The organism is Pseudomonas sp. NFACC25, assembly GCF_900100935.1.
GTDB lineage: Bacteria > Pseudomonadota > Gammaproteobacteria > Pseudomonadales > Pseudomonadaceae > Aquipseudomonas > Aquipseudomonas marginalis.
In genome coordinates this window covers 1-115343 of sequence record NZ_FMUC01000011.1, presented here as the reverse complement: position 1 = coordinate 115343, position 115343 = coordinate 1, and the positions used below count along the sequence as shown (strand labels likewise).

General features: G+C 61.5%; 96 protein-coding genes, 1 tRNA gene, 1 rRNA gene and 1 pseudogene (1 of these 99 running past the window's edge). 27 read left to right on the top strand and 72 right to left on the bottom strand.

What is annotated here, in order from left to right:
• From BLQ09_RS22895 to BLQ09_RS22850, 10 genes and pseudogenes are all read right to left on the bottom strand, one after another.
• Nucleotides 1-152 carry the beginning of an efflux RND transporter periplasmic adaptor subunit gene (locus BLQ09_RS22895; protein WP_027607845.1) on the bottom strand. 919 nt of this gene lie to the left of the window's left edge, so only the first 152 of its 1071 coding nucleotides appear in the window; it begins with the start codon at nt 150-152; its stop codon lies off the left edge, out of view.
• Nucleotides 149-1231 (bottom strand): efflux RND transporter periplasmic adaptor subunit, encoded by a 1083-nt coding sequence (locus BLQ09_RS22890; RefSeq protein WP_027607846.1) that lies wholly within the window; start codon nt 1229-1231, stop codon nt 149-151. The genes BLQ09_RS22895 and BLQ09_RS22890 overlap by 4 nt, the downstream gene beginning before the upstream one ends.
• A 205-nt stretch (nt 1232-1436) precedes the next feature.
• Complete coding sequence (locus tag BLQ09_RS22885) at nt 1437-2288, bottom strand: transporter substrate-binding domain-containing protein (protein ID WP_027607847.1); 852 nt, start codon at nt 2286-2288, stop codon at nt 1437-1439.
• A complete protein-coding gene (locus BLQ09_RS22880; RefSeq protein ID WP_027607848.1) occupies nt 2285-3061 on the bottom strand; it encodes an amino acid ABC transporter ATP-binding protein in 777 nt (258 codons plus the stop codon). The genes BLQ09_RS22885 and BLQ09_RS22880 overlap by 4 nt, the downstream gene beginning before the upstream one ends.
• On the bottom strand, nt 3058-3717 hold the full coding sequence (locus tag BLQ09_RS22875) for an amino acid ABC transporter permease (RefSeq protein ID WP_027607849.1): 660 nt from the start codon (nt 3715-3717) through the stop codon (nt 3058-3060). Before BLQ09_RS22875 ends, BLQ09_RS22880 begins: the two co-directional genes overlap by 4 nt.
• The gene (locus BLQ09_RS22870) at nt 3698-4363 is read right to left on the bottom strand and encodes an amino acid ABC transporter permease (protein WP_027607850.1); all 666 of its coding nucleotides are present in this window, start codon (nt 4361-4363) and stop codon (nt 3698-3700) included. The genes BLQ09_RS22875 and BLQ09_RS22870 overlap by 20 nt, the downstream gene beginning before the upstream one ends.
• Nucleotides 4364-4812: 449 nt before the next feature.
• On the bottom strand, nt 4813-5595 hold the full coding sequence (locus BLQ09_RS22865; protein WP_027607851.1) for a MetQ/NlpA family ABC transporter substrate-binding protein: 783 nt from the start codon (nt 5593-5595) through the stop codon (nt 4813-4815).
• A 149-nt stretch (nt 5596-5744) separates the two neighbouring features.
• On the bottom strand, nt 5745-6665 hold the full coding sequence (locus BLQ09_RS22860; RefSeq protein ID WP_027607852.1) for a sigma 54-interacting transcriptional regulator: 921 nt from the start codon (nt 6663-6665) through the stop codon (nt 5745-5747).
• A 49-nt stretch (nt 6666-6714) separates the two neighbouring features.
• Nucleotides 6715-7296, bottom strand: coding sequence for an alpha/beta hydrolase (locus BLQ09_RS22855; RefSeq protein WP_016975008.1), 582 nt, complete (start codon nt 7294-7296; stop codon nt 6715-6717).
• 240 nt (nt 7297-7536) lie between these two features.
• A pseudogene (locus tag BLQ09_RS22850) lies at nt 7537-7783 on the bottom strand (hypothetical protein).
• Between the two features lie 427 nt (nt 7784-8210).
• On the opposite strand from BLQ09_RS22850, the gene BLQ09_RS22845 reads away from it, so the two are divergent.
• The 3 genes from BLQ09_RS22845 (at nt 8211) to BLQ09_RS22835 (ending at nt 11038) form a co-directional block, all read left to right on the top strand.
• Entirely contained in the window at nt 8211-9062 is an 852-nt protein-coding gene (locus BLQ09_RS22845; RefSeq protein WP_256568997.1) for a TauD/TfdA family dioxygenase, read from the top strand.
• A 180-nt stretch (nt 9063-9242) separates the two neighbouring features.
• Nucleotides 9243-10091 carry an EamA family transporter gene (locus tag BLQ09_RS22840; RefSeq protein ID WP_027607853.1) on the top strand — a complete coding sequence of 283 codons (849 nt, stop codon included), beginning with the start codon at nt 9243-9245 and terminating at the stop codon, nt 10089-10091.
• On the top strand, nt 10091-11038 hold the full coding sequence (locus tag BLQ09_RS22835; protein WP_092358652.1) for a LysR substrate-binding domain-containing protein: 948 nt from the start codon (nt 10091-10093) through the stop codon (nt 11036-11038). The genes BLQ09_RS22840 and BLQ09_RS22835 overlap by 1 nt, the downstream gene beginning before the upstream one ends.
• A gap of 84 nt (nt 11039-11122) precedes the next feature.
• Here the strand turns inward: BLQ09_RS22835 and BLQ09_RS22830 are convergent, their stop codons facing one another.
• The 4 genes from BLQ09_RS22830 to BLQ09_RS22815 all read right to left on the bottom strand — a co-directional run bounded on the left by BLQ09_RS22830 (nt 11123) and on the right by BLQ09_RS22815 (nt 14206).
• Nucleotides 11123-11524, bottom strand: a complete 402-nt coding sequence (locus BLQ09_RS22830) for an ExbD/TolR family protein (RefSeq protein WP_010565408.1) — start codon at nt 11522-11524, stop codon at nt 11123-11125.
• Between the two features lies 1 nt (nt 11525).
• A complete protein-coding gene (locus tag BLQ09_RS22825; RefSeq protein ID WP_027607855.1) occupies nt 11526-12245 on the bottom strand; it encodes a MotA/TolQ/ExbB proton channel family protein in 720 nt (239 codons plus the stop codon).
• Between the two features lie 54 nt (nt 12246-12299).
• A complete protein-coding gene (locus BLQ09_RS22820) occupies nt 12300-13115 on the bottom strand; it encodes an energy transducer TonB (protein WP_012721645.1) in 816 nt (271 codons plus the stop codon).
• 224 nt (nt 13116-13339) lie between these two features.
• Entirely contained in the window at nt 13340-14206 is an 867-nt protein-coding gene (locus tag BLQ09_RS22815) for a LysR family transcriptional regulator (RefSeq protein WP_027607856.1), read from the bottom strand.
• Nucleotides 14207-14314: 108 nt separating this feature from the next.
• Between BLQ09_RS22815 and BLQ09_RS22810 the strand changes: the two genes are divergently transcribed.
• Nucleotides 14315-15502: a CynX/NimT family MFS transporter gene (locus BLQ09_RS22810; RefSeq protein ID WP_027607857.1), complete on the top strand. Its 1188-nt coding sequence runs from the start codon at nt 14315-14317 to the stop codon at nt 15500-15502.
• Here BLQ09_RS22810 and BLQ09_RS22805 read toward each other — a convergent pair.
• Nucleotides 15473-17788 carry a TonB-dependent receptor gene (locus BLQ09_RS22805; protein ID WP_092358650.1) on the bottom strand — a complete coding sequence of 772 codons (2316 nt, stop codon included), beginning with the start codon at nt 17786-17788 and terminating at the stop codon, nt 15473-15475. The two genes, BLQ09_RS22810 and BLQ09_RS22805, sit on opposite strands and share 30 nt — an antisense overlap.
• A gap of 155 nt (nt 17789-17943) precedes the next feature.
• Between BLQ09_RS22805 and BLQ09_RS22800 the strand changes: the two genes are divergently transcribed.
• On the top strand, nt 17944-18888 hold the full coding sequence (locus BLQ09_RS22800; protein ID WP_092358648.1) for a LysR family transcriptional regulator: 945 nt from the start codon (nt 17944-17946) through the stop codon (nt 18886-18888).
• Between the two features lie 100 nt (nt 18889-18988).
• Complete coding sequence (locus BLQ09_RS22795) at nt 18989-20596, top strand: alkaline phosphatase family protein (protein WP_092358646.1); 1608 nt, start codon at nt 18989-18991, stop codon at nt 20594-20596.
• Nucleotides 20597-20854: 258 nt separating this feature from the next.
• Here BLQ09_RS22795 and BLQ09_RS22790 read toward each other — a convergent pair whose 3' ends face one another.
• The gene (locus BLQ09_RS22790) at nt 20855-21760 is read right to left on the bottom strand and encodes a TauD/TfdA dioxygenase family protein (protein ID WP_012721639.1); all 906 of its coding nucleotides are present in this window, start codon (nt 21758-21760) and stop codon (nt 20855-20857) included.
• A gap of 179 nt (nt 21761-21939) precedes the next feature.
• Here BLQ09_RS22790 and BLQ09_RS22785 point away from each other — a divergent pair, with 179 nt between their 5' ends.
• Complete coding sequence (locus BLQ09_RS22785; protein WP_012721638.1) at nt 21940-22860, top strand: LysR family transcriptional regulator; 921 nt, start codon at nt 21940-21942, stop codon at nt 22858-22860.
• 53 nt (nt 22861-22913) lie between these two features.
• On the opposite strand, the gene BLQ09_RS22780 is transcribed toward BLQ09_RS22785, so the two are convergent.
• Nucleotides 22914-23915 (bottom strand): ABC transporter substrate-binding protein, encoded by a 1002-nt coding sequence (locus tag BLQ09_RS22780; protein ID WP_092358644.1) that lies wholly within the window; start codon nt 23913-23915, stop codon nt 22914-22916.
• Nucleotides 23916-24203: 288 nt separating this feature from the next.
• Here BLQ09_RS22780 and BLQ09_RS22775 point away from each other — a divergent pair, with 288 nt between their 5' ends.
• Genes BLQ09_RS22775 through BLQ09_RS22765 form a run of 3 tightly spaced genes read left to right on the top strand, consistent with a single transcriptional unit; the run spans nt 24204 to nt 28235 of the window.
• Nucleotides 24204-25796 carry an ABC transporter permease gene (locus tag BLQ09_RS22775; protein ID WP_027607858.1) on the top strand — a complete coding sequence of 531 codons (1593 nt, stop codon included), beginning with the start codon at nt 24204-24206 and terminating at the stop codon, nt 25794-25796.
• Nucleotides 25793-26608, top strand: a complete 816-nt coding sequence (locus BLQ09_RS22770; protein WP_092358642.1) for an ABC transporter ATP-binding protein — start codon at nt 25793-25795, stop codon at nt 26606-26608. The genes BLQ09_RS22775 and BLQ09_RS22770 overlap by 4 nt, the downstream gene beginning before the upstream one ends.
• Before the next feature lie 16 nt (nt 26609-26624).
• Nucleotides 26625-28235, top strand: coding sequence for an arylsulfatase (locus tag BLQ09_RS22765; RefSeq protein WP_027607860.1), 1611 nt, complete (start codon nt 26625-26627; stop codon nt 28233-28235).
• Here BLQ09_RS22765 and BLQ09_RS22760 read toward each other — a convergent pair.
• Entirely contained in the window at nt 28207-29286 is a 1080-nt protein-coding gene (locus tag BLQ09_RS22760; protein ID WP_092358640.1) for a fatty acid desaturase, read from the bottom strand. The two genes, BLQ09_RS22765 and BLQ09_RS22760, sit on opposite strands and share 29 nt — an antisense overlap.
• Nucleotides 29287-29387: 101 nt before the next feature.
• Between BLQ09_RS22760 and BLQ09_RS22755 the strand changes: the two genes are divergently transcribed.
• Entirely contained in the window at nt 29388-30392 is a 1005-nt protein-coding gene (locus BLQ09_RS22755; RefSeq protein WP_065926327.1) for an AraC family transcriptional regulator, read from the top strand.
• A gap of 102 nt (nt 30393-30494) precedes the next feature.
• Here BLQ09_RS22755 and BLQ09_RS22750 read toward each other — a convergent pair whose 3' ends face one another.
• Together BLQ09_RS22750 and BLQ09_RS22745 are read right to left on the bottom strand one after the other, a co-directional pair.
• Nucleotides 30495-30860 (bottom strand): response regulator, encoded by a 366-nt coding sequence (locus BLQ09_RS22750; protein WP_027607863.1) that lies wholly within the window; start codon nt 30858-30860, stop codon nt 30495-30497.
• 38 nt (nt 30861-30898) lie between these two features.
• Nucleotides 30899-31585: a Crp/Fnr family transcriptional regulator gene (locus BLQ09_RS22745; protein ID WP_027607864.1), complete on the bottom strand. Its 687-nt coding sequence runs from the start codon at nt 31583-31585 to the stop codon at nt 30899-30901.
• An 83-nt stretch (nt 31586-31668) separates the two neighbouring features.
• Here BLQ09_RS22745 and BLQ09_RS22740 point away from each other — a divergent pair, with 83 nt between their 5' ends.
• Nucleotides 31669-32196 carry an Mpo1 family 2-hydroxy fatty acid dioxygenase gene (locus BLQ09_RS22740; RefSeq protein ID WP_092358638.1) on the top strand — a complete coding sequence of 176 codons (528 nt, stop codon included), beginning with the start codon at nt 31669-31671 and terminating at the stop codon, nt 32194-32196.
• 126 nt (nt 32197-32322) lie between these two features.
• Here BLQ09_RS22740 and BLQ09_RS22735 read toward each other — a convergent pair whose 3' ends face one another.
• From BLQ09_RS22735 to dibA, 6 genes are all read right to left on the bottom strand, one after another.
• Nucleotides 32323-33303 (bottom strand): sulfate/molybdate ABC transporter ATP-binding protein, encoded by a 981-nt coding sequence (locus BLQ09_RS22735; RefSeq protein WP_027607866.1) that lies wholly within the window; start codon nt 33301-33303, stop codon nt 32323-32325.
• A 3-nt stretch (nt 33304-33306) separates the two neighbouring features.
• Nucleotides 33307-34179 (bottom strand): sulfate ABC transporter permease subunit CysW, encoded by an 873-nt coding sequence (gene cysW, locus BLQ09_RS22730; protein WP_027607867.1) that lies wholly within the window; start codon nt 34177-34179, stop codon nt 33307-33309.
• A gap of 13 nt (nt 34180-34192) precedes the next feature.
• Nucleotides 34193-35011 carry a sulfate ABC transporter permease subunit CysT gene (cysT, locus tag BLQ09_RS22725; RefSeq protein WP_027607868.1) on the bottom strand — a complete coding sequence of 273 codons (819 nt, stop codon included), beginning with the start codon at nt 35009-35011 and terminating at the stop codon, nt 34193-34195.
• A gap of 77 nt (nt 35012-35088) precedes the next feature.
• Complete coding sequence (locus BLQ09_RS22720) at nt 35089-36099, bottom strand: sulfate ABC transporter substrate-binding protein (protein ID WP_027607869.1); 1011 nt, start codon at nt 36097-36099, stop codon at nt 35089-35091.
• 66 nt (nt 36100-36165) lie between these two features.
• Entirely contained in the window at nt 36166-36348 is a 183-nt protein-coding gene (oscA, locus tag BLQ09_RS22715; RefSeq protein ID WP_003170956.1) for a sulfur starvation response protein OscA, read from the bottom strand.
• 238 nt (nt 36349-36586) lie between these two features.
• Nucleotides 36587-38497, bottom strand: a complete 1911-nt coding sequence (gene dibA, locus BLQ09_RS22710; protein ID WP_027607870.1) for a phosphodiesterase DibA — start codon at nt 38495-38497, stop codon at nt 36587-36589.
• A 166-nt stretch (nt 38498-38663) separates the two neighbouring features.
• On the opposite strand from dibA, the gene desA reads away from it, so the two are divergent.
• Nucleotides 38664-39848 carry a delta-9 fatty acid desaturase DesA gene (gene desA / locus BLQ09_RS22705; RefSeq protein WP_027607871.1) on the top strand — a complete coding sequence of 395 codons (1185 nt, stop codon included), beginning with the start codon at nt 38664-38666 and terminating at the stop codon, nt 39846-39848.
• Between the two features lie 188 nt (nt 39849-40036).
• A complete protein-coding gene (locus tag BLQ09_RS22700) occupies nt 40037-41038 on the top strand; it encodes a sensor domain-containing diguanylate cyclase (RefSeq protein ID WP_027607872.1) in 1002 nt (333 codons plus the stop codon).
• A 388-nt stretch (nt 41039-41426) separates the two neighbouring features.
• On the opposite strand, the gene gabT is transcribed toward BLQ09_RS22700, so the two are convergent.
• Together gabT and gabD are read right to left on the bottom strand one after the other, a co-directional pair.
• Complete coding sequence (gabT, locus tag BLQ09_RS22695; RefSeq protein ID WP_027607873.1) at nt 41427-42704, bottom strand: 4-aminobutyrate--2-oxoglutarate transaminase; 1278 nt, start codon at nt 42702-42704, stop codon at nt 41427-41429.
• Between the two features lie 181 nt (nt 42705-42885).
• Complete coding sequence (gene gabD, locus BLQ09_RS22690; RefSeq protein WP_027607874.1) at nt 42886-44328, bottom strand: NADP-dependent succinate-semialdehyde dehydrogenase; 1443 nt, start codon at nt 44326-44328, stop codon at nt 42886-42888.
• A 370-nt stretch (nt 44329-44698) separates the two neighbouring features.
• On the opposite strand from gabD, the gene BLQ09_RS22685 reads away from it, so the two are divergent.
• The 3 genes from BLQ09_RS22685 (at nt 44699) to BLQ09_RS22675 (ending at nt 46919) form a co-directional block, all read left to right on the top strand.
• Nucleotides 44699-44775, top strand: a tRNA-Arg gene (locus BLQ09_RS22685).
• An 80-nt stretch (nt 44776-44855) separates the two neighbouring features.
• A complete protein-coding gene (locus BLQ09_RS22680) occupies nt 44856-45896 on the top strand; it encodes a virulence RhuM family protein (protein WP_027607875.1) in 1041 nt (346 codons plus the stop codon).
• A 117-nt stretch (nt 45897-46013) separates the two neighbouring features.
• On the top strand, nt 46014-46919 hold the full coding sequence (locus BLQ09_RS22675; RefSeq protein WP_092358636.1) for an aromatic amino acid exporter YddG: 906 nt from the start codon (nt 46014-46016) through the stop codon (nt 46917-46919).
• 109 nt (nt 46920-47028) lie between these two features.
• Here BLQ09_RS22675 and BLQ09_RS22670 read toward each other — a convergent pair whose 3' ends face one another.
• On the bottom strand, nt 47029-48093 hold the full coding sequence (locus BLQ09_RS22670) for a 2,3-butanediol dehydrogenase (protein ID WP_256569002.1): 1065 nt from the start codon (nt 48091-48093) through the stop codon (nt 47029-47031).
• A gap of 765 nt (nt 48094-48858) precedes the next feature.
• Here BLQ09_RS22670 and BLQ09_RS22665 point away from each other — a divergent pair.
• Nucleotides 48859-49494: a LysE family translocator gene (locus tag BLQ09_RS22665; protein ID WP_027607878.1), complete on the top strand. Its 636-nt coding sequence runs from the start codon at nt 48859-48861 to the stop codon at nt 49492-49494.
• Between the two features lie 181 nt (nt 49495-49675).
• On the opposite strand, the gene BLQ09_RS22660 is transcribed toward BLQ09_RS22665, so the two are convergent.
• From BLQ09_RS22660 to BLQ09_RS22630, 7 genes are all read right to left on the bottom strand, one after another.
• Nucleotides 49676-50281, bottom strand: a complete 606-nt coding sequence (locus tag BLQ09_RS22660) for a hypothetical protein (RefSeq protein ID WP_092358632.1) — start codon at nt 50279-50281, stop codon at nt 49676-49678.
• Nucleotides 50278-50850, bottom strand: a complete 573-nt coding sequence (locus BLQ09_RS22655; protein ID WP_027607880.1) for an RNA polymerase sigma factor — start codon at nt 50848-50850, stop codon at nt 50278-50280. The genes BLQ09_RS22660 and BLQ09_RS22655 overlap by 4 nt, the downstream gene beginning before the upstream one ends.
• Before the next feature lie 92 nt (nt 50851-50942).
• The gene (locus tag BLQ09_RS22650; protein ID WP_092358630.1) at nt 50943-52565 is read right to left on the bottom strand and encodes a vWA domain-containing protein; all 1623 of its coding nucleotides are present in this window, start codon (nt 52563-52565) and stop codon (nt 50943-50945) included.
• Between the two features lie 206 nt (nt 52566-52771).
• Nucleotides 52772-53422: a DUF799 domain-containing protein gene (locus tag BLQ09_RS22645; RefSeq protein ID WP_027608085.1), complete on the bottom strand. Its 651-nt coding sequence runs from the start codon at nt 53420-53422 to the stop codon at nt 52772-52774.
• Nucleotides 53419-53781 (bottom strand): DUF4810 domain-containing protein, encoded by a 363-nt coding sequence (locus tag BLQ09_RS22640; RefSeq protein ID WP_027608086.1) that lies wholly within the window; start codon nt 53779-53781, stop codon nt 53419-53421. Before BLQ09_RS22640 ends, BLQ09_RS22645 begins: the two co-directional genes overlap by 4 nt.
• Before the next feature lie 29 nt (nt 53782-53810).
• A complete protein-coding gene (locus BLQ09_RS22635; RefSeq protein ID WP_027608087.1) occupies nt 53811-54491 on the bottom strand; it encodes a CsgG/HfaB family protein in 681 nt (226 codons plus the stop codon).
• A 42-nt stretch (nt 54492-54533) separates the two neighbouring features.
• The gene (locus BLQ09_RS22630; protein ID WP_092358628.1) at nt 54534-55115 is read right to left on the bottom strand and encodes a hypothetical protein; all 582 of its coding nucleotides are present in this window, start codon (nt 55113-55115) and stop codon (nt 54534-54536) included.
• A 173-nt stretch (nt 55116-55288) separates the two neighbouring features.
• Between BLQ09_RS22630 and BLQ09_RS22625 the strand changes: the two genes are divergently transcribed.
• Together BLQ09_RS22625 and BLQ09_RS22620 are read left to right on the top strand one after the other, a co-directional pair.
• Nucleotides 55289-55900, top strand: a complete 612-nt coding sequence (locus BLQ09_RS22625) for a hypothetical protein (RefSeq protein ID WP_027608089.1) — start codon at nt 55289-55291, stop codon at nt 55898-55900.
• Nucleotides 55901-55916: 16 nt separating this feature from the next.
• Nucleotides 55917-56504: a hypothetical protein gene (locus BLQ09_RS22620; protein WP_027608090.1), complete on the top strand. Its 588-nt coding sequence runs from the start codon at nt 55917-55919 to the stop codon at nt 56502-56504.
• A gap of 90 nt (nt 56505-56594) precedes the next feature.
• Here the strand turns inward: BLQ09_RS22620 and BLQ09_RS22615 are convergent, their stop codons facing one another.
• The 23 genes from BLQ09_RS22615 to BLQ09_RS22505 form a co-directional block, all read right to left on the bottom strand.
• On the bottom strand, nt 56595-57215 hold the full coding sequence (locus tag BLQ09_RS22615; protein ID WP_027608091.1) for a hypothetical protein: 621 nt from the start codon (nt 57213-57215) through the stop codon (nt 56595-56597).
• Between the two features lie 205 nt (nt 57216-57420).
• Nucleotides 57421-57855 (bottom strand): RDD family protein, encoded by a 435-nt coding sequence (locus tag BLQ09_RS22610; protein WP_027608092.1) that lies wholly within the window; start codon nt 57853-57855, stop codon nt 57421-57423.
• Between the two features lie 7 nt (nt 57856-57862).
• Complete coding sequence (locus tag BLQ09_RS22605) at nt 57863-58336, bottom strand: RDD family protein (protein ID WP_092358626.1); 474 nt, start codon at nt 58334-58336, stop codon at nt 57863-57865.
• Nucleotides 58337-58463: 127 nt separating this feature from the next.
• Nucleotides 58464-59252: a signal peptidase I gene (lepB, locus tag BLQ09_RS22600; protein WP_027608093.1), complete on the bottom strand. Its 789-nt coding sequence runs from the start codon at nt 59250-59252 to the stop codon at nt 58464-58466.
• Between the two features lie 219 nt (nt 59253-59471).
• Nucleotides 59472-60035 (bottom strand): hypothetical protein, encoded by a 564-nt coding sequence (locus BLQ09_RS22595; RefSeq protein ID WP_139202131.1) that lies wholly within the window; start codon nt 60033-60035, stop codon nt 59472-59474.
• Between the two features lie 54 nt (nt 60036-60089).
• Entirely contained in the window at nt 60090-60539 is a 450-nt protein-coding gene (locus BLQ09_RS22590) for an SMI1/KNR4 family protein (protein WP_027608095.1), read from the bottom strand.
• Between the two features lie 2 nt (nt 60540-60541).
• Nucleotides 60542-68806: a two-partner secretion domain-containing protein gene (locus BLQ09_RS22585; protein ID WP_256568996.1), complete on the bottom strand. Its 8265-nt coding sequence runs from the start codon at nt 68804-68806 to the stop codon at nt 60542-60544.
• 29 nt (nt 68807-68835) lie between these two features.
• Nucleotides 68836-70557 carry a ShlB/FhaC/HecB family hemolysin secretion/activation protein gene (locus BLQ09_RS22580; RefSeq protein WP_074848304.1) on the bottom strand — a complete coding sequence of 574 codons (1722 nt, stop codon included), beginning with the start codon at nt 70555-70557 and terminating at the stop codon, nt 68836-68838.
• Nucleotides 70558-70979: 422 nt separating this feature from the next.
• Complete coding sequence (gene pgaD, locus BLQ09_RS22575) at nt 70980-71462, bottom strand: poly-beta-1,6-N-acetyl-D-glucosamine biosynthesis protein PgaD (RefSeq protein WP_092358623.1); 483 nt, start codon at nt 71460-71462, stop codon at nt 70980-70982.
• Between the two features lie 2 nt (nt 71463-71464).
• Nucleotides 71465-72805, bottom strand: a complete 1341-nt coding sequence (gene pgaC, locus BLQ09_RS22570) for a poly-beta-1,6-N-acetyl-D-glucosamine synthase (protein WP_027608081.1) — start codon at nt 72803-72805, stop codon at nt 71465-71467.
• A gap of 2 nt (nt 72806-72807) precedes the next feature.
• Nucleotides 72808-74805: a poly-beta-1,6-N-acetyl-D-glucosamine N-deacetylase PgaB gene (pgaB, locus tag BLQ09_RS22565; protein WP_092358621.1), complete on the bottom strand. Its 1998-nt coding sequence runs from the start codon at nt 74803-74805 to the stop codon at nt 72808-72810.
• Between the two features lie 12 nt (nt 74806-74817).
• Complete coding sequence (gene pgaA / locus BLQ09_RS22560) at nt 74818-77298, bottom strand: poly-beta-1,6 N-acetyl-D-glucosamine export porin PgaA (protein WP_065941020.1); 2481 nt, start codon at nt 77296-77298, stop codon at nt 74818-74820.
• Nucleotides 77299-77598: 300 nt separating this feature from the next.
• Nucleotides 77599-79095, bottom strand: coding sequence for a YdgA family protein (locus tag BLQ09_RS22555; RefSeq protein WP_092358619.1), 1497 nt, complete (start codon nt 79093-79095; stop codon nt 77599-77601).
• A gap of 148 nt (nt 79096-79243) precedes the next feature.
• On the bottom strand, nt 79244-79876 hold the full coding sequence (locus BLQ09_RS22550) for an NADH:ubiquinone oxidoreductase subunit N (protein ID WP_092358617.1): 633 nt from the start codon (nt 79874-79876) through the stop codon (nt 79244-79246).
• A gap of 81 nt (nt 79877-79957) precedes the next feature.
• On the bottom strand, nt 79958-81400 hold the full coding sequence (locus BLQ09_RS22545) for an efflux transporter outer membrane subunit (protein ID WP_092358615.1): 1443 nt from the start codon (nt 81398-81400) through the stop codon (nt 79958-79960).
• Entirely contained in the window at nt 81397-82287 is an 891-nt protein-coding gene (locus BLQ09_RS22540; RefSeq protein ID WP_027608075.1) for an efflux RND transporter periplasmic adaptor subunit, read from the bottom strand. Before BLQ09_RS22540 ends, BLQ09_RS22545 begins: the two co-directional genes overlap by 4 nt.
• Nucleotides 82284-82493: a DUF1656 domain-containing protein gene (locus BLQ09_RS22535; protein ID WP_012721577.1), complete on the bottom strand. Its 210-nt coding sequence runs from the start codon at nt 82491-82493 to the stop codon at nt 82284-82286. The genes BLQ09_RS22540 and BLQ09_RS22535 overlap by 4 nt, the downstream gene beginning before the upstream one ends.
• Entirely contained in the window at nt 82490-84568 is a 2079-nt protein-coding gene (locus BLQ09_RS22530) for an FUSC family protein (RefSeq protein ID WP_092358613.1), read from the bottom strand. The genes BLQ09_RS22535 and BLQ09_RS22530 overlap by 4 nt, the downstream gene beginning before the upstream one ends.
• A complete protein-coding gene (locus tag BLQ09_RS22525) occupies nt 84565-84975 on the bottom strand; it encodes a MarR family winged helix-turn-helix transcriptional regulator (RefSeq protein WP_027608073.1) in 411 nt (136 codons plus the stop codon). Before BLQ09_RS22525 ends, BLQ09_RS22530 begins: the two co-directional genes overlap by 4 nt.
• A gap of 413 nt (nt 84976-85388) precedes the next feature.
• Nucleotides 85389-85805 carry a hypothetical protein gene (locus BLQ09_RS22520; protein ID WP_027608072.1) on the bottom strand — a complete coding sequence of 139 codons (417 nt, stop codon included), beginning with the start codon at nt 85803-85805 and terminating at the stop codon, nt 85389-85391.
• 644 nt (nt 85806-86449) lie between these two features.
• A complete protein-coding gene (locus tag BLQ09_RS22515) occupies nt 86450-87943 on the bottom strand; it encodes a Fic family protein (RefSeq protein WP_092358611.1) in 1494 nt (497 codons plus the stop codon).
• Between the two features lie 100 nt (nt 87944-88043).
• Nucleotides 88044-88289, bottom strand: coding sequence for a DUF2789 domain-containing protein (locus BLQ09_RS22510; RefSeq protein WP_027608071.1), 246 nt, complete (start codon nt 88287-88289; stop codon nt 88044-88046).
• 33 nt (nt 88290-88322) lie between these two features.
• Complete coding sequence (locus tag BLQ09_RS22505) at nt 88323-89927, bottom strand: glycosyltransferase family 39 protein (RefSeq protein ID WP_027608070.1); 1605 nt, start codon at nt 89925-89927, stop codon at nt 88323-88325.
• A gap of 179 nt (nt 89928-90106) precedes the next feature.
• Here BLQ09_RS22505 and BLQ09_RS22500 point away from each other — a divergent pair, with 179 nt between their 5' ends.
• Together BLQ09_RS22500 and BLQ09_RS22495 are read left to right on the top strand one after the other, a co-directional pair.
• Entirely contained in the window at nt 90107-92269 is a 2163-nt protein-coding gene (locus tag BLQ09_RS22500) for a PA5441 family protein (RefSeq protein ID WP_092358609.1), read from the top strand.
• Nucleotides 92266-92970: a DUF3142 domain-containing protein gene (locus tag BLQ09_RS22495; RefSeq protein WP_092358608.1), complete on the top strand. Its 705-nt coding sequence runs from the start codon at nt 92266-92268 to the stop codon at nt 92968-92970. The genes BLQ09_RS22500 and BLQ09_RS22495 overlap by 4 nt, the downstream gene beginning before the upstream one ends.
• A gap of 105 nt (nt 92971-93075) precedes the next feature.
• On the opposite strand, the gene BLQ09_RS22490 is transcribed toward BLQ09_RS22495, so the two are convergent.
• The 11 genes from BLQ09_RS22490 to BLQ09_RS22440 form a co-directional block, all read right to left on the bottom strand.
• Nucleotides 93076-95526: a TonB-dependent siderophore receptor gene (locus BLQ09_RS22490; protein ID WP_092358606.1), complete on the bottom strand. Its 2451-nt coding sequence runs from the start codon at nt 95524-95526 to the stop codon at nt 93076-93078.
• Nucleotides 95527-95618: 92 nt separating this feature from the next.
• Nucleotides 95619-96569 carry a FecR domain-containing protein gene (locus tag BLQ09_RS22485; RefSeq protein WP_092358604.1) on the bottom strand — a complete coding sequence of 317 codons (951 nt, stop codon included), beginning with the start codon at nt 96567-96569 and terminating at the stop codon, nt 95619-95621.
• Nucleotides 96566-97075, bottom strand: a complete 510-nt coding sequence (locus tag BLQ09_RS22480; protein ID WP_092358602.1) for a sigma-70 family RNA polymerase sigma factor — start codon at nt 97073-97075, stop codon at nt 96566-96568. The genes BLQ09_RS22485 and BLQ09_RS22480 overlap by 4 nt, the downstream gene beginning before the upstream one ends.
• A 73-nt stretch (nt 97076-97148) precedes the next feature.
• The gene (locus tag BLQ09_RS22475) at nt 97149-98594 is read right to left on the bottom strand and encodes an efflux transporter outer membrane subunit (protein WP_065940999.1); all 1446 of its coding nucleotides are present in this window, start codon (nt 98592-98594) and stop codon (nt 97149-97151) included.
• The gene (locus BLQ09_RS22470; RefSeq protein ID WP_092358600.1) at nt 98591-99649 is read right to left on the bottom strand and encodes an HlyD family secretion protein; all 1059 of its coding nucleotides are present in this window, start codon (nt 99647-99649) and stop codon (nt 98591-98593) included. The genes BLQ09_RS22475 and BLQ09_RS22470 overlap by 4 nt, the downstream gene beginning before the upstream one ends.
• A gap of 15 nt (nt 99650-99664) precedes the next feature.
• Nucleotides 99665-101200 (bottom strand): MFS transporter, encoded by a 1536-nt coding sequence (locus BLQ09_RS22465; RefSeq protein WP_092358598.1) that lies wholly within the window; start codon nt 101198-101200, stop codon nt 99665-99667.
• Between the two features lie 235 nt (nt 101201-101435).
• A complete protein-coding gene (locus BLQ09_RS22460) occupies nt 101436-102356 on the bottom strand; it encodes a LysR family transcriptional regulator (RefSeq protein ID WP_027608061.1) in 921 nt (306 codons plus the stop codon).
• Between the two features lie 59 nt (nt 102357-102415).
• Nucleotides 102416-103264 (bottom strand): ABC transporter permease, encoded by an 849-nt coding sequence (locus tag BLQ09_RS22455; protein ID WP_065940996.1) that lies wholly within the window; start codon nt 103262-103264, stop codon nt 102416-102418.
• 12 nt (nt 103265-103276) lie between these two features.
• A complete protein-coding gene (locus tag BLQ09_RS22450) occupies nt 103277-104128 on the bottom strand; it encodes an ABC transporter ATP-binding protein (protein ID WP_027608059.1) in 852 nt (283 codons plus the stop codon).
• Nucleotide 104129: 1 nt separating this feature from the next.
• Nucleotides 104130-105155: an ABC transporter substrate-binding protein gene (locus BLQ09_RS22445; RefSeq protein ID WP_092358596.1), complete on the bottom strand. Its 1026-nt coding sequence runs from the start codon at nt 105153-105155 to the stop codon at nt 104130-104132.
• A gap of 14 nt (nt 105156-105169) precedes the next feature.
• A complete protein-coding gene (locus tag BLQ09_RS22440) occupies nt 105170-106063 on the bottom strand; it encodes a TauD/TfdA dioxygenase family protein (RefSeq protein WP_027608057.1) in 894 nt (297 codons plus the stop codon).
• A gap of 265 nt (nt 106064-106328) precedes the next feature.
• Here BLQ09_RS22440 and BLQ09_RS22435 point away from each other — a divergent pair, with 265 nt between their 5' ends.
• The 5 genes from BLQ09_RS22435 (at nt 106329) to BLQ09_RS22415 (ending at nt 112927) form a co-directional block, all read left to right on the top strand.
• Complete coding sequence (locus BLQ09_RS22435) at nt 106329-107036, top strand: GntR family transcriptional regulator (protein ID WP_092358594.1); 708 nt, start codon at nt 106329-106331, stop codon at nt 107034-107036.
• A 339-nt stretch (nt 107037-107375) separates the two neighbouring features.
• A complete protein-coding gene (locus tag BLQ09_RS22430; protein WP_092358592.1) occupies nt 107376-108134 on the top strand; it encodes a DUF3050 domain-containing protein in 759 nt (252 codons plus the stop codon).
• Nucleotides 108131-109069 carry a diiron oxygenase gene (locus BLQ09_RS22425; RefSeq protein ID WP_027608054.1) on the top strand — a complete coding sequence of 313 codons (939 nt, stop codon included), beginning with the start codon at nt 108131-108133 and terminating at the stop codon, nt 109067-109069. Before BLQ09_RS22430 ends, BLQ09_RS22425 begins: the two co-directional genes overlap by 4 nt.
• Entirely contained in the window at nt 109066-112443 is a 3378-nt protein-coding gene (locus tag BLQ09_RS22420; RefSeq protein WP_092358590.1) for an amino acid adenylation domain-containing protein, read from the top strand. Before BLQ09_RS22425 ends, BLQ09_RS22420 begins: the two co-directional genes overlap by 4 nt.
• A 19-nt stretch (nt 112444-112462) precedes the next feature.
• Nucleotides 112463-112927 carry an SRPBCC family protein gene (locus BLQ09_RS22415; protein ID WP_027608052.1) on the top strand — a complete coding sequence of 155 codons (465 nt, stop codon included), beginning with the start codon at nt 112463-112465 and terminating at the stop codon, nt 112925-112927.
• 38 nt (nt 112928-112965) lie between these two features.
• Here the strand turns inward: BLQ09_RS22415 and BLQ09_RS22410 are convergent, their stop codons facing one another.
• Entirely contained in the window at nt 112966-114846 is a 1881-nt protein-coding gene (locus BLQ09_RS22410) for a methyl-accepting chemotaxis protein (protein WP_027608051.1), read from the bottom strand.
• Nucleotides 114847-115221: 375 nt separating this feature from the next.
• A 5S ribosomal RNA gene (rrf, locus tag BLQ09_RS22405) occupies nt 115222-115337 on the bottom strand.
• Nucleotides 115338-115343: the final 6 nt, after the last annotated feature.

Here is a 115343-nt window from a genome sequence, read left to right as displayed (position 1 = left end):
TGGATGGTGCCGGCGAAACGGCCGAGGGTTTCCTGGTCCTCGGACTTCACCTCCATGGACAGCACCGGGCGCACGGGCTCGGGCGCCGGTTCTTCCTTGGAGCAGGCCATCAGCAACAGGCTGGCGGCGAGTACAACCGTCAGGCGCTTCATGGCTGGGCTCCTGGCTGGGCAATCTCGACCAGCATGCCGGGGTGCAGCAATTGCCCACCGGCCACCACGACTTTTTCGCCGCCCTTGAGGCCGTCGCCAATAATCACTTTGCCGGTGAGGTAACGCGCCACCGTGACCTTGTGCAGTTGCGCCTTGCCCTCGCCGTCCACCAGCCATACGGCGGGCTCGCTGAGGTCTTTGGTCAACGCCGACCAGGGCAGCTCGATACTCGCCTTGGCCGGGCCATTGGCGGTGGCACTGACCACCGAACCAAGCCGCATGCCTTCGGGTAACGATTGCAGGGCGATCTTCACTTGCACCGTGCCGGTATTGGCGGCCACAGCAGGTGTGACTTCACGCACTTTACCCACGGCCTTGATGCTCGGGTTATCCAGCAGGCTGACGGTGATCGGCGCATCCGGTGGCGGCTCAACCAGCAGTGACTCATAGACGTTGAACACCGCATCGCGCTCGCCATCGCTGGCCAGGCTGAAAATCGGCACGGTGGCCTGCACCACCTGACCGACTTCGGCCTGGCGCGCGGTGATCACCCCCGGCGCATCCGCGATCAGCGCGGTATAGCCGAGTTGTTCACGGGCGTTGGCCAACTGTGCCTGCGCGGCGGCCAGGGCACTTTGGCTGCTGCGCAGCGCGGCCTGGGCGGAATCGTATTCGCTGCGGCTGGTGTAGCCCTTGGGCAGGAGCTTTTCCTGGCGCACAAACGCGGCGGCGGTTTGCTTGACCCGCGCCTGCTCGGCCACGACCTGGGCCTGGGCGGAGTCGACGTTGGTCTGTAGATCCTTGGGGTCGAGCCTGGCCAGCACCTGCCTGGCTTTAACGCGATCGCCCACATCCACCATGCGCTGGATGATCTTGCCGCCGACCCGGAAGGACAAATCGGTTTGCACGCGGGCCTGGATATCTCCGGTCAGCGTGACGGCCGCGGCGAAATCGGCGGGTTGTACGGTTTGAACAAAAACCCGCGAATGGGCCTTGGGCTCAGCTTTTTCCTGGCCACACGCGCTCAGCAACACCACTAAACCCAGACCGACGATACAGATGGAAATACGACCGCCCATGCAGACTCCTTGTGCGCGATGCGATGTGCCAGTGTGTATGCGACTGTGAGCTTAGTTCAGGGTTCCTTATCTGCATGGGGAAGGCGTATTGAGGTGAGTTCATCGGCCTCATCGGGGGCAAGTCCTCTCGCACATGTGACGTGTGAATACATTCAAATGTGGGAGGGAGCTTGCTCCCGATAGCGGCATAACAGTCAGCGCAGAACTAGCCCTGCCACTTCCCGCCTTCAACGATCACACTCTCAGGCTTGGTGTCATCGCTCAGCTCCTTGCGCACATATTGGTCGTAGAGCTTGAGCAGGAATTTCTCCTCACCCAGCTTCGCCAACTCGGCATTCACCCAGTCGCGCAGTTCGATATTGCCCTTCTTCACCGCCGGGGCGATGGGCGCTTCGTCACCGAGCTTCTGTTCCAGCACGCGGTAGCCCGGGTTCTGCTTGGCCCAGCTGAACAGCACCAGGTTGTCTTGCGCATAAGCATCGCCACGCCCGGCCGACAGCGCTTGCAGCGACTCGGAGTTTTTCTCGAACTTCAGCAGTTTCCAGTCCGGGTGGTTCTTGGTCAGCCAGATATCGGCAGTGGTGCCGGTGGTGACGATGGTGGTGCGGGTGGCCAGGTCATCCAGGCTTTTGACCGCGCTGTCCTGGGGCACCAACGCCTGCACCGCGACTTTCAGGTTGGGGTTGGTGAAGTCCACTGCTTCCTTGCGCTCGGGCGTCACGGTCATGTTGGCGAGGATCAGGTCGACCTTGTCGCTTTGCAGGAACGGAATACGGCTGGCCGGCTCGACGGCGACGAATTCGACTTTGTTCTCATCGCCCAACAGGTCCTTGGCGAATTGGCGGCCGATGTCGGTATCGAAACCGACATAGCGGCCCGCTTCGTTGACGAAGCCAAACGGTGGCTTGTCGGTGAATACGCCGACGATCAGCTTGTCCCGCGCCTTGATCTTGTCGAGGTAGCTGACGGCGGCAGCAGGTTTAGCAGGCTCTTCGGCCTTTTTATCGCAGCCGGCCAGTAAGGCGACGGCCAACAGTGGCAGCAGTAACTTTTTCATAGCAGCTCCAGTTCCTTGGTTTTCTTGGGCAGTGTTGAGACAAAGGAGAACTTCTCCAGGAACTGCTGCGCGCGTGCGGTTTGCGGGTTCGTAAAGAATTCTTCGGGGGTGTTGTGTTCGAGGATGCGACCGGCCTCCATAAACACCACGCGGTCGGCGACGGCGCGGGCGAAGGCCATTTCGTGGGTGACGATCAGCAGGGTCATGCCATCGCGGGCCAGGCCCTGGATCACCTCCAGCACTTCCTTGACCATCTCCGGGTCGAGGGCGGCAGTGACTTCGTCAAACAGCATGACCTGAGGGTTCATGCACAGCGAGCGGACGATGGCGATGCGTTGCTGCTGGCCGCCGGAGAGCTGGCGCGGGAAGGCGTCGCGCTTTTCCGCCAGGCCTACGCGGGCCAGCAGCTTCTCGGCCTGCGCGCGGGCTTCGCGCGGCTCGCGCTTTTGCACTTTCAGCGGGCCGAGCAGGATGTTGTCGAGCACGCTCATATGCGGGAACAGGTGGTAACTCTGGAACACCATGCCCACGTCCTGGCGCACCTGGCGCCAGTCGGTGGTTTTATCCAACAACTCCTTGCCGGCAAACCGCAGGCTGCCGCTATGGGCCACTTCCAGGCCGTTGAGGCAGCGCAGCAAGGTGCTTTTGCCGCAGCCGCTGGGGCCGAGGATCACCACCACTTCGCCGCTTTGCACACTCAGGTCGATGCCCTTGAGCACCTGCTGGTCGCCGAAGAATTTGTTGAAACCCTGGAACTCGATCAATGCGCTCATGCTTGGGCCCAGCGCCGTTCCAGCACCTTGGAGGCGGCCGACAACGGGTAGCAGATAAAGAAGAAAAACAGGAACAGCGCGCCGTAGATCAACACCGACTCATAGGTGCGCTCGATGATTTGCTGGCCGACCTTGATCACGTCCACCACGCCGATCAGCACCGCCAGGGAACTGGTCTTGATGATGCGCGTGTAGACGTTGATGGTCGGCGGCGTCATGCGCTTGAGGGCCTGGGGCAGCAACACGTAGCCGTACAACTGCGGGTCGGACAAGCCAATCGACAGGCCGGCTTCGCGCTGGCCGCGGGGCAGCGAATGCAACGCGCCGCGTACCACTTCGCCCACTTCGCTGGCGCCCCACAGCGACAACACCAGCACCGCGCACCAGAAGCTGGGGATGCTCAGGCCAAAGAAGATCGGCAGGCCAAAGAACAGCAGATACAACCACACCAGCACCGGAATCGCCCGGAACAGCTCCAGGTAAACCCGCAGCACCGCGTTGACCAGCCTGTTGTTCAAGGTGCGCAGCACGCCATACAACACGCCGCCGACCGTACTGAAGGCGATGCTCAACAACGAAATCGACAGGGTCTGCGCAGCGCCCTTGCCCAATTGCGGCAACGACACCCACAACAACTCAAGACCCGAACTGGCCATTCTGGAGCCTCCTTTCCAGTCGGCTGAGCAGCAGCGACAGCGGCAAGAACAGCAGCACGCAAATCAGCGTCAGCACGGCGAGCATTTCGTAGGTCTTGTAGTAGAGGGCGATGTAGCTCTTGGTGGTGTAGAGAATCTCCGGCACCGCCACGGCAGAGACCACGGTGGTCTCCTTGAGCAGGAAAATGAAATTGGCGAACAACGCCGGCAGGCTGAGGATGCCGGCCTGGGGCAGGATCACATGGCGCAGCAGTTGCCAGTCCGACAGGCCGATGGACTTGCCCGACTCGATCTGCGCCAGCGGCACCGCTTCCACACCGGCGCGCAGCACTTCGGTGAGGTAGGCACCGCCGAGGAACGTCATGGTGATGATCGCCGCCCAGAACCCGGAGATATTCAAACCCAGGGCCGGCAAGGCGAAGTACACGAAGAACAGCTGGATCAGCAGCGGTGTATTGCGCGCCAGTTCCACATAGAGCGCCACCAGGCGCGACAGGTACGGCGTGCGAAACACCAGCAGTGCAGCGTTGATCAGCGCCACCAGCAACGAGGTGGCAATGGCGATCAGGCCCACTTGCAGCGTGACGCCCACGGCGTTCAAAAACGCCGGCAGGGTGCTGAGGATAAAAGCGAAATCGAAGGTCATTGTGAGTCCATGACGCCGCAGGGGTAATGCGGCGAGCGCCGTCCGATCCGGCGTGGGTAACGCCGGGTAGCGCGAACTTTAAAGGTATAAAAAGTAAAATTTAAATACCGAAATAGCATATTGATATCACCCAAAAAGATAACCGACGGATTCGCAGGTTTTCCAGGTGACGACTATGGTTGGGGGGTCTGTGTTTCGAGGGAATGAACAATGAACAAAGCGAAACCGATTGATCCGCAGGAGCTGGTGAAATGGTTGGTGGCGTTGCGCAGGGCGATCAATAGCCGCGCGCTCTGACACGCTGAAAATCCACTGTGAGATGAAGATCAAATGTGGGAGGGGGCAAGCCCCCTCCCACATTTTTATTGCATTCCAAATTCCAGGCATAAAAAACGCCGACGCTGTAGTAGCCGTCGGCGTTGAAACCTTGAAGGGGGTTTTGGCTTACATCAGAACGCGGGCACGACTGCGCCGTTGTACTTCTTCTCGATGAAGGCTTTGACTTCCGGGCTGGTCAGGGCCTTGGACAGCTTCTGGATAGCGTCGCTGTCCTTGTTGTCCGGGCGCGCCACCAGGAAGTTCACGTACGGCGACTTGGCATCTTCGATGATCAGCGCGTCCTTGGCTGGGTTCAAGCCAGCTTCCAGGGCGTAGTTGGTGTTGATCAAGTCCAGGTCAACCTGGTCCAGCACCCGTGGCAGCAGGGCCGATTCCAGCTCTTTGAACTTCAGGTTCTTCGGGTTGCTGGCGATGTCTTTCGGCGTGGCCAGGGCGTTGGTCGGGTCTTTCAGGGTGATCACACCGGCTTTCTGCAGCAGCAACAGGGCGCGGCCGCTGTTGGAGCCTTCGTTCGGGATAGCCACGGTGGCGCCATCCTTGAGCTCGGAAATATTCTTGATCTTTTTCGAGTAACCGCCGAAGGGTTCAACGTGCACGCCAACCACGGTGACCAGGTTGGTGCCCTTGCCCTTGTTGAAGTTTTCCAGGTACGGCAGGGTCTGGAAGTAGTTGGCGTCCAGGCGCTTCTCGGCAACCTGTACGTTTGGCTGTACGTAGTCGGTGAAGACTTTGATTTCCAGGTCCACGCCTTCTTTGGCGAGGGTCGGCTTGACCAGCTCAAGGATCTCGGCGTGCGGGATCGGGGTGGCGGCCACCACCAGTTTCTCGTTGGCCTGGGCGAAGCTTGCAGTCAGGGCAGCCGCCAATGCGGTAAACAACAGAACCTTTTTCATGCAGTGTCCTTATCGGAAATCCGGGGCGTCTCTGACGACCGTTTTTTAGGTGGTGTGCCAGCGAAGTGCTATCGCGGCGTGGAATGGACAATACCTAGATTTTTTATTCCCGAACAATATCTTTTATTCACGTTGATATTCCATTTTGCTCATGTAGCGGCTTGTTCGCTTAGAAAGCTGCGCAAGGTTTCCCGCTCAGCCGGGCTGGCATTGGCGAAGATGCGCTGCACTTGCTCCAAGGGCGACCCCGCCACCGGCAGGTTCAGGTGTTCGGGCAGAATTTCGTCGCCGCTGCTCACCAGCAAGGCGAAGTGGATGACGTTCTCCAGCTCGCGGGTATTACCCGGCCAGCTGTGGTGTTCGAGGACGCGCTGGGCCGCATCGCTGATCAGCGGCACCGGCAGGTCCAGGCGCTGGCTGTAGATGCCGAGGAAGTACTCGGCCAACGACAGGATATCGCCCACCCGCTCACGCAATGCCGGCAAGTCCAGCTGGCCTTCGCTCAGGTAATGGAACAGCCTCTCATGAAACTTGCCGGCGGCCACGGCCTGGGCCAGGTCGATGCTGGTGGCGGCCACCAGGCGCACGTCCACCGGACTCGGCTGGTGGGCGCCCACGCGGGTGACTTCATGGTTTTCCAGGGCCGCCAGCAGTTTCACCTGGATCGGCAGCGGCAAGTCGCCGATCTCATCCAGATACAACGTGCCGCCATTGGCCGAGCCAAACCACCCGGCCCGGCTGCTGGCCGCGCCGCTGTGGGCGCCGGCGGCATAGCCAAACAACTCGGCGTCGGCGTAGGTTGGGCTGATGGCGCCGCAATTGACCGAGACAAACAAACCGGAGCGGTCGCTGCCCCGGTGAATATGCCGCGCCAGCAATTCTTTACCACTGCCGGTCTCGCCTCGAATCAATACGGGCAAGGCGCGCGGGGCCAGGTTTTCCAGGTCTTCGCGCAGCTTGCGCGAGCGCGGGTCGACAAACACCAGCGCCTTGGCGCGGATGCTCAGCGGGCTTTTTTCGGCGTCGGGGAAGGTCAGCAGCGGCTGACCGAAGGTTTCATGCAGACTCATGGCAGGCTCCCGCCCCAAATCCACTCAGGGACGGGGCGTTGAAAAAATATCAGGCGGTGCGCCGGGCGTGATGCTCGAGGCGGCTTTGCAGGCGATACAGGTAGGCGAACCCCTGCTCCCAGCGCTGGTGACCGGACTTCACATTGATATGCCCGGCCCCCGACAGGATGCCGGCTTCGGCGCCCCAATTACGCGCCAGCTCCAGGGCCCGGGGGGCGCTGACGGCGCTGTCGTTATCGGAACTGACCACCTGGCTGGGAAACGGCAGCAGGTCGGTCGGGATCGGCGCAAAGTTGCGCAGGGCCGGCGAGCAGGCTGGCCGTTCAACGTCCGCCGGAGCCACCAGCAAGGCACCGCGCACCTGCCGCAGGAACTGCACCGGGGCAGTGGCCGCCCAATGGGCCACGGTGATGCAGCCCAGGCTATGGGCGATCAGGATCACCGGCGTGCTGTCGGCGGCGATCGCCTCGGCCAGCGCGGCGACCCAATCTTCACGGCGCGGTGTGAGCCAATCGGCCTGCTCCACGCGTGCGCTGTTGGGCAGGCTGTTCTGCCAGTGACTTTGCCAATGATCTTCTGGCGATCCTTGCCAGCCCGGCACGATCAGATAACGAATCGACTCGCTGTGCATGGGTGTGCCCTCCTGCAGCGTTTAACGTTGTAGGACAGTATAGGGACGAGGGTTATATTCGTTAAGGAATAAGAAGCTATTTATTAATAACCAAAAACTCAAACCCGCATGAGATCAAAATGTGGGAGGGGCTTGCCCCCGATGGCGATGGGTCAGCCACCTATTTTTAGCTGACGGACCGCTATCGGGGGCAAGCCCCCTCCCACATTGACTCGATTTCACATTCAATTTGCAGTGGTTTTAGATGACGTGATTGGTACGAGGCATGCAGTCGATGGTGCGATCCACCACGGTCTTGGCCGTTTCCAGCAAATGCCACACCGCATGGACTTTCGCGCGGTCGTGCGGCTGCAGGTGCTCACAACAGTCCCACGGTGGCCGATGCGCTGTGGATCAGGTGAGCGATATAAAGTTGGGCGTCTTCGAAACTGAGGTTTTCGTTGGCGACAAGGCAGTCAACGGGTGGGTCGGGAAGTGCTTTGGTCATGGTGTAACTCCTATTGAACACGGGAGCGACCACTAACGCGGCTAAACGATAGGTGGCAGCTGTACGCGGGTTAGCAGACTGGCCAATAGGAACACCAGCGCACCCGAGGGTGCCCCACGCACAGCCACCATAAACGCGGATGTGAACCGTGTGCCTATTGAACTCAGGCTGCTAAACCCGATCGCTGAAAACCAGCGACGGGCCGAAGACTAGCCATCCATTCAACAGTCACAAGGCGGCGGGGATTGTCTCGGAAACGTCCTGCAATTTAAAGGGACACGGCTTGCCGGCCCTTTACAAATCATGACGAAATGCCAGCATCGATCACCTGATGAACTTTCTTGTAGGACATATCTTCCATGACGGTTTTTTATGGCTCCGCTGACGACTTTTCGCTTTTCCGGAGAGTGGTGAGGTTAGTTAAATATTGACTCCAACCAACCCCGTAAAGCTCGCAATGAATATAAATATAAGTACTTTCCACCACGAAATTTCTAAAGTCAGGCTTTCTAAAACCGCATTCAACGAACTACTGAGCGCAAAAGCCAGCTCCGAACCGGATGATCAAACTAATCGATTCGATGCAAAGCCTGCTTACATCGCCCCCCATCACTCGCAGACCCTCAGCGCAGAACTGCGCAATATACGAAAAATCGTTGATCACGAAAAACACGTCCTTATCCTAGATGGATTTAAAGTCGATGATCTTGCAGGCTTCAAATCTTTGATATGGACGTTGGGCTCTTTGCTGGGAGCACCAATGGTGCAGAACCATCTTGGCCATAGGGTTATTGAGGTGTATGACCGGGGAGGTAAAAGCATTGAAGAAGGTGCGAGATATCATCAGACCCGTCAGGGCGCATATGTCCATAACGATGGCGTAAGCGATCCGCTCCCTATCGATTATTTGATTCTGGCTTGTGGCCAGAAAGCCTTACTCGGCGGCGAAAGTATTCTGATAGACGCAAGTGCGGTATACGCTGAATTAATGGCATTCCCTGAGGTACTGGAAGAACTTAAGTGCGATTTCTATTTTGAAAATCGAGGTATGGCGGAGGAAGAACAATTATTCAAAGCGCCAATCTTGAGCTTTTCAAATGAGGGCATCCCTTTAATTAGGTACTTCCGCGTCTATATCGAATCGGCCCACATCAAAGCGGGAGCGCCATTAACCCTGGCGCAAATACATGCATTGGATTTTCTAGATACAGTCCTTGATCAATCTTCAGTTCAACATCGAGTGCTGCTTGAACCCAGGGCAGGTTCTTATTTCAGCTGACAACAAGTTTCTCCATACCCGAACGCATTTCATCGATAAGAGCGCTCCGCGCTTAGAGATTGATGACGCAGTCTCTTTGAAAGATCTCAATCGATACATGTTACGAATGTGGTTGCGCAAACGATGATCCCTCGCTGGCCATAAGGCACAACTTCATATTCCCATCACAAGCCGAGCCCCATGGACAACTCCAACATCGCGATCACCCTTGTTTTGATCTCCGCCTTCATGCACGCCACCTGGAACGCGGTCGTCCGGGCGGGGAGCAGTCGCTTCATGACCTTGGCCATGGTCGATGGTACGGCGTTGCTGATCTGCCTGGCGGCGCTGCCGCAGGTGAATACGCCAAGCCTGCAGGTGTGGGGCTACGTGCTGGTTTCCGTGGTGCTCAACACGGCCTATCGATTGTTTCTGATCAAAGCGTATGAAACCGGCGACTTTGGGCAGGTCTACCCGGTCATGCGCGGGGTGCCACCGGTTTTAGTCGCGCTGTTTTCCTATTTCCTGCTGCACGAGCAGCTATCGTTTCATGCCATGGCGGGGGTGTTGCTGATTTGCGTAGGCATTATCAGCCTGACATTCGTGCGCAGGATGTCCGCGCGTATGTTCAAACCAATTCTGATGGCGGTGTGCGCAGGTGCTTTCATCGCGTCCTACACAGTGGTGGATGCCAAAGGTGTCAGAGCCAGTGAGACGGTGCTGCAATACATCATCTATCTGACGGTATTCCAGAGCATTCCGATTCCGGCGCTGGCGTTTTTCAAGAAACGTCTGGAATTCGCAGAGGCCATTCGCAACCATTGGAAAGTCGGCGTAATGGGCGGCGTTTTTTACCTCACTTCCTACGGCCTGGTGCTGTTCGCGCTGTCGCTGGATGCGGTGGCCAAGGTCTCAGCGTTGCGGGAAACCAGTGTTATTATCGGCGCCATTATTGCCGCGCTGTTTTTTCACGAGCGGTTCGGCTGGCGGCGGATGCTTTCGGCGTTCGTCATTGTTTGCGGGATCATCCTGATCAAAGTGAGCACCTGATGGGCCAACGTACGCCACCTACACCCATGCTGCAAGCCTTTGTCAGTGCTGCACGAACAGGCAGTTTCGCCCGCGCAGCATCAGAGTTGAGCCTCACCGCCAGTGCCATCAGTCATCAGATCGCAGGTCTGGAAGAGTGGTGGGGCGTTCAGTTGTTCGAGCGCCATTCGCGGGGCGTCAACCTCACAACCGCCGGGCAGGCTTTGTTGCCGGTGACCGATGATTTTTTCAAAACCCTTGAGACGGTGTTGCACTCGCTGAATCCGCGCAAATCTCAGCCCCTTTATCTTTCGTGCACTTCGTCCCTGTGTTCGACCTGGCTAATCCCCAGAATGCATGGTTCCCACACCGACGCTTCATTCAATCTCGACCTGGTATTGACCAGTGCGGATATGAATAGCGCCAATCTCGGTGCCCATCAATTCGATGTTGCGATTGTGATGGGGTACGGCGACTACCCGGATCATCATGCCGAGCTTCTGATGCGCGATGCCGTGTTCCCGGTTTGCTCACCGGAGTTTCAACGCATGAATGGCGATATTTCGCTGACGGATATCGCGCGGTATCCACTCATTCACCGTGTGGACGATCAAGTGTGTCCAGGGTGGGAAAGCTGGTTTGCGTTCCAGGGCCTGGCAGCTGCGCCTTATCACCATGGGCCGCGCTTTCCGGACTCAAGCCTGGCAATCAGTCTGGCAGTGAAGGGTGGCGGGATTGCGCTGGCCAGGACAGCGTTGGTGTATGACCAGTTGGAAGAAGGTGCATTAGTCACACTAGGCGGCCCGCTGATGATGTCGCCGGCGGCGTACTACGTTATTTGTAGGAATGGGCGGCAGTCGGAACCTGATATCGCTCGGTTGATTGACTGGCTCAAAGAGAGCGCTAGAAAGTTTCAGCAAGAAGTTGAAATCCGGTATCCGCAAATCGCTGGGGTTGGCGCACTTTGATCGTGTGATGTTACTGAAACGGAGGCAAAAAAAAGGCCGCACCCTGCCAAGGAAACGGCCAAAAAATTGTCGAGGCTTTTGAAACTAACGTGCGGTAATCACCGACAGTTTGGTAATCCCCGCGCGCTCGATAGACGCCATGGCTCGCGCCACTTCGCCGTAGTTCACACCATCGTCAGCCTGCAGTTGCACCCGCACATCGGGGTCCTTGGCCTTGGCCGCCTGCAGGTTGAATTCCAGCAGGTCCGGCTGGATTTCGTCCTTGTTGATAAACAGTTTGCCGGCGCCGTCGATGCTCACCACCAGCGGGTCCTTCTGCTCCACCGGGGCTACGGCCTCGGTCTTGGGCAGGTTGATCGGGATCGCATTGGTCAACAGCGGCGCGGTGACGATAAACACCACCAGCAGCACCAGCATCACGTCTACCAGCGGCGTGACGTTGATCTCGCTCAGTACCTCATCACTGTCTTGCGTGGAGAAGGCCATTTCAGGACGCCTCCTTCACTTTTTGCGGGTTGCCCGGCGCATGTTTAGTCAGGGCCGGGTGCAGCAGCACACGGAAGGAGTTTTTCTGCGCCAGGCTGTAGAAGTCGTGGGCAAAGTCATCCAGGTCCGCCGCCGTGAGCTTCAGGCGGCGCAGGAAGTAGTTGTAGACCAGCACCGCCGGCACCGCGACGGCGATCCCCACGCCCGTGGCAACCAGGGCGGCACCGATGGGGCCGGCCACGGTTTCAAGGCTGGCGGAGCCGGCGGCACTGATGCCCTTGAGCGCTTCCATGATCCCCCACACGGTGCCGAACAGGCCGATAAACGGCGAGGTGCTGCCGATACTGGCGACCACGGCCAGGCCGGTTTCCAGGGAGCGGCGCTCACGTACGATCTGCTGGCGCAGGGCACGCTCGAGGCGGTCCTGGTGGTTGATCGCCTGGCTCAGGTCGGCCGCATGCGGCGCTTCCCCGACCTGGATCGCGGCGTAACCGGCCTGGGCCACACGGGCAGCGGCGCCGGGCTGGGTTTCGGCCAACTCGGCGGCCGAGTCGAGGCTCGACGCCGCCCAGAACTGTTTGTGGAACTTGCGATCCTGCGCTTTAAGGCGACCGAACTGCACGCCCTTGAGCAGGGCCAGGCCCCAGGTGGCGACCGAAAAGACCACCAGCAGCCAGATCACCGCGCTTTCGATGGATTCAAGTGGAGATGCTAATGCCATGATGTTTTCCCTCTGTACTAGTCGCGGCGTGTGCTGCACACCGCAGCGCAATAGTTAGTGAATCTTGAAGTCGATCGGTACGCTGACCCAGCCGTCCTGGGCCACATCGCCCTGCTTGGCCGGCACGAAGCTCCACCGCTTCACGGCGGTCAGTGCGGCGTCGTCGAGTTGCTGGCGACCGCTGCTTTTCTGGACCTGGATCTCCCCCGGCTTGCCACTGGCCAATACATGCACCCGCAACAACACCGTGCCTTCCCAACCGCGACGCTGCGCCAGTGACGGGTACTCCGGCGCCGGGTTCTTGAGGTACGCGGCGTTGGCCGAAGCCGGTGTCACCGGGGCTGGCGCGGGCGGAGCGGGCGCGGGTGCCGGTGGCGCCGGTTGCGGTGGCGTGGGCGCCTGCTCGACCGGTTTCGGTGCGGGCTTGGGCTCAGGCTTTGGCACCGGCTTGGGCTTGGGTTTTGGAATCGGCTTGGGCGGCGCCGGCTTGGCGGCCAACTCATCCACCACCGGCGGCGGTGGCTCGACAACAGGCGGTGGCGGTGGTGGCGGCACAGGCGGTGGCGGTTCCACCACGGGCGGTGCCGGCTGGGAAAATTCGATGGTCATCGGCGGAATCTCCGGCGGCACAATCGGCAGCACCGGGGTGGGTTTCTGGCTGACCCAATAAATCACTGCACCGTGCAGGGCCAGTACCAACAAACCGAGCAGGATCCCCTCGCGGCGGCTGGAGAATCGCTTCGGGGTTTGCTGCGTTCGCAATTGCCCCAACGGCGCGCGGTGCGGCCGGCCAAGGTCGACCAACTCACCACTCGGTGCCTGGCGCCATTGCGCCTCGGGTGCACTGGCGGCGGTCTGGACATTGCCCATTGATTCACTCCCTACGGTTTCGAAACCAAAAAACCGACGGGCCTGCGTGGAAGGCCGTCGAGGGCTGAATCATCGGGGCCAGACGCTTATCTCTTAAAGTAATCTTTGAAGTTATAGATAGATCAAATTTGAATAAACGAATGCTCTGCAAACACCAAAGCCCCGGCCCACGTGGCCTGGCGTCGAGGTGGTTTTTTTTGATGCTTTTCAGGCATACAAAATATTCACTTAAGGCATGGCTCAACGGGGCTGTTTGCACACAAATCGAACAGCTCAGCCTGCAAGCACTGCCCCGCGGCACTCAGGCCATGACGGGCATACAACGCCAGGCGCACGCCTTGCACCACGGGCAAACCGCTGTCCGGCCCCAGTTCCACATGCCCTGGCTGCACGACCCGTCGCGGCAACAGACTCACACCCAAACCCGCCGCCACCGCCGAACACACGCTGGCCAGGCTGGCGCTGGAATAACCGATGCGCCAGCGCCAGCCGCCCACTTCCAGGTGGTGCAACATTTCATTGCGGTACAGGCCGCCCACCGGGAATGCCACCAACGGCAGAGGGTCGCGCCCCAGGCACGGCGTGCTGCGGCTGTCGACCCAACACAGCGGCTCGGGCCACGAGGCCAGGCAGTCATCGCTGCTACCCATCTGCTTGACCAGCAACACGTCGAATTCACCACTGCGGTATTGGCGCTGCAACTCGGGGCCCAGGCCGCTGGTGACCTCCAGGCGCACCCGTGGATAGGCCAGCACAAATGCCGACAGCAACGGCATCAGGCGCTCGGCGGCAAAGTCTTCCGGCACCCCCAGGCGCAATACGCCGTCGCTCTGTTGGTTGATCAACACATCGGTGGCTTCTTCATGCAACGCGAGGATGCGCCGCGCATAGGCCAGCAAGCGCTCGCCCTCGGCGGTGGCGACCACGCGGCGCTGGTCGCGGTCCAGCAACTGGCACGCCACCGCGTCTTCCAGGCGGCGGATCTGCTGGCTCACGGTGGATTGGGTCAAGTGCAGGCGCTCGGCGGCACGGGTGAAGTTGCCGCAGTCCACCACGGCGACAAAGCTGCGCAACAACACGGGATCGAACATCAGCGTCACCATTCTCTTTGCCACTGGTTGGCATGGTTATATTTAACTTCAGAATACCTTGGGTGCTGGCCATACTCACGCCTCATTTGCCGACTGCAAGAGCGTTGCATGACCCTGAACAAATCCCTCGCCGGCTGGGGCCTGCTGGTGGTGCTCGGCCTGAACCTGCGGCCGATCCTCAGTTCCATCAGCCCGTTGCTCGGCGAGATCCGCCAGGCCACCGGCCTGAGTTTCCAGAGCAGCGCCCTGCTGACCAGCCTGCCGGTGGTGTGCATGGGGCTGGTGGCGCTGGTGGGCGTGCGCGTGGAAGCCCGCCTTGGCGAACGGCGCGGCATCGCCCTGGGCCTGATGATGATCCTGCTGGCGTGCCTGGCACGCTGGCTGATGGGCCAGGCGTCGGCGCTGCTGGTCACGGCGTTGCTCGGCGGTGCGGGGGTGGCGCTGATCCAGGCCTTGGTGCCGGCGATGATCAAGCGCGAATTCCGTCATCGCGTGCCGGTGGCGATGGGCGTGTATTCGGCCTCGCTGATGGCCGGCGGCGGGCTGGCAGCGCTGCTCAGCCCGCTGGTGGCCACGCATTTCCAGGAATGGCAGGCGGGGTTGGGGGTGTGGCTGCTGCCGGCGTTGGGCGCCTTGCTGCTATGGGCCTGGCTGCCCCTGGGCGCGGCCCGAAATCCACAGGTGGTGCCGGCCTTCAAGGACCTGCGCAATCGCCGCGCCTGGTTGCTGGCGCTGTATTTCGGCCTGGTCAATTGCGGCTACATGAGCCTGGTGGCGTGGCTGCCGGCCTACTATCAGCAACTTGGCTGGGGCGTGTTGCCCAGCGGTTCGCTGCTGGCGTTCATGACCATCTTCCAGGTGCTCGCCGCGCTGTTGATGCCGGTGCTGGCGCAGCGCGGTATCGACCGTCGGCCGCTGCTGGGCATCGCCCTGCTGGCCCAGACCGTGGGTTACCTCGGCCTGATCGTCGCGCCGCAGGAATATCCGCACCTCTGGGTGGCGCTGTGCGGCTTCGGCCTGGGCGCGTGTTTCGCCTTGAGCCTGCTGCTGACCCTCGACCACCATCGCGACCCACGCCAGGCCGGGCAACTGGCGGCCTTTGTGCAAGGCGTGGGCTTCTTGATCAATGCGGTGTCGCCGTGGCTGACCGGCTGGTTGCGCGGGCTGACCGGCAACTTTGTCAGCGCCTGGGTGGTGCTGACGGTCACGGCGGTGGCGATGCTGGTGGTGACGCGCGTGTTCAGCCCGGCCACCTATCGCACGGGGCTAGAAGTCATAGCGCCCGGTCACTCCTAGCGTGCGCGGCGTACCAAGCAGGCCTTCGTAGCCGCCGTTCCCCCCCGTCCACAGCGTGGTGTAGTAGGTCTTGTCGAAGGCGTTTTTCAGCCATAACGACACGTCCCACTGCCCTTGCTCATAGTTGCCACGCAGGCCGGTGGACAGGTTGACCACGGCGTAGGCAGGAATCTGTCCATAGTCGGAGTCCTCCACGGTGCCCACAGCCTTGGAGCGGAAGGCATAGCTGGCGGTGACGTAGGGTTCGAAGCCGTTATCCAGGTTCCACTTGTATTCGCCGTTGGCGTTGGCGATCCATTTCGAGGCCCCCACCACTTGGTGCCCACTCAGGTCACAGGAGGCCGGCGCACCGGGGCGCAGACTGACTTCCGGCGGGCACGGCGCATCTTTGTAAGACAGGTAGCTCACATCGTTGAACGAGCCGTTGAGGTTCAGCGTCAGGCCCTTGATCGGCACCAGGGTGCTTTCCACCTCGACACCCCGCGAGCGCACCGAACCGGCGTTGGTCAGGTACTGCACACGGTTGTCCTGGTCATAGGCATTGGTCTGGTAGCCGTTGACCTGAGTCCAGAACAGGTTGGCATTGAGCTGCAGCCGCCGGTCCCACAGGGTGCTTTTGAAACCCAGTTCGACGTTATTGGCGCGCTCGGTGCCGATCAGCAGTGAGTCGGCCCCGGCCGTCGGTGCCGAGCCTACCGCCAGGTTGACCCCGCCGGACTTCTCGCCATGGGACAAGGTCGCGTAGCCCAGCAGGTTTTCGTTAAAGCGGTAGCTCAGGTTGAGCAAACCCGAGGGGCTGGTGCTGTATTGCGTGAGGTCGCCGGAATCGTACGCCCCCGCGCGCCCGCGTCGAGCCGTCGCGGCAGCACCGGTGACCGCCGCACCGCCAAGAGGAGCGTTACGCGTGACCCAGGCACTTTTTTCTTCATAGGTGCCACGCAGGCCGGCTGTGAAATCCAGGCGCTCGGTGAGGTGCCAGGTGCCCTGGGCAAACAGTGCAAAACTGTCGGTGCGAATGTGCCCGTTGCCGACGCTGCTGACGTTGGCCAGTGCGCCGGCTGGCGTGCCGTTCCAGATGTCGGCCTGCGGCCCGTAATAGCTGAAGGATTTGTTATCCAGCGAATTACCGAAGTAGTAGGCACCGAGCACGTAATCGAAGAACCCGCCGGTGGGTGAAGCCAGCCGGAATTCCTGGGACCACTGCTTATCTTCCACCGACACCCCGGCGTTATACGACGCCGGCACGTTAAGGCCGTCGTCGTTACGCGGGGTGAAATTCCAGAAGCGATAGGAACTGACCGAGGTCAGGGTGAAATCACTCGGCAACGTCCAGTTGGCCTCCAGCGACGTACCGCCCTGGAACACGGTGACGTGCTGGTCGCTGTCCAGGTTGACCTTGCGGTGGGTGCCATCGACCAGGGTCGCGCCTGCCGCGTTGGCCCGCGACTGGTAGAGGTTGGTGCCGTTGATGGTCGGCCCGGTGCTGTACAGCACCCGGGTGCCGGCGCTGGAATCCTCTTCGTTGTAATCGCCGATCCAGCGCAGGTTGAAGGTCTCGCTGGGCTTGTACAGCAGTTGCCCGCGAAAGCCCTGGCGCGAGCCGCCGTTGAGGTCATGGCCGTTGTATTCGTTCTTGATGTCGCCGTCGCTACGGGTGCGATACGCCGAGAAACGCCCCGCCAGGTCATCGGTGAGCGAGCCGGAAATCGTGCCCTTGGTCTGGAAGTAGCCGTCCTCGCCCAGCGAGGTTTCAATGCTGCGCTCCGGGGTAAAACTCGGCGCGCGCGTGCTGATGTTGATCACCCCGGCGGTGGTGTTTTTGCCGAACAAGGTGCCTTGCGGGCCGCGCAAGACTTCAAGCTGCTCGATGTCCATCAGGTCGAACACCGCCATGCCCGGCCGCCCGAGATACACGTTGTCGATATACAGCCCTACGCTGCCTTCCAGGCCATCGCTGGCCGGGTTGTTGCCAAGCCCGCGGATCGACACGCTGGACTGGCGCGCATGCATGTAGGCGACGTTGACGCTGGGCACCAGTTGCTGCAGATCCTGAATCCGATACACCCGCTGGCTCTCCAGGGCCTGGCCGCCGATCACGCTCATGGGCGTCGGCACTGCCTGGGCGCTTTCGGTGCGGCGCCGGGCGGTGACGGTGACCGTCTCCAACTCGCCGCCGGCGCTCTCGCCCTTGCTTACCGGCGCGGGTGTTTCGGCGGCCTGGGTCGGCGACCAACTGGAACTGCCGGCCACCAGAATGGCCAGGGGCAAGGACTTCAACAGACTCATAAGCGGCTCCGGAACCCGGGAATATCCATCGAGAGATATTCCTTTAGGTTATTTATTTATGTTTTTACGAACATTTACTGCATAAGAGATAGCCTTTATAAGGAGTCGACCTAATGCATAGCCAATGCATTTCCCGGATATTTTTGATGTGAAAAATGCATATCGATTTGCGCCAGCTTCGTCACTTCATCGCCCTTGCCGAACAACGCAGTTTTGTCGCCGCCGCGTTGACGGTGAACCTGTCGCAATCGGCGTTCAGTCGCAGTATCCAGGCCCTGGAACACAGCGCCGGTTGCCAGCTGATTGACCGTGGCCGCAAAGACCTGGCGCCGACCAAACAAGGCCAGGTATTGCTGGAGCACGCCCGGCGCCTGGTCAGCGGTGCACAGCAACTGGCCAACGAGATCAGCCAGTTCAATGGCCTGGAGGCGGGGGAATTGCGCTTCGGCTGCGGCCCGGCACCGGCCGGCGGCCTGATCCCCCGCGCCATCGGCAGTTTTATCGGGCGCTACCCCAAGGCACGGGTGCAGTACCAGGTGGACGACTGGCAAAGCCTGAGCAAACGCCTGCTCAGTGAAGAGTTCGAGTTTTTCGTCGCCGACACCCGCCACTTCGAAGCCAACCCGGACTATCACACCCACCGCCTGCGCCCGCGCCGCTGGTATTTCTGCTGCCGCGCCGGCCACCCTCTGGCCGGGCGTGGCAGCGTAAGCGCCCCCGAGCTGATGAGTTACCCACTGGCCGTGACCATCCGCCCGCCCAACCTGCGCAAGGTCATCGTCGACCTCAGCGGCCGGCCCGATTTCCTGCCCAATGTCGAATGCGAGAACGGCTATAGCCTGATGGGCGTGGTGCTGCGCTCCGACGCCATCGGCATCGTCAGCGCCAACAGCGATGTGCTGCACATGGCCCGGGGCGAACTGGTGTGCTTGACGATCGAGGGCCTGGCGGAGGATCTGGAGGAGCGTTACACCCGCTACGGCATCGTCAGCCGTGCGGGGTATCGCTTGTCGCCACTGGCGGAAGCGATGATCGAGCAGATCAAGCAGGTCGATGAGTTGGATGAAGAGGTGTGCGCGCTGGAGAACGTCGCGGTCTAGGCCATGCATTCACTGCATCAAAGCCAGTCCCCAAATGCACTTGCCAGCCCCCCACTCGAACGGCGAAAAACCTCACCTGTCCTCCGTCTGGTGAAGCCCCATGTCCCACCCCCAACCCGTGCGCAACGTGCTGTACATCATGTGCGACCAACTGCGCCGCGATTACCTGTCGTGCTACGGCCACGCCCACTTGCACACGCCGAACATCGATCGCCTGGCCGCCGCCGGTGTGCGCTTCAGCCGCGCCTATACCCAAGGCACCATCTGCGGGCCCTCGCGCATGTCGGCCTATACCGGGCGCTACGTCAGCAGCCACCAAGTGGCGTGGAACGCGGTGCCGTTGCCCCTGGAAGAACTGACCCTCGGCGACTACCTGCGCCCCCACGGCATCCGCACGGCGCTGGTCGGCAAGACCCACGCCACACCCAATGTGGACGCCTTGCAACGCCTGAATATCGACCCTGACAGCAAGCAGGCCGAGCCGTTGAACGAGGTCGGCTTCGAGGCGTACCTGCGTCACGACGGCATCTACCCCGACAGCCCGCTGTTCGAGGATAAACGCGAGTCCGCGCCCTACACCCATTACCTGCGCGAGCAGGGCTACAGCGGCGCCAACCCGTGGCACGAATGGGCCAATGCAGCTGCCGGTGAAAACGGCGAAGTGCTCAGCGGTTGGCACATGCGCAATGCAGGCCGCCCCGCGCGCGTGGCCGAGGAACATTCGGAAACCGTCTACACCACCGACCGCGCCATCGACTTTATCCGTGAGCAGGCCGAACAACCGTGGTGCCTGCACCTGTCCTATATCAAGCCACACTGGCCCTACATCGCACCGGCGCCCTATCACGCGCTGTATGGCGCCGAGCATATCCAGGCACCGATCCAGCCAGGGGAGACCAGCGATCACCCGGTGTACCAGGCGTTCCGCCAGCACCAGGAGAGCCTGAACTTTTCCCGTGACGAGGTGCGGCTCACGGTGATTCCCACCTACATGGGCTTGATCAAACAGGTCGACGACCAACTCGGGCGCCTGTTCGATTTCCTGCAAGGCAATGGCCGTTGGGACGACACCCTGATCGTGTTCACCAGCGACCACGGCGATTTCCTCGGCGATCACTTCCTCGGCGAAAAAGAATTTCTGCTGGAACCTGCGGTGGGCATTCCGCTGATCGTGCGCGACCCACGCGCCGCCGCCGATACCCGCCGTGGCACGGTGGACGCGCGTCTGGTGGAAACCATCGATGCGCTGCCGACCTTCCTCGACGCCCTGGGTTTGCCAGCGGCCGAGCATCGCCTGGAAGGCCGCTCGCTGATCCCGCTGTTGCACGGCCAGGAAACCCGCTGGCGCCGCTACGCCATCGCCGAGTACGACTACGCCTTCCAGGCCCCGGCCCGCGAACGCCTGGCGCAACCCATCGACCGTTGCCGGATGACCATGGTGCGCAGCGAACGCTGGAAATACCTGGCGTACGACGGCTTCCGCCCACAGCTGTTCGACCTGGAAAACGACCCGCAGGAACTGCACGACCTGGGCAACGACCCGGCCTATGCCGAAGTGCGCGAAACCCACGTGGGGTATCTGTTCGAATGGCTGCGCGGGTTGAAGCGACGCACCACCATCAGCCACGCAGAGATCGATCTGCGTGGCCAACGGTTTCGTTACGGTGAGCCGGAAGCGGAGAAGGTGGTGCAGATCGGCGTGTGGTAAACCACACATCGAACGTGGGGGCCCCCACTACCTCTTCGAAGTAGCGCTGTCGCACAGCAAACGGGTACCTCTGTGGTGAGCGGGCTTGCCCCGCGTTGGGCTGCGCAGCAGCCCCAGAACCAGGCGCAGAGGAGTGCCTGATACACCGCATTCGTCTTCATCAGGGGCGCTTCGCACCCCAACGCGGGGCAAGCCCGCTCACCACAGGTACGGTGTTCGCCGTTGACTGACTGGCATCAGGACTTGCCCCCTCCCACATCAGAGACCTTTGGTGGTCTGGCTGCGCTGCCCGTGCACGCCCACCGGCACATCGCCCTTGAGCGTCACCCGGCGCACGATGCGTTCCTGGGTGCCGTAGTCGTCGACGGCGTAATGCTGGGTGGCGCGGTTGTCCCAGATCGCCACGTCGCCGGTGTTCCAGCGCCAGCGCACGGTGTTTTCCAGGCGGGTGACGTGGCTTTGCAGCAGGTTGAACAGCTGGGTCGAGTCCGCCTGGGAATAACCTTTCAGGCGCTTGACGAAGTGCCCCAGCAACAGGGTTTTCTCGCCACTGACAGGATGCACGCGCACCACCGGGTGCTCGGTTTCGTACACCGTCGAGGTGAACACCTTGCGGTATGCCTCAAGCCGCTCGGCCGACACATCCGGCTTGAGCGCGGCGTAGTCGTATTCGTTGCTGTGCACTGCCCACAAGTTATCCGCCAGGGCGCGCAGTTCGACGCTGAGGTCGTTGTAGGCGCTTGAGGTGTTGGCCCAGACCGTGTCGCCACCGGACTTGGGCGCCAGTACCGAACGCAGCACCGAGGCTTTCGGGTAGGCATCGACGAAGGTCACATCGGTGTGCCAGGAATTGGCGCGCTGGCCACGGGTGCCGTCCAGTTCCATGAGGAAGCGCGTGCCGTCGCGCACCGGCACCGTCGGGTGGGCAATCGGCTCGCCGAGCAGATGGGCAAAGGCTTCCTGGCTCTGGTCATCGAGGTGAGTCTGCTCACGGAAGAAGACCACCTTGTACTGCACCAGCGCCTGCTGGATGGCTTCGACCGTGGCGGCATCCAGATCGCCGGACAGTCTGATACCGCGGATCTCGGCGCCGATGCGGCCGGCGACCGGGTGAATATCCAGCGCCTGGGCGACGGGTTGAACAGCTAATGCGGCGTTGCTCATGGTGATGACCCTCTTGTGCCTGCTGATGGGGACGCTTTCCGACAACGCTCTATCCATATGCAATTTAGGTCTAGCAAATGAACGAATGCTTCATTGACGGAATAAGAGCTTGCATTTAAAACCTCTGCTCCCGTGGTCGCAAATGCCTTCGACCTATTTTTAAGATGCAGGGAAAGCATATGGATCTTCGCCAACTGCGCTACTTCATCGCCCTCAACGAACACCGCAGTTTCGTGCGTGCGGCAGACGCCATGGGCATCACCCAACCGGCGTTCAGCCGCAGCATCCAGGGGCTGGAACAGGAGTTCGGCTGCGTGCTGGTCGACCGTGGCCACAAGGACCTGCGCCCCACACCGGAGGGCCAAGTGGTGCTGCAACATGCCCTGTCCCTGGTGCACGGCGCCGCCTTGCTGAGCAGTGAAGTGACGCGCATGACCAAGCTCGACGCCGGCGACCTGCGCTTCGGCTGCGGCCCGGCACCGGCGGTGAAACTGGTGCCGGATGCGGTGGCGCGCTTTATCAGCGCCCACCCGAAAATCCGCACCAGTTTCCAGGTGGATAACTGGGAAAAACTCAGCCGTGCCCTGAGCCGTGAAGAGATCGAATTCTTTATCGCCGACATCCGCCAATTCGAAGCCGACCCGAATTTCCAGACCCGCGCGCTGACCCCCAAGCGCGGGGTATTTTTTTGCCGACCGGGCCACCCGTTGCTGGCCAAGGACAGCCTGTCGACCAACGACATGTTCGACTACCCGCTGGCGGCGCCGCTGATCTCACAGGGCATTCGCAAACTGTTGGCGAACCTGAGCGGGCGCATGGATTTTTCCCCGAGCATCCAGACCGAACATTTCCCGGCGCTGGTGAAGATCGTGCTGCAGTCCAACGCCATCGGCGTCGGCACCGAAGAGGCATTCGCCGAAGACATCGCCCACGGCACGTTGAAACTGCTGCACTGGCGCAACCTGCCGCAGAACATGGAGACCATGAGCGCCCGCTGCGGGATTGTCAGCCGCACCGGTTCGCGGTTGTCGCCGGCTGCGAAGGCGATGATCGAGACGCTGGTGGAGGTGGACAGGCAGGAGGTGAGCGTGGCGGTTTGACGGGCCTCATCGGGGGCAAGCCCCCGATGGCGATAGCCCAGGCACCACCCGACTCAAAGCCCCGCCGCCGCCAGGTTCGGCGCCACCCAGTCACTCACCTGGAACGGCTTGCGAATCAGCTTCTCCTTGGAAGCCAGGTCCACCGAACCCTGCAATTTAGCCAGGAACACCGGGTCCAGGGTCGACGGGAAAATCTCGCTGAGGGTCTGGTCTTTCAAGTCATTGGTGAGAATCACCGGCGGGTAACTGGCCAGCCCGGACACCAGCGCAATGTAGGCTTGCTTGTTGTTGTCATCGGTCAACCAGTGCACCGCCTGCTGCTGGGCCTTGAGCAGCTTGGCGACGGCGTCGGGGTGCTCGTCGACAAACTGTTTGCTGCCCACCAGCACCGCCTGGATGCTGCCGGCGCCACCGAGGTCCTTGGTGGTCAGCGGTATTTCAGCCAGCCCCTTGGCTTGCAATGCCGTCAGGTTCGAACCGCCCCAGGTGGCGTCGATCTGCTTGGCGGCCAGCGCGGCATTGGCGGCGTTGTAGTCCAGGCTGATGACTTTGAGGTCCTTCTCACTCAAGCCCTGGCTGGCCAATGCACTGTCGAACGACAACTGGCTGGCCGTGCCACGGAACACCGCGACGCGCTTGCCCTTGAGGTCCTGCAAGGTCTTGATGCCAGAACCCGGCACCACGCCGAGGTACTGCTTGATGTCCCGCGCGGTGGCACTGAGCAGGCGCGTCTCCAGGCCATTGGAGCGGCCGATGATCGCCGCCAGGTCGCCCAGGTACGCCAGGTCCACCTGCCCGTTGGCGAAGGCTTCGTTGATCACAGGGCCGGCGCCCTTGAAGTAATTCCACTGGATCTTGATGCCTTGATCGGCAAAGGCTTTTTCGAAGATCTGCTGCTCGCGCAGCACGTCCGTTATGCCCCCGCCGCTGTGCTGGCTGCCTGCGCTGAGGTCAGGCACGGCGATGCGGATTTCCTTGAGGTCGGCAGCCTGTACCAGGCCCGCCAATGCGGTGCCTGCCACCAGGGTGATCAGACGTTTGAACGGCAGTTTCATATGCGCAGCTCCTTGTGGGCGAGGGTCGCCTGGGGAGCAGAAAGTAGGCACAACCTGGTCAAAACTTTAAATACTATAAATTCACAATTTAATAGCTTTTAGGACTATGCGAAGGGAAACGCAGGCTCCAGAGGGCTATGCATGGATAGCATCGAAAATATTCTTCGAATGCATTGGATGCGTGCCGGGGCGAGGCTTTAAATGGTTTTTCTTATCCCTCAATCATCTTGATTACGTTTTTATAAGATCGAAATCACATAACGCCCCTGGCGACAACGGAGGTCCTCCATGGCCCGAATCTCACTTTTGAGCCTCCCGCTCGCGGCTCCCGGCGCCACGCCACGTTGGCCGCTGCGCTGTGAACGGCTGTTGCCATGGTTGCTGCCGGTGACGCTGTTTGCGCTGTGGTGGCTGGCCAGCCGCAATCACTGGATGAGCGAGCAGATCCTGCCGCCACCGTCCCTGGTGTGGAGCAGCGCCGTGGAACTGGCCGGCGGCGAGCTGTGGAGCCACCTGGCGATCAGCCTGCAACGCCTGTCCTGGGGGTTGCTGGCCGGCATTGGCGCCGGGGCGCTGCTGGGGGCGATGCTGGGTTTCAGCGCGCGCGCCGAGCGCCTGGTGTTTCCGACGTTCAGCGCGTTGTCGCAGGTACCGACCCTGGCCTGGATTCCGCTGTTCATGGTGTTCTTCGGCATTGGCGAAACCCTGAAACTGGTGGTGCTGGTGAAGGCGATCGTGGTGCCTGTCACCCTGCATACCCTGGTGGGCGTGCGCGACGCCCAACCCCAGTTGCGTGAAGCCGCCCGCGTGCTGCGCCTGCCCACGCACCTGTTGATCCGGCGCCTGATCCTGCCTGCCGCGCTGCCCGCCTTTATGGCCGGCGTGCGCCTGGCCCTGGCGGCCGGCTGGACCTCGCTGCTGGCGGTGGAGTTGCTGGCCTCCAGCGAAGGCATCGGCTACCTGATGGTGTGGGCGCGCCAGCTGTTCATGCTCGATATCGTCTTCGTGTGCATCGTGGTCATCGGCGTATTCGGCGTGGTTATGGACCGTGGCATTGGCTGGCTGGACCGCAAATGGGTGCACTGGCCCCATCCGGCCACGGCGCAGATTCGTCGCGGGCCGCGCTATCAAGGCTGGCAGCGCCTGCAACCGTGGGTGCTGCCCCTGCTGTTGCTGGCGCTGTGGCAGGTCGCGACGCAACAAGGCTGGGTCGACCCGAACATTCTGGTCAGCCCTTGGGTGGTGCTGCACACCACCGTCGCCGGGGTCGTGGATGGCAACCTCAGCGGTGCACTGGGCACCAGCCTGGGGCGAAGCCTGGGCGGCTTGCTGCTCGGTGGCGGCGTTGGCTTTGCCATGGGCCTGTGGCTCGGACTGTCACGGCGCAGTGAGCGGGTACTCGGGCCGACCCTGAGCGCCTTGCGCCAGATCGCGATTTTCGCCTGGGTGCCATTGCTCACTGCCTGGTTTGGCCTGGGTGAGTTGGCCAAGTGGGTGTTTATCGCCCTCGCCGCCTTCTTCCCGTTGTTTATCGCCACTCAACGCAGCGTGCTGAATCTGTCGCCACAGCTCAACGAAGCGGCGCAGGTGTTGCGCCTGAATCTGTTCCAACGGCTGCGACGCCTGGTACTGCCAGGCGCCGCAGCCGGGATTTTCGCCGGCCTGCGCCTGAGCCTGATCTACGCCTGGCTGGGCACCATCGGTGCGGAATATTTCATGCCGTCCAACGGCGGTATCGGCAGCCTGATGATCGGCGCCCAACAACTGCTGCGCATGGACCTGATCATGAGCGGCATGCTCCTGGTCGGCCTTACCGGCGCGGCCCTCAACCTGATCGGCCAGCGCATCGAAACCCGCGCCACCCGCTGGAGACACGCATGAACGCACCTATCGTCAGCTTCAACCATGTGGGCAAGACCTTCGACGTCGACGGCTTCGAGCTGGAAGCCATCCGCGAATTCAACCTGGAGATTGCCGAAGGCGAATTCGTTGCGATTGTCGGCTCCAGCGGCTGCGGCAAATCCACCCTGCTGCGTTTGCTGGTGGGGCTCGATACGCAGTTTCGCGGCGAGATCCGCGTCGACGGTAAAGCCGTGAGCGGCATTGGCGGCGAGCGCGGCATCGTGTTCCAGGAGCATCGTCTGTTCCCCTGGCTCACCGTGGCGGAAAACATCGGCCTGGGCCTGGTCAACGAGCCACTGAGCGACGCTGAGCGCAATCGGCGCATCAGCGATTTTATCGAGCTGGTCGGCCTCACCGATTTCACCCGCGCCTATCCGCACCAACTGTCCGGCGGCATGGCGCAACGGGTGGCGATTGCCCGCGGCCTGGTGGCCAGCCCGCGCATCCTGCTGCTGGACGAACCCTTCGGCGCCCTCGACGCCCTGACCCGCCAGCAGATGCAGGACGAACTCCTGGCGATCCGCGCCCGCGCCAAAATCACCACGGTATTGGTGACCCACGATGTGGAGGAAGCGATTTTCCTCGCCGACCGCGTGGTGGTAATGGAGCCCCGGCCGGGGCGGATCAAGCAGGTGGTGGACGTCGCCCTGCCACATCCACGTCAGCGCAGCAGTTTTGAATTCCATCAACTGCGCGAAGAACTGCTGCATGAATTGACCAACGATGGCCACTACCAGCCGCCGGTGCGCGAACAGATCCGCGATCTGCCATTGGCCTTTATTGCCTGCTGAAAAAAGGAGTGCCTTGATGCCGCAACGTCCCAATTTTCTCGTGATCCTGGCCGATGACATGGGCTTCTCGGACCTCGGTGCGTTTGGCGGGGAAATTTCCACGCCGCACCTGGACGCACTCGCCCTGAACGGCCTGCGCCTGACCGACTTCCACACCGCCCCGACGTGCTCGCCTACCCGCTCGATGCTGCTCACCGGCACCGACCACCATATCGCCGGTATCGGCACCATGGCCGAGGCGCTGACGCCGGAGCTGATCGGCAAGCCCGGCTACGAGGGCTACTTGAATGACAAGGTGGTGGCACTGCCGGAGCTGTTGCGCGAGGCCGGTTACCAGACATTGATGAGCGGCAAGTGGCACCTGGGCCTGACCGCCGAACTGGCGCCCCACGCCCGCGGTTTCGAGCGCTCGTTCTCGCTGTTGCCGGGGGCGGCCAACCACTACGGCTTCGAGCCGACCTATAACGACGACACCCCGGGCCTGCTCAAGTCCACCCCGGCGCTGTACATCGAAGACGACCGGTTCGTCGAGCAACTGCCCAAGGATTTCTATTCCTCCGATGCCTTCGGCGACAAGCTGCTGCACTACCTCAAGGAGCGCGACCAGGCCCGGCCGTTCTTCGCCTACCTGCCGTTTTCCGCCCCGCACTGGCCGTTGCAGGCGCCTGCGGACATCGTCGAAAAGTACCGTGGCCGCTACGACGCCGGCCCCGAAGTGCTGCGCCTGGAACGCCTGGAAAAACTCAAGGCATTGGGGCTGATCGACGCCGACGTCGAGCCCCATCCGTTGATCGAGCTGAACACCCAGTGGGCCGCCTTGAGCGACGAACAGCGCCAGGTGTCGGCGCGGGCCATGGAGGTGTATGCGGCGATGGTCGAGCGCATGGACTGGAACATCGGCCGAGTGGTGGATTACCTGCGCCAGCAGGGGCAGTTGGACAATACGTTCATTGTGTTCATGTCCGACAACGGCGCCGAAGGTGCGCTGCTGGAGGCGTTCCCCAAGTTCGGGCCGCAGTTGCTCACCTACCTCAACCAGCATTACGACAACAGCCTCGACAATATCGGCCGCGCCAACTCCTACGTCTGGTATGGCCCGTCATGGGCGCAGGTGGCGACGGCGCCGTCGCGATTGTTCAAGGCGTTCACCACCGAGGGCGGGATTCGCGTGCCGGCGCTGGTGCACTATCCGCAGTTGTCGCTCAAAGGTCGTATCAGCCATGGGTTCGGCACGGTGATGGACATCACGCCGACCATCCTCGACCTGGCCGGCGTGCGTCATCCGGGCAAACAATGGCGTGGCAAGCCGGTGGCGCCGCTGCGGGGCAAGTCGTGGCTTGGCTTCCTCTCCGGCGAGACCGCCCAGGTGCACGACGACAACACCGTAACCGGCTGGGAACTGTTCGGCCGCCGCGCGATTCGCCAGGGCCAGTGGAAAGCCGTGTACATTCCCGGCCCCGTGGGCCCGGCGACCTGGCAGCTGTATGACCTGGGCCAGGACCCCGGCGAAATCCACGACCTGGCCTTGAGTCATCCGGACAAGCTCGCCAGGTTGATCGGCCACTGGCAGCAGTACGTCGACGAAACCGGCGTGGTGCTCAGCGCGTCGCCGTTTCAGCCGGATTGAGCCGGGCCTGGGGCGACGCCATGGGTTCAAGCCGATTGGCCCGCGCAAACGTGCCGAAATCATTGAAACGCACGCCCATCTCGGCCATGACCTTATGCGCTACCTTGGCCGTCATCTGGCGGATGTAGAACGGCTCCTTCACCACAAAATGGTGAATCCCGTGGGTGCTGCCGAAGTTGAAGCAGAACGCCTGCAACGGCCACAGCCACCACGGGTTCAATACTTGGGTTTGCTGGATCACATTGCCCGGTTCCACATCGCCGTAGTAGTGCATGTTGGAGCTGACAAAGTGCAGGCAAAAGGTGCGCAGCACATTGGGGCCGATGATCACCACGGCGGCGATGTCGATCACCTGCATCATCTGCAAGGTGCCGGCGGACCAGTCGATCGGCGTGCCCAGCAGGCTGGCGATGCCGTTGGCGGCATGGAAGCCGAGGAAGATATACCACGCACCCCAATGCAGCAGCGCCAGGGGCGCGTACACCAGCAGCGAGCGCTTGAGGATCTTGAGTTTGTGGCCCCAGGTCTTGGCGCGCAGCATGCGGATAAACGCCGACATCACGTTATCGCCCACCATCAGCAACCGCGCCAGGCCCCAGGGCTCGCCGTTGGTGATCGCACGTTCCTCCATATCGGTCTCGGTGCCGGAGACCTTGTGGTGATTGAGGTGCAGATGCCGGCGGATCCACGGGTTGATGGTGCTCGGCCGCGCCAGCCACACCAGGCCCATCATCAGGTTGTGGGGCACGCGCTGTTTGCGAAAGTACATGCTGTGGATCAGGTCGTGTTCCAGCTCGTGGGTCAGTGAGGCCAGGAACGCATTGAGCAGCAGGCAGGCCCACCAGGCCATATGACCGCTGATATAGAGCGCCGCCGAGCCGATCATGCCGAGCAGGGCAAAGGCCAGGATGCCCGCGCCCAGGGCGTCCTGATGCTGCAGCCACGGGTGCCGGCGACGCAAGCGCACGCCTTCGGCGAGCACCACCTCACGGATATGCGCCGAACGCTGTTGCGCGTTCATCTGCTGGGGACTTGCAGAAGTACCGTCCATGCTCCCATCCTCTTATTCATTGATGGTTACATCCTGCACCAGGGCTTCTTGCAGGACGCTAGCCCCACACGCCAACCTGTTGACCGCAAGCGCCAATCGCCATGACCGAACCGACTTCCCTCGCCAGCTGGACCCGCGCCCTGCGTAAGCAGCTCGATGCCCTGGGCCTCGACAGTGCCGCGCTGTGCGCCCAGGCCGGGCTCGATCCGCAGCAGATGGACGACCCCAACGCGCGTTACCCGCTGTCGGCCACCACGCGCCTGTGGGAACTGGCGGTGCAGGCCAGCGGCGATCCGGCCATCGGGTTGCGGGTGTCGCGGTTTGTCAGCCCGACCACCTTTCATGCGCTGGGTTATGCGCTGGTGGCGAGCGGCAGCCTGCGCGAGGTGTTCGAGCGCATCGTGCGGTATCACCAGGTGGTCAGTGATGCCCTGAGCCTGGAACTCAGCGGCGATGGCGAGCGCTACCGCTTTCGCCTGCTGCAACCGCCGGGCAGCCCGGCGCCGGCGCTGGAAGCCATCGACGCGTTTGCCGCGATCTATGTGCGCACGTGCCGCAACCGCCTGGGCCGCGACTATGCGCCGCTGGCGGTTTACCTGCGGCGCCCGCAACCCGCCGACCCCAAGCCCTGGCACACGGTGTTCCGCGCACCGGTATTTTTCGGCGCCGAGGAAGACCGCCTCGAATTCGCCGCCAGCGATTTCGACAGCCACCTGGACGACGCCAACCCGGAACTGGCCGAACACAACGAAACCGTGCTCAAACGCACCCTGGCGCAACTGCAACCGCTGACCTGGGAACGCAAGGTGCGCGCGGCCATCGAGGCGCAACTGCCCGATGGCGAGCCTAGCGCCGAGCGGATTGCCCAGGCGCTGCACTTGAGTTTGCGCAGTTTGCAGCGGCATCTGGCGGATGAGGGGTGTCGGTTTGATGCGTTGCTCAATGAGTGTCGCCAGAACTTGGCGTTGCTCCACTTGCGTGATCCACAGTGTTCATTGGCCGAGGTCAGCCATCTGTTGGGATTTGCCGATACCAGCAGCTTTAACCGGGCGTTCAAGCGCTGGACGGGGATGACGCCGGGGCAGTTTCGGGATGGGTTGCGGTAGGGGGATGTGTGGGGAGGCTGAAGGCCTCATCGGGGGCAAGCCCCCTCCCACCGGGGAACGCATTTCAAATGTGGGAGGGGGCTTGCTCCCGATGGCGATCGCTCAGCGACCCCGATCCCGCCGCAACAGTTTCCTGACCCGCATCACCAACCCCTTGGCCTCAAACGGCTTGAGCAGGTAGTCATCCTCATGCAACTCCAGCCCGCGCAGGCGATCTTCAATCCCGCCCGGCGTGGTCAGGAACAACACCGGTGTCTCACCCTTCTGCCGGATCGCCTGCTGCAGCTTCCAGGCATTCAGGCCGGGCAACATCACATCCAGGATCACCAGGTCGTATTCGGCGCTTTCGACAAAGCGCTGCGCCGCCATGCCGTTGGCCGCGACTTCCACGGTGTAGCCGGCCTCGTTCAAGCCCTGGGCCATCCGCTGTGCCTCTTCGGATTCATGTTCCACTAACAGCACACGCATAACACACCTCGATTGATCAGGTTTGCAGGCTAACACCCTCAGGTGTGCGCCGCCTCTCGTAGCCGCTGGGCATCGAGGATTTCGATCTCGCCGTAGCCCAGGCGCACGATGCCCTGGGCTTGCAGGTCCTTGAGCAAGGCATTGGTGGTCTGGCGCGACAGGCTCAACATCGCCGCCAGGTCTTCCTGGGGCAGTTGCAGCACGCGTTTTGAAGGCGCCATGTCGCCGTAGCCCTCAACAATCATCAACAGCCGGTGGGCCAGGCGCACCGACGCGGGCATCAGGCTGAGCTGTTCGAGGCCGATAAAACTCAGGCGCAGCTTCTGGCTCATCAGCAGCGCCAGGTCGCGCCAGTAGCGAGGGGATTGATCGAGGATCTTCAGCAGCGCCTGCTGCGGCACCTGCACCAGCGTGCACGGCCCCGTGGCGCAGGCGTCGTGGGTGCGCGGCAAGCCGTCGAACAGGCAGATCTCGCCGAACCAGTAGGGCGCCCCCACCAGGCTCAACAGCGCTTCCTTGCCGTGCTCATTCACCGCACTGACACGCAACGTGCCCTCGAGCACCGCATACAAGCCGCAGGGCGGGTCGCCGCGCTTGAACAGGTACTGTCCCGCCGTCAGCTGCCGCAGCCGGGCATGGGCCAGCAGGCTATGCTGGAAAGGTACGGGCAGGTGACTGAACCAGTGACCGACGGCCAACCGGGAGTGCCATTGCGTCGCATCCATGAGAACTCCGAAGATTGTCGCCCAACTGACAGTTAGTCCCAGGCTGACAGGGCATGATCAAGCATCCTACAGGAGGAACAACAATGAAAAGCCTCGTCGATCATCTCAGTCAATACGCCGCGTACCACCGCGATCCACGCAATATCGCCAGCCACTTCATCGGCATCCCGCTGATTGTGGTCGCCGTGGCCGTGCTGTTGTCACGCCCCGAATGGGCGGTGGGCGGGCTGTGGCTTTCCCCGGCAGTGATAGTGGCGCTGTTTTCCGCGTGGTTTTACCTGCGGCTTGAACTGGCCCTGGGCGTGCTGATGACGGCGTTGATGGGCTTGTCGCTGTGGGCCGGGCACGTGTTGGCGGCGCAGAGCACGATGGTGTGGCTCAGCAGCGGGGTGGGAATGTTCGTGGTGGGCTGGGTGATTCAGTTTGTCGGGCATTACTACGAAGGCAGGAAGCCGGCGTTTGTGGATGACGTGTCGGGGCTGATTGTGGGGCCGTTGTTTGTGGTGGCGGAGGTGGCGTTTTTGCTGGGGTTGCGGCATGACCTGAAGGCGAACATTGAGAAACGCTCAGGCCCGGTGGCGCGCCGCGATCTAAAGCCAAGCGAGGTCTGAATGTGGGAGGGGGCTTGCCCCCGATAGCAGTGGGTCAGCAGCAGATAAGCTGACTGAAACACCGCCATCGGGGGCAAGCCCCCTCCCACATTTGGTCCCAGTTTCAGAATTGGTTTTGCGGTGAACTCAGGCTTTTTGCCAGACCTTGGGCTTGAAGAACAGGGTCTCGCCACGGGCCAGGCCGGTCAGGCTGTCGTGGTCCTTCACCACTTCGGCTTCGATCAGCTCGCTCTGGCCTTCGACCTTCAAGGTGACCCGCGTGGTCGCGCCCAATGGACGAATATCACGCACTTCGGCCGCGTGATGATCTTCCAGTTCGTGGCGCGACAGCGACACTTCATGCGGACGGAACAGCACATGCTTGTCCTCGCCCAGGTGCAGGCGGTTGGAGTCGCCAAGGAAGTGGTAGACGAAATCGCTGGCCGGGTTTTCGTAGACGTCGCCCGGTGAGCCGATCTGCTCGATCACGCCCTTGTTCATCACCACGATGCGGTCGGCGACTTCCATGGCCTCTTCCTGGTCGTGGGTCACGAACACCGAGGTCAGGTTGATGTCTTCGTGCAGGCGCGCCAGCCAGCGGCGCAGTTCCTTACGCACCTTGGCATCGAGGGCGCCGAAGGGTTCATCCAGCAGCAGCACCTTCGGCTCGACCGCCAACGCGCGGGCCAGGGCGATACGCTGGCGCTGGCCACCGGAGAGTTGTTCCGGGTAACGGTCGGCCAGCCAGTCCAGCTGCACCATGTTCAGCAGCTCGTGAACCTTGGCCGCGATCTGGCTTTCGTTCGGACGCTGGTTCTTCGGCTTCATGCGCAGGCCGAAGGCGACGTTGTCGAACACGGTCATGTGGCGGAACAGCGCGTAGTGCTGGAACACAAAACCGACGTTGCGATCACGCACGTCGTGGCCGGAGACGTCTTCACCGTGGAACACGATGCTGCCGTCATCCGGGGTTTCCAGGCCGGCGATGATGCGCAGCAAGGTGGTCTTGCCGCAGCCGGAAGGCCCAAGCAAGGCCACCAGCTCGCCACTCTGGATATCCAGGTTGATGCTGTCCAGGGCCTTGAAGGCGTTGAAGTTCTTGCTGACGTTACGGACTTCGATCGACATGACTTATTCCTCAGCCGCACTGGCGCGCAGGCGATTAATACGGTTCTCGCTCCACTGCTTGAGCAGCAGGATGAAGAGCGCCAGGATCAGCAGCAGACTCGCCACCGCAAACGCGGCAACGTGGTTGTATTCGTTGTAGAGAATCTCGACGTGCAGCGGCAAGGTGTTGGTCACGCCGCGAATATGGCCGGACACCACCGACACCGCGCCGAACTCCCCCATGGCCCGCGCGGTACACAGCACCACGCCGTAGATCAGGCCCCATTTGATATTCGGCACGGTGACATGCCAGAACATCTGCCAGCCATTGGCGCCCAGCAGGCGCGCGGCCTCTTCTTCCTGGGTGCCCTGCTCCTGCATCAGCGGGATCAGTTCGCGGGCGACGAACGGCACGGTGACGAAGATGGTCGCCAGCACGATGCCGGGCAAGGCGAACACGATCTGGATGTCATGCGCCTGCAACCACGGGCCAAACAGGCCCTGGGCGCCGAACATCAGCACGTAGACCAGGCCGGCGATCACCGGGGAGACCGAGAACGGCAGGTCGATCAGCGTCACCAGGATGCTCTTGCCACGGAACGAGTACTTGCTCACGCACCAGGCCGCGCTGACGCCGAATACCAGGTTGAGCGGCACCGAAATCAGCACGGCGATCACCGTGAGTTTCAGCGCGGACAACGCGTCCGGTTCAAGGATCGCGGTGAAAAACGCCCCGAGGCCGTTCTTCAAGCCCTGGGACACCACGATAAACAGCGGCAGCAGCAGGAACAGGAAGAACACCAGCCAGCCCAGGCTGATCAGGATGCGCCGGGAAACAGCGCTGCCACGGCGGGCTGCGTTGGCCGAGGATGCCGCGGAAATAGACGATTGGGACATGTTCCGCGCCTCCTTATGGACGTTCGATGCGCCGCTGCAACAAGTTGATCAGCAGCAGCAGGACAAAGGAAACCACCAGCATCAGTACGCCAATGGAGGTGGCGCCGCGGTAGTCGTACTGGTCGAGCTTGACCATGATCAGCAGCGGCAGGATCTCGGTTTTCATCGGCATGTTGCCGGCGATGAAAATCACCGAGCCGTACTCACCGACGCCACGGGCAAACGCCAGGGCGAAGCCGGTCAGCCAGGCGGGCAGCAGCGCGGGGACGAGGATGTAGCGAAACACCTGCAACGGCTTGGCGCCCAGGCAGGCAGCGGCTTCTTCGATTTCCCGGGGGATATCGGCGAGTACCGGCTGCACCGTGCGCACCACGAACGGCAGGGTCACGAAGGTCAGCGCCAGGGTGATGCCCAAGGGGCTGTAGGCGATCTTGAAGCCCAGGTCGGCGGCGAACTGGCCCACCAGGCCGGTCGGCGTGTACAGGGCAGTCAGGGCAATACCGGCCACGGCGGTGGGCAGGGCGAACGGCAGGTCGATCATCGCATCGATGATCTTGCGGCCGGGGAAGGTGTAGCGCACCAGCACCCAGGCCAGCAGCGTGCCGATCACGCCGTTGATCAGGGCGGCGTACAGCGCGGTGCTGAAGCTCAGCTTCAACGCCGCCAGCACACGGGGTGCGGAGATGATGTTCCAGAACTGATCCCAGGTGAGTTGAGCGGCGTGTACGAACATCGCCGCGAGGGGGATGAGTACGATCAGGCTGAGGTACACCACGGTGTAGCCCAGCGTCAGCCCGAAGCCGGGTATGACGGGGGAAATACGACGCGACATAAGAGTCCTTGGTTAGCGGAACTGACACACAAAACCCGCAGGTGAATGCGGGCTCTGTGGGCGGGTTGTTGCTCGGCTTACTGCGCCGTGTAGATCTGGTCGAACACGCCACCGTCGTTAAAGAATTTCGGCTGGGCAGTTTTCCAGCCGCCGAAGTCTTTGTCGATAGTCACCAGGTCCAGTTTCGGGAACTGCTGGGCGTATTTGGCGGCCACTTTTGCATCCCGTGGGCGGTAGAAGTTCTTCGCCGCAATCTCCTGGCCAGCCGGGCTGTACAGGTGCTTGAGGTATTCAGTGGCGATCTCGGTGTTGCCCTTTTTCTCGGCGTTCTTGTCGACCACGGCCACCGGCGGCTCCGCGAGAATCGACAGGGACGGCACGACGATGTCGAACTTGTCGGCGCCGCCGTCTTCTTTCAGGGCCAGGAACGCCTCGTTTTCCCAGGCCAGCAACACGTCGCCCTGACCGTTGTTGACGAAGGTAATGGTCGAACCGCGCGCGCCGGTGTCGAGGATCGGCACGTGCTTGAACAGCTCCTTGACGTATTCCTGGGCCTTGGCTTCGCTGCCACCGGATTTCAGGCCGTAGGCCCAGGCGGCAAGGAAGTTCCAGCGCGCACCGCCGGAGGTTTTCGGGTTAGGCGTGATCACGGAAACGTCTTTCTTGATCAGGTCGCCCCAATCCTTGATGCCTTTAGGGTTGCCCTTGCGCACCAGGAACACGATGGTCGAGGTGTAGGGCGTGCTCGCATCCGGCAGGCGGGTCTGCCAGTTTTCCGGCAGGGTCTTGCCCAGCTTGGCGATTTCGTCGATGTCACCGGCCAGGGCCAGGGTCACCACGTCGGCGCGCAGGCCGTCGATCACCGCCCGGCCTTGCTTGCCCGATCCACCGTGGGATTGCTGGATCTTGACGGTGTCGCCGGGGTGGGACTGTTTCCAGAAGTTGGTGAACTCAGCGTTGTAGTCCTGGTACAGCTCACGGGTAGGATCGTACGAAACGTTGAGCAACTCGTAGTCCTTGGCAACCGCGGAACCGGCAAACACGGCGCTGGCCAGGGCGGCCAGGGCATAACGGCGAATCGACGACATAGAAGCTCCTGAAAATTCTGGGTGTTGGCTTTTTCTTATAGTGACGGGGTCTATCGCCGTTATTGCTTAGCTCGGTTTGTTACCCGGGTTCTGCAAACGGAATTTTTCCTTGCGTTCGATCTGTACCACTTGAGCGTTGTGCACAGTGATTTCCACCGCGCCAAACCGCAGATCGCGCAAGGCGCTCTGGATCTCGCGCAAAATGGCTGCTTCGTCCTGGCCGTCGACGCTACGTAGAGATGCGCTCATGGTCTCGCTCCTGAAATGAATAGTGCCTCGCAGTGGCGGCACTGCTTGCGGCGTAGGGCGATAGTAGATAAGCGCGGATATTCTTAAAAATACTATTTAAGAATGTTTATATAACCAGAAAGAATTTTCTGGCAGGACGTGGGGTTGCGCGCGTGTTTTGCGACCGAGCACTGAAATAACACCTTGTGAATATCCCAATGTGGGAGGGAGCAAGCCCCCTCCCACATTTGAATGCATTTCAAGCCTGGATGGCGGGGGCGCAGTCCCAGTCAATGGCCTGCGCCGGCATCGGCCGCCCAAACCAGTACCCCTGGCCCATATCGCAGTGCTGCTCCAACAAGAACCGCGCCTGCTCCACCTGTTCGATCCCCTCGGCATGCACCTGCATGCCCATGCTTTTCGCCAGGGCGATCACCACCCGCACGATGGCGGCATCGTCTTCGTCCCACGGCAGCCCGGCGACAAAGCCCTGGTCGATCTTGAGTTTCTGCACCGGCAGGCGCTTGAGGCGCAGCAGGGAGGAATAGCCGGTGCCGAAGTCATCGATGGCCAGGCGCAAGCCCAGTTCGCGCAGGCGGTGCAGTTGTTCCAGGGCCACTTCAGGGTCGTCCATCACCGCGCTTTCAGTGACTTCCAACTCCAGGAAGGCCGGATCCAGGCCGGTATCGTGCAGCACCTGGGCGACTTGATCGTAGAGTTCGCGCCGGGCAAACAGGCGGCTGGATACATTGATTGCAATAAAGCTCAGCGGCGCGCCGTCGGCCAGCCATCGGCACATCTGTCGGCAGGCCTGGTCCATCACCCATCCATCGATCTCGGCAATCAACCCGGTGCGTTCGGCGATGGGGATGAAATCACCCGGCGGCACCAGGCCACGCTCGGGGTGTTGCCAGCGCACCAGTGCTTCGACGCCGATCAGGCGGCTGGTGTGCAAGTCGTGCACCGGCTGGTAGTAGACGCGCAGCTCCTGTTGTTCGAGGGCGCGGCGCAGTTCGCTGGCGATTTCCACCCGGTTCTGCGCGTGGGCGGTGAGTTCTTCGGTGTACAACGCGTAGCCTTCGCGGCCCACGCTTTTGGCCTTGAAGAGCGCGGAATCGGCGTTGCGCAACAATTGCTCGGCGCTCAGGGCATCATTGGGGAACAGGCTGATGCCGATGCTGGCGCTGATAAACAGTTGATGGCCGTCAAAGATGAACGGCTGCTTCATCACATCCAGCATGCGCTGTGCCAAAGCCGCCGCCTGCACCACCTGTGAGCAGTTTTCCGCGAGCACCGCGAACTCATCCCCGCCCAGGCGCGCCAGGGTCACGCCGGGGCCGAACAGCGCCTTGAGCCGCTCGCCCACCAGCTTGAGCAACTGGTCGCCCACATTGTGGCCAAGGCTGTCGTTGATGATCTTGAAGTGATCCAGGTCCAGCAACAGCAGGGCGCAGCCGCGCTTGTGGAGTTGCGCCGAGGCCAGCGCCTGCTCGGCACGGTCGGTGAACAGCAGGCGGTTGGGCAGGTCGGTCAGCGGGTCGTGGTGGGCCAGGTGGGCCAGTTCGTGCTCGGAATCCTTGATGGCGCTGATGTCGGAAAACACCGCGACGTAATGGCTGATATGGCCCAGGTCATCGTGAATCACGCGAATGGTTTGCCACTGTGGATAAATCTCACCGCTTTTGCGCCGATTCCAGATTTCACCGCTCCATTCACCGGTGTGTTCCAGGGTCTGGAACATCTGTTGATAGAAATTCGACGAATGGCGACCGGACTTGAAGAGGCTCGGCTGCCGGCCCATGACGTCATCGCGCTGGTAGCCGGTGATTTCCATGAAGGCCCGGTTCACATGCACGATCAGGCCCTTGGCGTCGGTGACCAACACCCCTTCGCGGGTGCAATCGAACACGGCAGCAGCCTGGCGCAGGCGCTCGCGGTTCTCTTTCAAGGGTTGCTGCTGGTCGGCCCGGGCAGATCGGGCACAGATCAGGTAGATCAGCCAGGCACTGAGCGCCACCCACACATAACCACGCACCTGCAGCCACTGGTGCAGGTCGGTTGGACTATCGAGAAACTCGATCAATACCCGATGAGTGAGGCCTATCCAGACGCTCGAAGCCAGCAGGTATACCAGCCCCGCACGCAGGGCACCTCGGTATGAAAACAGCATATGCCCAGTAATCCTTACTAAAAGCCCAGAATCGTCCTACAAAGAATGGGGATTATAGGATATGTAACATCTCGTAAGTCTTATCTGAAAGGGCCGCTGGTTTTCTCTGTAGGCTTAGTGATAATGCGTGAGCTGTTCTTTTCTTTATCTGAGGGCCATACAGCCTATGTGGTACAACGGTTTTCTTGACTTGTCGGCCTGGCAACTGGTGGCAGTCACCCTGTTGATGACCCACGTGACCATCGTTGGGGTCACGGTCTATCTGCACCGCTATTCAGCCCATCGCTCCCTGGAGCTCAATGCCGGCCTGAAACACTTCTTCCGCTTCTGGCTGTGGCTGACCACAGCGCAGAACACCCGCGAGTGGACCGCCATCCACCGCAAGCACCACGCCAAGTGCGAGACCGTCGACGACCCGCACAGCCCGGTGATCAAGGGCCTGTCCACCGTATTGCGCAAAGGCGCCGAGCTGTACCGTGCCGAGGCCGAAAACCCCGAGACCCTGCGCATCTACGGCAAGAACTGCCCGGACGACTGGATCGAGCGCAAGCTCTACACCCCTTACCCGCTGCTGGGTGTGGCGATCATGGGCGTGATCGACCTGCTGCTGTTCGGCGCCATCGGCATCACCATCTGGGCAATCCAGATGATGTGGATTCCGTTCTGGGCCGCCGGCGTGATCAACGGCCTGGGCCATGCCGTGGGCTATCGCAACTTCGAATGCCGTGACGCCGCCACCAACCTGGTGCCGTGGGGCATCATCGTCGGCGGCGAAGAGCTGCACAACAATCACCACACCTACCCCAACTCGGCCAAGCTGTCGGTAAAGAAGTGGGAATTCGACCTGGGCTGGGCATGGATCAAGGTGTTCAGCTTCCTGCGCCTGGCCAAGGTGCAGCGCGTGGCACCGATTGCCCACCGCGTGGAAGGCAAGGGCCACCTGGACATGGACACCGCCATGGCGATCCTCAACAACCGCTTCCAGATCATGGCCCAGTACCGCAAGTTGGTGATCGGCCCGTTGGTCAAGCAGGAGCTGGAAAAAGTCGATCACTCGGTGCGCCACCAGTTCCACCGCGCCAAACGCCTGCTGTCACGGGAAACCAGCCTGCTGGATGACCGCCACCACCTGCGGATCCAGAGCATGCTGGAACACAGCCAGGCGCTGAAAGTGATCTACGAAAAACGCCTGGCGCTGCAGCAGATCTGGCTCAAGACCAGCTCCAACGGCCACGATATGCTCGCCGCCATCAAGGAATGGGTGCACGAGGCCGAGGCCAGCGGCATCCAGTCCCTGCGGGATTTTGCCCACCAATTGAAGACCTATTCGCTGCGTCCTGCGGCGGTCTGACAGTAGCGTGGGAGGGCTTGCCCTCCCACCCATCAGCTTTTTGGCGTCATTTCTCGGACACCGTCAATCGAGCCTGTTGACGGAACTTCACTGCAATTCGCCTCTCTCAATGAACACTTCGCCATCATGGTGGCCCCTTGTAGTGACCGCTGCTCGATCTTGCGGCGCGCCCAGAGAGAGTTGTGCCGATGGTTCTCGAAAAGCCCTTCACCGCCGACAGCCCTACCGCTGACCCTCCGCGTCCGGCCGCGGCAGCAACCCTGCTGGCACTGGTACATGCCCAGGGCGAAGTCGAGCGACTGAGTGAGCGCGAACAATTGCTCAGTTCTCTGCTGGTCAGCGTAAACGCCGTGCTGTGGGCCATCGATTGGCAGACCCGCCGCGTGCTCTACGTGAGCCCGGCATACGAGCGGATTTTTGGACGTTCCGCCGGCCTGCTGCTGGCGGACCACCGCGAATGGCGCAACAGCATTCACCCCGAAGACCTCGACTACGCCGAACACAGCCTGGCGCGCGTGCTGGAGCAGGGTGCCGTGGAAGACCGCGAGTACCGCATCATCACCGCCGACGGGCAGATCCGCTGGCTGAGCGACAAGTGCTACATCAACCAGCAGGTCGAACCCGGCGAGCCGGTGATCGTCGTCGGCATGGCCGAAGACATCACGGAAAAAAAACAGCTGGAACTGGAGCTGCACCGTCTCGCCACCACCGACGTGCTGACCCAGAGCAGCAACCGCCGACACTTCTTCGAATGCGCCAACCAGGCCTTCGACAGCGCCTGCGCCCAAGGCGCGCCGCTGGCCTTCCTGCTGCTGGACATCGATGACTTCAAGGACGTCAACGACACCTACGGCCACCTGGAAGGCGACCAGGTGCTGCGGCGTATCGCCGAGAGCGGTCGCGGGGTACTGCGCCGTGGCGACCTGTTCGGGCGCATTGGCGGCGAAGAGTTCGCCGCCGTTCTGCCGGGTTGCGCGCCGGAGATGGCGCTGCAAGTGGCCGAGCGCCTGGGCAGGGAGATTCAGGCGCTGAGCTTCAGCTATGAGGGCCAGGCGTTCAGCGTGACCATCAGCCAGGGCCTGGCCAGCCTGACCGAGGAAGACTCCACCCTGGACAGCCTGTTCGCCCGCGCCGATGCCGCCATGTATGAGGCCAAGCGCCTGGGCAAGAATCGCGTGATCGCTGGCTGAATGCCGATCACTGTGGGAGGGGCTTGCCCCAATGCCGGTCAGTTAAGGGACAGAGCGGGCAACCCGTCATCTGTGGCGAGCGGGCTTGTCGAATCGTCGCACCGCCCGCGTTGGGCTGCACAGCAGCCCCAAAACCAAGCGCAGAGGAGTGCCTGATACACCGCATTTTGTCTTTATTAGGGGCGCTTCGCGCCCCGGCGCGGGACAAGCCCGCTCACCACAAGAATGCGGTTGCCTGAAATTGTTTATGCAAGACTCAAGATTTTAGAGTGAAATTTTTTACCCTTTAAAATCAGTAAGTTATTTTAAACTTGATAAGAGCTGGCTTGCTTCAGGCACAAAAAACCCGCCGAAGCGGGTTTTTCTTATCGATCAAGCCAACTTGCGCTTACAGCTCGGAGAAGCACTCTTCGATGATCGCCAAGCCTTTGTCCAACTGCTCGTCCGGCGAGGTCAGCGGGACCAGTACGCGCAACACGTTGCCGTAGGTGCCGCAGGACAGCAGGATCAGGCCCTTGTCACGCGCCTTGGCCACCACGGCGGCAACAGCTGCGGCGTTTGGCTTGTGGCTGTCGCCGTCTTCGAACAACTCGACCGCGATCATCGCGCCCAGGGCACGCACGTCACCGATCACCGGGTACTTGGCTTGAATCGACTTGAGGCCAGTCACCAGGCGCTCGCCGACAGCCTTGCAGCGGTCCAGCAGGTGCTCTTCCTCAAACACGTCCATCACCGCCAGCGCAGCGGCGCAAGCGATCGGGCTACCGGCGTAGGTGCCGCCCAGGCCACCTGGGGCAATGGCGTCCATGTATTCGGCCTTGCCGCACACACCGGCCAGGGGGAAACCGCCAGCGATGGATTTGGCGAAGGTGGTCAGGTCGGCGGCAACGCCCATCTGTTCCATGGCGAAGAAGGTACCGGTACGGCCGGCACCGGTTTGCACTTCGTCGGCGATCAGCAGGATGCCGTGCTTGTCGCACAGTTCGCGCAGGCGCTTCATGAACGGCTTCGGCGCGACGTAGAAACCGCCCTCGCCTTGGACCGGCTCGATGATGATGGCGGCGATATCACGCGGCTCGGCATCGTTCTTGAAGATGCGCTCGATGCTGGCGATGGAGTCGTCGTCGCTGACACCGTGCAGTTCGTTCGGGTACAGCGCGCGGAACACGCCGCCCGGCATCAGGCCCATGCCGGCCGAGTAAGGCACCACTTTACCGGTGAGACCCAGGGTCATCATGGTGCGGCCGTGGTAGGCGCCGGTGAAAGCGATCACGCCGGCACGGCCAGTCGCGGCACGGGCGATTTTCACGGCGTTTTCAACGGCTTCGGAACCGGTGGTGACCAACAGGGTTTTCTTGGCGAAATCGCCTGGAACCTTGGCGTTCACTTTCTCGCACACTTCGACGTACGGCTCGTAGGCCAGTACCTGGAAGCACGTGTGGGTCAGCTTGTTCAGCTGTTCGGTCACGGCGGCGATGATTTTCGGGTGCACGTGGCCGGTGTTCAGCACGGCGATACCGCCGGCGAAGTCGATGAACTCGCGACCTTCAACGTCGGTCACGGTGGCGTTCTTCGCGGATTCGGCGAAGATCGGGTGAATCTGGCCAACACCGCGCGGTACAGCGGCTTCGCGGCGTTTCATCAGGGAAGCGTTGGTCTTGCTCATAAAGTCCTCATTCGCCACTCATCGGGTGGCGTTGTTCAAGGAATACGTGGCGGGGAGGCAACTACGGCAGCATGCGATGATCGACTGCCACAGCTTTCCCGGCCACTACGAATAACGGTGTGAAACACGCAAAGGGTCAGCGCTCTCGTGCCCTTTGCGTTTGCTGCAATCCCTTCCCGGCTTAGATGCCCAGGCAGAGGTATTTGATTTCCAGGTAATCCTCGATCCCGTACTTGGAGCCTTCACGGCCCAGGCCCGAAGCCTTGATGCCGCCGAACGGCGCCACTTCGTTGGAGATCAACCCGGTGTTGACCCCGACCATGCCGTATTCCAGGGCTTCGGCCACACGGAACACACGGCCCAGGTCGCGGGCGTAGAAGTAGGACGCCAGGCCGAACTCGGTGTCGTTGGACATCGCGATCACTTCGGCTTCGTCTTTGAAGCGGAACAGCGGCGCCAGCGGGCCGAAGGTTTCTTCCTTGGCGACGGCGGCGTTTTTCGGCACGTCGACCAGGATGGTCGGCTCGAAGAAGTTGCCTTCCATGACCTTGCCACCGGCCAACAGCTTGGCGCCTTTGCTCAGGGCGTCGGCGATGTGTTCCTGGACCTTGGCCACGGCTTTTTCGTCGATCAGCGGGCCGGTGGTGGTGCCTTCTTCCAGACCGTTGCCGATCTTCAATTTGGCCACCGCGACTTTCAGTTTTTCCGCAAACGCGTCGTACACCGAATCCTGGATGTACAGGCGGTTGGCGCAGACGCAGGTCTGGCCGTTGTTGCGGTACTTGGAGATGATCGCGCCTTCGACGGCCTTATCCAGGTCCGCGTCGTCGAACACGATAAACGGCGCGTTGCCGCCCAGCTCCAGGGAAACTTTCTTGATGTCCTTGGCGCATTCGGCCATCAACTGGCGACCGATTTCGGTGGAGCCGGTGAAGGACAATTTACGCACGATCGGGTTGCTGGTCAGCTCGCCGCCGATATCGCCGGCACTGCCGGTGACCACGCTCAGCACGCCTTTCGGGATACCGGCACGGTGCGCCAGCTCAACCAGGGCCAGGGCCGAGAACGGGGTTTGCGAGGCTGGCTTGATCACCATGGTGCAACCGGCGGCCAAGGCCGGGCCGGCTTTACGGGTGATCATCGCGGCCGGGAAGTTCCACGGCGTGATGGCGGCGGTCACGCCGATAGGCTGCTTGATCACGATCAGGCGCTTGTCGGGCTGGTGGCCGGGGATCACGTCGCCATAGATGCGCTTGGCTTCTTCGGCGAACCACTCGATAAAGGACGCGGCGTAGACGATTTCGCCCTTGGCTTCGGCCAATGGCTTGCCTTGTTCCAGGGTCATCAGGCGACCGAGGTCGTCCTGGTTTTCGATCAGCAGCTCGAACCAACGGCGCAGCTTGTTGGCGCGCTCCTTGGCAGTCAGCGCACGCCAGGCCGGCAGCGCCTTGTCGGCGGCCTCGATGGCGCGGCGGGTTTCCGCGGCGCCCATCTTTGGCACGGTGCCGATAATCTCGCCCGTGGCCGGGTTGTTGACCTTGATGGTCTGACCGTTGTCCGCATCCACCCAAGCGCCATCGATAAAGGCCTGCTGGCGGAACAACTGGGAATCTTTGAGCTGCATGTCGGCTTTCCTTAACAGCACCGCGCGCACGCGGAGCGAATTAGAGTTGTTGAAAGGCGCCTTGTGGGCTGCCGTCAGGGAAATCAGCCCCCGCGCGCGCGATCAGTGAATAGCGCACGAGAGACAGAGCGTTTGAAATCTCAAACGAATCCTAGGATCAATGGGGGTACAGGGCAATAGTCTGTTCGAAAAAAAGAACGAAAACGGCGCATTTGCCGGATTTTTCTGATCAGCGTGATTCGAGCCCGTTCCGCCGTGTTGACCAACGGCGCCCGGCGCAGGGCCTCTGCGGGGCAAATGCCTACGCTTGAACGGCCAAAGACCGGCATGGACGCCCAAGGTCGACATGGGTATGATGTCGCCCGCACAAGCATCCGTAGCTCAGCTGGATAGAGTACTGCCCTCCGAAGGCAGGGGTCGTGGGTTCGAATCCCGCCGGGTGCACCAGATATAGATGAAAAGCCCCAGGTCGAAAGGCCTGGGGCTTTTTTGTAGACTGTCGATCAGCCCGATCACTGAGTTCTCACATGAGCGACAGCAGCCAGAACCAACACCCTCCAGCCCCACTAGGTGAAATACTGCTGTTCCAGAGCGGTGACGGTTCAGTTCGCCTGGAGTGTCGTTTTGACAGCGATACCCTGTGGCTATCGCAGGCCATGATTTGTGAGTTGTATGGCAAGGCGAAAGCGACTATCAGCGAACATATCAGCCACATCTTTGCAGAGGGCGAATTGGCTGAAAATTCAGTTGTTCGGTTTTACCGAACAACTGCCGCCGACGATAAGCCCTACAACGTCAGACACTTCAGCCTACCGCTGATTCTGGCCGTCGGTTATCGAGTACGTTCCAAGCGAGGTACGCAGTTCCGCCAATGGGCTACGCAGATATTGCAGGAGTTCTTGGTCAAAGGCTTCGTCATGGATGATGAACGGCTGAAGAACCCTCCAGTGGGTCGTTCATTGGCTCCTGACTACTTTGACGAATTGCTTGAACGCATTCGCGATATCCGCGCCAGCGAGCGGCGGGTTTACCTGCGAGTTCGGGAAATTTTCGCGATGGCTGCGGACTACGTGCCGTCGAATAGTGAAACGACCGCTTTCTTTCAAATCATTCAAAACAAACTGCACTTCGCGAGCACCGGCCTTACCGCTGCCGAACTAATTGCCCAACGTGTCGACTCGACACAACCAAATATGGGCCTCACCAGCTTCAAAGGTGATGAGGTACGCAAAAGCGATGTCACGATCGCCAAAAACTATCTGCGTGCAGACGAAATTTCCGCATTGAATCGCATTGTCACCATGTGGCTGGACTTCGCAGAAGACCAAGCGTTGAGGCGCAAGCAAATCTTCCTACGGGACTGGCAGGAAAAACTGGATCAGTTCCTAGCCTTCAATGACCGTGAGGTTTTGCAGGATTCTGGACAGGTCAGCAAGCACGTGGCTGACGACAAAGCGAAAGCGGAGTACGAACGTTACAATCAGCAACGCAGGGTATTGAAAGAAGCCAAGGGAGAATCCTTAAGCATTGAGGCACTGCGGGCGATCTCACAGAAGACAAATCAGTGAAGCCGTTCGTATGGCTCATAGGCCTCAAGTCAAAAGACCTCGGAATTTTTGTGGGGCGGCATCGACGCCCAAATGCTGAGCAACCTCGATAACCCCCTGACCCCCGGAGACTCACGGATGAGCACTTCCAACCCACCCATCACCCTTGCCAAGGGCGCCGCCAGTGCGACGCTGATCGGGGTGATTGCCGTGTTTTTGTGGGCGTGCCTGGCGCTTCTGACCACCTTGACCGCCGGCATCCCGGCCTTTCAGTTGCTGGCTTCGAGCTTCGCGGTCGCGTTCGTGGCCAGCCTGTGCGTGCTGGGGCTGCGTGGCGCTGCGGGGTTCAGCAGCTGGCGCCAGCCCTGGCCGGTGTGGGCAACAGGTTTTGCCGGGATCTTTGTCTATCACGCGTTGTATTTCTTTGCCCTGAAGGCCGCGCCTGCGGCTGAAGCCAGCCTGATTGCCTATCTGTGGCCACTGCTGATCGTGCTGCTGTCGAGCCTTGCCACCGGCGAGTCGCTGCGCAAGCGCCAGCTGCTGGGCGCCTTGCTCGGCCTGGCGGGGACGGCCTTCATCATGCAGCTGCGGGCCCGGAGTGACAGTGCGTCGATGCCGGTGATCGGTTACGCCGCCGCCTTTGCGTGTGCCTGGGTCTGGGCGATCTATTCGGTGTTCAACCGGCGGTTCAGCCATGTTCCGAGCAGCATCATCGGGGGGATCTGCGGGCTGGTGGCAGTGGCCGGCGGGCTCTGCCACCTGGCTTTCGAAACCACGGTGCGGCCTGAGCCGGGCCAGTGGGCCGCAATCATTGCCCTGGGGCTGGGCCCTGTGGGCCTGGCTTTTTTCGCCTGGGACCACGCGACCAAGCACGGAAACCTATCGATGCTGGGCGCCCTGTCTTACCTGGCGCCGCTGTTCTCCACGCTGCTGTTGATTGCCGTGGGGCAAAGCGATGCCAAGCCGATCCTGATGATTCCCGCGGTGTTGATCATTACGGGGGCGGTCATCGCCACTTCACGCTCACGCACGACCTCACGGTGATCTCGACGGGCCGAGTTTTTCAGTCGCGCCCACACGTCCCCCACTCCCCTCCTCTGTCTTGCTTGGGGAGTCGGGAGCGGGGCAAAGACTGCGGCGGTCAGCGTGCGCGTCAGACCCTGGCAGGCGACACAATGATCTTCACATTGTGTTCCTTGTTTTTAACCAGTTCCTCGAAGCCCTGGCCCACGATCTGTTCCAGCTGAATGCGCCCCGTCACCAGTGGCGAGATGTCCAGCCGCCCATCCGCGATAAACGCGATCACGTCGGCGAACTCCCCGTTGTAGGCCAGCGCGCCGAGTACCTGTTTTTCCGTGGCCACCAGCTCGAAGAAGTTGAATTCACTGGGTTCTTCGAAGATGCCCACCAGTACGCACTTGCCGGCCTTGCGGATCAGGTCGATGGCAAGTTTGGCCGTGTGTTTGTTGCCGATGCATTCGAAACTGACGTCCGCGCCGAGCCCGCCGGTCAGGCGGCGGACCTCGGCCAGGGCGTCGCATTCATTCGGATCGAGCACGTGGGTCGCCCCCACTTCCCGGGCCTTGGCCTTGCGCGCGCCGGACATTTCCAGCGCGATCACCTGGGCCGCGCCCGCCGCCTTGGCACACATGATGGTGCACAGGCCGATGGTGCCGGCACCGACCACCACGACGTTTTGCCCGAGCAGGCTTCCGGCTTTTTTCACCGCGTGCATGCCGACGGCCAGCGGCTCGATCAGCGCCCCGGCTTCAGCGGGGAAGTTCGCCGGCAATTTGTACAGCAGGTTGGCGGGCACGTTGACCAGCTCGGCGAAGGCGCCGTTGTTCATCAGGCCGGTGAAGGCCAGGTTTTCGCAAATGTTGTACAGCCCGTGGGTGCAGTAGTAGCAGGTGCCGCAATGTTGGCAGGCGTCGGCCGCCACCGGCTCGCCGACGCTGAAACCCTGTACGCCGGCACCGAGTTCGACGATCTCGCCACAAAACTCATGACCGAGAATGCACTGGCCCTTGATCCCGGTCAGCGGGTGCGGGGCGTCGACCGGAATGAACACCGGGCCGGCCACGTACTCATGCAGATCTGAGCCGCAAATGCCGCACCATTGCACGCGGATCTGCACCCAACCGACAGGCGGCGAAACGGGCAGCGGCACGTCTTCGACGCGGATGTCGTTACGACCGTGCCAGACAGCGGCACGCATGCTGCGTTGCGAGTTGCTCGAAAGGCTCATAGCGAAGTCTCCTTGAAACGGTTGGCACTGGCGCGCCGGGTGGGTTGCCAGTGGCCAGAGCAAGGCCGGTGCCAGCTGTGCAAAAACGCCTGGACGCCCCTCTCCTAGAGCCGCCGAATGAAAACCTAAGATTGACCGGCATCGAGGTCAAACGAGACGCGCCATGCCAGATCGCCCACGGTAGCGACGAGACCGTGAGACGTTGCGTCTCACTGCAAGCGTTGATGCCAGGGGCGTACCTGATCCACCTCAGTCGTCTTCAATAGGGGCGCTTCGCACCCCAGCGCGGGGCAAGCCCGCTCACCACAGCAAGCCCGCTCACCAATAAGCTTGCGCAGGCTCACCCGATAACGCATTCGAGATTGCACCTCCACGCCCCACGTGATCGAGGACTACTCGTAATTTGTGGTGAGCGGGCTTGCCCCGCGCTGGGCTGCGAAGCAGACCCAAAACCAGGCGCTGCGGTTTACCTGACAGAACACAGGGATCCTGATTGGGGCTGCTTCGCAGCCCAGCGCGGGGCAAGCCCGCTCACCACAACAAGCCCGATCACCACAAGTAGGGTGTTCGCCCTTAACTGACGGACTCGCCGCCAACCAAGGGTGCTCAGGCGGCCCAAGCCCCCTGTATGACGTTTTGTCAGCCGATCTGTATCTAACGCGCGCCCTGCTCCCGCCCTACCATCAGGTGCATCCAACCTGCGCAACGACGCGCTCAACCTACAGGAGTTAACCCATGCCCGAACTGTCGAGCCTGCTGGCGTATGGTCTGATTTCCCTTGGCATGGTGCTGACGCCCGGGCCGAACATGATCTACCTGATTTCGCGCTCGATCTGCCAGGGGCCGCTGGCCGGGTTGATTTCACTGGGCGGCGTGGCGCTGGGTTTCGTCGTGTATATGCTGTGCGCGGCGCTGGGGATTACCGCGCTGCTGATGGCGGTGCCGTATGCGTATGACGCACTCCGGCTCGGCGGTGCGCTTTACCTGTTGTACCTGGCCTGGCAAGCGGTCAAGCCCGGCGGGCGCTCGGCGTTTCATGTGCGCGACTTGCCCAGGGACGGCCCACGCAAGCTGTTCATGATGGGCTTTGTGACCAACCTGTTGAATCCGAAAGTCGCGGTGATGTATCTGTCATTGCTGCCCCAATTCATCTCCCCCACTGGCCACGGCAGCGTGCTGACACAATCCATCGTGCTGGGGTTTACCCAGATCATGATCAGTGTGAGCGTGAATGCGGTGATCGCCATCATGGCCGGTTCCATCGCGACCTTCCTGGCGGCCAAGCCGGTTTGGCAACTGGTGCAGCGCTGGCTGATGGGGACGGTGCTGGCTGGCCTGGCGGTGCGCATGGTTTTTGATGCGCGGCGTTGAAGATGGGCCTTGAGGGCACTGTGGTGAGCGGGCTTGCCCCGCGTTGGGCTGTGCAGCAGCCCCAAAACCAGACGCTGTGCGCTATCGGGTATACCGCATTTGTCTTCATTGGGGGTGCTTCGCACCCCAGCGCGGGGCAAGCCCGCTCACCACAGATTACCGGTGGCCCATTCTTTCTTGGTCAATGCTTGCGCAGCGCCTCCAGCCGTGCGGGCAGGTCTTCCTCGGGAAAGCGCGCGTGCAACGCCAGCAATTTTTCATCCGCGGCTTTGCTTTCACCCGCTTCACGCAAGCGCACGATCGCCTGTAACTCTTGTTCCAGCGACGGCAACGCTGACGGTGCGCGCTTGCTGAGCCTGGCGCTCGATTCATCTGCCAGCGCACCTGCCATCTCAGCCTGAACCGGCGCACGTTCAGCCTTGGGCGCGGCGGCGATGCGCGCCATCGGCGCCGGTGCGGACAACGCTTGCGGCGCCGGGCGGGCGGTTTCCTCGTGCAGGGCGGAGAAGGTCGCCGTGGAGATTTCGGGTTGCGGCACGGGCGAGCGCGTGACCACGCCGATCATCAGCGCCAAGCCGGCCACGGTGGCGAATGCCATTTGCCAGCGCGGGCGTTGGCAGGCGTGCAGCCAGCGTTGCCACAGGCTCGGTTGCGGTGCCGGGGCTTCGCGGCGGGCGGTGTTGAGGATGAAGGCGTCGAGGGACGCGGGCGGCTCGCCGCTGCTGTGTTGACGGTAATGCTGGAGCAGCACGTCGTCGGTGTCGGGCGTGTGTCGGGAGTCGGTCATGCAAGTATCTCCTCGGCCAGCAGGCGGCGCAGTTTCTGCTGGGCGTAACGCAGGCGGCTTTTGACGGTTTCCAGCGGGGCTTGGGTGAGGGCGGCGATTTGCGGCACGTCGAGGTCGCCGTGCAGGCGCAGCAGGAAGACTTCGCGCTGGTCTTCAGGCAAGTCTTGCAGGGCAGCGTCGAGGCGCGCCTGGTCGCGGCTCAGGCTCAGCTGTTGCTCGGGGCCGGCGCTGTCGTCGGCCTGGGCGTGCAGTTGCTCATCGTAGCTGTCGTGCAAGGGGTTATGGATGCCGTGCTTGCGCCAGTGGTCGATCAGGCGGTTGCGGGCGATCTGGAACAGCCATGTACGAAAACTCGCCCGGCCTTGTGGCTGGGTGTTGCTGCGGATCAGGCTGAGCCAGGTGTCCTGGTAGATTTCCTCGGCCAGTTCGGCCTTGTTGCTCAGGGACACGAGGAAGCGGTAGAGGCCTTGGCGATGCCGCGCGTACAAGGCTTCGAACGCGGCGGCGTCACCGGCGCGGTAACGGGCCAGCAGCGATTCGTCGCTGGATGGATCATCTGGAACAGCCATGCAGGGGGCGAACTCCTTTTATAAATTTAACGCTGTTCAAGTGTGGGAGGGGGCAAGCCCCCTCCCACATTTGATCAGTGTCCTGTTTGAGATCAGGGTTTCAGGCTTTGGGCCAGTTCCACCAGTTGCACGAACTCGTTGCGCAAACCAAAGGGGTCATCGCCCCGGGCCGAGCGGGCCAGTGCGGCGGTGTCCTTCAAACTCATGCTGCCAGTGTAGCGGCCATCGCCCTTGAGCTGTTGGGCGAAGGCGGCCACCGCCGCCGAGAAGCGCAGGTCGTCGCTGGCCTGGGTGGTTTCGTGGCGGATGGGCCGTTCGATCAAGCGGCTATCACCGCCCGTAGCGGGCTTGTAGCGCACGCGCAGCATCGCCAGTTCATCGGATTTACCTTCGGCCGCAGGCGCAGTGGCGTAGCGCAATGGCTCCAACCAGCCCTTCTGGCCCTTCGGCACAATTTCATACAGCGCGGTCACGGTATGCCCTGCGCCGATCTCACCGGCATCGACTTTGTCGTTGTTGAAATCCTCACGCTTGAGGGCGCGATTTTCATAGCCCAGCAGTCGATACTCGCTGACCTGTGCCGGGTTGAATTCCACCTGCACTTTCACATCCCGCGCGACCACCGCCAGGGTTGAACTGAGCTGGTCCACCAGCACCTTGCGGGCTTCGCGCAGGTTGTCGATATAGGCGTAATTGCCATCGCCGGCATCCGCCAGTTGCTCCATCAGGTGCTCGTTGTAGTTATCCACACCGAAGCCGAGGGTGGTCAGGGACACCCCGCTTTTACGCTGCCGGGCGGCCATTTGCTTGAGGCTGTCGAAGTCGCTGACGCCCACATTGAAGTCACCGTCGGTGGCCAGCAGGATGCGGTTGATGCCCTTGTCGATAAAGCCTTCGCGGGCCATCTGGTAGGCCAGTTCGATGCCGGATGCGCCTGCCGTGGAACCGCCGGCGGTGAGTTGATCGATGGCATTGCGGATCCTGGCCTTGTCGCGCCCCGATGTGGGCTTGAGCACTACGCGGGACTCACCGGCGTAGACCACCAATGAAACCCGGTCCTGATCACGCAACTGGTCCACCAGCAATTTCAGGGTGCTTTGCACCAGCGGCAAGCCTTCGCGGCGGTCCATGGAGCCGGACACATCCACCAGGAACACCAGGTTGGCCGGCGCCAGGTCCGCCACAGCGCGGTCGGACGCCTTGATGCCGATGCGCAACAGTTGGGTATGCGGGTTCCACGGCGTGGCGGCGACTTCGGTGGTCACGCCAAACGGTGAACCGTCGGTGGGTAAGGCGTAGTTGTAGGGGAAGTAGTTGACCATTTCCTCCAGTCGCACAGCGCCTTCGGGCGGCAGGCTGCCTTGGTTGAGGAAGCGTCTCACGTTGGCGTAGCTGCCTGTGTCGACATCCACACTGAAGGTGGACACCGGCGTCTCGGCCACGCGATGCACCGGGTTGTCCGGCAGGTTGGCGTATTGCTCGCGGGGTTCGCTGCGGTAATCCATCGCCGCTGATTCCTGCATGCGCATTGGCGCGGGCATTGCCATGCGCTTGACCAAGGCGCCCTGGGGCGACGCGCGTTGCAGCTCGGCAACGGGCTCGGCCGGTTTGGCCAACTCAGGGGACGAAGACAGCCCACACCCGGCCAGCGCCACCACCAGGGTGACGACAAAGCCTTGGGCAGCAGGACGCAGGAAGAGCAGAGGACGGGACATGGGCTGAACCTCGTGAATGAATGATCCGTTCACAAGGTCAGACGCAAGGTGCGGGGTGTTCGGGTTAACTCTTATTCAAATAACACAGACATTCAAATGTGGGAGGGGGCTTGCCCCCGATAGCGGTGGGTCAGTCAAACATGTACTGACTGATCTACCGCTATCGGGGGCAAGCCCCCTCCCACATTTGAACCGAGGCGATGAACTCAGTCCGTGCCGTACTTCGGGTTGCGCGGGCCGTACAGGATCCCGGCGCGTTGGCCCGGCGACAGCAGGCGTGCACTGGTGATGCCGGCAATCGGGTGGGCTGCATCGGTGGAGCTGTTGATCACCTGCTTGACCGCCGCGGTGATCAGCATGCCCACCAGGCCGCCGCTGTTGTTGTTGCCTTCCTCGCTGGAGGCACGCGCCGAACCGGTCCACAGGGTGGTGCCGGTGCGCAGGTCCACCAGTTTGGCCGAGGCTGTCACGGCGGTGTCGCTGGAGATCAGCATGTACTTGGTGCCGTACTCGCTGACAGTGATGTACAGCGCCGCGTCCGCGCCGAAGATGTCATGCAGCTTGGCCGGTGGCACGCCCTGGATATCGTTGGCGGTGGTCAGGCCGTTCTGGCGGAAGGTTTCGTCCACCAGGGCAATCGGCAGCACGTAGTAGCCGGCTTCGGCCAGCGGGTAGGTCACTTGCGAGACCAGGCTGTACGAGGCCTGCACTTCCGGCGACTCGTTGATCGGCGGCAGTACCAGGATCGACTTGGGCCGTGCCTGTTTGTACGCGGTGTAGTCAATGGTCTTGGGCGCTGCGCAACCGCCGAGCAAAGCCAGGGCCAGCAGGGCGCCGGTGAGTTTTAGCAGGCTCATTTGGTGGCCACTCCGGTCTTGGCGTTTTTCAACAGGAAGTCCATGTACGAGGCAGACTCGGGGAACAGCGCCTTCTCGGTGCGGAACTCCTGCACCATCTGGTCATCCTTGCCCATGCTCAGGTACAGCATGCCCAGGTGCGCGTGGTAGCCCGGCGGCGCCTTGCGGCCGCTGGCGTTGATCTTTTGCAGATCACGCTCCAACGCCTCGACCTGCGCTTCCTTGGGCTCGCCCTTGAAGTACTCGTAAACCTGCGGCTGGTAGCTTTCCCATTGATACAGGGGCTGGGGCGCCGTGTGGCACCCGGCGACCGCCGCGATTGCTGTCAGCATCAGCGCCAACTTCACTGCCTTGCTCATCCGTGTACTGCTCCTTGAAGTGCGGTTGATCAGTTGCGCGGATTCCAGGCGCCGGCGTTGATGCCGTCGACCAGGCGGTTGATGGCTTCGCGCATGGCCAGGTCGAGGACCTTGCCATTGAGGGTGGAGTCGTAGCTGGCGGTACCGCCGAAGCCGACCACTTCACGGTTGGACAGCGCGTATTCACCGGCGCCCTGGGTGGAATACACCACTTCGGAGGTGCTGATGTTGACGATGTTCAGTGCGACTTTGGCGTAGGCCACTTGGGTCTTGCCACGGCCGAGGATGCCGAACAGCTGGCGGTCGCCGGTCTCTTTGCGGCCGAATTCGGTCACGTCGCCGGTCACCACGTAGTCAGCGCCCTTGAGCTTCTGCGCGGTGCCCTTGATCGCGGCTTCCTGGGAGATTTCACCCATGTTGTCGCGGTCCAGCACGCTGAAGCGGTTGGTCTGCTGCAGGTGGGTAATCAGGATGGTCTTGGCCTGGCCACCGAGGCGGTCGACGCCGTCGGAGAAGATGCCGCGCATGTAGCTGGAGCGGTTGTCGAACTTGCCCACGGCGATGGGCACACGCACGCCGGAATAGGCGACGTTGGCGCTGGCGACCTGTTCCACCGGCATGGCGCGGTTGCTCTCCGTGGCGCAACCGGCCACGGTCAACAGCGCTGCGGCGGTGAGGCCGGACAGCAGGATTTTGGACAGTGTGTTCACGGGGTGCTCCTAAATGGGGGGAATCGGGTATGGCAGCTGACGCTAGCGAGACGGAATATCGCGCAGGTCGTCGACGATGTAGTCGCTTAGCCCACTAGTGAAATACCGCTCGACACTGGAGTTACCGCTGTTGGTTACAACGCCGGCAAGGGTCCTCCATTGTTGCGGCTGGCCTCGCCAGTTGCTGGGCTCCAGGCTGGGGCGGTTCTGGGCGAAGTGCAGCACCTCGGCACCGGCTTTCTTGACCTTGACCTTGTAGCCAAAATCGATGCTTTGCAGGATGGTGCCGTCGTCAATCAACAGGTTCGAAAACCCACCATTGGAGTCGATGATATGGCGCACATAGACGACGTCGACATCCAACAAATAATCGGCGCTGTCTTTACTGGTTGCGTAACGCTTGGCTTTGAGCAAGCGGTTTACCAGATCGACGCCGAGCTCCTGGCGAACTTTGTCATCCGACATGAAGTGCTTACTCTTGCCCTTCACGTCAACGTTGAAGGTGTCGAGCCAGTAAGTAGCAGTCTTCGGAATCGTGACCGGTGCCGGCGAGATGTAGTACTCCGGCTTGGAGGCGCAACCCGCCATCAGGCAGGCGACGAGGAATACGGCAAACATGCGCATGTCTGGATTCGTCCCTGAAAAGTATCGTGCTTTAAACAATCGCGGCATTTTACGGGGTTGAGAGCGGTTCTCAAGGTGTTTCGTCGGTTGCCGTGCGGTGGCGCACATTCCCTCAAGTTATGGGGATACGGGTCGAAACAGTAACCTGGCTTGCTCACTTATAGGGACATTGCGTGCTTAACACTCTGCTTCGGGCTACGGCCCTGATCGCTGCGCTGTCGATGACCGGCTGCGTTTCCTACACCGTCACCGGCCCCATCGCCGCCCCGCTCCACCCGGTCGCTGTCAGCAGCCCGCGCAGTGCACAAATCGCCGATGTGACGGTGAGCGCCGCCGACGTCAACGAAGCCAACAAGGCCGCCATCAGCAGCTCCCTGACGGCCCAGATCACCCAGTACGTGCGCACAGGGGGTTACTTCAAGCAGGTCACCGAGTATCCGGTGCGCCTGGGCGAGCAGGACGTGACGCTCAAATTCAACATGACCGCCCTCAAGGGCCATCGCGCGCCACACCCGGCGTACGTACCCGGCGCGCTGCTGACGCTGACCATCTGGATCTGGGTCAACGGCCCGATCTACGTGGACAGCTTCGAGGTGGCCGGCGACCTGGTGATCGTCGACCGCAACGGCAAGGAACTGGCCAAGGCCAAGGATTCGATCAAATTCGAACACAACGTCGGGCTTTACAGCGGCCAATACTGGGCACCGTCGATGGGCGGCCAACAGCTGACCAAACTGGTCGGGCAACTGCTCGACACCGCCACCGCCAAACTGGCCAAACCGTAATTTCAAGGAGTGATGCATGAAAGGATTGATCAAACACAGCCTGGCACTCGCCGCCGTCCTGCTGACTGGCTGCGTGTCTTACTCGCAGCACGAATTGCCCGCCGTACAGACCTGGCCACCGACCGCCAACGCGCCGGCGCAAAAGCCCACGGCGTACGTGCACACCACCGCGCAGAACCACGTCAACGGCGGCCCGGGCAACGCGGCAGTCGGCGCCCCGGTGGCGCTGTGGGAAAAGGCCGTGGCCGATTCGTTTCGCCAGTCCAACCGTTTCTCGCGGGTGAGCACTGACAAGGTCGACTCGGATATCTACGTCGATGCCACGCTGCACAACAACGAACAGTTCAGCATGGCCTCGGCGATCATCACCGGCGCGACGTTCTTCATCATCCCGAGCACAGCGAAAAACACCTTCACCCTGGAGACAGTGTTCAAGGACAAGGATGGCAAGGAGCTGGGCCGCGTCAAAAAGAGCGAATCAGTGCGCACCTGGATGCACCTGGTACTGATCGTGGGCATCCCGTTCCAGGCAGACACGCGGGAAGTGGTCGAGGCGCTGACGCGCAGTACGCTGGATGAAGCGGTGCAGCGCAAGTTGCTGTAACCCCGCCCCTGTAGGAGCGAGCTTGCTCGCGAAAAACCGGAGAACACCGCAGGCATTCAACATGCCCGCGGTATCGTTGCCAGCCTCAGCTCACTTGATCAGGTCAGGTCGAGTGGTCTTGAGCATCGCTGCGCTCACCGCCCCCTGAACCGAACAGGTGATCATGCCTTTGCTGGTCTTGGCCAGGTCACCGGGTGCGGGCTCGACCATCAAGATGCGTTCGGCCGTATCGGTGACCAGCTTGCCCGCGTTGTCATCGCCGCCTTCCGGCACCCAGGCTGATTGCTTGTGCGACCAGATCTGCGCACGCGCGTAGATACCGTTGGCTTTCTCCAACGCCGTACCCGGTACTTTACTCAGCTGTGCGTAAAGCGCGTCGGGCGCCTGCTCGGTGTAGAAACCCCAGTTGATGATGCGCGAACCCATCAGGTCCTGGTCTTCGGCGAAAAAGCCGGTCAAGGTCATACCGTCAAGCGTCAGCGGCGTGTCGAACATCCAGCGCTGGCCCATATCGGACTTTGTGCCGCCGCTGAGCGTGATCTTGCCGTTCTCCAGCTTATGGGCAACACGCTCCTTGAGCCCTGCCTGGCTTACCACCGCCAGGGAGTTCTGGTCGCAGGCGAGAAAACTTTGCAGGGCAGGCGCCGCGGCGAAGCTGCTGGTGCAGGTCGCCAGTGCAGTGAGTGAGATAAACAGACGATACAGTTTCATTGACAGCTTCCTTGGGTCCAAATAATGGGTGGGTGGGAGCAAGTTTGCTTCTGCAGTAACGGGATAAAACGGTTAACACGCATACAGGGCTTTGAGCATCATGCCGTTGGCATCAACTCACGGTGTTTTATTGGATGTGATCAATCGCAGGCTGAACGCCAACCCGTCCTGAGTTAAACCGGGCGGCCCGTCCAGGCCGCCCTGCTCAGGAATTGATGACAATCGTCCTGGCCAACATATCGCCCAAGCGACGACGCAGGCCGAACAGTACAAAAAGACCGTCCAGCACACTGAACACCATCTTCGGAACATTGCGCAGGAACGACTGGAACAGCGTGCAGTTCGTGGGGTACGGGTAACCCACCACCGCCGTGCGGCACACCCGCTTGCCCAGGCTCTGGCCATTGGGCAAGGCATCGCAAAACAGGTAGTACCCGAAGGCTGAAAACCACAGCACATAGTGGAGACCATCAAACAATGCCGGGCCTCCTGCAGAGCCCAGATAGAAATAGGCATAGTCCAGGTTTCGGTTCAAAAACAGCAGGAAAAACACCACCGCCATATCGATCAGATAGCCGAGCAACCGTCTGAACGGGCTGGCGATGTCCCAGGTTTGCGTAGCCGATACCGAATCGTTCATGACGTGTTTATCCCCTACCGTTGTCATAAATATCCGCAAGGCTGCGAACGCTCGTCAGGTTGCCGGTCTGAACCACGATGGTCTTGGCGAACATATCGCCCAGGCGCGTTCTGGACTCCATGAATATCCACACCCAATCGATCACCACCAGCGCTCCGGAATTGCGGGTTAACGCCTGGGAAACCGTGCAGCATTTGCGTGTTTTACGGTCGACGACGGCGATGCTCAACAAACGCTTACCCAGGCTCTGGCCGTTGGGCAACGCATCGGCCAGCAGGAAGTAGGCGAAGGCTGCAAAAAACGCCGAGAGAAAACCAGCCTTGGGCGTCACGGCCGGCACGTAGGCAGACAATGCACCGGCGCAGAATTTGACGATGAAAAAGATCAGGACTGCGATGGCGCAGTCGATAAGGCGCGCGGCCAGGCGCCGGCCGATGCTGGCCAGGATCGTCGGGCGTTTGGCGGTGTGGTTTGCGTCCATGCGGTATTACTCCAGATTCATGGCGTTGGTGTGTTTTGACTGGGCGCAAATCGGCTCTCAGCCTTTCAATGGTATTGCTGTGCTGCCCGCTGGCCGGGAGTACCTGCGCCAGCGATGCTCGAAAGGCTCATGGGAAAGTCGTCCCGATGCGCCCCCGCTCACTCGAGAACCAGATGCCGGTGACCTTGCCCACCACATCCTCAACCGCGACCTGGCCCATGAAGCGGCTGTCGTTGCTGTTGTAGCGGTTGTCACCCAGCAGGTACACGTGGCCCGGTTCGACTTTTACCGGCGCAAGCGTCAGTGACTCGGGGCTTTGGACCCGGTCCACCGGGGCGTGAAACAAGCCGAGGTTTTCGCCGTTGCGGATCAACTCGCCATTCACGATGGCCAACGTATCGCCGCCGATGCCCGCCACACGCTTGATTGCTTCGGTGCCATTCCAGCGGTACACCACGATATCGCCGACCTCGGGCGCACCGGCCTTGAGGTCGGACACAATGTAATCGCCGACCGACACCGTGGGTGCCATCGAGCCCGTCGGCACAAAGTACGTTTTAAAGCCCAGCAACGGCACCCGAAGCACGTCCAGCAGAACCAAGGTGATCACGATCAGCACGCCCACGTAGAGCGCATGGAACCGTTTACGCGGTATACCCTGCGGGCCGGTGTAGCGGCGTGCCAAAACAGCAGAGGTTATTGCCGAGGCCAGCTTCACCGTAATGACGAAGCCCAAGAGTACATACAGCCCGACCGGTGTTGCGATCAGCCCGCAAAGGCCCATCAGGATAACGCCGGCGTACAACAGTGCCGCGACACAGACGCCCCATTTGATGCGATCGACGTACACCAGGCCCCAGCCAGCCACCAGGCAGGACATGAGGAAGGCTTGGAGGGAGAGTTTTACGGGTTTCATTGATCGTCCTTGATAAGGTCAGCGCGGGCAGCGCACATACTACTGCCTGGCTCGTCAATCCACGCAACCTTTGGCGGCTATCAACTGGCTAAGCATGAGGTTTGAAAAGTCTTCAGATAAGACCTCTGCATCATTCAGCCCAGGATCAATTTCTACAACTGACCAATAGGGAGAATTCTCAGAACTTCCATCACGCACGTGTGTTTGGGGAAATAGTGGTCAGACCACCATTAATGTAACCGTGTTCTGCCCGGCAGGCTGTTGTGCCCATGCCGGCGCGCTGTAAGAAACATCTTCCGAGTCACGCCAAACTCCATTCGCAAAGCTCACTGGCCGCTGTGGGTAACAAACCAACAGCCCTTCGACGAACTGACAAAAGGACAAGTCAAGTCGCGTTATCCAACGCATATTGTCGATTTCCAAAAATCGCCAGTTGTCTCCGCTGTCAAAACCGAAAGCAGTCCCGACACTATCCCAGCCGAACAGCCACACCTCGCCCTTCGCGCCCGCTTCATAGGGCCCGTCTTTATAAATTCCATCATCACCGAAGTAGTCAGCCTTAGCAGAAAGCAGCATCGGTTGAATCGTCAAAAGCGGCAGCGCGCGGTCGTCCTCCTTGATTTCACCGTGCCCCCGTTCCTGTATAAAAGCAAAGTACTCGTCGGGAGCCGCCGGCCACTGCTGCCGCATCACACTTATTTCACCTGAAGAAACAGGCGTCAGCCGCTCTAATAGCGCACATCCCAGCGCATTAAAGACTTCTAATTTTTCGTACATGTTCACGGTAGCCTCGGGGGTTACTGCGGAAACGCTTTCAGCTACCCGCTTGAGTGCTCCTTATTGCTCCGCACGCCAATCGACATAACCTTTCACCTCAATCAGTTGATTAAGGATGAAGCTTGAGAAGTTATCGGCCAGCACCCTCACCTCATCGATCTCCGAATCAATCTCCACTATCGACCAATTATTGCCTGCATCAAAAGCATATAACACACCATCTGAAGTACCCGCAAAAACATACATCCGACTATAGGCATCCACCTCACATCCGGCGACTGAGGCGTATTTATCTGGACCATCTTCGATATAAAGCGCGCTGTCTAAATCGCCAAATCCAAAGACACCTAGAAACGCTAGATAGTCAGAGGGAACGCCGTCGCGGTCCGCCGCATCGACCCCACTCAATATAGCTTCACGATCAGTCAGGCGACTCCCGAAATCACCCTCATATAGTTCAGCGGAGGTGATATGGTTTATGAGATCACGAATTTCAAGTGTGTTTTCCATTATCATTTCCCAAATATTTTATCTGCAGGACCTTGAGCTCTGTGGATGCCGCCCTGATGTTCCAATCCGCGCAACGCAGGCGTAATGTTCCACCACTCAGATTTTCCACCAAACTTGTTTTCTATCACGTGATGGGCATCATAATATCGAAATTTTGTCTCCCCATTACTGGCGGTGTAGCTCTCTTTCGGCCAGCTTTGACCAGTATTTTTCTCCCATTCCTGACGCAAAACAGGTACTTTTTTCCTGAAGTCGGCCCGATTCAAATCAACAGCCTCTTTGGAAAGCCGAGAATAGGTATTTTCCCTCAGGTCAGCCTTCAACAGTTCCATTTGCTGCGGTGTAAATTGCCGCCCTGTTAAAGTCTGAATATCCGATAGGTAAGCTCTGGCATCTTTAGCTAACTGAGTACTCAGCAGGCCGGTTGCAGCCTCAGCCTTCTCAGCAGCAGTTGCGGCCCCCGTAACCGCGCCCTTGGGTACTGAAGTCAACCCGCCCTTGAGGCCGTATGCACTGGCAAATGCTACCGTAATGGCATGCATCCACATTACGTTATCATACTGTTCCTCGACTTCCGCCCGCGTCTTGTCCGAGCCTTTTGCCAAGTTGTTTATCGTGATATCGCGAAGAATGCTATCGGCGTCCAAACCCCGGAGAACGGCTTCCGCATTCGCCGCATCAACACGGTAAACATCTTTATAAAGTAAGTTGTACGCGACATTTTCCCCATATCCAGCGAGGGCTTTCTGAGCAGGGGCAATCAAGTTGCCGCACGCTGTACTGGATAAATTCCCGGCAGTGCACGCTCCCCGAATCGCTTCGTCTCGACTTTTATCGATAACGTCTATGTAGGCGAGTTCGTCCTGTTCATCTTCAGTGATGGTGCCCAGCATTTGCTTGCGTGAAAGCACAAACTTACGGGTCGCTTCCGGCACGCTGAGATAGTTATTCTCAACCGCATTCCTCCCAACCTGAGCCGCTGCCACCGCATCCAGTGCGCCCTTGCCGGACAACGATCCTGAAAGGCCACCCGCCAAAGTCGCGAGGCTGGAGATCGTCTGCTTTTGCGCCTGGGTCAGGTTCTCGTTACTGACATCGCCATACAGGTTCTCTTTGATCAGACGTGCGGTTTCCTCTGCCGCCACAGCACCGGCTGCACCAGCGAGTGCTGAGTTACCGCCAGCCTTGGCGAGCACAGCACCCAGTACCGCATGGGCCATCAGATTGGCTGTAGGGTCGCCCTTGGTCCTGTCCCTGATTGTTTCTGCCAGATATGGCGCCGCCGCCCCCGCCAACGCCCCACCTACGCTGCCACCCATCGCCGCTTGCACCACGGCAGTCACCGCCTGGCTGGCCTTCTGGAAGCTGCTGCCAACGCCATAATCCTGCTGGGCACGCTGGCTGATCTGAGCCTGTGTCGGATTGGCGATACCCTCATCAATCAACTTCAGGCGCGTGGCTTTGTTGACGTCACTGTTAGGGTCGTCAGCGGCCCTGATCCTGGCCGCAGCAATCGCGTCGCCAATGCCCTTGGTCAGCTCCATCGAGCTTTTGATCAGGTCCATGCGTTCCTGCATGGCCTTTTCATCAGGCTTGTCGAGACGCTGGTTGGCGTTGGCGGTGTCGCGGTTCAGGCCGACCAGGTCACCCGCGCCTTCAGGGTTGCGCACCACGATCGTGCCTTCGCTGACGGCACTGCGCGTGTAGCTGTGGTCCGAATCGTTCAGCGACATTCCATACAAGGCACCCGGCGTGAGGGTAGTCGCGCCGCCACTGTAGGAACCGGAGACGCTGACGCCGGCCGATTGGCTCTTGATCTCGCTCTTATTCTTGATGTCGCTGACAAGCAGTCGGTCGGTGAGCAGCAGGTTTTTGTCGGCCGTGGCTTCACTGGCAATCACCGCACCTTGCAGGGTGGTGTTTTTCGCCACATCGATGGTGTAGCCACCCTTACCGGCAAAGAAGCCGCTCTGGTCGGTCACCGCCTGGTAGTCGCTGTTCATCTTCGACGCCGCCAGGTTCGCGGACGCGGTTACTGGGGAGCCATAACAGATCGGCGGAATGCAGATGCTCGCACCGAAGCCCGCACTGTTCTGCTTGCTCTTGGACGTTTCGGTGTCTTGGCGCGACAGGATGTTGAGGTTGCCGCCGATGTTGGCATCGATACGCTCAGCGCGTACCTGCGCCCCGATCAGGCTGGTGTCCTGGCCGCTGCGCAGCACCAGCGAGCCGGTGTCCAGAGTGGTGTTGACCTGGGTAACCGAGCCACCCGAGCCAAGGTTTTTGGCGGTTTGTGCACCGAGGTCGATGGTGAAACCGTTTTGCTCGCCTATGTTGAAGCTGGCACCGATAGCGGTCCTGTTGCGTGAACCGTCGTTTTTGCGGTCGGTGGTGTTCTGTGCGCTTTGCATCAGGATGTTGTTTTTCGCGGACAGCAACGTGCTGTCGGCTTTCAACGTACTGCCGGTAATCGTCAAGTCACCCACAGTGCCCGGCGCATCGCCCGCGGCGATGATCGACAGTTTGCCCCCGGCGTTGAGGTTGCTCTGGTGAGCGGTCTGCGCCGTGTATTCGCTGCTGCTTTTGGTACGGGTGTTGGCCAGTTCGGTACCGATCTTGATCAGCGACCCGTTGCCAGCAGAGCCACCGGTCTTGTCCTTGAAGCCGGTACTTTGTTTAGCGAGATCGCCCGCCTGGTTATTCAGGTTGTACATCGACAGCGCCGCCTGGGCGATCTTCACGGCCTTGAGGCGCGGATCGTCGGAGCTGCGCGCCGCCTCGGCTGCGTCGCGGATGCTGTTGGCGGTGTCGACCACGGTGCCCGCAATCACTCGCCCAACCGCCAAGCTTCTTGAGCTGTCCTTACTGGTCTGACTGGCAGTCTCCATCCCTGAAGTAACGGTGACATCAGCCCCACTCAACTCCATGTTCTTGGTGCTCACCAGATCACTGGCCACCACCTTCAACTCACGCCCTGCCGTCAGCGACACATTGCCCGCACTCGATCCAATAGTGCTGCCGGTCAAGGTCATTTCATTGGCCGTGCCGTTGTGCTTCGAGCTGTTTATGTACAGCTTCTGGTTGCCGGTCATGTCATCCAGACCGAGCTTGTTGCCGGTCAGCACGCCGGTGAGGTCGCGATTTTTTTCCTTGTGCATGTCGGTGCGGGCGAAGGTGTTCTGCGCCGCGTCGATGGTCAGGTCGCGGCCGGCCTGGACGGCGAGGTCGCCGGTGCTGACCAGGGACGAGCCGGTGACCGTGGCATCGCGCTTGGCGGCGACGGTGACGGTTTCGCCGGAGACCATGCTGCCCAGGGCGGTGGTGCGTTTTTCGTCGACTTTGTCCTGGACTTTGCTCGACTTGAGGCCGCCCCAGCTGCTTTTGCTTTCCTTGCGTTCGTGGCGGGCGCTGTCGGCGTTGCTGACGGCGAGGATGTTCACGTCCTGGCCGGCCACCAGTTGGGTGGCGCCTTTTTCGGCAGTGACGGCACTGCCGGCCAGCAGCAGGTCTGCACCGGCGACGACGGTGCTGTTCGTCCCCGCGCTGACCAGGCTGCCAACGTTGTTCACCACATCGGTTTCATCCAGGCGGAATTTTTTGCCCTGGGAGGTTTTCTTGGTCTTGCTGTAGAAGCTGTAGTCCTGGTCTTGCGCGGCTTTGAGCTCGAGGTTTTTACCCGAGACCAGGTAAGCCTCGTTGCCGGCATTGACCTGGCTGGCGACCAGTTGCAGGTTCTGCCCGGCGCTCAGGGTGGCGTCGCCGCCGGCCTTGATCACGCTGGACACTTGCTGCACGTGGTCTTCGATGCTCTTGACCTTTTTCGTGTTGGTCGTGGAGTGCTGCTCGTTGGCCGCCGCAATGGCGTTGAGGTCGCGGGTGGCAATCAGGTTGACGTCGCGTTTGGCATTGACCTGGCTGGCCACGGCGCTGATGTCGCGCCCGCCAATCACATGCAGGTCGCGGCCGGCCTCGACCACCGAGCCTTGCTGGGCGATGGTGGTGAAGCTGGAGCGGTTGCCGATGGCGCCGCTGTCGAGGCTTTTCGAGGCGGTGATGTTGACGTCGCCCACGGCTTTGACCGTGGTGTCGGCACCGCTCTTGAGCACGCCGCCGACGTTGTTGATGTTGCCGCCAGCCTGCATGGCCAGATCGTTGGCCGATTCGATGCGCGCGGCGCTGTCGACGAAGTCGCTGCGTTCGGTGCGGTAGCTGCTGGCGCTTTCGTGGGTGGTGACGCTGCGTTCGTTGAGCAGGTCGGCGCCGGCGGCGAGGTTGACGTTGCCCGCGCTGATCACACCGCCTGCGCGGTTGGTCAGGTTGTTGCCGCTGAGCAGGTCGAGGCGACCACCGGCTTCCATCAACCCACTGTTGGTGAGGTTGCTGCCGACGTTCGCCAGCAGGTTGCCGGTGGCGCGCAAGGTGCCGGCGTTGTTGAGGTGGCTGCCGGTGATCAGGTTGACGTCGGTGCCGGAAATCAATGCACCGTTGGGTGCCAGGCGGTTATTGGCCTGGGCCAGGTACAGCACCGGCACCAGCACTTGTTGCCCGGCGACGGTGGCGTTTTCCAGCCACACGATGTCGTGGGTCAGGGCGGCGACTTGTTCGGCGGTGAGGCTTACGCCCACCGACAGGTTAAGCGCGGTTTTGCTGCCGATGGCGTTGTCCATCAGGTGCTTGAACAGGTCGGCGTCGCTGGTCTGGCCATCGATGAAGCGCTGGCCGGTGCGGGCGAGCACGGCTTGCTGGATCAGGCGTTGCTCATAGAAGCCGTCGCCCAGGCGACGTTGCGCAGTGTCGGGGTCGTAGCCGAGCTTGGTCAGCATGTAGTCCGAGCTCATGAACTGGCGCATGTCGGTGAGCAGCGGGTTGGTTTCGATCAGGTACTTATGCGGGCTGGCCGCGAACTGGCTGGTGGGCAGCCCGGTTGCGCCATCGCGGTCGTTGAGGTGGAACAGGCCGTTCTGGCCGGTGGGCAGGTCGAAGCCGGGCAGGCCCAGCGGGTTGACCTGTTGCTGGGCTACGTCCGGTGGCAGTTGCGCGTTGAGGCTGACCAGGGTCGAGTAGCCCGGCGCCTTGGTGTTGGCGCCGCTGCCGACGTAGGTGTAGCCACCTTGCACGACGCTGTTGTCGATGCCGGCCTGGGCCTTCACGTCTACGCTGCCGCCGGCCTGGATGACGGCGGCGTAGCTCTGGTCGGGCACCATCAGTTGGGTGGTTTTGCGCAAGTCGGTCTTTTCGCTCTCCATTTTGCCAATGAACGACGCCAGGCCGGCTTCGACGCCGGTCATGTCCTGGCCTGCCGAATAGCGTTGAGTGAAGGCCGCGGCTTCACGGTACCAGCCTCCGGGCTTGCGCTCGCGGGCTGAGGTAAAGACGCGGTCATACTGGGTATCGTGGGTCACGACGCCGACGTTAGTGAGTTGGTTGACGATGGCCGTGAGGTTGCCGCCGGCGGCGATGCTACTGCTGCTGTTGAGCAGCTCGCCGCCGGTGAGCAGCATGTTGCCGCCCGAGGTAATGCTGGACGCTGCCGTGGCATCGCTGACGATGAAGTGATCACGCTGGGTAATCTGGAACGGCCGGTTCTGCTTGCCGCCTTCGCAGTCGCCACCGGTCACTCCGTCGATACAGGCGATGGGCGTGATGGAGGCGCTGTAGATGCCGGACTCGGTGGTGAGCACAGTACGGATGTTCTGGAGCGTGCTGGCCGCCAGGATCAGGTTGCGCTCACTCTCGATCGTCCCCGAGCTGTTGATGATGCTGGTGGCCAGGCCGCCCTGGCCGTCGCGGTCGACACGCAGGTTGCCCATGGCGTAGATCGCGGCGCCGAGGTTTTTCAGGCGGTCGACCTTGAGGTTCATGTCGCCGCCGCTGAAGATCAGGCCGTGGTCGTTGAGCAGGTTGTCCACCGAAAGATCCAGGCTGCCCTGGCTGGCGACGCTGCCGCCCACGGTCCAGTCCTTGCCGCTGCCGACCAGGGCGCGGGTGCCGAGCAGTTTGCCGGTGGCGGTCTGTTGCAGGTTATCGACGTTGACGGTCAGGCGCCCGGCCTGGATCGCGGTGCTGTTGGTCCAGTTGGCTTTATCGAGGATCAGGTCGCCATTGGTCACCAGGCTGCCGCCGACATCGTCGAGGCTGATGCCGCTGAGGTCGAGTGCACCCGTGCCCACGTGCAATACCTTGCCGCCGGTGTTCTGGAAGCGGGTGGCGGCGAGGCTCAATTGGTCGTTGGCGGTCTCGAGGCTACCGCTGTTGTTGAGCAGGCCGCCGATGGCGTAGCGGGTCTTGCCGGTGGTGCCGAGGGCGCGCATCTGGCCGCTGTTGGTGAGGCTGGCAGTGTCGACGTCGAGGGCGGTGGCGCTCTCGATCAGGCCACGGTTAACCAGGGCCCCGGTCAGGCTGACGTCGATCCGGTTGCCGGCGATCTCGCCGCCGCTATCCACATTCATACCGGTCAGGTGCACGCGATCCCGAGCAAACAGCGCGCCGCTGCCGTTGTTGAAATCCGTGGCGTCGATCTGCGCATCACCGGCTTTGGCGGCGATGCGGCCACCGTCGTTGTCGAGGGTGCCGGCGGTGAGGGTCACGCCGGACTTTTCACTGTGGATCAGGCCGTTGCCGCCGTTTTGCAGCAGGCCGCTGGTGGTCAGGGTCAGGCCATCGTTGGCGGCCAGGGTACCGTTGTTGCGGTTGTCGATGCTGTTGGCGAACAGGGTCAGCAAACCTTGGCTGGCGAGCTTGCCTCCCTGGTTGTCAACGTGGGCGGCGCGCTGGATCAGCAACGGGCCGACACTCGCCAGCTTGCCGTTGCGATTGATCAGGTCGCCGATCAGGTCCAGGGTGATTGCGCCGCCACCGGTGAGGCTGCCGGCGCTGTTGTCCAGGGTATCGCCGTGCAGGGTGAAGGCACCGGTGCTGTCGATGATGCCGCCCTGGCTGTTGTCCAGCAGGCCGCTGACGGTGAGGGTCTGCGTGCCGTCGCTGAGCAGGCGACCGTTGTTGCGGTTGTCGACGCTGGCGGCGGTGACGTTCAGTACCTGCCTGGCGTTCATGGTACCGCCCTGGTTGTCCAGGGTATTGGCGGTGGCGCCGAGCTCGCGATTGGCGATCACCGTGCCGGTATTGCTGATGTGCCGGGCCTCGAGCTTGACGTCGCCGACGGTGTTGCGCGTGTTATCGGCGTTGACCCCGGCCTCGACGATGCCGCTGTTGGTCAGTTGGCCGTTGCTGGTCAGTGTGATGCTGTCGCGGGCGGCGAGGGTCTTGCTGTTTTTCAGGGTGCCCTTGGTCTGTGCCTTGAGGGTGGTGCCCGCGTACACGGCGCCCTTGGTCTCCAGGCTCGCGGCCTTGATGTCCACCGCACCGCTGGCGGCGGCCTGGGCCATGCTCAGGTGGCCGTTGGCGTCGAGCTGAATATCGCCACCACTGGCAGCGAGCGTGCCGTCGAGCTTCACGCCCACGCCGGCTTCGGTGCCCACCAGTTTGATCGCACCGGCATACATGCCGCCCAGGGCCGACGAGTCGATGGCCAGTTCCGGCTTGGTGCTGCCATCGTCGGCGCGCGCGGTGGTTTTCAGGCTTTGGGCGTCGACGTCATTGCGTCCGGCAATCACGGTGAGCTGGCGCGCATTGATCTTGGCGTTGATCTTGGCCGAACGGGTAATGATCTCGAAGCGGTCGACGTTGCTGGCGTTCAAGCCCTGGCCGTCGATGGTCACCGCACCGCCGTCCACCTGGTAGCGGTCCAGGCGCCCGGCCTGGTCAAGAATCGGCTTGCCGGTGGTCAGGGTGACGTTGGGGGTATTGATAAAGCCGCAACCGTTACAGCTCACCCCATACGGGTTGGCCACGATGACCTTGGCGGACTGCCCCGCCACTTCGGTGTAGCCGCGCAACTGGCTGGGGCTGCCGCCGTTGACTTCGTTGAGGATGACATTCGCAGCGCCGCCCTTGAGGTTCGGGTTGCCGACGATGATCCCGCCCAGCTGCGTGCTCTGCACCATGCCCGTGGCGTTGTTGAGGATCACGCCGTTGGGACCGACGTTATAGTCCTTGAACTGGTTATGGGACAGCCCGCTGCCATTGGGCGTGGCGATGTTCACCACCGGCACGCCGTTGCCCGCCTGCCCGAGGGTAGTGCCGGGGCCGCTGACCACAATGCCCTCGGCCTGGGCCAGCAGCGGCTGCCAGAACAGCGCGTTGGCCAGGATCAGGGCCAGGCCGCGTTGGCTCAGGCTTTTCAGGGCAGTAACAGGGCGAACGTCCATATTCAAAATCTCAAGGCAGCGGTGTTGAATTACAGGAAGAAATCCAGGCGGAAATAGATCGGCGCTTCGCGCTCGGTCACGACGCCAGGCCTTTCCAGCGAATGGGCGAACGTCACGCTGGTGCTGACGTGCTTGCCGCGGGCAAACAGCTCCAGGGAGTTACTCGACACCCGGCCGTGCTGGTCATCGTTGTAGCGATCGTTGCGAATCACGCCCTGGTCGTAGCCGACACTGGCGCCGTACTCGGCGAAGGCCGGGCGCATCCAGTCGAGGGTCACCGGGCGCGCCCAACGCACTTCGTTGCGCCAGTAGCCGCCGCTGTCGCCGTTCAACTGCTGGTCCTTGAAACCCCGCACCGAGTACGAGCCGCCAAGACTCATGCGTTGCGGCGCGTACAGCACGTCTTCACTGCGCTGCCCGGTGGCCAGGCTGGAAAAACTCAATGACTCGCCCCACAGCGTGAACGGCTGCAGGTAGCTCAGGGTGGCGGTGTATTTGCGGTAGCGCGGCGTGGGCGTGAGGTTGCCGCGGATACGGGTCTGCTCATCCTTTTGCGCATCGAAGGCACCGATACCGTTTTGCATGCCCACATCAAGGTTGACGAACGCGCTGCCAATACGGCGCCCGTGGCTGATACCCACCTGGAATTCGCTGAGGCGGTTGCTGCTGACGCCCAGGCGTGTGTCGTTGATGTAGTTGTTGGTGCGCAAATGAGTGAGGCCGACATTGACCGACGTCTTGCTCACGTCATCGCGATGCACCACACGCTCGGCGCGCAGCTGGTGATTCTGGCTGTCGCCCCATTGCTTGTATTTGAAGTCATCGACGCTGCCCGGCGTGCGGTAATCGCTCTCACTGTAGGTGTAACTGAAGTTCCACCAGCCCCACGGCACGTTGTAGTAGAGCATGCTGTTTTTCGAGGTTTTCTGGTGGTCGCTGATGGCGTCGTGGCCGCCGCGCAGGATCAGTTGGTCGGCCAGGCCCAACGGGCTGTCCCATTCCAGGCCCGCGCCCCACTGCTGTTCGCCGGTGCTTTTCTGGCCATCGTTGTTGCGCGACAGGCTGGCGCGCCAGGGTTTTTGCGGCTGGTTTTTGACCAGCACTTCACTGCCGCCGATCTGGGTGCCGGGGGTCAGTTCCATTTGCGCCTGTTTGGACGGCAGGCGGCTCAGTTGATCCACCAGTTGCTCGACCTCACGCAGGTTGAGGGCCTCGCCGACCTTGCCGGGAAACGCCATGGCCAGCTCGCGGTCGGTGACCGTGCTGCCCTGGGCGCCCTTCAGGCCTTCGAGTTTGCCTTCGACCACCAGCACTTGCAGGTGGCCGCTGGAAAGGTCCTGTTGCGGCAGGTAGGCCCGGCTGGTGACGCGGCCCTTGGCAATGTAGTAATCGGTGATGACCTTGAGCAGTTCATTGAGCTGCGTAACGCCCAGGCATTGGCCGATATAGGGTTTGAGCAGGCGGTTACGGTCGGCAGCGGAAAGGCTGTCGGCGCCCTTGAGTTCGATGTCCTGGATGGGGAAGCAGCGGGTGTCAGCAGGCTGTGCCGGGGCCTGTGGCTGATTGCTCTTGCCGGGCAGGTCCTGGAGCTCTTCCAGGCGCCGACGCTGCTCTTCGAGAAGCCGGTTCTGGCGGTCGCGGATAAGGTCCTGATCCCCCGGCGTAGGGGCGGCCAAGGCACTGTTGCCGCTCAAATAAGCAAGCAGCAAAGTGCATAGCAAGTACCGAGTCCGTGGCAATAAAAAAGACATGTTCGGTCCGTCGAAAATCAGGGGCCGCGAAACTAACATCGAACTAGCAGTAACCCAAGAAACAGAGTCAGTTGCATTCCCGTGCTAGATATTCACGCAACACATTGATTAATAACAATAAAAAATCATCAAAAAGATACACGGCCTGAAATTGGAAATATTATTCCGACAGGCGGCAGCTGTTCTGATAGCGATTCGTCGGAGAACTTATAAGTTGCCACTACTTGGCCATCAAGTTCTTTCCGAGATAAGTTAGTACCGAAAAAAGCAGATAAGTTCGCGGGAGTTTTGTGAATTGGATCCCAATAATCGGGATCGGCAGGGTAAGAGTCCCGATAGGGAGGTGTCAGCCAAGTATTCATTAGCTGATCGACCGCAATCGGGGGCAAGCCCCCTCCCACATTGGATTGTGGTTTACACCACTAGCTGGCGTCTTTGTTCTGAGACGTGCCAGGCACGAGGGTCAAGCCTGGTTTTTCCACGTCGCGGGAGACGTGGGCTTTGACTTCCGACACGCCGCCGTCTTCGTCGTTGTGGATCACCAGTACGCCCGGGCGGCGCAGTTGCTCCAGGTCACCCTCGGCGAGGCTGAAGCTCTCGCTCAGGTTCTTGTCGGTGAGAGCCTTGGCTTCGGCGCGGCGCTGGGCGAACTTGCGCCCCTTGCGTTGCTGGTAGCGTGCCCAGGTGACCAGGATCACGGCGTTGAACAGTGCGATCCACAGGTAGATCTGCAAGGTATTGAGCGCCGCGAAAATCGGCGCCTCGATACGCGGGCCGCCGTGGGTTTCAAGCATCGAAGTGATCCCGCGCGCCAGCAGCCAGACCAGTCCGGCCCAGGCCATCAAGGTCAGGATCACGTCGATGATCCACATCACGGTACTTTGGCGAGTTCTGACCAGTTTCATGCTCACGCCTCCTCTTCAACAGGTTTGATACCGCGATCCGGGCTGACCCAGCGCGCGCGCTTCTGGTGCTGGTTGAACAGCACCTTGGGGAAACTGACCAGGGTGGTGAACAGGCTGACCAGCCAGAACACCATCGGGTACCACACGGTCCAGAACAGGGTTTTCCACAGGTCTTTCTCGTAGCGGCGGTCGATCAGGATGCTCACCGCGAATTGCACCAGGCACACCATCGCCAGCACCAGGCCGGTAAAGGCCGGCGGGACCAGGGAGTCCACCGTGATTGCCGGCGGCAGCACGATGAATTTGCCCAGGCCCCAGAAAATCACCGAGAGCAGGAAGGTGAAGGCCCAACCGGTGGACAGGCAGTATTCGAACAGCAGCGGCCACAGGTAGCGATGGCGCCATTGCCAGATGCCACGGATATTCTTGAACAGCACTTCGGCACCGCCCTGGGCCCAGCGCAGGCGCTGTTTCCACAGGCCACCGACGGTTTCGGGCATCAGGATCCAGCACAGCGCGCGCGGCTCGTAGAAGATGCTCCAGTGATCGAGCTGCAGCTTCCAACTGACATCGATGTCCTCGGTGATCATGTCGGTGCTCCAGTAGTCGATGCGGTCCAGCGCCTTTTTACGGAACGCCACCACCACACCCGACACCGTGAAGATCCGCCCGAACACGCGCTGGGTGCGCTTGATCAAGCCGATGATCGAGGAGAACTCGCCCACCTGCACGCGGCCGATCAAGGTCGAGCGTGTGCGGATGCGTGGGTTGCCGGTCACGGCGCCCAGGCGCGGGTTGTCGAGCATCGGCGCGACCATATAGGCCGCCGCGTTTTTATCCAGCAGCGCATCGCCGTCGATGCACACCAGGTATTCGCTGCGCGAGGCCACGGCGCCCATGCGCAAGGCCACGGCCTTGCCCTGGTTCTGCGCCAGGTGCAACACGCGCAGGCGCGGATGCTCCAGTGCCAGGGCATCGAGGACGGCGGCGGTGTTGTCCTTGGAGCCGTCGTTGACCGCGATCACTTCGATGTTCGGGTACAGCTGGCCCAGCGCCGCATGAATGGTGTCGGCGGCGTTATCGCCCTCGTTGTAGCAAGGGATGATGATCGAGATCAGCGGGTTGCCGGCCAGGGTCGGTGCCGGAGTGTCTTCCTCCCAGGGCCAGTGGCGCTCCCAATGCAGCCAGAAGTACAAGCCACCGGCGATCCACAGCGCCGACATGAACAGCGGGTAGAAAAACACGAAGTCCATCAGGAACTGCCCGGTGACCAGGAAGATCAGGCCCAGGGGCACGCCTAATACCAGTGCCAGCACGAATAACGCCAGGATTCTGTCGAACATGGTCAAGGATTCCATTGGTTGGAAAGGGCCGGACGCACAGTCTTCAGGTCCGGGGAATTTTCCAGGAAGTTGTCCGGGTAGTAGCCAAAACTCGTGACACCCTGGCGCTTGAGCACACCCATCCATTCAGCCATCTGCACAGCGTCGATATCCGGCGCGGCCTTGGTGCGCCAGTCTTTGGCCTGCAGTTCGAATACGGTGCGTTCCATCGCGCCGGGACGCGCCTTGACCGTCGCCACCAGCTTCTCCAGCCAGGCATTGGAGGTCTTGTACTCCTGCCCTTCCATCAGCGGCATGGCCATCGGCGCGGTCCAGTCATAGGTCTGGAGGAAATCATCGAGGTTCTGGGCGAACCAGGCCTCGCTCGCCGGGTTGAGCATCGGCTCGGCGAAGATATTGCGCGCGGTCTGCACCTGCGGCCCACCGATGGCGTGGACCTTGGCGGTCAGCTCTTTGGTGAAGTCGATCAGGTAGCGGCTCTTGAAGCGCGTCCAGCGTTGCATCACGGCAGGGTCGGCGCGCAGGGCCTGGATGCTGCCCGGCAGGCCGTTGGCGGCATAGGCCTTGAGCGCGGCAGGGCTGGCGTCTTCGAAGTCCGAGAGCACTGCGTCGTCGTGGTACAGCACGCCGTCGATGGCATTGTTACGCGCCAGGTCTTCATAGATCTCGCCAATGATCCTGCGCACCTGCGGGTCGAACGGCGACAGGCGTTTGTATTGGTCAGGGTCGGTGCCGACCTGGCCGGTTTCCGGGTCCCAACGCGTCACGCGGGGCAGCTTGGGATCGAGGGCAAAACTCAACACCGGCATCCACGCATACACGGCGGCATGGGCACGGGTGTGCAACTGCCAGGAAACGCGGTTGAACAGGTCGGCGCGCACCGGCAAGTGACGGTTGGGGAAGTACAGTTCGTGCACCAGGCCATCACCCTTGGGGTCGGCGAAGGCTTGCAGGAACACCGTACCGGCGCCCATGTCCACCACGCGCTGCACCAGTTGGTCGAGGTTGCGCGCCTGCTGGGCCGGGTCCGGGTCGTAGACGTTGTCCAGGTCCACATGCAGCACCCGCAGCGGTGCCGGGGTTTGCACGGCGACGATGCTGTTGGCGAAATGCTCGCCGTCCGGGTCGGAGGCCACCAGGAAGCGGGGGCTGTTCATCAGGTCACTGGAGCTGTCGAGGCCGTCTTCCAGGGTCAGGGCCATCTGGTAGCCCTGCTCGCTGACGATCGCCAGCGAGGTGCCCTTGGCGGCGCCGTACGGCCACACCCATACCCGTGGTTTCTTACCGGTCACGGTTTGGATCTTGTTGGAGATCGCCGAGACATCCGCCCGCATCCGCGCCTGGAACTGGGCCTGGCTTTCATAGCGGCCCGTGGCCGGGTCATAGCGCAGCGAGGTCGCCGCCGGCTCGAGGTTGCCCTGGGGGTTGGCGAGGATCCCGGTGTGGCTGGCATCGGTGTGTGCGGCGATTTCCACGAGGCCGGACTGAGACACTTCGCGGATCTGCTGCCAGGTGAGGAACTCGCCGCGCGGCCGTGGCGAGCCGGCGAAGTCCACCGGTTTGTTCATCGGCGTGTCGATCCAGTAGCCCACCGGAGCCAGCAAGGCCGGCCAGCGATAGGCACGCAGGATCGGCATCACGCGGGTATAGAAGCTCGAATAGCCGTCATCGAAGCTGAGCATGATGGCTTTGGGCGGCAACGCGGGGCCGCCACGGCGGGCAGCCAGGATCTGGTCAACGCTGACCGCCTGGTAGCCGTTCTCCCGCAGCCAGGCCAACTGTTCGATCAATCGCTCGGTGCGTACCGCCACCACGGCCTGGTCGGGGTCACGGTCCGACACGTCATGGTAGGCAATGCCCAGGAAATGGTTTTTCGGCCACGCCGTTTCGTTGGCCGGTGTCGGCCGCTCGGCGGGTGGAGTGAAAGGCGCGGGTTGCTGGGCGCAGGCACTGGCCAGCAATACGCCCAGAACCAACAAGCAACGGCTGAGGAAGGTCATGGTCAGGCTCTTTTAGAAACGGTAAGTGAGGTCGACGAGCAGACGCAGATCGCGTTCGCGATCCCCGTCATAAGGTCGGCTGATCAGGCTCAGGTTGGCGCCGGCGTCCAGCACGTCATTCCAGCGAAAGCGTTGGCCGTAGCCCACCAGACCGATGCCACCGGTGGAATAATCCCGCTGGCTATAGGTACCCGCACCGACCTGGAACTGCTGACTCCACTGGGTCTCGTAGCGGTGATAGAGCACATGGTTGATGTTGAGGACGGGCAGCACGGTGAAATCCGACTTCGGGTTGAAGTACACCGTGTCTTCCTTGCTGTTGCGGCTGGCGCCGACTTCCAGGCCCAGGTCCACTTGCACCTTCGGCGAGCTGTAGAGGCCTTCGCGGCCGCTGAGCAAGGCTTCGAAGCGGTCGTTGCCATCGCTGAAATGGGAGGGGCTGAGGGTCAGTTTCCATTCGCGGCTTTCGTTGGCGCGCCAGCGGATAAAGCCGCTGCCACCGTTGGCCGTGACACCGTCATTCAAGGCCCGCAGCGGCGTGGTGCTCAGGAGGTAGCCCAGGCTGCCGCCGTATTGCCAGTTGTCGTTGATGTCACGGGCAATCGACACCGCGGCGCCTTGTTTGGAGCCATCGCCGTAGGAGTGGTTGGACACCTCGGCTTCAATGGTCATGTCGCGGGTACGCCGCTCCACGCCCACGACCTGCCAGCGATGCTGGCCCGTGCCTTCGCTGAAATCGGCCTTGGCGTACCCGGCGCCGGCGAATACACGCCAGTCTTCGTCGATGGGCGGCGTGTAGATCCGACTCTCAATGCCCCAATCGCGGCTACCCGCGACGGCACCCGCGTCACTGTCATTGCCGCCGCCAAAGCTTTTGCCGGTGTACGCCTCGACGCGCAGTTCGGCCATGTCATGCACGTCGCGCAGGCGGCTCAGGCGCTGCACCTGGCGGTTGTCCGGGTTGCGGGCGAGCACATCGTCGGTGAGCACGTCGAGCTGGCGCCACTCCTGCAGGTCCATGGCGGTGTAGGCCTGGCTCACTTCCAGGCCGATATCCCGAGGGGCCTGGGCTTCGGTTTCCTTCAGAATGCCTTCGGCACGCCGTGGCAGTTCGCGGGCGCGGTACATGTCAGCCTGGGCCAGGCGCAGGCCGACGTTGCCCGGGGCTTTCGCCACCAGCGCTTCGAGGCCGGCTTCGCTGCCCGGCAGGTCGCCGCCGTAGACGCCGGCCTGGGCCGACAGTTGCTGGGCGTCCATCCACGCATCGTTGGGGTTGCCGATGGGCAAGCCCTTGAGCTCGACCCGCGGGTTCTGGCTGTTGGCGAGGCTCTTGGCGACCTCGTTGGCGTCCTCGGCTTTATCGCTTTCCTGCAAGGCGTAGAACAGCGCAGTGGTGTCTTCGACCCGATCATCGGGCTCGGCGTCGGGGGCGCTCAGGGCCTGGCGATACAGCGGCTCGGCTTTTTCCGGCTGGCGCTGGTCCAGGTAGGCCGCAGCCACCCAACGCACGGCGTAGGTCGGCAGTTGCACGCCTTCGGCCTTAAGCGTCTCGTATTCGCGGATCACCTCGGCGGTACGCGCCCGCGCCTTGAGTGCACCGAGACGGTCGATGCGCCAGCGCACCACATCGTCATGGGCGCTGGCGTCCGGGGTCCAGCGGGCGAGCAGTTTGTCGTAATCCGCCAAGGCGCGGTCGGCAATCACGTAGCGTTCTTTTTCGCTGCGTGTGGCGAACTCGGCCATGCGCACACGCTCGGCAGCGAGGTCGCCTTCCAGGCGGCGCTGGGTCACCGGGTCCAGCAGGCCAGGACGCTGGGCCGACAGGCGCAACGCGGCTTCCGGCAGGCGGGCCTTTTGCAGGGCGACGATGTATTCGCGGGCGACGTCAGGCTTGTCGCCGGCGCGGATAAACGCCTGGTCGAACTCGAACAGCGCGTCGTAGTTCAAGCCGGCGCGGGTCAGTGCATAACCCAGGGCCATGCGGCGATTGGGGTCATCGGGCTTGGCGGCGACCAATGCGCGGGTACGTTGTACCGCTTCGTCCGCCTTGCCGCCGTCGGCCTGGGTCAGGGCCAGGCCCAGTTGCAGGTCGACGTTATTCGGTTCACGCAGCAACGCCTGGCGATAGACCGCCTCGGCCTGGGCCCATTGCTTCTGGTTGCGATAGGTCCGCGCGACAGTGGCGAGCGCCTGGGTGCTGAGGTTGCGATGTTTACCCTGGGCCTCATACACCTTCAGTACTTCGGCGTCCTGGCCGGCCCAGCCGGCGATCACCACATGATCGCTGACCTGGCCTGGCGTCTGGCGCTCGGCGGACAGTTGGCGCAATTGAGTCAGGGCCGGGGTGAAGTTGCCGTTGCGCGCCTGAATGATCAGCGCGTCATAGGCCGGATCGGCCATGGCGAAGGCGGGGATCAGTAATTGGCTGCATAAGGCGGCCCCGACGAGCAGTCGCAACCGGCCTGATGCACTGAGTGGTGGGTTTCGCAACATATCGTGAGCTTCCTTACACACGGAAAGCTGTAACGATAGGTGGTCCTGAGCGAATTGCCGCAGGGTGCCGGCGTCCAATGACCCGGCCTAGCTTTCCTGTGTGAACTATCTCTCAGGAAAGTAGGAAAAAGACCAATCCGGAACAATTGTTCAGAATTGCGCGGCCCGCCTGAAATGTGAATGCGGGAGCGGACTTGCCTGCGATAACGGGGTGCCGGCCGACAAGTGCGTCGTCTGTTTGACCCTTATCGCGGGCACTCCCGCTCCCACATTATTTATTTCCGGGCGATGGCGAAATCTTTACTGCGCGCCGCTGACCGCGCCGAACTTGGCCATCACAAACCCAATGAACTGCTCGACGGTCATTTTCTGGCCGTTGAAGGTCACTTCATTGTTGGCGTAGTGCAACTTGGACACCACATCGCTGCCGACCAGGGTCGCCAACTGTGTACCGACCGCCATGCCGCTGACCATCTCGGCGGCCATCTGGGACTGCTGCTCGATGGCTTTCGGGTCGGTCACGCCACCGAGTTGCGCCTGCAGGGCAGCCACGTCACCGATCATCGGCTTGGACAGGGTCAGGTTGGCATCCAGCAATGCAATCATCTGCTTGCCCAGCTCAACCGGCGGCAACTCCATGGAGGCCGGCTTGGCCAGGTCCACCAGCAGGTTGAACTTGCTTTCGCCATGGGTGGTTTTCAGCGACAGGTTTTCCACGGCGATCTGCGGCTTGGCGGCCAATACCTGGTTGACGTTCGCTTCGGCCAAGGCCTGCTCGGCTTCGGTCAATTGCAGCTCAGGCGCGGGCTGGCCCGCTGCGGCAGCGGCTTGCACCGGCTGCATCTTGTCCTGGTACAGCTTGGTCAACACCAGCATGGCCGGGATGTCGACGTTCTTCATGCTCAGGGCCATGGCCGCCGAACCCACGGGTTTGCCCTGGTAACCGATCTCGTCGATCTTGTAGTCGACACGGCCGGCCAGGTTGTTGTCCTTGGTTTCGCTGGAGTCTTTCTGCTCGAAGCCTTTGACCGTCAGCACGGCTTTCTGCGGGCCGAAGGTGAACGTGCTGTCGGTCAGCTCAACGGTGTTTTGCCCGGTGTAGAAGCCAAAGGTGGATTTTTCCAGGTTGCTGGCGATGGTCAGGCCAGACAATTGAGCTTCGAAGTGTTCGCCCTTGCCATCTAGCCCGGCGATCTTGAAGCTGTTCATGAAGCCGTCAGCCTTGACCTTCTGGCCTTCTGCGGTGCTGTCGAAATTCAGGTTGGCGCCAGAGAAGCTCGCCGAAGCTGCGGCGTCCTTGAACTCCAGGGGCAGCAATTCGATGTTGCCGTTGACCGAGCGGCTGTAGCCGATATTGGCCACGCCCTTGAGCGGCGACACGTCTTTGGCGGCGGCGAACCACTTCTCGGTGGTGGGGTTCTTTTCCAGTTCGTAGTGACTGGTGGCCATGACCGGCAGCCATTTGAGCGTCACCAGGCGCGAGAACGGCAGCGGGCCGTGTTCGATATGGTCGACGAACAGCAGTTCCGGATTAGGGTTTTCTTCGCCGAACACCGAGCCTTGGCCCTTCAGGCGGTAGTGCGCGGTGCTGCTGAACACGCCACGCTCCAGGGACACCAGCTCCAGGGCCACGGTGCCGTCGACGCCGGCCATGGAGGTCTGCAGTTCCTTGTTGGCGTTCTGGATCGCGGTTTGCAGCACCGGTTCCAGTTGTTTACCGGTGTACCAGGCGCCGCCTGCACTGACGACGCCTACGGCGACAACTAAACCCAAAAGAACGACTGCTGGCTTATTCATGAAGTGACCTGATCAAATCCTGTGAGAAGTGGGCTGTCTTCCTTGAACCCCGAAAGGGTTGGCTCAAGCCCGCCGAAAACGGGGGAAGATTAGCACTGGCGGCCGCAAACGGCCCAGCTTTCTCAGAGGGGTCAGGCGTGCAGTTGGTTCACGAATACTCCAACTCGATCTCGTCGAGCTGGTGGTCAAAACTCTTCAGGCGCGCCGTCCAGGTGTACACCAGCACCTCAAACTCGCGGTGTATCACCGCATTGCCGGGGGTGTCGGACTTGGGGTCGCAGAAGTCCAGCTGGTAGCGCTCCCGGGCCATCTGCGTGGCGACGGCGGACAATTCCCGCGCGTTATTCAGCCAATGCCGGCCATCGGCGACCTGCCGATCGAGGGCCACGCACTGTTTTTTCAGGACTTCGAGGCTTTTTTCCAGGGGCGTGCCGGTAAGGTCGCCCATGACTTCCTGGAAGGTGCGCCCCGGCTGCCAATAGCTGCCCCAGAAATAGCGGTCGAACACGGTTTCGACCCGACGCAGAGCGACCTTGGTGTCCCAGATCGCGACGCGGGTCTTGCCTTGTTCGAGGAGTTTTTTCTTCACTCGCTGGTTCTGGTAGGACGCCCAGGCCACCACGCCGATGGACAGGGAGCCGATCACCAGGCAGGCGCTGTCGAGAAACACCATGGCCTTGTCGAGTTGATGGGCGAGCATGACGCCGTAGAAATACGCGGCCGATAACAACACCAGTGCGAAGAGCACGCACCAGAAAGCGGGAGCATAAGGGTTTTTCATTATTGGAATCCCCATGAGCAAACGCGAGCAGTGTCAGGCGAGTCGTCACGGCGACCCGCCTGTCCAAGCATAGCTATTCGCTCAGGGTTTGCCGGGCTGTGACGCTTGCGTTCGTCCGCTTTCCCAGCCGCCGCCCAGGGCCAGGAACAGATCGATCTGGCTCATGGCAACCTGGGTATTGGCCGCCGCCAGTTGCGCGCGCATCGCGGTGTAGGTGCGGGTGGCTTGCAGGTCGGCGAGGAACGATTCGCGGCCGGCCTGGAAGAAGCGGTGGGTCTGGTCCGCCGCCTCTTGGGCCGAGCGCTCGGCGTCCGCCAGCGCCTCGCGCCGTTGCAGCACGGCGGTGTATTGCGCCAGGCCGGTCTGGGTTTCGCGGATGGCGTTGAGGACCACCCCGTCGAAATGCGCCAGGGCGCCCTGAGTCGCGGCTTCGGCCTCGTGGATGCGCGCACGGGCGCCGTTGGTCGGCACCGTCCAACTGATCATCGGGCCGAAGCCCCAGCGGTTGGTCGCCGGCTGGCCGAGGTTGTCGAGCAGGCCCACGGTGCCCACCGTGGCGCCGATGGCGATGTCCGGGTACAAGGCGCCGGTGGCCACGCCGATACGCGCGGTGGCGGCGGCCAGTTGGCGCTCGGCCTGGCGCACGTCGGGGCGACGTTTCAGCAGCGCCGCACCATCGCCCACCGGCAACAGCTGGGCGATGTGCGGCAGCTCGGCGCAGGTGCCGGTGCCCGCCGGCAGTTGGTCCACGGGCTTGGCCAGCAGCATCGACAGGCGGAACAGCCCGGCCTGGCGCGCCGCTTCATAGCGCGGCATGTCGGCGCGCAGGGATTTGTATTGGGTTTGCGAGCGGGTGACCTGGGTTTCATCGCCACGGCCCGCGTCACGCAGGCGTTGGGTCAGTTTGGTGCTCTGGGCTTGCAGGTCGAGGGATTCGTTGGCAATCGCCAGTTCTTCGTTGGCCGCGCACACCTGGGTGTAGGAGCGCACCACATCGGCCACCAGGGTGATGCGCGCGATATCGGCGGCGGCCTGGGCCGCATCGGCGCTGGCCTGGGCGCTTTCGATGCCGCGCTGCAAGGTGCCGAACAGGTCGAATTGGTACGAGGTGGTAATGCCGATGCTGCCGATGTTATCCACCGGCACTTTGTCCGCCTGCAAAAACGCTTCGCCGGATTCCTGCAGGCGCTGCACCTCGGCCTTGGCGCCGGCACTCCAGCCGCCGGCGGATTCAGCCTGTTGGGTCTGATAACGGGCGCGCTGCAGGTTGGCTGCGGCCACCCGCAGGTCGGTGTTGGAGGCCATGGCCTGGCGTACCAGCTCGTCCAGGCGCGGGTCTTTGTACAGCTTCCACCAGTCGGCCGGCACCGGCGCCGACACCACGTCGTTGCCCTTGCCCGCCAGTTGCCCTTGCAGGTCAGCGCGGTTGACGGCAGACGTTTGCGGCAGCTGGTAGTCCGGCCCCACCACTTGGCAGGCCGACAGCAACAATCCCAGCGCAGCGGTTGCCCACAGCCGCTTCATGGCTTGGCTCCGTCATTGGGTTTGTCGCCAATGATCGATACGGTGGCCGTACGCCCGGCGATCATGCGGAAGTCCGCCGGGACATCGTCAAAGGCAATACGCACCGGAATCCGCTGGGCCAGGCGCACCCAGCTGAACGCCGGGTTGACGTTGGGCAGCAGGTTCGAGCCGCTGCTGCGGTCGCGGTCTTCGATACCGGCGACGATGCTCTGCACATGCCCGTGCAGGCGGGCGTTGTCGCCGATCACACGGATGTCCACGCCCATGCCGACGTGGATGCCGTCGAGCTTGGTCTCTTCGAAGTAGCCGTCGATATGGAAGGAATTGCTGTCCACCACCGACAGCACCGGCCGCCCGGCGGTGACGAACTCCTGGGTACGCGGTGCGCGGTCGTTGACGTAGCCGTCCACCGGGCTGCGGATCACCGAGCGGTCGAGGTTGAGTTGGGCCGAGTCCACCGTCACTTGCGCTTCGGCCAGGGCCGATTGGGCGCGGGCAACACGGGACTGGCTTTCTTCCAGCTGCTCGCTGGGCACCAGGTTGCCGAGGCCACGGTTACGCTTGTACTCGCGACTTGCCTGGGCCAGGGTTTCCTGGCGGTCGGCCACGGCGGCCTGGGCTTGGCGCAGGGCCAGCTTGAAGCGGTCCTGGTCGACGGCAAACAGTACCTGGCCCTTGGTCACCAGCTGGTTGTCGTGCACATCGACGCGCTGGATCAGCCCGGACACGTCCGGCGCGATCTGCACGATGTCGGCACGGATGTGACCGTCACGGGTCCAGGGCGCAAACATGTAGTACATGACCATGCGCCACACAACGACGACCGCGAAGCTCACGATCAACAACGTCAGGACTACACGGCCGATGGTCAAAAAAGGTTTTTTCATGTCATCAGGTATCGACTGAGTGAGTCCACCGCGCCCAGCAACAGCGCGTAGAGCCCCACATTGAACAATGCCCGGTGCCAGACCAGGCGATAGAAGTGGACGCGGGTCAACAGCCCGTGCACCACCAGGAATAACACGTACGTAATGCCCATCAGCACCAGCAGCGTGGGCAGGAACACCCCGCTGATATCCAGGTCACCGATCATAAAGGTGCTCCATCGGGTAGCGGCGCTTCCATCTCCGTGCCGCCAATGAATTCCACACCCGGCAGCAGTGCCAGGCGCAGGCCGGCCAGCGCGTGCAGCAGGTGCAGGCGGGTGTCGTCTTCGTCTTGCAGGCCCTGGCCATTGAGGGCGCGGCGTGTGCGGTCGAGGGTCATCAGCAGACCGCTGGGCGCAGGCAAGCGTTCACCCGCCTTGAGGCAGGCCTTGAAGTAACCGCCCACGCCTTCCACCACCTGGTTGAGCAGCACCCGCGGCACACCCAGGATGCGCGGCGAATAGGCCAGCAGGTCGAGCAGGTTGAGCGCTACGCGCAGGTCGCGCAGGGCGATGCCGGTGTCCTGGCCGATCATCGCCAGGCGCGGCAGGTGTTGCATCAGGCGGTCGAGCATCTGTGCGGCGAGGTGCCGGTGTTCGTTCAGGGTGGCGGGCTCGGTCAGGCCGACGATGTCGCGCCAGCTGAAACGGGTCAGGCGCTTGGCCGCCAGTTCGGCGCCGAAGGGCCGGGCGATCAACGTCCACACAAAGGCGAACAGCAGGCCCACCGGCCCGGCCAGGTTGACGTTGGCGAAGTTGAGGAAGTCCGCGTCGTAGGCGCCCTGGATGCTGATGAACGACGAGGTGTTCACCAGCGTCAGCAGCATGCCCAGGTAAAAACGCGGCTGCACGGTCAGCGTGCCGATGCAGATGAACGGCACCGCGAACGCCAGTACCAGCATCGGGAAATCGTGCAGGTTGGGCAGGACCAGGAATAGGTAGAGGCTGGCGAACAGCACCGACATGGCGGTCCAGAAAAAGAACCGATAGATCTGCGGCGCCGGGTCGTCCATAGAAGCGAAAAAGCTGCAGGCCACGGCTGCCAGGATCACCGCGCTGCCGCCATCGGTCCAGCCCAGCAGGATCCACAGCACCGACGCGACGATGATCGCGGTGACGGTGGAAAACGCCGAATAAAGCATCAGGCCATGGTCGAGGAACGGTGTGAGCCGGCCCAGGCGCCAGTGACGGTACACGGCGCGCCAGGTGTCCTGGCTTTCGCACTGGATGGCGGCTTGCAGGCTGCGGCAGTCCTGCCACAGGTCGATCCACTCGCCCAGGCGGTAGAGGGCGTTGGAGAACAACAGCGTGGGGCGCTCGTCCAGGGCTTCGCCTTGGGGTTGCAGGGCGTCGACCTGGTCACGCAGGGCGCGCCAGCGTTCCAGCGGTGCGCTTTCGGTGGTGTTTTCCAGCCACTGCCGGGTAGCTTCCAGCAGCGGCGTCAGTTGCTCGAGAAACTGCGGCGCACGCTGTTCGACGGCATACAGCGCATCGTCGAGTTCCTCCACCAACGGCAGCAGGTGGATCATGCGCCCGCGCAATTCCTTGGTATTGCGCACCGTCTGCGGCCGCGCGCCTTCGTGGGGCAACTGGCCGATCATCAATTCAAGGGTATTGAAGGTGGCGACCATGCCGCCGCGCAGGGCGCTGACTTCTTCCGGTTGCGCATTGCGAGAAAGAAAACGCTGGCTGTAGACCTGGGCGTCGCCAAACCACTTGGCCACCGCGCCATCGAACACCGGCATCAGCCGCCGTGGCCAGAACATCGCGCCCACCACCGCCGCGACCGCAATGCCGAGGAAGATTTCCTCGGTCCGCGCCTCGGCCACATCCCACACCGCCAGCGGGTTATCCACCACCGGCAGGGCGATCAGCGGCAAGGTGTAGCCGGCGAGCATCAAGGCGTAGTTGTTGGCGGTGCGCAGGTGCATGGAGAGGAACAGCAAGGTGCCCGTCCACAGTGCGATCACCACCACCAGGATGTACGGCGATTGCACGAACATCGGCACAAAAAACACCGCCGCCGCCGCCCCCATCAAGGTGCCGATGGCGCGGTACAGGGCCTTGGAACTGGTAGGGCCGACAAACGGGCTGGAGACGATATACACCGTGGCCATCGCCCAGTACGGACGCGGCATTTGCATCAGCATGGCGATATACAACGCGATCATCGACGCGGCGAAGGTACGAACCCCATAGAACCAGTCACGGGCGGGCGGAAAACCGGTAAAAAATCCGTTCAAAGCGTCGCCGCCTCAAAGGCCCGCAGTACGCGCAGTGCGGCTTCCATGTCGGCGGTCGGAAGGTCCGCCAGCACTTCGCGGCGCAGGCGCACCAATTGCACCTCCACCGCCTGCACCAACTCGCGACCACGCTCGGTGAGGCTCAGGGCCTTGGCGCGGCGGTCGTGGACGTCTTCGGTACGGCACACATAGCCGTCATGGCACAGCCGGTCGAGCAGGCGCACCAGGGACGGGCTTTCCATCCCGGAGGCCTGGGCCACTTTGACCTGGTGCACCCCGTCGCCCAGGCGGCCGATCATCAACAGCGGCACGGCGCAGGCTTCGGAGATGCCATAGCTGACCAGCGTGCTCTGGCAGATTTTGCGCCAGTTACGGGCGCCCACCACCATGCTGCTGCTGAGGTTCATCTGGAGTTGTTCGAGGGATTGATGCACTGGATAGTTCGCATACAGTTAGTTTGCTAACTATCAATATGGCCGAGGGATCGAATTGCGTCAAGTTTTGAAACAATTTAGCGGAGGGGTGGAGCGATTCAGTGGCAACGCCGCAGGCCGAATGTGGGAGGGGGCTGGCCCCCGATAGCGGAGTGTCAGTGAACAGATTCGTTAGATGATCCACCGCCATCGGGGGCAAGCCCCCTCCCACATTTGGATCGGTGTCGGCTTCAGGATTGCTGTGCGGCCTCGCCATCCAGGTGGCGCTTGTTTTGGCCCATCACCTCGCGAAGGGGGATCCGTGTGGCCGTGACCAAGGGGATGGTTGGGTCTGTGCAACCGGCTTATTGCCCGCTCAGCCTCCTAAGCGGCCCTGCTGGAAAACGTCAGCACCTTTTGCTCCACCGCCAGACGCTCCAGATTTTCACTGCCTCGGACGCAACGACTAACGCAGCCATTAACACCAAGTTGTAGTTAGGAAAAAACTGAGCACCTACCAGCAACAGCGAAACAGAAGGCACAATAAAAGCCAATCGCAAGGGTGTTTGAAGGTAAGTAACCCACCTCACCTGTTCACGTCCAAGAAAGAACAGTAAGCACGAGATTACGATGGAAGCTTGCAGCAGCATGGCAAAGCCGAACATGTATAACTGCACAACACTATGATCACGCAGCACCCATAAAGCACTTTCAAAATCGCTTAAATAAGGAATCCTTCCCTCTATTGCGCTGGCCACTGCATACCGAATCAGATAAAGGGCATCCATGACTCCCCAAAACCAAAAAACATGCTTGCGCGTCATCTTCCTGCTTCCTTGTACTCATAGGCCACATCCGGTGTTACAGGCTGCCAATGCCATGACTTACCACCCACCTGCCAGCTGTCATCGCCCTCCAGATAACGTTGTTTTATATACCGCAGCTCTCCATATCGACGCTCAACTGATCGGTGGGTAAATTGATCATCTCGACTATCAAGCCTTACCCACCGTTGAGTCATAACGCTAGTGGTGTTCGCGAGATCTTTCCCATCCGAGAGAAATACCCTTCTCCCATTTGCCAGGCCCAACATACAGTCGGCGTCCCATTAGATGTCCATATTTGACGCGACATTCGCGACTTAAAGGGAGAAAGGGATAGTCCATCACAAACAACCAATCACCGGCTGCCAGTTTATCCAAGACCCGCCGTTGGTCTTTTTCAGCGGAGCAGCAAACGGGAGAAAGACCGCACTCACTGAGCAGTTCACTCAACCCGGGCAACGCATACGGGGCACGAAAAAACTCTCGGACTTTTAGTCTTGCAAAATAGGGACTCTCGATCTTTGTGAGTTCATAGCTTTCAATTTCGTTGCGTGGGACCAAGCGTTTCATGTTGTGTCCAGGGCAGGGAGTTAGCGCCTGTTAATAGCGAGCGCCTCCCACCGGCCACTACCGTCCACTTCCGTTTAGTCGATAGGAAATTTCCCAGTGTCGCGCAGAGCATGCCCCACCTCCTCCTCAATAAACTCAAACACCTCCTCCGATACGCTGTACTGAAACTGCTTGCGTCGGAGCTTGGAAACCTTGCCCTCGTTATCCAGGCACATCATCACCAGCTTTGATAGATCACTGCCGCGCACATCAAAGCGCTGGTTCACGGCCTTGATCACGCGGTCGTAGCGGTCGAGAAATTCGGTTTCTTCGCGCAGTTCCACTTCCAACGCGCGGCGGGCCATTTGCAGGGTGAATTCGACGCAGTGGGTGGCGTCCCAGTAGCGGTAGATCGAGGGGTGGCCGATGAAGTCGAAGGCCATTTGATCGCCGTCCAGCCACGTGACGTTCCAGAATTCCCGCGTCGGCTGGGAAAAGGCTTTGAGAGCGGCCAGATAAGCTTGCTCTTCGTGCTTCATTGCGACGGACACCGGTAGCAGCAGGCCGTTTTCCAGTGCACCGTAATGGCAGAGCGTCTGATGGATCAGGAAGCGCGACAATCGCCCGTTGCCGTCCATAAACGGGTGCAGGAATACGAAGCCGAAGGCAGTGACTGCCGCCGCTACCAGGGGGTCGACTTCACGTACTGGCTGATTGGCGAAGGCCATCAGCTCTTCCATCAGTTCCCGGCAAAGTTCAGGGGCTGGAGGAACATAGCTGACGCCCGCCGCGCCGCGCAGGCCGTTGTGCAGATGATTCTGCTCATGGCGAAACGCGACAGCTTTGTCGAAGGGGTTGGAGACGGTGCTGTTCTGCAGATCTACCAGGTAGTCCTCGGTCAGCAAGCGGCCTTCGTGGGCCTGGCGTAACAGTTGAACGAAGCGGCGGGATTTTTCTTCGCTGGGTTGTTCTTTTTCGATGGCAAACGAATCACGGGTTTCGTGGAGGTAGGCCCACTGGATGGCACGGTCCATCATTTCGGGTGGGAGGGTGGCCATGAAGGATTTGGCGCGGGCCAGCACATTGAGCGCCAACAACGCGTCCAGCTCAGGCGTTCGCTCCACGGTGGCGCAGTAATGCAAAGAACCCAAGCCGTTGAAATCCACGCGCCAGCGGCTGTTGCGGATGCTGGGTCCGGTTACGTAGCGCTCGGGATCGAATAAGGCAACGACGCGGCCTCGAACGGGCTTTGAATAATCCAGGGCCTGCCCGGTAAATCCCTCCCATAGAAAACAAGCTTTGCGAATGAACGCACCATTGGGCGAATCCGCCAAGGCAACCAAAAAGGGCTCAGGACCAAGCCGTTCAAAAGCCTGGGCGAGCACGGCCAGGTTCACGCCTTCATGCTTGAGAGCAAATAGCACATGCTCAAATAACGCAGCATGCGCGGGCGCCACTGCGGCCGGCACAGCCAGACAAGTGCCGATTCGAGTGATTCTGGTCACGGGTTTAATCATCGCAACACGGGAGGGCGCAATAATCTTTAGGTCCAGGACTTCACATAGATGGGCATATCCGACTGTTGCCAAGGTGAATCCCCCAAGAAAAAATAACCCAGGCGATTAAAGCCCAGATTTTTTTACTGCTCACCTTTTTTTTTTACAAAAACACAATTTTCAAAAGATTTTTTTACACCCCTCGCCCACCCCGCAACATCAGATTCAACTCATCCACCACCTCCGCCCAATCCGCATCGTCCAAGATTTCCTCACGCAAAAATGCTTTCTGGCTGTCTGTCCAGAAAAACGCCTCAGCCAACTTCAAATCCGGCTTGAGTGGCGAGTGGGCGGTCACAAACTGATCAATACCGACCGGGTCATCCGGCAGCCCAAGCTGTTTGAACAGTGACGGCAAGCTGTGCACGGGCGATTCCATGACGGACTCCTGAAAAAAGGTATTTAACCGAGTCTAGCGGCAGCCCTCGGGTTGTGGTGGCGGCACGTTGCACAACACGAACAAACGCACCCTGGCACCACCACCGTCCTGGCGACTGAGTTCGCGCCAGCCCTGGGGCAGTGGCGCGAAATCGTCCAGCACTTCGTTGCTGCTGATCAGCCACACGCGGCGGGTGTCGGCGGGCAGTGCCGACAGACGGTCGAGGTAAATGCGCCCGCCGTCCTGGTCCACCAGGGTGCCGAAGCCGTAGGCGTTGGGCCGGGTCGGCGTGCCATCGGGCTTGGGCGGGGTGTAGAGCTGCAGTTGGGCGTCGGTCTGGTCGTAATACACATAGCTGAGGTACCACATCATGTCGCTGAGGACGATGCGATCGTCTTCCTGGTAATTGCGATTGACGAACTCCACCGGCACATTGAATTGGTCGTGCTCATCCACCGTGAAGTTGTTTTTGAGGCCCACCAGCTCCACGCCGACAAACAGCACGAACAGCGCCGCACCCAGCAGCGACAAGCGCGCAGGCAGGCGGTCGATCGCCATGGCGACAAGGATCGGCAAACCCAAGGCGTACACCGTAAGGTAGCGCTCGATAAACACCGGGGAGATAAACGATACCCCGTAGACCAGCAACAGCGGCAGCAGGAAAAACAGCGCCAGCAGGCAAGCGGGCCGATGGCGTTCGCGGTCTCGCGCGGCCGTCATCACGACCACGGCCATCAGTAACAGCGGGACAAACCAGAACAGCGGTGGCCAGAAGCCGATACCTTCATCCTGTAACACGAACTGCCAGATCATCGAAGGCAGGGAAAACAGGCTGACCGGTTCTTCCCAGCCTATGTCCCCGCCTACCTTGAGTTGTTCGACGTGCTGCACCAGGTCCAGCAGGTTCGGCAGCCACGGTACGTACAACAGCACAATCGCGGCATTGGCTACCCACCAGGCCGGGCGTGCGATCAGCCGTCGGCCTCGCGGCTGCGCCTGCCACAGCACCCCCAGGTAAGCCCAATGCACCAGCACGCACAGGGCGGTGAAGTAATGGGTGTAGAACCCGGCGCTCATCAACGCCACATACATGGCCAGGTAGCGCAGCCGCTCGGGCTGGCGTACCCAGTACACCAGCGCCAGCGTGGCCCCCAGCAGCCACACGCCCAGCAGCGAATACATGCGCACTTCCTGGCTGTAGCGCACCGCCGTGGGCAGCAGCGCCAGCAGGATCCCCGCCAGCACGGCAGCACGCCGGGTAGACAGTTGCCGTGTCAGCCAGACACCCAGGCCCACCGCAACCACGCCGGGGATGGCACTCATGCCACGAATCGACCAGATACTGTCGCCGAACAGCTCGATCCAGCCGCGCAGCATGAAGAAGTACAACGGCGGGTGCACATCGTGAGCGGCGTGAAACCACAGGTCGGCAGCGGCGTATTCACTGAGCAGCAGGCTGGAGCCCTCGTCGCCCCAGATCGCCGCCGATGTCAGGCGGTAAAACCGCAGGGCCATGGCCAGTCCCAGGATCGGCACCCACCACAGTCGGCTCAGCCAACCGACGCGTTCCCACGTAAGACGATTGAATGCGGGCAACGCCCCGACCTTTTCGTTTTGCTCTACCACAGACCGGCGCACCTCGATTCCCCCGCTGTTGCCTTGAGTGCCTCAGCGCAAACACCGCCACTCTAGGACAAAAGCCCCCGGTTCGCTTCTGGAATCGGACAAATCAGCAATTTGTGTAGGGCTTCACCGAAGCGCCCGCAGGAACACGCTATGATTGCCGCCCTCCAAGGACCCAGGATCAAGGACACGTCATGCGTATCGGTTTTCTCTCCCCCCTGGCACTGGCCCTGCTGGCCGGTATTTCCCAGCAGGCCCAGGCCAGTTCCGACGATTCGTGCTACCCCGATTGGCGTGTCTCGCGTGACAGCCTCGACCCTTGCAACAACGTGCCGTTCCTGAGCCCGGGCAATGACAGCCGGGCCAACCTGCGCCTGTTGCTGGCGGACAAAAAGGCCGCGCCGTTGGTGCCCAAGGCGTTGAGCGAAGATGACCTGGCCCAGGGTTTCGGCCCGGTGCCGTTCCCGGTGTATCGCCTGGCCGCTGCCTCCAGTGCAGAGACCGAGCCCGACTCGGACGATTCGCCTACCGCCGAGCTGGACACCCTGCTGACGCCCCTGGGCATCAAGCGCGAGGCGTACAAAACCGCCGGCGAAGCCTTCCTCAATGGCGAAGGCAGCCGCTGCCGCAGCAACGACGATGACAGCGCCACGGCGTTTATCCGCCAGGTGGTCAAGGCCGACATGCCGGCGGCCGAGCGCGCGCTGCTGGCGAAGGCGCGGCTGCAACTGCTCACCACCTGCACCTGGGATGGCCCGGTGATCGCCGAGCCGCAGCAGATCCAGTCAGCCGACGGCCAACTGTTTCGCACCTACCTGCAAGCCGCCGCCGATTTCTACAGCGGCCGCTTCGCCGAGGCCGCGCAAGGCTTTGCTGGCGTCGGCAGTGCACAGTCGCCGTGGCTGAAGGAAACTGCGCTGTACATGACCGCCCGCACAGCGCTCAACCAGGCCCAGGCCGACACCTATGACGAAGACGGAGTGCCGCACCTGGACCGTGTGGATAAACCCGCATTGGCCACGGCCGAGCAGGGCTTCAAGGCCTACCTGAAGACTTATCCACAGGGCGAATACGCGGCCTCGGCCCACGGCCTGCTGCGCCGGGTGTACTGGCTGGCCGACGACAACACCCAGCTCGCCGACGCGTTCGCCTGGGCACTGACGGCCACCGACGAGCAGCGCAATGTGTCTGAGGATGAGCTGGTAGAAGAAGCTGACCTCAAGCTGTTGATGGTCAACAGCGATACCGTCAAGACCCCGATGATCCAGCTCGTCAGCGACCTGATGGTGATGCGCGGCGGCAACCAGCCGGCCCTCAACCGCGCAGACCTCGAGAAGCAAAAAGCCGCGTTCGCCAGCGAGCCGGAGCTCTATGAGTATTTGCTGGCCGTGTGTGCGCTGTACATCGAGCATCAACCGGACGCCGCCTTGAAGCAGTTGCCGCAGAGCGTGCCGGCAAGCCTCAACTACTTCGCCTTCAGCCAACAGACCCTGCGCGCCCTGGCCCTGGAAGCCAAGCAGGACTGGAAAGGCGCCGAAGCGCTGTGGCTGCAACTGTTGCCGCTGGCAAAACTGCCGCTGCAACGCGACCAGCTGGAGTTGGCCCTGGCCATGAACTACGAGCGCAGTGGCCAGTTGGCCAAGGTGTTCGCCAGCGATTCGCCGATCAGCGCCAAACAGGTGCGCTACATCCTGCTGCGCAACATCGCCGGGCCTGAACTGCTGCGCCAGCAGATCGCCCAGGCGAGCGATCCGCTGGAACGCCAGACCGCGCAATTCGTGCTGCTCTACAAAGACCTGCTGCACGGCCAGTTCGCCACCTTCGCCGAAGACCTCAAGCAACTGCCGGCCCAGGCCCCCGAGGACAAGCTGGGCACCAGCCTGGGTTATGTCTACAGCGCCAGCCAGACGCTTAAGCTGTTCCAGTGGAACGGCGACAAGGCCGAATCCGGCTACGCCTGCCCGAGCATCGCGCAAACCGCAGCGACCTTGCAGACCGACGCGAAGAACCCCCAGGCCCTGAACTGCTTCGGCGAATTCATCCTGCGCAACAACCTGGACGGCATGCCTCTGGAGCAGGCCCGCGCCGCCGGCAGCCTGGGCAGCACCGCTTCGGACTTCAAGGGTGAAACCTTCTCGCGGCTCGACGGTTACCAGCAGGTCATCGGCAACGCCAAGGCGCCGAAAAACGACAAGGCCTACGCCCTGTTCCGCGCCATCAACTGCTACGCGCCGGCCGGCTACAACAGCTGCGGCGGCCAGGACGTCGAACCCGGCGTGCGCAAAGCCTGGTTCCGCCAGCTGAAAAGTGGTTTCGCCGACACCCAGTGGGGCAAATCGCTGCAGTACTACTGGTGAAACACCTGTGGCTGGGCATGCTGTTGCTGGCAAGCCCGGCATTCGGCGCCGTCGATGCCCGCGACTACGACGCCTTCTGGCTGTGGAGCGGCGTCACGCCCCAGCCGGTACTCAAGCAGGCCAAGACCCTGTACATCCTCCAGGGCCAGATCAACGCCACCCGCCGCGCGCCCCAGCGCGGTGTGCAACTGATCGCCCAAGGCATCAGCGTACCGCGCCTCACCCGCGGCGACGTCTGGGTGGTCTACCGCGCCCACACCCTGCGCTGGCCCGAACAGGTCTACACCCAACTGCTCGGCCAGGTACAACGCTGGCGCGACGCAGGCAACCCGGTGGTCGGCATCCAGATCGACTTCGATGCTCGCACCCAATACCTGCACGAATACGCCGACTTCCTGCGCGACCTGCGCCAGCGCCTGCCGGCCGATCTGAAACTGAGTATCACCGGCCTGATGGACTGGAGCAGCAACGCCGACCCCACCGCCATCAGCCAGCTCAAAGGCGTGGTGGATGAGGTGGTGGTGCAGACCTATCAGGGCCGCCAGAGCATCCCGGATTACGCGGCGTATTTGCCACGGATGAACCGAATGGGGCTGCCGTTCAAGATCGGTTTGATTCAGGGTGGAGAGTGGGAGGAGCCGGGGTATTTGCAGGGGAGTGAGTGGTTTCGGGGGTATGTGGTGTTTTTACGCAATCCTTGATGGATGCTTGCTCGCGAAAACCTGAGATTGCCGCGAGCATTCAGAAAGACCCGCGTCATCGTTAACGTTTTTCGCGAGCAAGCTCACTCCTACATTGGAAGGTGGTTACCAGTCATAGGTCAGGCTGGACACCACCGTACGCCCTTCCCCGTAGTAACAATCCAGGTCGCTGGTGCACTGCGAGACATAGGTCTTGTTGGTGAGGTTCTGCACGTTCATTGCCAGTTTCACGCCTTTGAGCTTGAGCGGCGAGGCGCCCAGGTCGTAGCTCAGGCTGGCGTCGTAGACGCTGTACGACGGCACGCTGAACGCGCCTTCGTAGTAATCGCCCAGGCTTTGACGCGCGTAGCGTACGCCCAGGCCGGCACCGAGGCCGGCGAGCGGGGTGTCGCCCAGTACGGTGTAGTTGACCCACATCGACGCCGTGAGCGGCGAGATGCCAGCGGGGTGGCGGCCTTGGCGACCTTCTTCGTCCTTGGTGTACTTGATGTCGTTGCGCGCGGCCGAGGCGATGATCTCCCAGGCGTCGCTGAGGGCGGCCTTGGCTTCCAGTTCTACGCCGCGGGAACGCATGGCGCCGCTCTGGGTACTGAAGGTGTCGTTGGGGTTGGTGGTGAGCACGTTTTCCTGGTCGAGCTGATAGACCGCGACCTGCACGAAACTCTTCTGGCCCGGCGGCTGGTACTTCATGCCCACTTCGTATTGCTTGCCGGTGGAGGGGTCGAACGGTTTGCGCTGGGCGTCGGTGCCGGTCAGCGGCAGGAACGATTCGGAATAGCTGACAAAAGGCGCCAGGCCGTTATCGAACAGGTACACCAGGCCGGCGCGGCCGGTGAAGGCTTCGTCCTTGCTGGCGAAGCGGGTGCCTTGCAGCGGCTCCTTGTTCACCACGCTGGCCCAGTCATAACGCCCACCGAGCACCAGGGCCCACTTATCCAGTTTGATCTGGTCCTGCACATACAGGCCGGTCTGGCTCAGGGTGCGGTCCCAGCGGTACGGTTGGCCGAAATTCAGGCGCTGGCCGTAGACCGGCTTGAACAGGTCGATCACTGGCGGGTTGCGGTCATACAGGCCATGGAACAGCGAGCCGGAGTGGTAGTAATCCAGGCCGACGATCAACGTATGGGACAGCGCACCGGTGTCGAATTCGGCCTGGGCGATGCTGTCCACGCCAAACACTTTGTTGTTTTGCGCCCAGTCCACACCGAAGCGCTGCAGGTAGCGTTGGTCCTGCACACCGGTGGCCGGGTTGGCGACGAAGCGGTAGCCGTGCAGCGGTGCGGTGTAGCGGTCGTCCACCTCGGCGTAGCGCGCGTTCTGCTTGAGGGTCCAGGTATCGTTGAGGCGATGGGAAATCTCGTAGCCCAGCACGTACTGCTCGCGGTTGTACTGGTTGACGCCGGGCTCGCCGATAAACACATCGCGCTTGATCTTGCCGTTGGGGTTGGCCCACAAGGTGCCGGACGCCGGCAACCCTTGGGCCTCGGGCACGCCCTTGTCCTTCTGGTATTGGGCGAACAGCGTCACACGGGTGTCGTCGTTGGGGCGCCAGGTGAGGCTGGGGGCGATGAACTGGCGTTTGTTCTCGACGTAGTTGATCTCGTCCTGACCGTCGTTGGCCAGGCCGGTGAGGCGGTAGAGGAATTGCCCCTGTTCATCCAGCGGGCCGCTGAGGTCGATGGCCGCACTCTTGTGCTCGTAGGTGCCGGCTTCCAGCACCACCTGGTGCACCGGGGTTTCGCTGGGGCGCTTGCTGACCATATTGACGATACCGCCCGGCTGGTTTTGCCCATACAGCACCGAGGCCGGGCCCTTGAGCACTTCGATGCGCTCCAGGGAGTAGGGCTCGATCTGCAGCGCGCCACCCGTGCTGCCGCCGCCGTAGGGCAGGTGCAAACCGTCAAGGTACAGGGGCGTGGGGGTGAAGCCGCGCGAGGTAGGTTCGTCGAATAACTTGACCCGGTCGGCAAAGCCACCGGCGGTCATGCCCGGGGTGTAGAGCAACGCCTGGGTGACGCTCTGGGCGCCGCGAGCCTTGATCTCGGCGGCGGTGATCACGTTGATGGTCTGGGGGATTTCCACCAATGCCGAATCGGTCTTGCTGCCGGACGCACTGCGCGTGGCGACAAGGCCGTCCACCGGGCCCCAGGCGCTTTCCTCGGCCTGCTGGGCGCTGATCTGAGTCGCGCCGAGCTGCAACGGCCCGGCGGATGGCATCGCCTGCAACGACCAACCGCCCTGGGCCTGCACCGCCACCAGGCCGCTGCCTGCCAGCAGCCGCTCCAGGCCGGACCCGACGCCGTAACTTCCCTGCAGGCCTGTGGTGCGCTTGCCTTGGGTAAGGGAAGCATCGACCGACAACAAGATGCCCGACGCACTGGCGAACTGGTTCAAGGCCTGATCGAGACTGCCCGCCGGAATGTTGTAGGCACGCAGCGCTTCGGCGCTGTCTTCGGCATGTACCTGGGTCGGCAGCATCGGCACCGTCGCCAGCAGGCTGACAAACAGGCCACGGCGCAAGGCGCGGGCCAAGGGTTGGATTGGGTGGTGCGGCATTGCAGGACTCCCCGTGAGAACGCTTCTTGATTGGCTTTCAAGAGGTATCCCGAACGGGGCGCGCAAACCGACAAGCATCGATAAAAAAATTTTCAGGCCCGTGCCTTGATGGTCACCCAGTAGCGCGTCACCGACTGCACCTGCACCGGCAGCGAACGCTCCAGGGCCGCGAGGATCGCGTCGGTATCGTTCAACGGGAACACCCCCGTCAGCAGCAGGCCTGACACCGCCTGATCACAACGCAACAGGCCTGGACGATAGCGGCTCAGTTGCGCGACAAACTCGCCCAATGGCTGGCGCTCGGCGATCAGCCGATGCGCGGTCCAACTGCTGGCATTGGCACTTACCGCAGGCAACGCCGAGCTTTGGCGCGAGTTGAACCACAGGCTGTCGCCGGCATTCATCTGCACCGCAGGCCCCTGCAACGGGGTGACCCGCACGCGGCCTTCATACAGGTCGACGCGGCTACCATCGGGCAGTTCGCACACGGCAAAACGGGTGCCCAGCGCCTGCACGTCACCGGCCGGGGTTTCGACGATCAAAGGGCGCACCGGGTCGTGGCCGCTGGTCAACAGGATCTCGCCACGGATCAGGCGAATGCGCCGCTCGCTGGCGCTGAAACGCAGGTCCACTGCACTGTCGCTGTTGAGGTCCAGGCGCGTGCCGTCGCTGAGGGTCACGTGGCGAATCTCGCCGGTGGTGGTGCGGTAGTCGGCAAAGGCTGCCTGCCAGGGTTCGCTGCGCTGCACCAGGTAGCCGCTGCCACCCGCCACCAGCAGCAGGCCGAGCAGTTTCAACGCGGCGCGGCGCTGGGTGTCCGGGGTGTCGCGCAACACCGCACGGGCGCTGTCCACGGGCACGCTGCCAAGGGTTTGTTGCAGGTGCTGCAGACGTTGCCAGGCGCGACGGTGTTCCGGATCCGCCGCCTGCCATTGCGCAAACGCCTGGCGTTGCTCGCCTTGCAGCTCGCCGCTCCAGTGCAGCATCAGCCATTCGCTGGCTTGCTCGACAATGGCCGGGGCGATGGGGGCGTCGGGCCTCATTCTGCGTACGCCACCTGGTAGCAGGCGACGATCGCGCGGGTCATGTACTTCTGCACCGAACTGACCGTGACGCCCAGGCGCTCGGCGATCTGCGCGTAGCTCAGGCCTTCGAACTGCGAGAGCAGGAACGCGCGGCGTACGTTGTCGGGCATGCGGTCGAGCATGGCGTCGATCTGCATCAGGGTTTCGAGGATCAGCGCACGGGTTTCCGGGCTCGGCGACTCGGGCTCGGGCAGGTGCGCGATGCTTTCCAGGTAGGCACGCTCGATGCGCAGGCGGCGCCATTGGTCGATCACCAGGTTGCGTGCGATCTGCACCAGGTAGCTGCGGCTTTCCTTGTCACCGGGGTAACGACCGGAGACCAGCAGGCGCAGGAAGGTGTCCTGCGCCACATCGGCGGCGTGTTCGCGGTCGCCCAGGCGCTTGCGCAGCCAGCCTTGCAGCCAGCCGTGATGGTCACGGTACAGGAGGTGAAGCTGTTGCTGGCCGTCAGTCGCGGTGTCCATGAAAAGCTCAGATACATTATTGAGAGCAATTATCATTACACCTTGTTTCGCGGCTGGCAAAACTCTTTGTGGTTCAGCGCTCGGCGGTTTGCAGCGGATACACCGATTCCCACCCCCCGCCCAACGCCTTGTACAGGCCGACCATGGCCAACGACACGCCGGTAGAACTCTCCACCCACTGCTCCTGCGTGGCCAGCAGCGCGCTCTGCACGGTGAGCACGTTAACGAAATCCACCACGCCTTCAACGTATTGGTGCTGCGCGGTGGTCAGGGCGATCTGGTTCTGGCGCACGGCTTCGGCGAGGCTATCGCGACGCAGTTGGCTGGCGTTGTAGCGGGTCAGTTGGTCGTCGATTTCATGCCAGGCTCGCAGCACGGTGTGCTGGTAGGCCAGGGCCGCTTCCTGTTGCTGGGCTTCGCGCAGGTCCAGCATGCCTTGCAGGCGGCCGCCGTTGAACAGCGGCAGGCTCACTTGCGGGCCGAAGGCAAACGCGCGGGAGCCCCAGGAGCCGAAATCCGACAGTTGCATGGCCTGGGAGCCGAGGCTGCCGGACAAGGTGATGCGCGGGTAAAAATCGCCCTTGGCCACGCCGATGCTGGCGGTGGCGGCGTGCAGGCGCGCCTCGGCCTGGCGGATATCCGGACGGCGTTCGGCGAGTTCCGACGGCAGGCCAATGGCGACCTGGCGTTGGGTCTGCGGTACGGCGGCGTCCTTGGACAATTGCGCGTGCAGGGCCTGCGGTGGCTCGCCCATCAGCAGGCTGAGGGCGTTGATCAACTGGTCCTGGCGTTGCTGCAGATCCGGCAGCCGCGCTTCGATGGCGGCGACCTGGGCGGCCGCTTCGGCGACATCCAGATCGGTGGCCACGCCGTCGGCCAGGCGCAACTGCGAGAGCTTGAGGCTGTGGCGGGCGACGTCGAGGTTTTGCTCGGTCACCGCGCGGGTGTTCTGTACGCCACGCAGCTGGATGTAGTCCTGGGCGGTCTCGGCCAGTACCGACAACAGCACGGCGCGGCGGTCGTTTTCCGCCACTTGCAGGGTGGCGTCGGCGGCTTCGGTTTCGCGTTTGACCCGTCCCCAGAAGTCCAGCTCCCACGACGCCGAGAAGCCCGCGTCCCACTGGTTGAACGCGGAACGCCCGTTTTCGCCGGAGGGGTCGTTCAAGCCTTTGCCGCTGTTGCGTTTGCGCTGGTAGGCGCCCGTGGCGTCGACAGTGGGATAGCGCTCGGCGGTAGTCACCTGGCGCACCGCACGGCTTTGTTGCAGGCGGCTGCTGGCCAGTTTCAGGTCGAGGTTATCGGTCAGCGCGCGGCGCGTGAGGGCCGACAGTTGCTCGTCGTGGAACACGTCCCACCAGCGCTCTTGCAGCGGATCACTCACTGCTCGGCTGGCGGCTTGTCGCCCTTGAGGTTCGCTCCACCGCGTGGCTTGCGGCGTGTGCGGGCGCTGAAAATCCGGCCCGACAGTGCAGGCACTCAGGCTGATAACACTCAGGGTGAGCCAGGCAAGGTGTCTCATTGCTGGGCCACCTCACGCTGCGGCGCGACCGGCTGGGTGTCGACGCTGGCCTCGACCGACATGCCGACCCGCAGGCGCTCGGTCAGCGGTTGGTTGGGTTCGAGGACGATTTTCACCGGGATACGCTGCACCACCTTGGTGAAGTTGCCGGTCGCGTTGTCCGGCTTGACCGATGCGAAGGTCACACCCGTGGCAGGTGCGAGGCTCTCCAGGTGGCCGTTGAGCAGCTCCCCGTCGAGGCTGTCGACCCGCACCTGCACGGCCTGGCCGGCGTGCATATGGGACAGCTGGGTTTCCTGGAAATTGGCGACCACGTAGGCCTCGGCCAACGGCACCACCGCGAGGATCTTGCTGCCCGGGGTCACATAGGCCCCCACCCGCACCGCGCGCTCACCGACCATGCCATCCACCGGCGCGACGATGCGCGTGTAGGACAGCTGATAACTGGCCATTTCCAACGCGGCCTGGGCACGCTTGAGCCCACCTTCGGCGGCATCGCGCTGGGCCGTGAGGATTTCCACCTGCTTGCGCTCGGCCGCCAGCACCGCCGTGGCGTTAGCCAGGCGCGCGGTGGCCTGGTCGATGCGGGTCTTGGCTTGCTGGGCGTTTTGCACGGTGCCCGCGCCCACGCCGGCGAGGTGGTTGTAGCGGTTCAGCTCATGTTCGGCGAAGGCCACTTCGGCGCGGTCTGCCGCCACGGTGGCCTGGGCCTGGGCGATCACCGAGGTTTGGCGCTCCAGGGTCGCGGTGGCGTTCTTCAGCTGGGCCTGGGCGACCAGGGTGTCGGCGTCGGCGGCCTGGGCGGCGGCGCGAAAATCGCGGTCGTCGATCAGCGCCAGCAGTTGCCCGGCCTTGACGCGCTGGTTGTCTTCCACCAGCACTTCCTTGATAAAGCCCGCCACACGTGGCGCCACCAGGGTGAAATCGGCGGCGACGAAGGCGTCGTTGGTGGCCTGGCGCTTGTTGCCCAACAGGCCGGGCGCGACCAGGTAGACCAGCACGCCGACGGCAAACACGGCGATAACGGAGACGGCGATTTTGTCTTTGCGTTTCATGGGAAGTCCTTGTGGCTAGGTCGGTGCGCGAGGCGGAAAAATCCGCGTGGGCATCCAGAAAATCAGCAGGATCAACGCCACCGCGACAGCGGCCATGACGTAATAGAGGTCCGAAGAAGTCAGCACCACGGCCTGCTCGTGCAGGCGCTGGGCCAGGCCCGGCGCATCGCCGTCGGCCAGCGGCGAGTTACCCAGGCGGTCCACCAGCATGGTCGAGTGAAAGTGCAGGCGCTGGGTGGTCAACGCATCCAGCACGCCGGTGGCAATCACGGCCGCCAGGCCTTTGACGGTGTTGAACCAGGCCGAGGCGAACGGCCCATCCGCCGGTTGAATGCTGCCGGTGGAGAGCATCAGCAGCGGCAACACCGCCATGGGCTGCCCGAAGATTTGCAGCAGGTACAGGCCGTAGAAATCGTCGCGAATCCATGCCGAGGTCAGGTGCGCACTGCCCACGCAACACAGCACCAACATCCCCAGCCCGATCCCCAGGACCCAGCGGCAATCGACCCAGCGCAGGTTGCACAACGCCGCCACCAGCGGCAGCGCGATCAATTGCGGCAGCGCCATCAGCAGCATCACCGGCGCGGTTTGCAATGGGCGATAACCCTGGACCTGAGCGAGGAAACTCGAGGGGATGATGATCACCGAGGTCAGCACCATCAGCACGCCTGCCAGCACGATCAGGGCAAACGCCAGGTTGCGCAGGCCTAGCATCTGCAATTTGAAAAACGGCATCGGGTGCGACCATTCATTGAGCATGAACAGCACCAGCAGCACACTGCCGCCGCATAGCAGGAAGGTGATCAGGCCCGACTCGAACCAGTCCAGGCGATTGCCCTGCAGGATGCCGATCACCAGCATGCAGATCGCCGGAAACCCCAGCAGCAGTCCGCGCCAGTTGAACTGCTTGAAGCGCTCCAGGCGCAGCGGGTCTTGCGGCAAACCGTAGGCCACGGCGGCCATGGCCAGCAGGCATGGCCCGACGATCTGCCAGAACGCCCACTGCCAGCCGACGTATTCGGTCCACAGCGCCGCCAACGGCGTGCCGAGGCTCGGCCCGAACGTGGCGGTAAGTGCGTAGCCAGCCAGGCCATACAGCTTGACGTTGGCCGGCAGGAAGCGCAGCGCCACGGTCATCAGCATCGGCGGTAAGGCACCGCCGGCCAGGCCTTGGACGGTACGCAGCAGCAGCAGGCTTTGGTAGTTCGGCGCAAACGGGCACAGGATCCCGAGCACGGTGAACAGGCCAATAGCGCACAGGGTGAAGCGCCGCAGGGAAAACGTCACCGAACACCAGGGCGCAAAGGCCATGGCCGACACGGAAGTGGCCGTGTACGCGGCCACCAGCCAGGTGCCTTCGTCAAAGCCGATGTACAGCGCACCGCGAATATCCGCGAGGGCCACCTTGGTGACCATCTCGTTGAGGCCGGACACCAGAACCGCGAGCAACACGCCGACCAGGCCGATGATGATGCGCGGGCCGAATACAGGCGGGGTGATGGCGGTGGGTCTGGCTGCGGCCGCAAGGGTGGGGGCAGCGAGGGAAGTCATGAACAGGCAGCTCGGGATTAGAAATACCCGAGCAGTTTAATCAGGCACATCCATGACAAAAAGTTACATGTTGGCAGGATATAAGTGCGCCAGGCGCAATCCTGGATTCACTATAGAACCCTTGTGGGAGGGGGCTTGCTCCCGATTGCGCTGGATTAGATAGAAAATCTGGGTCTGGCACACAGCAATCGGGAGCAAGCCCCCTCCCACATTTTGACCGCGCATGGCTTGTAGATCAGGTGGGTTGGGCTTCCAGCCAGGTGGCGTGGCAGCTCTCACGCATCGTCTCGCGCAGCCACTTATGAGCCGGGTCTTTGTCGAAGCGCGGGTGCCAGGATTGGGCCAATACCAACGTCGGCAGCGAGATCGGCAACGCAAACGCGCGCAGTGGCAGCTTCAAGCGGTTGGCGCTCAACAGGGCTTCCTTGGGCACCGGCAGAATCAGGTCGGAATCGGGCAACATGAACATCGCACCGTGAAAACCCGGCGCAATCATCGCCACCCGCCGCTCCAGGCCCTGGGCATTCAGTGCAGTGTCGATCGGGCCACGGGCGATGCCACGTCGCGAGATGCTGATATGGGAATAGCTGGCGAAGCGCGCGGCGGTGATCTCGTCGTCAAACAACGGATGGTCCTCCCGCGCGAGGCCCACGAAGGTGGTGGAAAACAGGTTCTGCACCTTCACTTCCGGAGTGACCGGCATGGTGTTGCTCACGCGCAGGTCCAGCCGCCCTTCGCGCAGGGCTTCATCATCGGTGTCGCCTTCAGGCACGAAACACAGCTCGCACAGTGGCGCCATGCGCTCCATGGTGTCGAACAGCCGACCGCCATACACGCCGATGAAAAAGTCATTGGCGCGCACACTGAAGCGACGGCGCAAGGTGCTCAAATCAACCTGATCCGCCGAGCGAAACAGCAACGCCGCCTGCTCCACCACGTTGCGCACCTGGCCTTGCAACTGCAGGGCCTTGGGCGTCGGCACCAGGCCACGACCGGCGCGCACCAGGATCGGATCGCCCACCGCTTCGCGAATACGTGTGAGGGTACGGCTCATGGCCGCCGGACTGAGGTTCATCCGCCGCGCGGCGCCCACCACGCTGCCCTCGTCGAGCAAGGCGTCGAGGGCGACCAACAGGTTCATGTCGGGTAGTTGCATGCCAAGCACTCGTGGTCAGTCGGGAGTGAGCTGGCCGCAATCGTAGCAGGCTGGGGGTATCAGCGCTGCATGCCCCACCGTTTCACGGTGAGGCGCTCGAAGGTGTCGAACACCAGGTTTTCCACCAGCAGGCCGATCAGGATCACCACCGCCAGGCCGGCGAATACCTTGTCGGTGTACAGCTCGTTGCGGTTCTGGAAGATGTACCAGCCCAGGCCGCCCTTGCCGCTGGTCGCACCGAATACCAGCTCGGCGGCGATCAGGGTGCGCCAGGCGAAGGCCCAGCCGATTTTCAGCCCGGCGAGGATCGACGGCAGTGCCGCCGGGATCAGGATGAACAGCACGAAACGCATGCCCTTGAGGCCATAGTTACGACCGGCCATGCGCAGGGTTTCGGACACGCCGAGAAACCCGGAATAGGTGTTGAGCGCCAGCGCCCACAACACCGAATGCACCAGCACGAAAATCAGGCTGTTCTGGCCCAGGCCGAACCACAGCAGCGCCAGCGGCAATAAGGCGATGGCCGGCAGCGGGTTGAACATCGAGGTCAGGGTGCTCAGCAGGTCACGGCCCAGTTGCGTCGACACCGCCAGGGTGGTCAGGGCAAACGCCAGCACGATGCCGATCAGGTAGCCCTTGATCAGCACCACCAGCGAGATGCTCACCTTGCCCAGCAGTTCGCCACTGAGCAGGCCGTCATAGAGCGCGTGAAAGGTCTGCAGGAAACTCGGCAGCAGCAGGTCGTTGTTCTGGTAGCGCGCGACGGCTTCCCAAAGGATCGCGAGCACGATCAGGATCAGGCCCTTGCGTAGCCAGCCTTGCTGCCACAGGCGTTGGCGCAGGGGCAGTTCGCGTTCCACGGGGACGCTGAGCAGCGGCTCAAGGTTGATTTCGTATTCCTGGCGCATTGGGTTGTCCCCTTAGTAAGCGATGCGGATGTCGGCGAAACCCAACTCACGTTCGGCCTCGGGCGCTTCATCGAACAACAGGCGATGAATCCGCCGCGCCGACGCCTGGAACTCCACGCCACCGAGGCTGTGCAGGTCGTATTGATGGCTGTGGATTTCCGCGCGCACACGCCCCGGGTGCGGCGACAGCAGCAGGATGCGATTGCCCACCACCAGCGCTTCTTCGATGGAGTGGGTGACGAACAGCAGGGTGAAGCGCACCTCTTCCCAGAGCAGCAGCAATTCCTCCTGCATCTTGCGCCGGGTCAGGGCGTCGAGGGCGGCGAAGGGTTCGTCCATCAGCAGGATTTTCGGCTGCATGGCCAGGGCGCGGGCGATGGCCACGCGGGCTTTCATGCCGCCGGACAGCGTGTGCGGGTAAGCGTCGGCAAAGGCGCTGAGGCCGACTTTGTCGAGGTAGTGCAGCGCCCGTTCTTCGGCTTCGCGACGCGCTAAGGTCTTCGACGCCAGCAGCGGAAACATCACGTTCTGCTTGACGGTTTTCCACGGCGGCAGCTGGTCGAACTCCTGGAACACCACGATGCGGTCCGGGCCCGGCTGTTCGACCTTTTGCCCCAGCAGGCGGATCTCGCCTTCGCAGGGTTTGATAAACCCGGCAATGGACTTGAGCAGTGTGGATTTGCCGCAACCCGATGGGCCGAGCAACACGTAGCGATCCGCCGGGTCGATCTCGAAGCTGACTTGGTGAGTGGCGCGCACCACGCGCTCGGGGGTGCGGTATTCCAGGCTGACGTTATCCACCGCCAGCAATGGTGCGGCGGTGTGCAGGTTGCTGGCCGTGTGGCCTTGCAAGGGCGCGTTCATCTCAACTTCCTTGCAGGGGCTTGGCATCCTGGAAGAAGTAGTCCTTCCACGATTCAGGCTTGTTTTTGATGGCGCCGACGCGGTAGAGGAATTCCGCCAGCGGGTAGGTGTTTTTTGGCGTGACGCTGAATTCGAACTGAGGGTTGTCGATGATTTTCAGCAATTCGGCGCGGTCGATCTTGGCCTTGGTGACGCGGATGTAAGTGTCGGCCGCCGCGCCTTTATCGTTCTGGGCGAATTGCGCGGCTTCGGTCAACGCCTCGACAAATGCCTTGTAGGTTTTCGGGTTGTCGTTGCGGAATTTCTCGGTGGCGAACAGCACCGTTGGCGAGTTCGGCCCCAGCAGGTCGTAGGTGTTCAGCACCACATGCACGTTCGGGTTGGCCAAGGCCTGATCCTGGAACGGCGGGTTGGAGAAGTGCCCGGTCAGTTCAGTGCCGCCGGCGATCAGGGCGGCGGTGGCATCCGGGTGCGGGACGGCGACGGTGTACTTGTCGAGGCGATTGAATTCCTTGTCGCCCCATTGCTTGGCGGCGGCGTATTGCAGGAAGCGCGACTGCACCGACACGCCCACCGCGGGCACGGCGATACGGTCCTTGTCGGTGAAATCGGCAATGGTCTTGACCTTGGGATTGTTACTGACCAGGTAGTAGGGGAAGTTGCCCAGGGAGGCCACGGCCTTGACGTTCTGCTTGCCATGGGTGCGGTCCCAGATGGTCAACAGCGGGCCGACGCCGGCACCGGCGATATCGATCGAGCCGGAGAGCAGTGCGTCGTTGACCGCTGCGCCGCCGGACAGCTGGGTCCAATCGACCTTGATGTCGAGACCTTCCTGCTTGCCGTATTTTTCGATCAGGTTCTGGTCGCGCACTACGTTAAGCAGCAGGTAGACGATACCGAACTGTTCGGCGATGCGGATCTCGCCTTCGGCCTGCGCAGCCGTCGGAGCCAGCAGGCTGCCGGCCAACAGGCTGATACCGAGGCCGACGGTCGTGGCCAGCCGTGCAAATGGGGTTTTCCTGGACATGGTCATGCTCCGAATCAGAAAGGCGCGTCGCCCTGGATGGTGGTGCGAAACAGCTTGCGGCGCAGATGGCTCGGGCAACCGGCGGCCAGGTGGATCAGCGAGCGGTTGTCCCAGAACACCAGGTCGTGGGGCTGCCATTGGTGGCGGTAGATGTTGTGCGGCAGCACACTGTGGGCGTAGAGCTGGGCCAGCAGTTCGCGGCTTTCATCTTCCGGCAGGCCGACGATGCGGGTGGTGAAGCCTTCGCTGACGAACAGCGCCCTGCGGCCGTTTTCCGGATGGGTGCGCACGATGGGGTGAACCACTTCCGCGACTTGGGCAAGCTGCTCGGGCGTCAACGTCGGGCGCCAGTTGCCTTCGAATTTGGTTTCGCTGTAGCGCGCGGTATAAGAGTGTGCGGCACTGCGGCCTTCCACGGCTTTGCGCAGGTGCTCGGGCAGTTGGTCCCAGGCTTTGTGCATGTCGGCAAACAGGGTATCGCCGCCTTCGGACGGCAGCTCCTGGGCGTGGAGCATCGAGCCCAGGCTCGGCAGCTCTTTATAGGACAGGTCCGAGTGCCAGAATTTGCCTGCGTCACCCAGGCCGATGGATTGGCCGTTTTCGATGATGTTGGAGACGATCAGGATTTCCGGGTGGTTGGCCAGCAGGAACTGCTTGAGCACGTGGATCTGCAGGACGCCAAAGCGGCGGCTGAAAGCGATCTGTTGTTCGGGCGTGATGCGTTGATCGCGGAACACCACCACGTGGTGATCCAGGTGCGCGCGATGAATGCGGGCGAAATCCTGGTCGTTGACTGGCCGGGACAAATCCAGGCCGACAATCTCGGCACCGACGCTGCCGGGCAGTGGTCGAATCTCGAACGTTTGAGTGGCAAGGGTCGCTGTTGGAACAGTAGAGGTGGCGGACATGAGTTCACTCCCGGTCAGACAGGAGAGTGACTTTATAGGCATAAGAACGGTAATTTAAATACCGTTAGAGAATATATATATGCGGTAATGTCGCAATACACCAGCGGCGTGTCAGACCTGGCAAAACCCGCGCGTGGGCCGCCGGAGTCGAGCGTTGAAACGCTTACAAGCCGAAACCGTGCCCGTTTGACAAGCCTATGGGCAGCCTCTAGTGTGCATTGGATCCAATTAGCCACCCTATTTTAATAAGGAGGATAGCGTAACCGTGACGCAGAAGCCGAACCCGTTGAACAGCATCAAGATCACCGGCCCTATTCCCGCCCATCTTGCTCGCTCCGTGATTGAAGAAACCTTGCGCAATGCCATCCTTGATGGCCGCTTGCCCTGCGGTACCGCCATGCGTCAGCAGGAGCTGGCCAGCCTGTTCGGGGTCAGCCGCATGCCGGTGCGTGAAGCCTTGCGTCAGTTGGAGGCGCAGTCACTGCTGCATGTGGTCACCCACAAGGGCGCCGTGGTTGCACCGTTGATCGAAGACAATTCGGCTGAGACCTATGAGCTGCGAATGTTGCTGGAGTCTGAAGCCCTGCGTTTGTCGATTCCCTTGCTGACCGAAGCCGATATCGCCGAGGCAGACACGCTCATCTGTGCCCTGGAACAGGAAAAAGACTACACCGAGATTGGCCGTCTCAATCGCCTGTTCCACATGACCCTGTATGGCAAGGCCCCCAACCAGCGGCTGCTCAAGCTGGTGGAGCACGGGCTGAATGAGGAGGAGCGCTTCCTGCGTTTCAACCTCGAGGCGATGGGGCTGGGCGAAACTTCCCAGGAAGACCATCGTGAACTGCTGAACCTGGTGACACAAAAGAAGGTCGAGGAAAGCATCCTGACGCTGCGTAATCACCTGATGCGCGGGATGGACGTGATCACAACCTATCTCGATAACCTCGACGCCGCCGCAAAGAAGACGCTCTAACATGGCGTAAGGTCGCTCGGCTTGCCCGTCGAGCACTGCGGGGTTCCCTACCTGGCCAAGTAGCGCCCCGCGCAGAAGAAACTTCCCACTCTTATAAAGTAAGTTACCGACAGCTTATATTATTTAGAAAAACATCTAATGCATTCATATACTGGCCAACTTGTTTAACCCGCTTATTATCTTTCATTACTAAACCAGCCACTTAATTCGACCGTGCAGCCCCACTTGCGTGAGCGCGCGTGCGCGCAAAGCCTGGTTTACATCTTTCTTATCTTTTTTGCGGCATACAAAAGTCCAACGTTGTTTTAGCGACGACGCAATAATTTATAGGCATCAACTATGTACCCACCTTTACTGGAACAAAGAAAACGGCTGTTGTGCAGCCATCCGTTATTTCTGGAAATAACTTCGCTGGAAAAGTTACGACTGTTCATGGAAAACCATGTATTCGCTGTCTGGGACTTCATGACGCTCACCAAACGCCTGCAGCAGGACCTGACCTGCACTCGCCTACCCTGGCTGCCACCGGCCGACCCGCAAGCAGCACGCTTGATCAATGAGATTGTGCTGGGCGAAGAATCAGACTCACGCCCCAGGCAAGGCCATTGCAGCCACTTCGAGTGGTACCTGGAAGCCATGGTCGAAGTCGGCGCCAGCACCTCGGCGATACACCGTTTCATTGCACTGCTGCACCAGGGCGTGGAAGCAAGCACGGCCCTGCGCATGGCCGATGTTCCTGCTGGGGCCGCGCGCTTCGTCAGCGACACGCTGCACATTGCGCTGCAAGCCCCTACCCATTGCGTAGCCGCCGCATTCCTTCATGGGCGTGAGCGTGTCATACCAAGTATGTTCGAACACCTCCTGCAGCCCGATACGCTCATCCATCGCCAGGCACCGTCCCTGTGTGGCTATTTCAGGCGCCACATCGAGTTGGATACTGAACATCACGGGCCAGCAGCTGAGGAGCTGCTCGAACGCCTGGTGGGTGCAGACCCGGCTTATCCGCAACAGGCCCATGACGCAGCCCTTGCCGCCGTAGAAAGCCGTATCACGTTCTGGGACGAGGTGCGCGCCGCGCTGCACGAGGTGCACCCATGAATACCGCCGGCTACACCACCATCGCCGACGACTGGGAACGCCGCGCCACCATCCGAACCCGCCCTCGTCGCCTGCTGGAAGACGACAACAAGCTGATCTACCCACTGTGCCGTCAGCCCTTGGTACTCAACGCGACCTTCATGGAACATTGCTCGCAATGGCGCGACTTCGTGCTGGTGCAAAGCTTCTATAAGTTCATCCACGATGTGGTGATTTTCGAAACCGAAATCGTCGACAAGACCGCGCGCAGCATTGCCAAGAATCGCTTCTCGCTGCCCTTCCCGCTTGCCTGTCGCGTTGATGCGATGACGGTTGTGGTGGACGAGGACTATCACGCCTTGGTGGCCTTGGATTTCATGCAACAGACTGTCGCAATGACGGGCATACAGCCGATTGACCTGCCCGGGCATATCGAACTGAGTCGCGCGCTGCCGGCGGCGCAGGCGCAGGCTCCGGAACACCTGAGCGATGCTGTGGAGCTGATTGGCGTAGCCATCGCCGAAAACACCGTGACCCACGATGTCGCAGCGTTTTCCAAGGACCGCAGTGTCAAGGCCTCCATACGGGGCTTGATGGACGACCACCTGTTTGACGAAGGTCGCCACGCGCAGTTCTGGACGCGGCTGGTGCGCATCTACTGGCAAGCCGCGAGCCCGGAGGACCGTGACAGCATCGCTCACGTACTGCCGATATTCCTGGCACATTACCTGACCAACGACCTGCAGAAAAACTTCGACCTGCGCCTGATCGAACATCTGGACATCAGCGAGCGCCTGCGCGGTGTGCTGCGCGATGAAATATCAGCGCTGGCGTTCCCCATCACCCGCCAGCACCCGTTGATGGCCAATATCATGGGCTTCCTGCAACACAGCGGCGTGCTGCAAACGCCGAGCGTGGGACAAGTGCTGAACGACTACCTGTCGGTGTCGCCATGAGGTGCCTGACCATCGGCTGGTGCGGCACAAGCAAGGCACTGGGCGAAATCAGGCCAATGCTGGAACAGTACGGCCATGTTTCAGGGGATGAGGCCACCGACCTGTGGATTGAAGACGGCAGCCTGCCGTTGCCGGATGACGTGGGCGAAACCACCTGTATAAGTCTGCGCCTGGGGATTGGCCCGTTGAGCGACGGTGGGTTGCCTGCGCTGCAAGTGCGCGCCTATGACTATGGCCGACGTTTGTTCGCCGTGCTGGACATCGCCGAGGAGCCCAGTGGCAACGGCCAGCGATTGCGTCGGCAGGCAACAACCGCGCTGGTGGATTGGGTCGCGCTGCTGGTCAGTGGCTTCTCACGTGACCCCGAGTCTCTCTCTACACGCGCGATTGCCACTGACTGGCCCGACCACGGCCTGCACGGGCTTGAGCCGTTGGCATTTATGCATCGATTCAATCGTACGGCAAACCCTGCCCTGATCCAGGAAGCCCAGGTACCGGTGATCGAACGGGTGCAGGCCAGCCTTCACCTGTTCGCCGACCGGCCGGCGCTGAACATTGCGGCGCACACCGTGACCTACCGCCAACTGCACCTACAGGCCATGGCGATTCAGCTGCGATTGCGCCCGCTGCTGGAGACGCTTGAGGCGCCACCGGTGATCGCTGTATGCCTGGAAAAATCCGTGGAATTGTATGCCAGCATTCTTGCCGTACTGGGCAGTGGCGCGGTGTACCTGCCACTGGGACCTGATCAACCCACAAAACGCCATCGGGCCATGCTCGAAAACGCCGGGGCCCGCGTATTGCTGGACGCCGGCCAACATCCATTGCGGGAGCGTTTCATTTCACTGGATGTCAGCACAGTCGAGGCGCACAACGCCAATTCCGCATCCTCGCTGATGCACGATCGCCCCTGTTCGGATATGCCGTGCATGGTGCTCTATACATCGGGCAGTACGGGCCAGCCCAAGGGTGTGCTGCTCAGCCAAGCTAACCTGGCGCATTTCACCGCTTGGTTCGGGTCCTGCATGACGCAGGATGAACGGAGCCGCGTCCTGCAGTTTTCGCCCTTGGGTTTCGACTCGTCATTGATCGAAATCTTCCCCGCCCTGATTGCCGGCGCCGAGTTGATCGTACCCAGTGAGGAACAGCGACGCGACCCTGGGCAACTGTTGGAATTGCTCCGCCGACAGCGTGTCACTCATGCCTTCCTGCCGCCTGCGCTGCTCAATATCCTGCCGCCGGATCCCCCCCTGGGCGTGACGCATCTGCTCACCGGTGGCGATGCCTGCGAACCCCATGTAATCGAGCGGCTGGCGGGACGGTGCCAGTTGCACAACCTCTATGGCCCCACCGAAACCACGGTACTGATTACGCACCGGACGTTCGCCCCCGATGACAATAATCGTAATGTCGGCTACCCCATCGCCAATAGCCAGGTGCTGATCCTCGATGACGATCTGCAACCGGTGGATGAACAGGTGATGGGCGAGTTGTACATCGTCGGGCCCGGAGTGAGCCTGGGGTATGTGAATGCGCCGCGGCAGGCTGACAGCCCGTTCGTCGAACTGCTGGTGCCGGGCGGCCAAAGGCTGCGGGCCTACCGCAGCGGCGACTTGGCGCAGTGGAGCGCCGCAGGGATTGTGCTGGGTGGGCGTCGCGACGACCAGGTAAAGATCCGCGGTTTTCGGGTCGACCCCCGGGAGATTGAACAATGCCTGCGCAGCAGCAGGCTGTATCGCGAGCTGGCCGTGGTGATCGACCATGAAAGCAGGATCTGCGCCTTTGTCGCCCAGCCCGAACCCAATGCTACGCTGGTGGCCTTGCAGCAGCATACGCGCCAGTGGCTACCGGACTACATGCAACCTGGTTTCTGGGTGGAACTGCCAGCCATTCCGCACAGCGACAACGGCAAGGTCGACCGCAAGGGGCTGCTGTCGCGCCCCTTCCTCCCCATTTTGCAGGCCACTCCCGGCGCCGCGCACACGCCGCTTCAAGCGCGATTGAGCGACCTTTGGGGTGAGCTGCTGGGCTTGCCCACCAGCCAGTTGCCCATCGATGAAAGCTTCTTTGCACTGGGCGGCCATTCGATTTTGCTGTCGACGCTGTTGTTGCGCGTTCGCGAGCAATTTGGCCGTAGTTTCGCGTTAAGCCATTTCATTGAAGTACCGACTATTCGTACGCTCGCAACGCTGATGGAGGAAGGTGAACTGCCAGACGCATCCTCTGCCCGAGCAGCCGTGGACGCTCAACGGGAGTGGGAAATCAATCCGTTGCAAGGGGACCGCGCAGGCAATCCGCACAAGGTGATCGTGACAGGGGCCAACAGCTTCGTCGGCGTCCATATTGTCGAGGCGTTGTTGAACGCCGGGGCCACCGAGGTGGCGTGCCTGGTGCGTGACTTGCCGGGGAGTCCTGCGATGGCTCGTTTTACCCAGGCGTTGCGTGACTACCAACTGGAACATCTGGACTTGAGCAGGGTGCGAGTATTCGCCGCCGATGTCAGCCTTCCGCGGTTGGGTTTGGCCTGTGACGCGTATGACGCACTCGCCGCAGACTTTGGCACGCTGGTGCACAACGCAGCACGGGTCAACCACGTGCTGGACTACGCCTCACTGGCCAGGGACAACGTCGACCCCATATTCGAATGCCTGCGCCTGTGCGAAACCCGCTGCAAGAAAGTCTTCAACTTTGTCTCGACATTGTCGGCCGCCAGCAGCATCAGCACGACGGGGCATGTGCTCGAAGCTCCGGCGGCAACCACCCTGCCGCTGTACATCCGAAATGGCTACAACCTGTCCAAGTGGGTCGCCGAGCGGATCCTGGGGCGTGCAATCGAGCAAGGGGCCTGGGTGAACATCTATCGCCCTGGAAATATCAGCTTCAACAGCCATAACGGTATCTGCCAACCACAGAAGAATCGCCTGATGTTGATGCTCAAGGGATCGCTGCAGTTGGGCATGCTGCCGAGGTTGGACCTGAATTTCGACCTGATGCCCGTGGACTTTCTGGCTCGCTTCATTGCGTTCCACTGCAATCGCTTTCAAGCCGATAGAAGCGTATTCAACCTGCATAACCCACAACCACTGAGCTGGGAGCACTACCTGGATGCATTCAACCGGGCGGGCCACCGGTTCGAGCGGGTCAGTACTGCGCATTGGCAGCAGGCGCTGCGAACGGTAAGCCTGGACAATGCGATGTTTGGTGTCCTCGGGTTTTACCTTGATCGACTGGATGAAGACATCGGTGACACCTCGATGATCCTCCATGACAACGCGCAACGCGGCGTTCAGCAGATGGGTGAGCAATACCCCGAAAAAGACCCGGCACTGCTGAGTAAAGGCTGCAACTACCTCAAGGCCATCGGCTTTCTTTGAACCGCTTCAGGACAACTTCATGAAACCGCTGCAACCCGATACGTTAATTCATAACCCGAACGGCCAGCCGATAGTGTCCTCTATGGTGATCGACTGCCATGCCAATCGTCTATGGAACATGGTGGGGCAGTTTGCAGGCTTCGATGCGTTCATCCCTTCCTTGACGCATATCGAAATGATCGGCACCGGAGTGGGCGCTTTACGCACGAAATTTTTCCGCGATGGCAACCGCGTCGTAGAACAACTCAATAGCCGGGATGAGCAAGCGATGCACATGACCTGGACCACGATCTACAACACCCTGGGCGTGGCCAGGTTGTGGGCCGCAATCAAAGTGGAAGCGCTTGGAGCACACTGCTCCAAGGTAACCTGGACCATCATTGCCGACCCCCTGGAGACGGCACAGGAAGGATTTGAACAGTTTGTACAAGGCTTCGCAGACAGCGCGCTGGACAATGTTCGCCGCTTGCTGGGTAAGCAGTAGGAGCGAACCGGCTCGCTCCTACTCGTACACTCAGCGGCTCAGATCTTGAAGCTGTCGACCAGTTGCTTCAACCGATTGGCCTGTTGCGACAACGCATCGCAGTCTTTCAGGGTTTCGTTGAGGTTGGTCACACCCTGCTGGTTCAGCAGGTTGATCTGGTTGATATCGACGTTGAGGGTTTCCACCACGGCAGTTTGCTCCTCGGTGGCCGCAGCGACGGACTGGTTCATGCCGTCGATCTCGACAATTCGCTGCGTTACGCTGACCAGGCGCTCACCGGCCTGGTTGGCCACCTGGACACTTTCCTCGCTGGAGGTCTGGCTGGCATTCATGGTGGTCACGGCTTCACGCGAACCCACTTGCAGCGAAGTGATCATTTTATGAATCTCCTCAGCCGACTCCTGGGTACGGTGAGCCAGGTTACGCACCTCGTCGGCGACCACGGCAAACCCGCGTCCGGCTTCCCCGGCACGTGCTGCTTCAATCGCAGCGTTCAGTGCCAGCAAGTTGGTTTGCTGGGAGATGCCTTTGATCACATCAAGGATGTGGCCGATATTGTCGGTGCTGGCGTTCAGGGTTTCGATCTGAGTGCAGGACAGGCTGATTTTCTGCGACAGCTCCGACATTGCCAGGATGGTTTGCTCGACCACTTTACGCCCATCATCAGCCTGCTCGCTGGCACCGCTGGCGTGCTGTGAAGCATCGGCGGCGTTACGCGCGATTTCCTGGGTGGCAGCCCCCAGTTCGTTGATTGCGGCGGCCACGCTGTTGGTGCGTGCGCTTTGCTCATCAGAGCCGATGATCGAGGCGTTGGATGACGCCATCACACGCTGAGACAGGTCATGCACCTGACGTGTTGCAGAAGACACTTCGGAAATCGAGGCGTGGATACGCTCTACGAACCGGTTGAACGCGCTGCCCACTTCACCGAACTCGTCTTTACTGGTGACCGTCAAGCGGCGAGTCAGGTCGCCCTCACCTTGGGCAATGTCCTGCATGGCAATACCCATGGTGGTCAGGGGCCGCAGTAACACTTGAATCAGCAGGCTCAAGAGCACGGCAATCGCGACTACGGCGATCAGCATGGCGATCAATGCAGACGTACGGAATTTGCCCAACGGTGCGTAGGCTTTGTCTTTATCAATCGACAGGCCGATATACCAATCTGCACCGGGCAAGCCACTGATAGGTGTGAACGACAGGATGCGATCCTGGCCCTTGAGAACTACGTCCTGATTAACTTTCTCAATACGGACGTTAGTGCCCGGGTAGATGTCCTTGAGGTTTTTCATCACCTGGTCTTCGTCAGGACTTACGATGACTTGGCCGTCGCCGCTGACCAGAAACGCATGGCCGATGCCGCCGAAGTCCACCGAATTGATGATTTTCACCAGGGTTTGCAGGCTCAGGTCTCCGCCGACCACGCCGAGCAACTCGCCGTTCTTTTTCACCGGCATAGCGATAGTTACGATCTGCCCACCCACGGCGGCCATATAGGGCGGCGTGAGCATGGGTTTATCGGCAGCCACGGCTTGCTTGTACCAGGGACGCTGACGAGGGTCGTAGCCGTCAGGCATTTTTGCGTCCGGGCGCTGGGTGAACACACCGTTGGTTTGGCCAACGTAGGTGAACTGGAAGTTCGAGGTGAACGCCGGTTGATCAACCAACCCTGGAAGATCAGCAGCACTACCCTGATGGGCAACGTTTTGCGTCAGACTTTCGAGCACCAGTATTCGACCGCTAAGCCAGTTCTGCACACTACTCGCGGTGAGCTCACCGGACTGCTGGATAGACGACTCCAGATTCTGTTTGATGGTGCTGCGCTGCAGGTAATCGTTGTAAAGCGTGAATAACGCGAAGGCCAGAACCACAACGCCTGACGCGGCCAACAGAATTTTATGACTGAATTTGAGATTCATTTCATCGACTTCTTTTTGCCAAATGGGGGTGAGCGTGCCGAGAGGAACATTCCATGTACGGTATAGGCGGCGTCTCGGGCCGCTCTATTTCGGTGCACGCATGGCTCATCAGGCTTTCGGCCAAGCTGGAGGAAAGCTTAGGGAATTGTGGGATGAATCGTCCTTTTACGTAGGAAACCGACCAAAGGTTGTCGTACAAGATTTAGAAGTAAAAATTCTTCCCTATTACCTGCGTCGTGCTCTTAAAGCAGGTCAGTGCCATGAACCTGATTTTGGAGTTGGGTAGGCGTAGTTGCTGCTCGCTTACAGAGTTCATAAACCCTCTAAACGACAAAACCCCTGTCTGCATGAGCAGACAGGGGTTCTGGGATTTAATCTTGACGATGACCTACTCTCACATGGGGAAACCCCACACTACCATCGGCGATGCATCGTTTCACTGCTGAGTTCGGGATGGGATCAGGTGGTTCCAATGCTCTATGGTCGTCAAGAAATTC

What these genes read in the sequence shown, in the direction of transcription:
- BLQ09_RS22890 (WP_027607846.1), bottom strand. Translation starts at nt 1,231, where the DNA reads ATGGGCGGTCGTATTTCCATCTGTATCGTCGGTCTGGGTTTAGTGGTG.
- BLQ09_RS22885 (WP_027607847.1), bottom strand. Translation starts at nt 2,288, where the DNA reads ATGAAAAAGTTACTGCTGCCACTGTTGGCCGTCGCCTTACTGGCCGGC.
- BLQ09_RS22880 (WP_027607848.1), bottom strand. Translation starts at nt 3,061, where the DNA reads ATGAGCGCATTGATCGAGTTCCAGGGTTTCAACAAATTCTTCGGCGAC.
- BLQ09_RS22875 (WP_027607849.1), bottom strand. Translation starts at nt 3,717, where the DNA reads ATGGCCAGTTCGGGTCTTGAGTTGTTGTGGGTGTCGTTGCCGCAATTG.
- BLQ09_RS22870 (WP_027607850.1), bottom strand. Translation starts at nt 4,363, where the DNA reads ATGACCTTCGATTTCGCTTTTATCCTCAGCACCCTGCCGGCGTTTTTG.
- BLQ09_RS22865 (WP_027607851.1), bottom strand. Translation starts at nt 5,595, where the DNA reads ATGAAAAAGGTTCTGTTGTTTACCGCATTGGCGGCTGCCCTGACTGCA.
- BLQ09_RS22860 (WP_027607852.1), bottom strand. Translation starts at nt 6,665, where the DNA reads ATGAGTCTGCATGAAACCTTCGGTCAGCCGCTGCTGACCTTCCCCGAC.
- BLQ09_RS22855 (WP_016975008.1), bottom strand. Translation starts at nt 7,296, where the DNA reads ATGCACAGCGAGTCGATTCGTTATCTGATCGTGCCGGGCTGGCAAGGA.
- BLQ09_RS22840 (WP_027607853.1), top strand. Translation starts at nt 9,243, where the DNA reads ATGGACAACTCCAACATCGCGATCACCCTTGTTTTGATCTCCGCCTTC.
- BLQ09_RS22835 (WP_092358652.1), top strand. Translation starts at nt 10,091, where the DNA reads ATGGGCCAACGTACGCCACCTACACCCATGCTGCAAGCCTTTGTCAGT.
- BLQ09_RS22830 (WP_010565408.1), bottom strand. Translation starts at nt 11,524, where the DNA reads ATGGCCTTCTCCACGCAAGACAGTGATGAGGTACTGAGCGAGATCAAC.
- BLQ09_RS22825 (WP_027607855.1), bottom strand. Translation starts at nt 12,245, where the DNA reads ATGGCATTAGCATCTCCACTTGAATCCATCGAAAGCGCGGTGATCTGG.
- BLQ09_RS22820 (WP_012721645.1), bottom strand. Translation starts at nt 13,115, where the DNA reads ATGGGCAATGTCCAGACCGCCGCCAGTGCACCCGAGGCGCAATGGCGC.
- BLQ09_RS22815 (WP_027607856.1), bottom strand. Translation starts at nt 14,206, where the DNA reads ATGTTCGATCCCGTGTTGTTGCGCAGCTTTGTCGCCGTGGTGGACTGC.
- BLQ09_RS22810 (WP_027607857.1), top strand. Translation starts at nt 14,315, where the DNA reads ATGACCCTGAACAAATCCCTCGCCGGCTGGGGCCTGCTGGTGGTGCTC.
- BLQ09_RS22805 (WP_092358650.1), bottom strand. Translation starts at nt 17,788, where the DNA reads ATGAGTCTGTTGAAGTCCTTGCCCCTGGCCATTCTGGTGGCCGGCAGT.
- BLQ09_RS22800 (WP_092358648.1), top strand. Translation starts at nt 17,944, where the DNA reads ATGCATATCGATTTGCGCCAGCTTCGTCACTTCATCGCCCTTGCCGAA.
- BLQ09_RS22795 (WP_092358646.1), top strand. Translation starts at nt 18,989, where the DNA reads ATGTCCCACCCCCAACCCGTGCGCAACGTGCTGTACATCATGTGCGAC.
- BLQ09_RS22790 (WP_012721639.1), bottom strand. Translation starts at nt 21,760, where the DNA reads ATGAGCAACGCCGCATTAGCTGTTCAACCCGTCGCCCAGGCGCTGGAT.
- BLQ09_RS22785 (WP_012721638.1), top strand. Translation starts at nt 21,940, where the DNA reads ATGGATCTTCGCCAACTGCGCTACTTCATCGCCCTCAACGAACACCGC.
- BLQ09_RS22780 (WP_092358644.1), bottom strand. Translation starts at nt 23,915, where the DNA reads ATGAAACTGCCGTTCAAACGTCTGATCACCCTGGTGGCAGGCACCGCA.
- BLQ09_RS22775 (WP_027607858.1), top strand. Translation starts at nt 24,204, where the DNA reads ATGGCCCGAATCTCACTTTTGAGCCTCCCGCTCGCGGCTCCCGGCGCC.
- BLQ09_RS22770 (WP_092358642.1), top strand. Translation starts at nt 25,793, where the DNA reads ATGAACGCACCTATCGTCAGCTTCAACCATGTGGGCAAGACCTTCGAC.
- BLQ09_RS22765 (WP_027607860.1), top strand. Translation starts at nt 26,625, where the DNA reads ATGCCGCAACGTCCCAATTTTCTCGTGATCCTGGCCGATGACATGGGC.
- BLQ09_RS22760 (WP_092358640.1), bottom strand. Translation starts at nt 29,286, where the DNA reads ATGGACGGTACTTCTGCAAGTCCCCAGCAGATGAACGCGCAACAGCGT.
- BLQ09_RS22755 (WP_065926327.1), top strand. Translation starts at nt 29,388, where the DNA reads ATGACCGAACCGACTTCCCTCGCCAGCTGGACCCGCGCCCTGCGTAAG.
- BLQ09_RS22750 (WP_027607863.1), bottom strand. Translation starts at nt 30,860, where the DNA reads ATGCGTGTGCTGTTAGTGGAACATGAATCCGAAGAGGCACAGCGGATG.
- BLQ09_RS22745 (WP_027607864.1), bottom strand. Translation starts at nt 31,585, where the DNA reads ATGGATGCGACGCAATGGCACTCCCGGTTGGCCGTCGGTCACTGGTTC.
- BLQ09_RS22740 (WP_092358638.1), top strand. Translation starts at nt 31,669, where the DNA reads ATGAAAAGCCTCGTCGATCATCTCAGTCAATACGCCGCGTACCACCGC.
- BLQ09_RS22735 (WP_027607866.1), bottom strand. Translation starts at nt 33,303, where the DNA reads ATGTCGATCGAAGTCCGTAACGTCAGCAAGAACTTCAACGCCTTCAAG.
- cysW (WP_027607867.1), bottom strand. Translation starts at nt 34,179, where the DNA reads ATGTCCCAATCGTCTATTTCCGCGGCATCCTCGGCCAACGCAGCCCGC.
- cysT (WP_027607868.1), bottom strand. Translation starts at nt 35,011, where the DNA reads ATGTCGCGTCGTATTTCCCCCGTCATACCCGGCTTCGGGCTGACGCTG.
- BLQ09_RS22720 (WP_027607869.1), bottom strand. Translation starts at nt 36,099, where the DNA reads ATGTCGTCGATTCGCCGTTATGCCCTGGCCGCCCTGGCCAGCGCCGTG.
- oscA (WP_003170956.1), bottom strand. Translation starts at nt 36,348, where the DNA reads ATGAGCGCATCTCTACGTAGCGTCGACGGCCAGGACGAAGCAGCCATT.
- dibA (WP_027607870.1), bottom strand. Translation starts at nt 38,497, where the DNA reads ATGCTGTTTTCATACCGAGGTGCCCTGCGTGCGGGGCTGGTATACCTG.
- desA (WP_027607871.1), top strand. Translation starts at nt 38,664, where the DNA reads ATGTGGTACAACGGTTTTCTTGACTTGTCGGCCTGGCAACTGGTGGCA.
- BLQ09_RS22700 (WP_027607872.1), top strand. Translation starts at nt 40,037, where the DNA reads ATGGTTCTCGAAAAGCCCTTCACCGCCGACAGCCCTACCGCTGACCCT.
- gabT (WP_027607873.1), bottom strand. Translation starts at nt 42,704, where the DNA reads ATGAGCAAGACCAACGCTTCCCTGATGAAACGCCGCGAAGCCGCTGTA.
- gabD (WP_027607874.1), bottom strand. Translation starts at nt 44,328, where the DNA reads ATGCAGCTCAAAGATTCCCAGTTGTTCCGCCAGCAGGCCTTTATCGAT.
- BLQ09_RS22680 (WP_027607875.1), top strand. Translation starts at nt 44,856, where the DNA reads ATGAGCGACAGCAGCCAGAACCAACACCCTCCAGCCCCACTAGGTGAA.
- BLQ09_RS22675 (WP_092358636.1), top strand. Translation starts at nt 46,014, where the DNA reads ATGAGCACTTCCAACCCACCCATCACCCTTGCCAAGGGCGCCGCCAGT.
- BLQ09_RS22670 (WP_256569002.1), bottom strand. Translation starts at nt 48,093, where the DNA reads ATGCGTGCCGCTGTCTGGCACGGTCGTAACGACATCCGCGTCGAAGAC.
- BLQ09_RS22665 (WP_027607878.1), top strand. Translation starts at nt 48,859, where the DNA reads ATGCCCGAACTGTCGAGCCTGCTGGCGTATGGTCTGATTTCCCTTGGC.
- BLQ09_RS22660 (WP_092358632.1), bottom strand. Translation starts at nt 50,281, where the DNA reads ATGACCGACTCCCGACACACGCCCGACACCGACGACGTGCTGCTCCAG.
- BLQ09_RS22655 (WP_027607880.1), bottom strand. Translation starts at nt 50,850, where the DNA reads ATGGCTGTTCCAGATGATCCATCCAGCGACGAATCGCTGCTGGCCCGT.
- BLQ09_RS22650 (WP_092358630.1), bottom strand. Translation starts at nt 52,565, where the DNA reads ATGTCCCGTCCTCTGCTCTTCCTGCGTCCTGCTGCCCAAGGCTTTGTC.
- BLQ09_RS22645 (WP_027608085.1), bottom strand. Translation starts at nt 53,422, where the DNA reads ATGAGCCTGCTAAAACTCACCGGCGCCCTGCTGGCCCTGGCTTTGCTC.
- BLQ09_RS22640 (WP_027608086.1), bottom strand. Translation starts at nt 53,781, where the DNA reads ATGAGCAAGGCAGTGAAGTTGGCGCTGATGCTGACAGCAATCGCGGCG.
- BLQ09_RS22630 (WP_092358628.1), bottom strand. Translation starts at nt 55,115, where the DNA reads ATGCGCATGTTTGCCGTATTCCTCGTCGCCTGCCTGATGGCGGGTTGC.
- BLQ09_RS22620 (WP_027608090.1), top strand. Translation starts at nt 55,917, where the DNA reads ATGAAAGGATTGATCAAACACAGCCTGGCACTCGCCGCCGTCCTGCTG.
- BLQ09_RS22615 (WP_027608091.1), bottom strand. Translation starts at nt 57,215, where the DNA reads ATGAAACTGTATCGTCTGTTTATCTCACTCACTGCACTGGCGACCTGC.
- BLQ09_RS22610 (WP_027608092.1), bottom strand. Translation starts at nt 57,855, where the DNA reads ATGAACGATTCGGTATCGGCTACGCAAACCTGGGACATCGCCAGCCCG.
- BLQ09_RS22605 (WP_092358626.1), bottom strand. Translation starts at nt 58,336, where the DNA reads ATGGACGCAAACCACACCGCCAAACGCCCGACGATCCTGGCCAGCATC.
- lepB (WP_027608093.1), bottom strand. Translation starts at nt 59,252, where the DNA reads ATGAAACCCGTAAAACTCTCCCTCCAAGCCTTCCTCATGTCCTGCCTG.
- BLQ09_RS22590 (WP_027608095.1), bottom strand. Translation starts at nt 60,539, where the DNA reads ATGGAAAACACACTTGAAATTCGTGATCTCATAAACCATATCACCTCC.
- BLQ09_RS22585 (WP_256568996.1), bottom strand. Translation starts at nt 68,806, where the DNA reads ATGGACGTTCGCCCTGTTACTGCCCTGAAAAGCCTGAGCCAACGCGGC.
- BLQ09_RS22580 (WP_074848304.1), bottom strand. Translation starts at nt 70,557, where the DNA reads ATGTCTTTTTTATTGCCACGGACTCGGTACTTGCTATGCACTTTGCTG.
- pgaD (WP_092358623.1), bottom strand. Translation starts at nt 71,462, where the DNA reads ATGAAACTGGTCAGAACTCGCCAAAGTACCGTGATGTGGATCATCGAC.
- pgaC (WP_027608081.1), bottom strand. Translation starts at nt 72,805, where the DNA reads ATGTTCGACAGAATCCTGGCGTTATTCGTGCTGGCACTGGTATTAGGC.
- pgaB (WP_092358621.1), bottom strand. Translation starts at nt 74,805, where the DNA reads ATGACCTTCCTCAGCCGTTGCTTGTTGGTTCTGGGCGTATTGCTGGCC.
- pgaA (WP_065941020.1), bottom strand. Translation starts at nt 77,298, where the DNA reads ATGTTGCGAAACCCACCACTCAGTGCATCAGGCCGGTTGCGACTGCTC.
- BLQ09_RS22555 (WP_092358619.1), bottom strand. Translation starts at nt 79,095, where the DNA reads ATGAATAAGCCAGCAGTCGTTCTTTTGGGTTTAGTTGTCGCCGTAGGC.
- BLQ09_RS22550 (WP_092358617.1), bottom strand. Translation starts at nt 79,876, where the DNA reads ATGAAAAACCCTTATGCTCCCGCTTTCTGGTGCGTGCTCTTCGCACTG.
- BLQ09_RS22545 (WP_092358615.1), bottom strand. Translation starts at nt 81,400, where the DNA reads ATGAAGCGGCTGTGGGCAACCGCTGCGCTGGGATTGTTGCTGTCGGCC.
- BLQ09_RS22540 (WP_027608075.1), bottom strand. Translation starts at nt 82,287, where the DNA reads ATGAAAAAACCTTTTTTGACCATCGGCCGTGTAGTCCTGACGTTGTTG.
- BLQ09_RS22535 (WP_012721577.1), bottom strand. Translation starts at nt 82,493, where the DNA reads ATGATCGGTGACCTGGATATCAGCGGGGTGTTCCTGCCCACGCTGCTG.
- BLQ09_RS22525 (WP_027608073.1), bottom strand. Translation starts at nt 84,975, where the DNA reads ATGAACCTCAGCAGCAGCATGGTGGTGGGCGCCCGTAACTGGCGCAAA.
- BLQ09_RS22520 (WP_027608072.1), bottom strand. Translation starts at nt 85,805, where the DNA reads ATGACGCGCAAGCATGTTTTTTGGTTTTGGGGAGTCATGGATGCCCTT.
- BLQ09_RS22510 (WP_027608071.1), bottom strand. Translation starts at nt 88,289, where the DNA reads ATGGAATCGCCCGTGCACAGCTTGCCGTCACTGTTCAAACAGCTTGGG.
- BLQ09_RS22500 (WP_092358609.1), top strand. Translation starts at nt 90,107, where the DNA reads ATGCGTATCGGTTTTCTCTCCCCCCTGGCACTGGCCCTGCTGGCCGGT.
- BLQ09_RS22490 (WP_092358606.1), bottom strand. Translation starts at nt 95,526, where the DNA reads ATGCCGCACCACCCAATCCAACCCTTGGCCCGCGCCTTGCGCCGTGGC.
- BLQ09_RS22485 (WP_092358604.1), bottom strand. Translation starts at nt 96,569, where the DNA reads ATGAGGCCCGACGCCCCCATCGCCCCGGCCATTGTCGAGCAAGCCAGC.
- BLQ09_RS22480 (WP_092358602.1), bottom strand. Translation starts at nt 97,075, where the DNA reads ATGGACACCGCGACTGACGGCCAGCAACAGCTTCACCTCCTGTACCGT.
- BLQ09_RS22475 (WP_065940999.1), bottom strand. Translation starts at nt 98,594, where the DNA reads ATGAGACACCTTGCCTGGCTCACCCTGAGTGTTATCAGCCTGAGTGCC.
- BLQ09_RS22470 (WP_092358600.1), bottom strand. Translation starts at nt 99,649, where the DNA reads ATGAAACGCAAAGACAAAATCGCCGTCTCCGTTATCGCCGTGTTTGCC.
- BLQ09_RS22465 (WP_092358598.1), bottom strand. Translation starts at nt 101,200, where the DNA reads ATGACTTCCCTCGCTGCCCCCACCCTTGCGGCCGCAGCCAGACCCACC.
- BLQ09_RS22460 (WP_027608061.1), bottom strand. Translation starts at nt 102,356, where the DNA reads ATGCAACTACCCGACATGAACCTGTTGGTCGCCCTCGACGCCTTGCTC.
- BLQ09_RS22455 (WP_065940996.1), bottom strand. Translation starts at nt 103,264, where the DNA reads ATGCGCCAGGAATACGAAATCAACCTTGAGCCGCTGCTCAGCGTCCCC.
- BLQ09_RS22450 (WP_027608059.1), bottom strand. Translation starts at nt 104,128, where the DNA reads ATGAACGCGCCCTTGCAAGGCCACACGGCCAGCAACCTGCACACCGCC.
- BLQ09_RS22445 (WP_092358596.1), bottom strand. Translation starts at nt 105,155, where the DNA reads ATGTCCAGGAAAACCCCATTTGCACGGCTGGCCACGACCGTCGGCCTC.
- BLQ09_RS22440 (WP_027608057.1), bottom strand. Translation starts at nt 106,063, where the DNA reads ATGTCCGCCACCTCTACTGTTCCAACAGCGACCCTTGCCACTCAAACG.
- BLQ09_RS22430 (WP_092358592.1), top strand. Translation starts at nt 107,376, where the DNA reads ATGTACCCACCTTTACTGGAACAAAGAAAACGGCTGTTGTGCAGCCAT.
- BLQ09_RS22425 (WP_027608054.1), top strand. Translation starts at nt 108,131, where the DNA reads ATGAATACCGCCGGCTACACCACCATCGCCGACGACTGGGAACGCCGC.
- BLQ09_RS22420 (WP_092358590.1), top strand. Translation starts at nt 109,066, where the DNA reads ATGAGGTGCCTGACCATCGGCTGGTGCGGCACAAGCAAGGCACTGGGC.
- BLQ09_RS22415 (WP_027608052.1), top strand. Translation starts at nt 112,463, where the DNA reads ATGAAACCGCTGCAACCCGATACGTTAATTCATAACCCGAACGGCCAG.
- BLQ09_RS22410 (WP_027608051.1), bottom strand. Translation starts at nt 114,846, where the DNA reads ATGAATCTCAAATTCAGTCATAAAATTCTGTTGGCCGCGTCAGGCGTT.